This window comes from Limimaricola sp., from assembly GCF_016125575.1.
Taxonomy (GTDB): domain Bacteria; phylum Pseudomonadota; class Alphaproteobacteria; order Rhodobacterales; family Rhodobacteraceae; genus WGLM01.
The window spans coordinates 506945-616810 of sequence record NZ_WGLM01000005.1 but is presented as its reverse complement, the minus strand read 5'-3'; the positions used below and the strand labels follow the sequence as shown (position 1 = coordinate 616810).

Annotated in this window: 114 protein-coding genes, 1 tRNA gene and 2 pseudogenes (2 of these 117 only partly in view); 45 read left to right on the top strand and 72 right to left on the bottom strand. The window is 66.3% G+C overall.

Going from position 1 to position 109866, the window contains the following annotated elements:
• The 5 genes from GC146_RS14485 to bcp form a co-directional block, all read right to left on the bottom strand.
• Positions 1–140: the start of a 50S ribosomal protein L11 methyltransferase gene (locus GC146_RS14485; RefSeq protein WP_291840136.1), read on the bottom strand. 523 nt of this gene lie to the left of the window's left edge; only the first 140 of its 663 coding nucleotides appear in the window; it begins with the start codon at positions 138–140; its stop codon lies beyond the left edge, outside the window.
• A gap of 4 nt (positions 141–144) precedes the next feature.
• Complete coding sequence (locus GC146_RS14480) at positions 145–645, bottom strand: polymer-forming cytoskeletal protein (protein WP_291840133.1); 501 nt, start codon at positions 643–645, stop codon at positions 145–147.
• Entirely contained in the window at positions 635–1966 is a 1332-nt protein-coding gene (locus GC146_RS14475; RefSeq protein WP_291840130.1) for a M23 family metallopeptidase, read from the bottom strand. Before GC146_RS14475 ends, GC146_RS14480 begins: the two co-directional genes overlap by 11 nt.
• Positions 1967–2119: 153 nt before the next feature.
• Entirely contained in the window at positions 2120–2929 is an 810-nt protein-coding gene (locus tag GC146_RS14470) for a ferritin-like domain-containing protein (RefSeq protein ID WP_291840751.1), read from the bottom strand.
• 17 nt (positions 2930–2946) lie between these two features.
• Positions 2947–3420, bottom strand: coding sequence for a thioredoxin-dependent thiol peroxidase (bcp, locus tag GC146_RS14465; RefSeq protein WP_291840127.1), 474 nt, complete (start codon positions 3418–3420; stop codon positions 2947–2949).
• 108 nt (positions 3421–3528) lie between these two features.
• On the opposite strand from bcp, the gene GC146_RS14460 reads away from it, so the two are divergent.
• From GC146_RS14460 to lpdA, 5 genes are all read left to right on the top strand, one after another.
• Positions 3529–6852, top strand: coding sequence for a DUF3971 domain-containing protein (locus tag GC146_RS14460; protein WP_291840122.1), 3324 nt, complete (start codon positions 3529–3531; stop codon positions 6850–6852).
• 7 nt (positions 6853–6859) lie between these two features.
• Positions 6860–7909, top strand: a complete 1050-nt coding sequence (gene queA, locus GC146_RS14455; protein ID WP_291840121.1) for a tRNA preQ1(34) S-adenosylmethionine ribosyltransferase-isomerase QueA — start codon at positions 6860–6862, stop codon at positions 7907–7909.
• Between the two features lie 102 nt (positions 7910–8011).
• Entirely contained in the window at positions 8012–9277 is a 1266-nt protein-coding gene (locus tag GC146_RS14450) for an MFS transporter (protein WP_291840118.1), read from the top strand.
• Positions 9278–9380: 103 nt separating this feature from the next.
• Entirely contained in the window at positions 9381–9959 is a 579-nt protein-coding gene (locus GC146_RS14445; protein ID WP_291840116.1) for a DUF924 family protein, read from the top strand.
• Between the two features lie 312 nt (positions 9960–10271).
• Positions 10272–11666, top strand: coding sequence for a dihydrolipoyl dehydrogenase (gene lpdA, locus GC146_RS14440; protein WP_291840114.1), 1395 nt, complete (start codon positions 10272–10274; stop codon positions 11664–11666).
• 15 nt (positions 11667–11681) lie between these two features.
• Here lpdA and GC146_RS14435 read toward each other — a convergent pair whose 3' ends face one another.
• Together GC146_RS14435 and GC146_RS14430 are read right to left on the bottom strand one after the other, a co-directional pair.
• The gene (locus tag GC146_RS14435) at positions 11682–13856 is read right to left on the bottom strand and encodes a VWA domain-containing protein (protein WP_291840111.1); all 2175 of its coding nucleotides are present in this window, start codon (positions 13854–13856) and stop codon (positions 11682–11684) included.
• 99 nt (positions 13857–13955) lie between these two features.
• Positions 13956–14285: a rhodanese-like domain-containing protein gene (locus tag GC146_RS14430; RefSeq protein WP_291840108.1), complete on the bottom strand. Its 330-nt coding sequence runs from the start codon at positions 14283–14285 to the stop codon at positions 13956–13958.
• 168 nt (positions 14286–14453) lie between these two features.
• On the opposite strand from GC146_RS14430, the gene uvrA reads away from it, so the two are divergent.
• Positions 14454–17312: an excinuclease ABC subunit UvrA gene (gene uvrA, locus GC146_RS14425; RefSeq protein ID WP_291840748.1), complete on the top strand. Its 2859-nt coding sequence runs from the start codon at positions 14454–14456 to the stop codon at positions 17310–17312.
• A 66-nt stretch (positions 17313–17378) separates the two neighbouring features.
• Here the strand turns inward: uvrA and GC146_RS14420 are convergent, their stop codons facing one another.
• The 5 genes from GC146_RS14420 to GC146_RS14400 form a co-directional block, all read right to left on the bottom strand.
• Positions 17379–17582, bottom strand: coding sequence for a DUF2892 domain-containing protein (locus GC146_RS14420; RefSeq protein WP_291840104.1), 204 nt, complete (start codon positions 17580–17582; stop codon positions 17379–17381).
• 69 nt (positions 17583–17651) lie between these two features.
• Complete coding sequence (gene mmsB, locus GC146_RS14415; protein WP_291840101.1) at positions 17652–18524, bottom strand: 3-hydroxyisobutyrate dehydrogenase; 873 nt, start codon at positions 18522–18524, stop codon at positions 17652–17654.
• Positions 18521–19540 carry an enoyl-CoA hydratase/isomerase family protein gene (locus tag GC146_RS14410; RefSeq protein WP_291840099.1) on the bottom strand — a complete coding sequence of 340 codons (1020 nt, stop codon included), beginning with the start codon at positions 19538–19540 and terminating at the stop codon, positions 18521–18523. The genes mmsB and GC146_RS14410 overlap by 4 nt, the downstream gene beginning before the upstream one ends.
• Entirely contained in the window at positions 19537–20676 is a 1140-nt protein-coding gene (locus GC146_RS14405) for an acyl-CoA dehydrogenase family protein (protein ID WP_291840096.1), read from the bottom strand. The genes GC146_RS14410 and GC146_RS14405 overlap by 4 nt, the downstream gene beginning before the upstream one ends.
• 68 nt (positions 20677–20744) lie before the next feature.
• The gene (locus tag GC146_RS14400) at positions 20745–21872 is read right to left on the bottom strand and encodes a carboxylate-amine ligase (RefSeq protein WP_291840094.1); all 1128 of its coding nucleotides are present in this window, start codon (positions 21870–21872) and stop codon (positions 20745–20747) included.
• A gap of 157 nt (positions 21873–22029) precedes the next feature.
• Here GC146_RS14400 and GC146_RS14395 point away from each other — a divergent pair, with 157 nt between their 5' ends.
• Complete coding sequence (locus GC146_RS14395; RefSeq protein ID WP_291840092.1) at positions 22030–22398, top strand: YkgJ family cysteine cluster protein; 369 nt, start codon at positions 22030–22032, stop codon at positions 22396–22398.
• Here GC146_RS14395 and GC146_RS14390 read toward each other — a convergent pair.
• Positions 22395–23894 (bottom strand): CoA-acylating methylmalonate-semialdehyde dehydrogenase, encoded by a 1500-nt coding sequence (locus GC146_RS14390; protein WP_291840089.1) that lies wholly within the window; start codon positions 23892–23894, stop codon positions 22395–22397. The genes GC146_RS14395 and GC146_RS14390 overlap by 4 nt on opposite strands.
• A gap of 96 nt (positions 23895–23990) precedes the next feature.
• Between GC146_RS14390 and GC146_RS14385 the strand changes: the two genes are divergently transcribed.
• The 3 genes from GC146_RS14385 (at position 23991) to coaD (ending at position 25934) form a co-directional block, all read left to right on the top strand.
• Positions 23991–24902 carry a LysR family transcriptional regulator gene (locus tag GC146_RS14385; protein ID WP_291840087.1) on the top strand — a complete coding sequence of 304 codons (912 nt, stop codon included), beginning with the start codon at positions 23991–23993 and terminating at the stop codon, positions 24900–24902.
• A gap of 26 nt (positions 24903–24928) precedes the next feature.
• The gene (locus GC146_RS14380; RefSeq protein ID WP_291840085.1) at positions 24929–25363 is read left to right on the top strand and encodes a CBS domain-containing protein; all 435 of its coding nucleotides are present in this window, start codon (positions 24929–24931) and stop codon (positions 25361–25363) included.
• Positions 25364–25427: 64 nt separating this feature from the next.
• Complete coding sequence (gene coaD / locus GC146_RS14375; RefSeq protein WP_291840081.1) at positions 25428–25934, top strand: pantetheine-phosphate adenylyltransferase; 507 nt, start codon at positions 25428–25430, stop codon at positions 25932–25934.
• Here coaD and GC146_RS14370 read toward each other — a convergent pair.
• The 3 genes from GC146_RS14370 to GC146_RS14360 form a co-directional block, all read right to left on the bottom strand.
• A complete protein-coding gene (locus GC146_RS14370) occupies positions 25925–26083 on the bottom strand; it encodes a hypothetical protein (protein WP_291840078.1) in 159 nt (52 codons plus the stop codon). The two genes, coaD and GC146_RS14370, sit on opposite strands and share 10 nt — an antisense overlap.
• Before the next feature lie 184 nt (positions 26084–26267).
• Complete coding sequence (gene gap / locus GC146_RS14365; protein WP_291840075.1) at positions 26268–27269, bottom strand: type I glyceraldehyde-3-phosphate dehydrogenase; 1002 nt, start codon at positions 27267–27269, stop codon at positions 26268–26270.
• 109 nt (positions 27270–27378) lie between these two features.
• Positions 27379–27522 (bottom strand): hypothetical protein, encoded by a 144-nt coding sequence (locus GC146_RS14360; RefSeq protein ID WP_291840072.1) that lies wholly within the window; start codon positions 27520–27522, stop codon positions 27379–27381.
• A gap of 96 nt (positions 27523–27618) precedes the next feature.
• Here GC146_RS14360 and GC146_RS14355 point away from each other — a divergent pair.
• Together GC146_RS14355 and GC146_RS14350 are read left to right on the top strand one after the other, a co-directional pair.
• Positions 27619–28554, top strand: a pseudogene (locus GC146_RS14355) (DUF808 domain-containing protein); the annotation flags it as partial.
• Positions 28555–28578: 24 nt separating this feature from the next.
• Entirely contained in the window at positions 28579–28962 is a 384-nt protein-coding gene (locus GC146_RS14350) for a DoxX family protein (protein WP_291840745.1), read from the top strand.
• A gap of 82 nt (positions 28963–29044) precedes the next feature.
• On the opposite strand, the gene tkt is transcribed toward GC146_RS14350, so the two are convergent.
• A complete protein-coding gene (gene tkt / locus GC146_RS14345; RefSeq protein ID WP_291840069.1) occupies positions 29045–31060 on the bottom strand; it encodes a transketolase in 2016 nt (671 codons plus the stop codon).
• A gap of 254 nt (positions 31061–31314) precedes the next feature.
• Between tkt and GC146_RS14340 the strand changes: the two genes are divergently transcribed.
• Both GC146_RS14340 and GC146_RS14335 read left to right on the top strand, forming a co-directional pair.
• Positions 31315–31812, top strand: a complete 498-nt coding sequence (locus GC146_RS14340) for a hypothetical protein (protein ID WP_291840067.1) — start codon at positions 31315–31317, stop codon at positions 31810–31812.
• Positions 31812–32204, top strand: a complete 393-nt coding sequence (locus GC146_RS14335) for a cell division protein ZapA (RefSeq protein ID WP_291840064.1) — start codon at positions 31812–31814, stop codon at positions 32202–32204. The genes GC146_RS14340 and GC146_RS14335 overlap by 1 nt, the downstream gene beginning before the upstream one ends.
• A 19-nt stretch (positions 32205–32223) precedes the next feature.
• Here the strand turns inward: GC146_RS14335 and grxD are convergent, their stop codons facing one another.
• The 6 genes from grxD to GC146_RS14305 form a co-directional block, all read right to left on the bottom strand.
• Positions 32224–32583 carry a Grx4 family monothiol glutaredoxin gene (gene grxD / locus GC146_RS14330; protein ID WP_291840062.1) on the bottom strand — a complete coding sequence of 120 codons (360 nt, stop codon included), beginning with the start codon at positions 32581–32583 and terminating at the stop codon, positions 32224–32226.
• Between the two features lie 20 nt (positions 32584–32603).
• On the bottom strand, positions 32604–32840 hold the full coding sequence (locus GC146_RS14325; protein ID WP_291840058.1) for a BolA/IbaG family iron-sulfur metabolism protein: 237 nt from the start codon (positions 32838–32840) through the stop codon (positions 32604–32606).
• A gap of 160 nt (positions 32841–33000) precedes the next feature.
• Complete coding sequence (locus GC146_RS14320) at positions 33001–34311, bottom strand: pyruvate dehydrogenase complex dihydrolipoamide acetyltransferase (protein ID WP_291840055.1); 1311 nt, start codon at positions 34309–34311, stop codon at positions 33001–33003.
• A gap of 10 nt (positions 34312–34321) precedes the next feature.
• Positions 34322–35686, bottom strand: a complete 1365-nt coding sequence (locus GC146_RS14315) for a pyruvate dehydrogenase complex E1 component subunit beta (RefSeq protein ID WP_291840051.1) — start codon at positions 35684–35686, stop codon at positions 34322–34324.
• A gap of 13 nt (positions 35687–35699) precedes the next feature.
• Positions 35700–36689 (bottom strand): pyruvate dehydrogenase (acetyl-transferring) E1 component subunit alpha, encoded by a 990-nt coding sequence (gene pdhA / locus GC146_RS14310; RefSeq protein ID WP_291840046.1) that lies wholly within the window; start codon positions 36687–36689, stop codon positions 35700–35702.
• A gap of 144 nt (positions 36690–36833) precedes the next feature.
• On the bottom strand, positions 36834–37133 hold the full coding sequence (locus GC146_RS14305; protein WP_291840043.1) for a septum formation initiator family protein: 300 nt from the start codon (positions 37131–37133) through the stop codon (positions 36834–36836).
• A 138-nt stretch (positions 37134–37271) separates the two neighbouring features.
• Here GC146_RS14305 and GC146_RS14300 point away from each other — a divergent pair, with 138 nt between their 5' ends.
• Positions 37272–38882, top strand: a complete 1611-nt coding sequence (locus GC146_RS14300; protein WP_291840040.1) for an acyl-CoA dehydrogenase family protein — start codon at positions 37272–37274, stop codon at positions 38880–38882.
• Here GC146_RS14300 and GC146_RS14295 read toward each other — a convergent pair.
• From GC146_RS14295 to GC146_RS14285, 3 genes are all read right to left on the bottom strand, one after another.
• Complete coding sequence (locus GC146_RS14295; RefSeq protein ID WP_291840037.1) at positions 38879–39529, bottom strand: hypothetical protein; 651 nt, start codon at positions 39527–39529, stop codon at positions 38879–38881. The genes GC146_RS14300 and GC146_RS14295 overlap by 4 nt on opposite strands.
• A 76-nt stretch (positions 39530–39605) precedes the next feature.
• Positions 39606–40535, bottom strand: a complete 930-nt coding sequence (locus tag GC146_RS14290) for a class I fructose-bisphosphate aldolase (protein ID WP_291840034.1) — start codon at positions 40533–40535, stop codon at positions 39606–39608.
• Positions 40536–40573: 38 nt separating this feature from the next.
• Entirely contained in the window at positions 40574–41752 is a 1179-nt protein-coding gene (locus GC146_RS14285; protein WP_291840031.1) for a phosphoglycerate kinase, read from the bottom strand.
• Between the two features lie 138 nt (positions 41753–41890).
• Between GC146_RS14285 and GC146_RS14280 the strand changes: the two genes are divergently transcribed.
• The 3 genes from GC146_RS14280 (at position 41891) to GC146_RS14270 (ending at position 43967) form a co-directional block, all read left to right on the top strand.
• Entirely contained in the window at positions 41891–42397 is a 507-nt protein-coding gene (locus tag GC146_RS14280) for a peptidylprolyl isomerase (protein ID WP_291840028.1), read from the top strand.
• The gene (locus GC146_RS14275) at positions 42390–42947 is read left to right on the top strand and encodes a peptidylprolyl isomerase (protein WP_291840024.1); all 558 of its coding nucleotides are present in this window, start codon (positions 42390–42392) and stop codon (positions 42945–42947) included. Before GC146_RS14280 ends, GC146_RS14275 begins: the two co-directional genes overlap by 8 nt.
• A 90-nt stretch (positions 42948–43037) precedes the next feature.
• Complete coding sequence (locus tag GC146_RS14270; protein WP_291840021.1) at positions 43038–43967, top strand: DMT family transporter; 930 nt, start codon at positions 43038–43040, stop codon at positions 43965–43967.
• On the opposite strand, the gene GC146_RS14265 is transcribed toward GC146_RS14270, so the two are convergent.
• From GC146_RS14265 to GC146_RS14220, 10 genes are all read right to left on the bottom strand, one after another.
• Entirely contained in the window at positions 43910–45304 is a 1395-nt protein-coding gene (locus GC146_RS14265; protein ID WP_291840018.1) for a protein adenylyltransferase SelO, read from the bottom strand. The two genes, GC146_RS14270 and GC146_RS14265, sit on opposite strands and share 58 nt — an antisense overlap.
• A gap of 47 nt (positions 45305–45351) precedes the next feature.
• Positions 45352–45861, bottom strand: coding sequence for a hypothetical protein (locus GC146_RS14260; protein ID WP_291840016.1), 510 nt, complete (start codon positions 45859–45861; stop codon positions 45352–45354).
• Between the two features lie 69 nt (positions 45862–45930).
• Positions 45931–46380 carry a GNAT family N-acetyltransferase gene (locus tag GC146_RS14255; protein WP_291840015.1) on the bottom strand — a complete coding sequence of 150 codons (450 nt, stop codon included), beginning with the start codon at positions 46378–46380 and terminating at the stop codon, positions 45931–45933.
• On the bottom strand, positions 46377–47318 hold the full coding sequence (locus tag GC146_RS14250) for a nucleoside hydrolase (RefSeq protein WP_291840012.1): 942 nt from the start codon (positions 47316–47318) through the stop codon (positions 46377–46379). The genes GC146_RS14255 and GC146_RS14250 overlap by 4 nt, the downstream gene beginning before the upstream one ends.
• Positions 47319–47421: 103 nt before the next feature.
• Positions 47422–47631, bottom strand: coding sequence for a hypothetical protein (locus GC146_RS14245; protein ID WP_291840009.1), 210 nt, complete (start codon positions 47629–47631; stop codon positions 47422–47424).
• Positions 47628–48764 (bottom strand): aromatic ring-hydroxylating dioxygenase subunit alpha, encoded by a 1137-nt coding sequence (locus tag GC146_RS14240; RefSeq protein ID WP_291840006.1) that lies wholly within the window; start codon positions 48762–48764, stop codon positions 47628–47630. The genes GC146_RS14245 and GC146_RS14240 overlap by 4 nt, the downstream gene beginning before the upstream one ends.
• Positions 48765–48866: 102 nt before the next feature.
• Positions 48867–49442, bottom strand: coding sequence for an acetolactate synthase small subunit (gene ilvN, locus GC146_RS14235; protein WP_291840004.1), 576 nt, complete (start codon positions 49440–49442; stop codon positions 48867–48869).
• 4 nt (positions 49443–49446) lie between these two features.
• The gene (locus GC146_RS14230; protein WP_291840002.1) at positions 49447–49812 is read right to left on the bottom strand and encodes a hypothetical protein; all 366 of its coding nucleotides are present in this window, start codon (positions 49810–49812) and stop codon (positions 49447–49449) included.
• 4 nt (positions 49813–49816) lie between these two features.
• Positions 49817–51010, bottom strand: a complete 1194-nt coding sequence (locus GC146_RS14225) for a low temperature requirement protein A (RefSeq protein WP_291840000.1) — start codon at positions 51008–51010, stop codon at positions 49817–49819.
• 46 nt (positions 51011–51056) lie between these two features.
• A complete protein-coding gene (locus tag GC146_RS14220) occupies positions 51057–52808 on the bottom strand; it encodes an acetolactate synthase 3 large subunit (RefSeq protein WP_291839998.1) in 1752 nt (583 codons plus the stop codon).
• Between the two features lie 438 nt (positions 52809–53246).
• On the opposite strand from GC146_RS14220, the gene GC146_RS14215 reads away from it, so the two are divergent.
• A complete protein-coding gene (locus GC146_RS14215; protein WP_291839995.1) occupies positions 53247–54353 on the top strand; it encodes a TRAP transporter substrate-binding protein in 1107 nt (368 codons plus the stop codon).
• A gap of 150 nt (positions 54354–54503) precedes the next feature.
• Here GC146_RS14215 and GC146_RS14210 read toward each other — a convergent pair whose 3' ends face one another.
• The 6 genes from GC146_RS14210 to GC146_RS14185 all read right to left on the bottom strand — a co-directional run bounded on the left by GC146_RS14210 (position 54504) and on the right by GC146_RS14185 (position 59546).
• Positions 54504–56174 (bottom strand): TRAP transporter large permease subunit, encoded by a 1671-nt coding sequence (locus GC146_RS14210; RefSeq protein WP_291839993.1) that lies wholly within the window; start codon positions 56172–56174, stop codon positions 54504–54506.
• Positions 56171–56755 (bottom strand): TRAP transporter small permease subunit, encoded by a 585-nt coding sequence (locus GC146_RS14205; protein WP_291839990.1) that lies wholly within the window; start codon positions 56753–56755, stop codon positions 56171–56173. The genes GC146_RS14210 and GC146_RS14205 overlap by 4 nt, the downstream gene beginning before the upstream one ends.
• Before the next feature lie 94 nt (positions 56756–56849).
• Positions 56850–57698, bottom strand: coding sequence for an arginyltransferase (locus GC146_RS14200; protein WP_291839989.1), 849 nt, complete (start codon positions 57696–57698; stop codon positions 56850–56852).
• A gap of 75 nt (positions 57699–57773) precedes the next feature.
• Positions 57774–58229, bottom strand: a complete 456-nt coding sequence (locus GC146_RS14195; protein WP_291839986.1) for an RDD family protein — start codon at positions 58227–58229, stop codon at positions 57774–57776.
• A gap of 92 nt (positions 58230–58321) precedes the next feature.
• Complete coding sequence (locus GC146_RS14190) at positions 58322–58861, bottom strand: DUF2852 domain-containing protein (RefSeq protein ID WP_291839983.1); 540 nt, start codon at positions 58859–58861, stop codon at positions 58322–58324.
• Between the two features lie 214 nt (positions 58862–59075).
• Entirely contained in the window at positions 59076–59546 is a 471-nt protein-coding gene (locus GC146_RS14185) for a YbaK/EbsC family protein (RefSeq protein ID WP_291839980.1), read from the bottom strand.
• Between the two features lie 88 nt (positions 59547–59634).
• Here GC146_RS14185 and GC146_RS14180 point away from each other — a divergent pair, with 88 nt between their 5' ends.
• Complete coding sequence (locus GC146_RS14180; protein WP_291839977.1) at positions 59635–62394, top strand: glutamine-synthetase adenylyltransferase; 2760 nt, start codon at positions 59635–59637, stop codon at positions 62392–62394.
• Between the two features lie 4 nt (positions 62395–62398).
• Positions 62399–62668 (top strand): hypothetical protein, encoded by a 270-nt coding sequence (locus GC146_RS14175; protein ID WP_291839974.1) that lies wholly within the window; start codon positions 62399–62401, stop codon positions 62666–62668.
• Positions 62669–62749: 81 nt separating this feature from the next.
• Here GC146_RS14175 and GC146_RS14170 read toward each other — a convergent pair whose 3' ends face one another.
• From GC146_RS14170 to edd, 3 genes are all read right to left on the bottom strand, one after another.
• Entirely contained in the window at positions 62750–63211 is a 462-nt protein-coding gene (locus GC146_RS14170) for a VOC family protein (protein WP_291839971.1), read from the bottom strand.
• A gap of 34 nt (positions 63212–63245) precedes the next feature.
• Positions 63246–63887 carry a bifunctional 4-hydroxy-2-oxoglutarate aldolase/2-dehydro-3-deoxy-phosphogluconate aldolase gene (eda, locus tag GC146_RS14165; protein WP_291839968.1) on the bottom strand — a complete coding sequence of 214 codons (642 nt, stop codon included), beginning with the start codon at positions 63885–63887 and terminating at the stop codon, positions 63246–63248.
• 99 nt (positions 63888–63986) lie between these two features.
• Positions 63987–65792: a phosphogluconate dehydratase gene (gene edd / locus GC146_RS14160; protein ID WP_291839965.1), complete on the bottom strand. Its 1806-nt coding sequence runs from the start codon at positions 65790–65792 to the stop codon at positions 63987–63989.
• A 250-nt stretch (positions 65793–66042) separates the two neighbouring features.
• On the opposite strand from edd, the gene GC146_RS14155 reads away from it, so the two are divergent.
• The 4 genes from GC146_RS14155 to GC146_RS14140 all read left to right on the top strand — a co-directional run bounded on the left by GC146_RS14155 (position 66043) and on the right by GC146_RS14140 (position 69759).
• Entirely contained in the window at positions 66043–66660 is a 618-nt protein-coding gene (locus GC146_RS14155) for a DUF6778 family protein (RefSeq protein WP_291839962.1), read from the top strand.
• A 41-nt stretch (positions 66661–66701) separates the two neighbouring features.
• Positions 66702–67910: an RSP_2647 family RNA methyltransferase gene (locus tag GC146_RS14150; RefSeq protein WP_291839960.1), complete on the top strand. Its 1209-nt coding sequence runs from the start codon at positions 66702–66704 to the stop codon at positions 67908–67910.
• Positions 67907–68455 carry an RSP_2648 family PIN domain-containing protein gene (locus GC146_RS14145; RefSeq protein ID WP_291839956.1) on the top strand — a complete coding sequence of 183 codons (549 nt, stop codon included), beginning with the start codon at positions 67907–67909 and terminating at the stop codon, positions 68453–68455. The genes GC146_RS14150 and GC146_RS14145 overlap by 4 nt, the downstream gene beginning before the upstream one ends.
• Before the next feature lie 116 nt (positions 68456–68571).
• Complete coding sequence (locus GC146_RS14140) at positions 68572–69759, top strand: acyl-CoA dehydrogenase family protein (protein ID WP_291839953.1); 1188 nt, start codon at positions 68572–68574, stop codon at positions 69757–69759.
• Positions 69760–69774: 15 nt separating this feature from the next.
• Here GC146_RS14140 and GC146_RS14135 read toward each other — a convergent pair whose 3' ends face one another.
• The 9 genes from GC146_RS14135 to GC146_RS14095 form a co-directional block, all read right to left on the bottom strand.
• Positions 69775–70455, bottom strand: coding sequence for a M48 family metallopeptidase (locus GC146_RS14135; RefSeq protein WP_291839950.1), 681 nt, complete (start codon positions 70453–70455; stop codon positions 69775–69777).
• A 3-nt stretch (positions 70456–70458) separates the two neighbouring features.
• The gene (locus GC146_RS14130; protein WP_291839948.1) at positions 70459–71082 is read right to left on the bottom strand and encodes a VTT domain-containing protein; all 624 of its coding nucleotides are present in this window, start codon (positions 71080–71082) and stop codon (positions 70459–70461) included.
• The gene (locus tag GC146_RS14125; RefSeq protein ID WP_291839945.1) at positions 71079–71435 is read right to left on the bottom strand and encodes a hypothetical protein; all 357 of its coding nucleotides are present in this window, start codon (positions 71433–71435) and stop codon (positions 71079–71081) included. Before GC146_RS14125 ends, GC146_RS14130 begins: the two co-directional genes overlap by 4 nt.
• Positions 71432–72058: an MOSC domain-containing protein gene (locus tag GC146_RS14120; RefSeq protein WP_291839942.1), complete on the bottom strand. Its 627-nt coding sequence runs from the start codon at positions 72056–72058 to the stop codon at positions 71432–71434. Before GC146_RS14120 ends, GC146_RS14125 begins: the two co-directional genes overlap by 4 nt.
• The gene (locus GC146_RS14115) at positions 72055–73242 is read right to left on the bottom strand and encodes a VWA domain-containing protein (protein WP_291839939.1); all 1188 of its coding nucleotides are present in this window, start codon (positions 73240–73242) and stop codon (positions 72055–72057) included. Before GC146_RS14115 ends, GC146_RS14120 begins: the two co-directional genes overlap by 4 nt.
• A gap of 4 nt (positions 73243–73246) precedes the next feature.
• Positions 73247–73417, bottom strand: a complete 171-nt coding sequence (locus GC146_RS14110; RefSeq protein ID WP_291839936.1) for a hypothetical protein — start codon at positions 73415–73417, stop codon at positions 73247–73249.
• 25 nt (positions 73418–73442) lie between these two features.
• Positions 73443–74801 (bottom strand): DUF2927 domain-containing protein, encoded by a 1359-nt coding sequence (locus GC146_RS14105; RefSeq protein WP_291839934.1) that lies wholly within the window; start codon positions 74799–74801, stop codon positions 73443–73445.
• On the bottom strand, positions 74798–75262 hold the full coding sequence (locus GC146_RS14100; RefSeq protein ID WP_291839931.1) for a GNAT family N-acetyltransferase: 465 nt from the start codon (positions 75260–75262) through the stop codon (positions 74798–74800). The genes GC146_RS14105 and GC146_RS14100 overlap by 4 nt, the downstream gene beginning before the upstream one ends.
• 81 nt (positions 75263–75343) lie before the next feature.
• Positions 75344–76183, bottom strand: coding sequence for a MoxR family ATPase (locus GC146_RS14095; protein ID WP_291839929.1), 840 nt, complete (start codon positions 76181–76183; stop codon positions 75344–75346).
• A 564-nt stretch (positions 76184–76747) separates the two neighbouring features.
• On the opposite strand from GC146_RS14095, the gene dksA reads away from it, so the two are divergent.
• Together dksA and GC146_RS14085 are read left to right on the top strand one after the other, a co-directional pair.
• The gene (gene dksA / locus GC146_RS14090) at positions 76748–77170 is read left to right on the top strand and encodes an RNA polymerase-binding protein DksA (protein ID WP_291840742.1); all 423 of its coding nucleotides are present in this window, start codon (positions 76748–76750) and stop codon (positions 77168–77170) included.
• A gap of 7 nt (positions 77171–77177) precedes the next feature.
• The gene (locus tag GC146_RS14085) at positions 77178–78350 is read left to right on the top strand and encodes an FAD-dependent monooxygenase (RefSeq protein ID WP_291839926.1); all 1173 of its coding nucleotides are present in this window, start codon (positions 77178–77180) and stop codon (positions 78348–78350) included.
• 63 nt (positions 78351–78413) lie between these two features.
• Here GC146_RS14085 and xth read toward each other — a convergent pair whose 3' ends face one another.
• The 3 genes from xth to GC146_RS14070 all read right to left on the bottom strand — a co-directional run bounded on the left by xth (position 78414) and on the right by GC146_RS14070 (position 81354).
• Positions 78414–79193: an exodeoxyribonuclease III gene (gene xth, locus GC146_RS14080; RefSeq protein ID WP_291839924.1), complete on the bottom strand. Its 780-nt coding sequence runs from the start codon at positions 79191–79193 to the stop codon at positions 78414–78416.
• Positions 79190–80941, bottom strand: a complete 1752-nt coding sequence (locus tag GC146_RS14075) for a class I SAM-dependent methyltransferase (RefSeq protein ID WP_291839921.1) — start codon at positions 80939–80941, stop codon at positions 79190–79192. The genes xth and GC146_RS14075 overlap by 4 nt, the downstream gene beginning before the upstream one ends.
• 86 nt (positions 80942–81027) lie before the next feature.
• Positions 81028–81354, bottom strand: coding sequence for an iron-sulfur cluster assembly accessory protein (locus tag GC146_RS14070; protein ID WP_291839918.1), 327 nt, complete (start codon positions 81352–81354; stop codon positions 81028–81030).
• Between the two features lie 103 nt (positions 81355–81457).
• Between GC146_RS14070 and GC146_RS14065 the strand changes: the two genes are divergently transcribed.
• The 8 genes and pseudogenes from GC146_RS14065 (at position 81458) to GC146_RS14030 (ending at position 89972) form a co-directional block, all read left to right on the top strand.
• Complete coding sequence (locus GC146_RS14065; protein WP_291839915.1) at positions 81458–82633, top strand: deoxyguanosinetriphosphate triphosphohydrolase; 1176 nt, start codon at positions 81458–81460, stop codon at positions 82631–82633.
• A pseudogene (locus tag GC146_RS14060) lies at positions 82623–84520 on the top strand (sodium:proton antiporter). The gene GC146_RS14065 and the pseudogene GC146_RS14060 overlap by 11 nt, the downstream one beginning before the upstream one ends.
• 16 nt (positions 84521–84536) lie before the next feature.
• Positions 84537–86279 carry an arginine--tRNA ligase gene (gene argS, locus GC146_RS14055; RefSeq protein ID WP_291839908.1) on the top strand — a complete coding sequence of 581 codons (1743 nt, stop codon included), beginning with the start codon at positions 84537–84539 and terminating at the stop codon, positions 86277–86279.
• 99 nt (positions 86280–86378) lie between these two features.
• Entirely contained in the window at positions 86379–87344 is a 966-nt protein-coding gene (locus GC146_RS14050; protein ID WP_291839905.1) for an SPOR domain-containing protein, read from the top strand.
• On the top strand, positions 87345–88346 hold the full coding sequence (gene nagZ, locus GC146_RS14045; RefSeq protein ID WP_291839902.1) for a beta-N-acetylhexosaminidase: 1002 nt from the start codon (positions 87345–87347) through the stop codon (positions 88344–88346).
• Positions 88343–89143, top strand: coding sequence for a ScpA family protein (locus GC146_RS14040; RefSeq protein ID WP_291839900.1), 801 nt, complete (start codon positions 88343–88345; stop codon positions 89141–89143). The genes nagZ and GC146_RS14040 overlap by 4 nt, the downstream gene beginning before the upstream one ends.
• Complete coding sequence (gene scpB, locus GC146_RS14035; RefSeq protein ID WP_291839897.1) at positions 89136–89771, top strand: SMC-Scp complex subunit ScpB; 636 nt, start codon at positions 89136–89138, stop codon at positions 89769–89771. The genes GC146_RS14040 and scpB overlap by 8 nt, the downstream gene beginning before the upstream one ends.
• 3 nt (positions 89772–89774) lie before the next feature.
• Positions 89775–89972: a hypothetical protein gene (locus GC146_RS14030; protein ID WP_291839894.1), complete on the top strand. Its 198-nt coding sequence runs from the start codon at positions 89775–89777 to the stop codon at positions 89970–89972.
• Here GC146_RS14030 and GC146_RS14025 read toward each other — a convergent pair.
• The 11 genes from GC146_RS14025 to GC146_RS13975 form a co-directional block, all read right to left on the bottom strand.
• The gene (locus tag GC146_RS14025) at positions 89969–90481 is read right to left on the bottom strand and encodes an arsenate reductase ArsC (protein ID WP_291839892.1); all 513 of its coding nucleotides are present in this window, start codon (positions 90479–90481) and stop codon (positions 89969–89971) included. The two genes, GC146_RS14030 and GC146_RS14025, sit on opposite strands and share 4 nt — an antisense overlap.
• 9 nt (positions 90482–90490) lie before the next feature.
• A complete protein-coding gene (locus tag GC146_RS14020) occupies positions 90491–90823 on the bottom strand; it encodes a metalloregulator ArsR/SmtB family transcription factor (protein ID WP_291839889.1) in 333 nt (110 codons plus the stop codon).
• A gap of 61 nt (positions 90824–90884) precedes the next feature.
• Entirely contained in the window at positions 90885–91991 is a 1107-nt protein-coding gene (locus tag GC146_RS14015) for a hypothetical protein (protein ID WP_291839886.1), read from the bottom strand.
• Positions 91992–92051: 60 nt separating this feature from the next.
• Entirely contained in the window at positions 92052–93128 is a 1077-nt protein-coding gene (locus GC146_RS14010) for a 2'-deoxycytidine 5'-triphosphate deaminase (RefSeq protein WP_291839883.1), read from the bottom strand.
• A 59-nt stretch (positions 93129–93187) separates the two neighbouring features.
• A tRNA-Pro gene (locus GC146_RS14005) sits at positions 93188–93264 on the bottom strand.
• 68 nt (positions 93265–93332) lie between these two features.
• Positions 93333–94019, bottom strand: a complete 687-nt coding sequence (locus tag GC146_RS14000; protein ID WP_291839880.1) for a MerR family transcriptional regulator — start codon at positions 94017–94019, stop codon at positions 93333–93335.
• 5 nt (positions 94020–94024) lie between these two features.
• A complete protein-coding gene (ihfA, locus tag GC146_RS13995) occupies positions 94025–94327 on the bottom strand; it encodes an integration host factor subunit alpha (RefSeq protein ID WP_291839877.1) in 303 nt (100 codons plus the stop codon).
• A 95-nt stretch (positions 94328–94422) separates the two neighbouring features.
• The gene (locus GC146_RS13990) at positions 94423–95394 is read right to left on the bottom strand and encodes a beta-ketoacyl-ACP synthase III (protein WP_291839874.1); all 972 of its coding nucleotides are present in this window, start codon (positions 95392–95394) and stop codon (positions 94423–94425) included.
• Positions 95391–96524 (bottom strand): phosphate acyltransferase PlsX, encoded by a 1134-nt coding sequence (gene plsX, locus GC146_RS13985; protein WP_291839871.1) that lies wholly within the window; start codon positions 96522–96524, stop codon positions 95391–95393. The genes GC146_RS13990 and plsX overlap by 4 nt, the downstream gene beginning before the upstream one ends.
• Before the next feature lie 21 nt (positions 96525–96545).
• Positions 96546–96752, bottom strand: coding sequence for a 50S ribosomal protein L32 (gene rpmF, locus GC146_RS13980; RefSeq protein ID WP_291839868.1), 207 nt, complete (start codon positions 96750–96752; stop codon positions 96546–96548).
• 198 nt (positions 96753–96950) lie between these two features.
• Positions 96951–97505, bottom strand: a complete 555-nt coding sequence (locus GC146_RS13975; protein WP_291839866.1) for a DUF177 domain-containing protein — start codon at positions 97503–97505, stop codon at positions 96951–96953.
• 82 nt (positions 97506–97587) lie between these two features.
• Here GC146_RS13975 and bamE point away from each other — a divergent pair, with 82 nt between their 5' ends.
• Positions 97588–98076 (top strand): outer membrane protein assembly factor BamE, encoded by a 489-nt coding sequence (gene bamE / locus GC146_RS13970; protein WP_291839863.1) that lies wholly within the window; start codon positions 97588–97590, stop codon positions 98074–98076.
• Between the two features lie 40 nt (positions 98077–98116).
• On the opposite strand, the gene msrB is transcribed toward bamE, so the two are convergent.
• Complete coding sequence (gene msrB / locus GC146_RS13965) at positions 98117–98509, bottom strand: peptide-methionine (R)-S-oxide reductase MsrB (RefSeq protein WP_291839860.1); 393 nt, start codon at positions 98507–98509, stop codon at positions 98117–98119.
• Positions 98510–98579: 70 nt separating this feature from the next.
• Here msrB and GC146_RS13960 point away from each other — a divergent pair, with 70 nt between their 5' ends.
• Both GC146_RS13960 and GC146_RS13955 read left to right on the top strand, forming a co-directional pair.
• The gene (locus GC146_RS13960; RefSeq protein ID WP_291839857.1) at positions 98580–99335 is read left to right on the top strand and encodes a GNAT family N-acetyltransferase; all 756 of its coding nucleotides are present in this window, start codon (positions 98580–98582) and stop codon (positions 99333–99335) included.
• A 55-nt stretch (positions 99336–99390) separates the two neighbouring features.
• Positions 99391–101205, top strand: coding sequence for an ATP-binding cassette domain-containing protein (locus GC146_RS13955; RefSeq protein ID WP_291839854.1), 1815 nt, complete (start codon positions 99391–99393; stop codon positions 101203–101205).
• Here the strand turns inward: GC146_RS13955 and GC146_RS13950 are convergent, their stop codons facing one another.
• Both GC146_RS13950 and mazG read right to left on the bottom strand, forming a co-directional pair.
• On the bottom strand, positions 101206–101934 hold the full coding sequence (locus tag GC146_RS13950; protein ID WP_291839852.1) for an SDR family oxidoreductase: 729 nt from the start codon (positions 101932–101934) through the stop codon (positions 101206–101208).
• Positions 101934–102773 (bottom strand): nucleoside triphosphate pyrophosphohydrolase, encoded by an 840-nt coding sequence (gene mazG / locus GC146_RS13945; protein ID WP_291839849.1) that lies wholly within the window; start codon positions 102771–102773, stop codon positions 101934–101936. The genes GC146_RS13950 and mazG overlap by 1 nt, the downstream gene beginning before the upstream one ends.
• Positions 102774–102832: 59 nt before the next feature.
• On the opposite strand from mazG, the gene GC146_RS13940 reads away from it, so the two are divergent.
• From GC146_RS13940 to GC146_RS13910, 7 genes are all read left to right on the top strand, one after another.
• Positions 102833–104026, top strand: coding sequence for a M20 aminoacylase family protein (locus tag GC146_RS13940; RefSeq protein ID WP_291839846.1), 1194 nt, complete (start codon positions 102833–102835; stop codon positions 104024–104026).
• A gap of 172 nt (positions 104027–104198) precedes the next feature.
• Entirely contained in the window at positions 104199–105179 is a 981-nt protein-coding gene (speB, locus tag GC146_RS13935) for an agmatinase (RefSeq protein WP_291839842.1), read from the top strand.
• A gap of 51 nt (positions 105180–105230) precedes the next feature.
• Positions 105231–105683 (top strand): DUF1499 domain-containing protein, encoded by a 453-nt coding sequence (locus GC146_RS13930; protein ID WP_291839839.1) that lies wholly within the window; start codon positions 105231–105233, stop codon positions 105681–105683.
• 33 nt (positions 105684–105716) lie between these two features.
• Positions 105717–106784 (top strand): peptide chain release factor 1, encoded by a 1068-nt coding sequence (gene prfA / locus GC146_RS13925; RefSeq protein WP_291839836.1) that lies wholly within the window; start codon positions 105717–105719, stop codon positions 106782–106784.
• The gene (prmC, locus tag GC146_RS13920) at positions 106781–107638 is read left to right on the top strand and encodes a peptide chain release factor N(5)-glutamine methyltransferase (protein ID WP_291839833.1); all 858 of its coding nucleotides are present in this window, start codon (positions 106781–106783) and stop codon (positions 107636–107638) included. Before prfA ends, prmC begins: the two co-directional genes overlap by 4 nt.
• Before the next feature lie 254 nt (positions 107639–107892).
• Positions 107893–108489 (top strand): DUF4167 domain-containing protein, encoded by a 597-nt coding sequence (locus tag GC146_RS13915; protein ID WP_291839831.1) that lies wholly within the window; start codon positions 107893–107895, stop codon positions 108487–108489.
• Between the two features lie 301 nt (positions 108490–108790).
• Positions 108791–109237 (top strand): hypothetical protein, encoded by a 447-nt coding sequence (locus tag GC146_RS13910; RefSeq protein WP_291839827.1) that lies wholly within the window; start codon positions 108791–108793, stop codon positions 109235–109237.
• Here the strand turns inward: GC146_RS13910 and rsmA are convergent.
• On the bottom strand, positions 109234–109866 hold the 3' portion of the coding sequence (rsmA, locus tag GC146_RS13905) for a 16S rRNA (adenine(1518)-N(6)/adenine(1519)-N(6))-dimethyltransferase RsmA (protein ID WP_291839824.1). Its footprint extends 207 nt past the window's final position; only the last 633 of its 840 coding nucleotides appear in the window; its start codon lies beyond the right edge, outside the window — the gene reads right to left on this strand; its stop codon occupies positions 109234–109236. The two genes, GC146_RS13910 and rsmA, sit on opposite strands and share 4 nt — an antisense overlap.

Sequence of the window (109866 nt, the reverse complement as noted above, 5' to 3'; positions counted from 1 at the left end):
CTGCTGCCCGGATGGGCAAGGTGAAGACAGATCTCTGGCAGGCCCGGCACCGGGCGCAGGTGCAGCCGCGCGGCAAGGGCCCTTTCAGCAAGAGGGGCGGCCCGATTGCTGCGGGCCGCCCTCTTTTCTGTCGTGGTCAAGTGATCAGCTCTTCGACGGCTCTTCGTCCATCACCGGCATTTTCGGCTTGGCCGCGCCGGTGGTCGAAAGAGGATCGTCCTGACGCTGGACCGAGCCTTCGAAATGGGCGCCGGATTCGATCGCGATCGTCTTGTGAATGATGTCGCCTTCGACCCTTGCGGTCGAGGTCAGCCGCACCTTCAGGCCGCGGACCCGGCCGATGATCCGGCCATTGACCACGACGTCATCGGCGACGACTTCGCCCTTGACGGTGGCGCCTTCACCTACGGTCAGCAGGTGGGCCCGGATGTCGCCTTCGACCTGACCTTCGATCTGGATATCGCCGGTGGTCTTGAGGTTGCCCTTGATCGTCAGATCCGAGGACAGGACCGAGGCCGGCGGTTTCGCCTTGGGCGCTGCCGACTTGTAATCGGTCGAGGTGCCGGCCGGTTTCGAGGTGTCCGCCACCGGCGCCGCATCGGGTGCCTTGGGTCCAGGTTCGTTGATCTTGCTCTTAGAAAACATTGCTTCCAGCTCTCATGAAGGTCACGGGGTTGACGGGGTGTCCATTGACACGGATTTCGTAATGCAGATGGGGCCCGGTGGAACGACCGGAATTGCCCATATCACCGATCCTGTCGCCTTGCGAGACCCTTTGGCCCACCGTGACACGAATCGCATTGAGATGACCGTAGCGCGTTTCGATACCGAAGTCGTGCCGGATGCGGATCAGCCGGCCATAGCCGCTTTCCCAGCCCGCATAGACGACGACACCATCGGCGGTGGCATAGACAGGCGTGCCGATCGGCGCGGCGAGATCCTGCCCTTCATGCATCCGGCCCCAACGCATCCCGAAGGGGCTGGAATAGACGACATGGGCGTGCACCGGCATGGCCAACGGCGCCTTGTCGGCGGCGATGCGGTAGTAGTTGATCCGTTGCAGCGTGCCGAGGATCTCGTTGGCGCGGGCGGTGTCGGGATCGGGCGGGCCACCCATGGTCGAGGTCTGCAGGGGCGTCAGCGGGCCGCCAGTGCCGGAATAGCCGGCGCGCACCTGCGCCAGCACCTTGTCGGGGTCCATGCCGACGTCGCGGAATACCTTGTCGAGCGGGGCAACGGAGACGGTCAGCGCATCCTCGATCTGGCGGAAGATCTGGTCGTTGCGGGCCTCCATGTCACGAATTTCGGTATCCATTTCGGCCGAATGGTCGATCGCTGCTTGGGCGTCCTGCGCGATCTTGTCGCGCGACGCAGCGGTATCGGACAGGGCCGAGGTCACCATTGTCAGGGTCGCGCTTAGCTGTTCGGGGCTGGGCCCGGCATCCGCCGGGGCCGTACCGCTGGCCGCGGCCGTCAGCGCGGCGACCTGCGCACGCGCAGCTTCGCGTTCCTGCATGGTGCGCCGCAGTGTGGCCTGGATCACCTCAAGGCCGGTCTCCATCTCGCGGCGGCGATCCTCGGATGCCAACAGTTGCGACTGCATCACCGAGACCTGCGCCAGAGCCGAACTGAATCGCGCCTGCGCTGCGGCGGCCTCGGCCGCGCGGGCATCGCGTTCATCCGACAGCGCGTTCAACCGATTTTCGTAAATGGCCTGGTCGCGCTGGGCCTGGGCGCGGAAATTCCCCGCGCCGATGCTGTCCATCAGCAAGATGGCGGTGGCGATGATCGTCCAGCCGATCACCAGCGCGCCGCCACCCCAGATCGTCAGCTGGGTGAGCGGCTTGAGACGGATGAATCGGGTTTCAGTGTCGGATCGCAGGAACAGGCGCTTTTCGGGAAACCGGCGCTCCAGCACCGTGTGAAGCCTTTGTAATGTCCCGATCCGCACCCGTCCGGTCTCCATTTCTTGTCTGGCCGCCAGCCTTTTGCGTAGAGCCGACGTCGTTGGAAGGGTGTTAAAGCCCGCCTCCGTCGCCTGCAACATTTTTGCGATCCGTGTGATCCACGCCACAGCGACAAGCTGCCTTCCGGCGGGATCTTGCCGAAATTCGGGGGGTTAGGACGGGACCTCGGGCAAATTGCCTTCGGCAAGAGGCCAGTAGAAATCGGGCGGCAGTCCGGCCTCGGCGCGCTTTTCCTCATTGAAGGGAGGTTTCAGCGCCCCGTGAAAGTAGCGCCGCACCAGCCCGTGGAAGGTCTCGGTCGGGTCAAGGTCGTGCCGTCCGCAGAGGAAATGGAACCATTTCGCTCCATAGGCCACATGGTGAACCTCTTCGGCATAGATGGTTTCCAGTGCGGCAACCGGCCCGTCCTCGCCCGCGTTGCGGAAGATGTCGATCATGCCCGGTGTCACGTCGAGGCCCCGCGCCTCGAGGACCATCGGCACCACGGCAAGTCGGCCCATCAGGTCGTCGACGGTGTCCTCGGCGGCGCGCCACATGCCGGCATGGGCGGGCAGGGCGCCGTAATGGCTGCCCGCCGCTTCAAGACAGTCGCAGAGCAGGTTGAAATGTTTCGATTCCTCATCGGCGGCCTTCACCCAGTCGTCGAAGAACCCGATCGGCAGGGGGACATGCGAGAACCGGGCGATGATGTCCCAATGCAGATCAACGGCGTTCAGCTCGATATGCGCGACCGCGTGCAAAAGTGCTGTGCGGCCCGCAGGGGTGCCGGGCCGCCGCCGCGGCATGTCGCGCGGCGCCAGCAGTTCGGGTGCTGCTGGCCGCGCGGGGCGGTCGGGCGGGGTGGCGGTGCCGACGGGCAGCGGTTTTCCGGCGGCCCGCGCGGCGCGCCAGCTGGCGGCATGGGCGCGGCTAAGTGCGGTCTTGGCGCGGCCGTCTGCGGTGCGCAGCACCTCCTCGGCCATCGCGGCAAGTGACAGGCTCACAGCGCGCGGACCGCCTCCAGCACCTCGTCGACATGGCCGGGCACCTTCACCTGCCGCCAGACGCGCGCCAGCTTGCCATCCTTGCCGATCAGGAAAGTCGCGCGTTCAATGCCCATGTAAGTCTTGCCGTACATGCTTTTTTCGACCCAGACGCCGTAGCGTTCGCACACGTCGCCTTCTTCGTCCGACAGCAGCGCGATCTTCAGGCCATGCTTGTCGCGGAACTTGTCGTGTTTCTTGACGCTGTCCTTGGACACGCCCAGCACCGTGGCGCCCGAGGCGGCAAAACCCGCGAGTTCGGCCGAGAATCCCAGGGCCTCGGTGGTGCAGCCGGGGGTGTCGTCCTTGGGGTAGAAGTAGAGGACCACGACCTGCCCCTTGAGATCCGACAAGCTGACGGTTTCGCCGCCATCGCGCGGCAGGGTGAAATCGGGGGCGGTTTGTCCGGCGGCAAGGGCGGTGTCAGACATTTTGGCGCTCCTTTGGCGTCTGGTTTGCAGTTGCATTTGGTTTTAGGACTTGGGGCGGAAAGATAAAGGGCCCCGGTCCGGTGTGAACGGGGCCGAGACAGGCACGCGATGACTGATCCACAGCCAGACCCGGCCAGCGCCGAGGCCGCACCCCGCGCCGAACGCGGGCGCAGGCGCTGGCATCGGCATGCCTTTCGGGCAGGCTGGCTTGTGCTGCTCGTGGCGCCGGTGGCTTTCGCGCTGGTCGCCGGCGTCTCGATGATCGGGCGTGAGATCACCGCGCCAAGCTGGGTCAAGCAACTGGTCGAAACGCGCGCCGCCGAGGTGCTGGACGGCGGATCCATCGCCTTCGGCGCCATCACGGTGACGGTCGGCGCCGATCTGCACCCGCAGGTGCGCCTGACGGGCGCGGTCTTGCGCGATGCGGCCGGCACGACGCTGGCGCGCATTCCGGTGATATCGGGCCAGATCTCGCCACGCGGGCTGATCTTCCGCCACACGCTGCTGATGCAGAAGCTGCGCCTGTCGGGCCCGCAGATCAAGCTTCGGCGCAATGCCGACGGCAGCGTCGCGGTGGCCTTCGACACCCAAGCCACTGCTGTCCGGCAGGCGCCAAACTTTGCCGCCCTTCTCGACCAGGTGGACCAGGTGCTGGAACGGCCTGAACTGGAGGCACTGTCGACGATCAGCGTGGACGGGCTGATCGTGAATTACGAGGATGCCCGCGCGGGGCGTAGCTGGACGGTGGATGGCGGTACGGTGGATCTGCGCCTTGGTGCGGCCAGAACGCATCTGGAGGCGCAGCTTTCGCTGCTGTCAGGGCGCGATTTCGCGACCACCGCGGGACTGACCTATGACAGCCCGCGCGGCAGCCGTGCTGCCGATTTCGCGCTGACCCTGACCCAGGCGACCGCGGCCGATCTTGCCACCCAATCGGCCGCGCTCAGCTGGCTGGGCGTCGTTGATGCGCCGATCTCGGCGGTGATGCGCGGCCAACTTGATGCCGGCGGTCAGCTTGGCCCGCTCAGCGCGGCGCTGCAGATGGGCGCGGGCGCGATCCAGCCGACGCCGGCCGCGCGCCCGATCCGTTTTCAGGGCGCACGCGCTTATCTTACCTTCGATCCCAAGGCGAACGTTGTGCAGTTCGACGAGGTCAGCCTGCAATCGAGCTGGGGCAGCCTTGCCGCGCAGGGCCGCGCTTCGCTGCGCGACATGGGCAGCGGCCTGCCGCAGACCCTGCTGGGCCAGTTCGAGTTCAGCGATATCGTGCTGAACCCCGACCAGCTCTATCCCGCGCCGCTGAAATTCGATGCGGCCTCTGTCGACGTGCGTCTGCGGCTCGATCCGCTGACACTGGAGGTGGGCCAGTTCACCGTGGATGATGCCGGCGGCCACCTTGCGGGCCGGGCGCGGATCAGCGCGGGCAGCGACGGCTGGCGCGCGGCAGTGGACCTGTCGGCTTCGGATCTGCAGACGACGCGGATCATGGCGTTCTGGCCCCCTGGACTGCGCCCGCCGACCCGGCGCTGGTTCGACGAGAATATCCTTGGTGGCACCATCACCCGGTTGACGGCGGGGCTGCGGTTGCGCCCGGGGGCCGCGCCTGTCTTTGCCGCAGGGTTCGATTTCACCGGGGCCGAGGTGCGTTACGTCAAGACGCTGCCGCCGATCACCGGCGGGGCAGGCTGGGCGGCCTTCCAGGGGCAAGGCTTCAGCCTGCGGCTGGATCAAGGCGAGGTCTTGGCGCCCCAGGGTGGCGCGCTGGACCTTGCCGGATCGACATTCGAGATCCCCGACATGTATCGGCACGACCCACCCGCGACGGTGCACCTGCGCACCAGCGGAACGATCACAGCGGCGCTTTCAGTGCTGGACATGCCGCCGTTTCATTTCCTGACCAAGGCGCATCAGTCTGTCACGCTTGCCGACGGGCGTGCAACCGTCGACGGTACGCTTGATTTTCCGCTCAAGGAACATGCGCAGCCTGACGAGATCGGCTTCGACATGGCCGCCACGTTGTCGGATGTGACCAGCAACGTTCTGGTTCCGGGCAAGGTCCTGCGCGCCAGCGCGCTGGATGTGCATGTCACGCGCGACGAATTGCGCATCAGCGGGGCGGCGCAACTGGGGCAGGTGCCGTTGCGGGGGGCCTTTGTTCAGCCACTTGGCCCCGACACCGGCGGCAAGAGCGTGTTGACTGCCGATGTCGAGATTTCGCCGCGCGCCTTGGATGAAATGGCCATCGGCCTGCCTGCGGGCATGGTCAGCGGCACCGGTACAGGGGCGCTGACGGTCGATTTCGCTGCGGAAAAGGCGCCGTCCTTCACCTTGTCGTCGACCTTGAGCGGCGTGCGGCTGGCGGTCGCGCCGCTGGGCTGGTCGAAACCGGCTGCGACGCCGGCCAAGTTCGAGGTGGCAGGCATTCTTGGCGCTCAGCCACGTATCGATCGTCTGAGCCTCGACGCGCCGGGGCTGCGGGCGCAGGGCGCGATCTCGCTTCTGCCGGGCGGGGGGCTGGACCGGGCGGTCTTTTCGCGTGTTCAGGCCGGCGGCTGGCTTGATGCGCCGATCACGTTGACGGGGCGCGGAGCGGCAAGTGCGCCACGTATTGACGTCTCGGGCGGGCAAATGAACCTGCAAAAAGCTGCAATCGGCGGCGCCGCTTCTTCGGGCGGGCCGCTGCACCTGCAGCTTGACCGGCTGCAGATCGCGCCCGGTCTGGATCTGACCGGTTTTGACGGCAACTTTACCCAGAATGGCGGCCTGTCGGGCACGTTCACCGCCGCGCTTAACGGTGGCACCGCGCTACGCGGCACGGTTCTGCCCGAGGGCGGACGGCTGGCCGTGCGGATTACCTCTCAGGATGCGGGCGGCGTGTTTCAGGATGCGGGCCTGCTCAAGAGCGCGCGCGGCGGCGCGTTCGAGATGACGCTGACCCCGGCCTCCGGCGGAACCGGTTTTGACGGCACCATGACGGCGGCGGACCTGAAAGTGCGTGATGCGCCGGCGCTGGCCTCGCTTCTTGATGCGGTCAGCGTGATTGGCCTGCTGCAGCAGATGGGCGGGCAGGGCCTTGTCTTCAACGACGTGCAGGCCACCTTTCGGCTGACCCAGGACGCGATCATTGTCGAGCGCGCCAGTGCCATCGGGCCGGGGCTGGGTATCTCGCTGGACGGGACCTACACGACGGGAGACGGGATGATGGACTTTCAGGGCGTTGTCTCGCCCTTCTACATCTTCAACGCCATTGGCGCGATCATCTCGCGCCGTGGCGAGGGGCTGATCGGCATCAACTACCGGATGCAGGGGCCGCCGGCGCAACCGAAGATCACCGTCAACCCGCTCTCGGTCCTGACGCCGGGCATCTTCCGCGACATCTTCCGTCAGGCGCCGCCGCCCGGTACACAAGCGCCGCAACCGGCGCCGCAATAGCAGACCCATGAAACTGACCGATTTCGATTTTGACCTCCCCGAGGACCGTATTGCGACGCGGCCCGCGCGCCCGCGTTCGTCGGCGCGCATGTTGGTGGCGCAGGGCGACAGCATCGCGGACCGCGGGGTGATGGATCTTGCCGATATTCTCGCCCCCGGCGACCGGTTGATCCTGAATGACACCAAGGTGATCCCGGCGCGTCTGAACGGGGTGCGCCACCGGCCCGGCAAGGACGGGACGGGCACCGCCAGGATCGAGGTGACGCTGCTGGAGCCGCGCGCCGACGGCACATGGAGCGCGCTGATCAAGCCGTTGCGCAAGCTGGCCGAGGGCGAGGTGGTGGAATTCTCGCCGCGCCTGTCGGCGGTGCTGGAGGGGCGCGACGAGGGGCAGGGCCTGTTGCGCTTCAACCTCAAGGGCGAGGATTTCGATGCCGCGCTTGCCGAGGCGGGGCAGATGCCACTGCCGCCCTACATCGCCGCGCGCCGCCCTGCCGACGAGGCCGACAAGCAGGACTATCAGACCCTCTGGGCGCGCCGTCCGGGCGCGGTCGCGGCCCCCACCGCCTCGCTTCACTTTGATGAACGGCTGATGGCGGCGCTGGAGGCGCGTGGCGTGCAGTTTACCCATGTGACGCTGCACGTGGGCGCGGGCACTTTCCTGCCGGTGAAGGTCGACGACATCGCCCAGCACAAGATGCACGCCGAATGGGGCGAGGTGACCGAACGTGCGGCGGCCGAAATCGCCGCGACCCGCGCCGCCGGCGGGCGGATCATCCCGGTGGGCACCACGGCGCTGCGGCTGATCGAAAGTGCCGCGACCGACGCAGGAATTGCACCTTGGGTGGGCGAGACGGATATCTTCATCCGCCCCGGTTTCCGGTTTCGCGTCGCCGACGGGCTGATGACCAATTTCCACCTGCCGAAATCGACACTGATGATGCTGGTCTCGGCGCTGATGGGCGTGGATCGCATCCGCGCGATCTATGCCCATGCCATTGCCGAGGGCTACCGCTTCTTCAGCTATGGGGATGCGTCGTTGCTGTTGCCGAAGTAACGGGCGGTAGGACGTTTTCCGCCGTTCCGCGGTCGTTCGGGCCGTGCGGTCCGGGCACTTTCGCCATAGGGTGGCACTGAACCCAGGCAGAGGACCCGGCGAATGTTTCAAGTGCTGAGCGGCTCTTGGGCCCTGTTTCTGGGCCTTTACATGCTGATGATCGGCAACGGTCTGCAGGGCACCCTTCTGGGTGTGCGGGGCGGGATGGAGCATTTCAGCACGCTGGAAATGTCCATCGTGATGTCGGGCTATTTTCTGGGCTTTCTCGGCGGTTCACGGCTGACCCCCGAAATGATCCGGCGCGTCGGCCACGTGCGGGTTTTTGCGGCGCTCGGCTCGACCATCTCGGCGGTGCTGATCATGTATCCCGCTCTGGTGACGCCCTGGGCATGGACGATCGGGCGGATTCTGATCGGGTTCTGCTTCTGCGGCGTCTACATCACCGCCGAAAGCTGGCTGAACTCGTCCACCACGAACGAGATTCGGGGCAAGGCGCTGTCGTTCTACCTGATCGTGCAGATGGCAGGGATCGTCACTGCGCAGTATATCCTGACGCTGGGCGATATCGGTGGATATGTCCTGTTCATCATCCCGTCGATCCTTGTCAGCATGGCCTTCGCGCCGATCCTGCTGTCGGTTAGGCCGACGCCCGCCTTTGCCAGCACCCGCCCGTTGCCGATCCGGCGGCTGATCGAGGCATCGCCGCTGGCCTGCATGGGCATGTTCCTGCTGGGCGGCGTGTTCTCGGCCCAGTTCGGGATGTCGGCGGTCTATGGCACCCGCGCGGGGCTGGATATTTCGCAGATCTCGATCTTCGTCTCGACGATCTATGTCACCGCGCTTGTTGCGCAGTATCCGATCGGCTGGCTCTCGGATCGGATGGACCGGCGCCTTTTGATCATCGGTCTGGGCGCGCTGGGCGGGTTGGGCGCGCTGATCTCGTTCTTCGGGCAGGGCAACTACGCGCTGATCCTTGTCAGCGCGGGGGTGATGGGCGGCACCTCGAACCCGCTTTACGCGCTGCTGATCGCCTATGCCAACGACTACCTCGAACGCGAGGACATGGCCGCCGCCTCGGGCGGGTTGCTGTTCATCAACGGGCTGGGCGCCATCGCCGGGCCGCTGGCGCTGGGCTACCTGATGGATCACGTGGGCAACGCGGGATACTGGGTGTTCATCGCGGCGTTGATGCTGGGGCAGGCGGGCTATGGTGCCTGGCGGATGACGCGGCGCAAATCGCGCGGCCACGGCCCCGACACGGTGCCTTTCGTGCCGATCGGCTCGGGCGCAACGCCGGTCGCTGCCGAGATGTTGCAGGAGGCAAAGGTGCAGTCCGAGCACGCCGATCAGCCGGCGACGGCGGCCTGACCACGCTGGCGGTTGCGTGATGGCTGACGATCTGCGAGGTCTTGGGATAACGAATCCGTGACGGGGGCACGGGCGACCTGCGCAAGTCAGGGGGAGGGGAAAAATGACGCCGGATACGGTCCTGCAATTCTGGCTCGACGAGGTCGGGCCTGCGGGGTGGTACGCAGCGGGCGAGGCGCTCGATAACGAGGTCCGCGCCCGGTTTGCAGCCAGTTGGGACGAGATGATGGAGGGTGCCTTCGGTCTGTGGCTGACCTATCCCGGCGGTGCACTGGCCTACCTCATCCTGACCGACCAGTTTCCCCGCAACATGTTCCGCGACACCGGCAAATCCTTTGCCTCCGACGCGGTGGCGCGTGCGGCGGCCAAGGCCGCGATCGATCATGATTGGGATCTTATGATTCACGAACCCGCGCGGCAGTTCTTCTACATGCCGCTGATGCATTCCGAGACGCTGACCGATCAGGACCGCGCGGTGCGCCTGTTTTGCGCCCGCATGCCGGAAACCGGCGAGAACAACCGCCTGCATGCCCGCGCCCATCGCGATGTCATCCGCCGTTTCGGCCGCTTCCCAACGCGCAACGCGGCGCTTGGTCGTGTCAATACGCCCGAAGAGGCGGCTTGGCTGCGCGACGGCGGTTATGGCGCGACGTTGCGTGCGCTGGAAACCGCGACGGCCTGATCCGTCTTGAACCTTCGTCGGGCTTTGGTGCCCGGGCTGTCGCTGGGGCATGCCGAATGAAGGGATGAGCCATCACAAACCGCGGCCTGATACCACGGCGCCGGTCGCCGGGGTGTAGTCCGGGGTCACCGTGGCGGCGGCCGCAAGGCGGGCAATTCCGGCGGGCCAAGCGGGATTTCGGTGCGTGAAAGCACTGCCTCTCACAGGTCCAGGTCCATGCAGCCCGGCGCGGGCAGCCATGCGCGCAGGTCACTGGCGGTCGTGGAGAAATTGGTTTAATACCAAACTAATTTTGCATTCGGAGGAACGCTGATGGCCGCCAGGAACTTTGACATGATCGTGATTGGCGCTGGCCCGGGCGGCTATGTCGCTGCGATCCGGGGCGCGCAACTGGGCTTGAACGTGGCCTGCGTCGAGCGCGAGCATCTGGGCGGCATCTGCCTGAACTGGGGCTGCATCCCGACCAAGGCGATGCTGCGCTCGGCCGAGGTGTTTCACCTGATGCACCGTGCCAAGGAGTTCGGGCTGAAGGCAGATGGCGTCAGCTATGATCTCGACGCGGTCGTCAAGCGCTCGCGCGGTGTGGCCAAGCAGCTGTCGGGCGGGATCGGCCACCTGTTCAAGAAGAACAAGGTCACCACGATCATGGGCACCGCGAAACTGGCGGGCAAAGGCAAGGTCACAGTCACAACTGACAAGGGCACCGAAGACCTGACCGCGCCGGCCATCGTGGTGGCGACCGGTGCGCGCGCCCGCGAACTGCCGGGGCTGGAAGCCGATCACGACCTCGTCTGGACCTACAAGGACGCGCTGGTGCCCAAGCGGATGCCGAAGGACCTGCTGGTCATCGGTTCGGGTGCAATCGGGATCGAGTTTGCCAGCTTCTTCAACACGCTGGGCGCCAAGACGACCGTGGTCGAGGTGATGGACCGGATCCTGCCGGTAGAAGATGCCGAGATCAGCGCCTTTGCCAAGAAGCAGTTCGTCAAGCAGGGCATGACCATTCTCGAAAAGGCCGGCGTCAAGAAACTCGACCGCCAGAAGGGCAAGGTCACCGCGCATATCGAACAGAACGGCAAGGTGACGACCCAGGATTTCGACACGGTGATTTCCGCCGTCGGCATCGTCGGCAACGTGGAAAACCTCGGGCTGGAAGAGGCGGGCGTGAAGATCGACCGCACCCATGTGGTGACGGACGAATTCTGCCGCACCGGTGTCGAGGGGCTTTATGCCATCGGCGACATCGCCGGCGCGCCGTGGCTGGCCCACAAGGCAAGCCATGAAGGCGTGATGGTGGCAGAACTGATCGCGGGCAAACATGCCCACCCGATCAAGCCCGGCTCGATCGCCGGCTGCACCTATTGCCAGCCGCAAGTCGCCAGCGTCGGCCTGACCGAGGCCAAGGCGAAAGAAGCCGGCTTTGACATCAAGGTCGGCCGCTTCCCCTTCATCGGCAACGGCAAGGCCATTGCGCTGGGCGAACCCGAGGGGATGATCAAGACCGTTTTCGACGCCAAGACGGGTGAGCTTCTGGGCGCGCACATGGTCGGCGCCGAGGTGACAGAATTGATCCAGGGCTACGTCGTCGGACGCCAGCTGGAAACGACCGAAGAAGACCTGATGGCCACCGTCTTCCCGCACCCGACGCTGAGCGAGATGATGCACGAATCGGTGTTGGACGCCTACGGCCGCGCCATCCACTTCTGACGCGGCATCAGGGCGTCAGGGTGTCACGGTCAGCGGAATGCTGGCGAGCACTTTGTCGCCCTGACCCATGATGTAGCGGATCTCGTAGTCGCCCGCGCTGTCGGGCGCACGCACCGTCAGCGGGTTGTCCGACCCGGTATAGGTGAAGTTGATGTATCCATCATCGCCCTTCGCCGAGATTGCGATGTAGTCGCCATCGTAGTTCGGACCGTCCCAACCGATGGTGACATCACTTCCCGCCTGTGCTGTCGGGGGTGCGATGACCTGTGCTGTCACCGGCGTAATTGTGATCGGCTGGCGATAGATGGTCTCGCGGTCGCGGAACCTGTAGCGCAGTTCGTAATCGCCCGGCGTTGCTGGCATTACCAGTTTCGCGGGGTTGCCCCGGTTGGTGTAAACGTAGTTGACGTAATCGGTGCTGCCCAATGGCCCCACCTGAATGTTGTCGGCGTCAGAGTCGGGGCCGGTCCAGCCGACCGTAATGGTCGACCCGGCGACGGCCGTTGCGGGTGCATCCAGCCCCACAGGCGCCTGGGTCACGGTGATCGGTCGCGTGGCGACCACCTCGCGGTCCTGGTAGACGTAGCGCAGCTCGTAGCTGCCCGGCACGGCGGGCAGCGGCAGCGAAACCGGGTTGCCCGAACTTGTGTAGGCATAAAAGAGATAGCCCGGATCGCCCGGCTTGCCGATCTGGATGTTGTCGGAGGGCGCGTCAGGCCCGGCCCAGCCGACCTGTATGGTAGAGCCCATCGGTGCGCTGTCGGGCGCGGTCAGGCCAATCTCGGTCGCTGTCACGGTAATCGGTCGGGTCGCCACGACCTGGCGGTCGCGGAAGCTGTAGCGCAGCTCGTAGTCGCCGGGCTCGACAGGAACCTGCAAGGTTACCGGGTTGCCATCACTGGTATAGGCATAATCGGCGTAATCGCCGCCCGGCTTGGCGATCTGGATGTTGTCGGAGGGCTGGTTTGGCCCGGTCCAGCCGACATCAACAGTCGCGCCCGCCTCCACGCTGTCGGGGGCGCTCAACGAGATCTCGGCATCCGTTACCGTGATCGATTTCGTGGCGATGATGTCGCGGTCGTGCAGGGCATAGCGGAACTCGTAGGTGCCCGGCGTGACCGGCATGATCAGGTCAACCGGGTTGCCCTTGCTGGTATAGGCATAATCAATGTAATTGCCGCCGGGCGTCGCGATCTGGATGTTGTCGGAATCTTCGTTCGGGCCGACCCAGCCGACCGACACGGTACTGCCGCGCGGGGCGGTTTCAGGCGCCACGATCCGCGCCTTGGGCAAAGCCACGGGGAAAACCACGGTGAAGGTCGTATCGCCGCCCTGCACCGCCACGACCTGTTTCGTCATCTCGGTTTCGGTCGAGACGCGGTAGGCGGTCAGCGTGTAGGCCCCCTCTGGCAGGTCGAGCGCGGTCGGGTTTTCCTGCTTGTCCGATAGAACGGGGCCGGCCTCGCCCGTAACCGTCCAGTTCACGGGGTCGGTAATCTCGGCGCCATTGGCGTCGCCCTCCACCGCCCGCAGTGTCACCGCGATTTCTGCAGGGGGCGGCGGCGGCTCGGGGGCCTTGGATACTTCGCTTAGTGCCCGGGTCAATTCGCCCGCGTTCGCGGCGGTCAGGAACTGGCCACCGGTATTCTCGGCGATACAGCTCATCTGGCGCACCGCTTCGGCATCCGAGCCCACATCGAAACCCACGACGTGAACGGTGATATCAACCCCTGTTTCTTCAAGGTGCTTGGCCGCCGCGCAGGGATCGGGATTGCACGTCTCGACGCCATCGGAGACGAGGATGACAGTCGCCTTTTCCTCGGTATAGCGCAGCGCCTCTGCAGCAGCGACGACAGCGTCGGTCATCGGCGTCTTGCCCAGCGGCTTGACCCGGGCGATGGCTGCCGCGATGGCATCGCGCGTCCCGGGCCCGGGCGGGATGACCGTCTGGATATCGCTGCAATCGCCACGGCGATTGGCGCCATAAACCGTCAGGCCCAGATTTTGGTCATCGGGGAGGGTGGCCAGCAGGTCCGTGATGACCTTTTGCGCGATGGTGATCTTGGCGACCCCATCAACCTGTCCCCACATTGAACCAGAAGCGTCAAGCACAAGGATGGTGTTTGGCCGGTCTTGTGCAAAACCTGCCAAGGGCAGAAGGGATATCAATAAAATAGCCAGCCAGCGCATGAAAAAACCTCGGGTCAGTCAATGACCCGAGGTAAACACAAGTTGCGCGATCTGCCTAGCCGCTTTGACCGGGCAGGTTGCAAGGCGGGCCGTTTGGCCTCAGCGAACGACCTGGCCGCCGGCGGCTTTCCAGTGGGCAAGGCCACCGATATTGTGCACGTCCTTGTAGCCCATCGAGCGCAGGATCTCGGTCGCGCGGCCCGAACGCGCGCCAGAGGCACAGTAGACGGCGATGGGTTTGTCGACTGACAGATCGGCCGGGTGGTCGGGGGCCTTCGGGTCGGCCTTGACCGGCACCAGCCCAAGCGGGATGTGGTGCGCGCCGGCGGCACGCCCCGACATCATCACTTCGCCGGTCTCGCGCACGTCGAGAAGGTTTATCTTGCCAGCTGCGGCGAGTTGCACGGCCTGGGATGCGGTGATGGACATGGAAAGGCTCCTCAATGGGTGATGAGGCGGTATATACATTGCAAAAGTAAAATGTAAAGGGCGGTCAGTAGAAATAACACGTGAATGTTCCGTTAATGTTCTATGATTCCGATTGGCGGGCGTCGTATGACGGCCTATCTCTGGTGGAACGTGGTCGGGGGATCGAAGATGGCCGAGCTGAAGCAGATCGAGGTGCGCGGCGCGCGCGAGCATAACCTCAAGAACATCGACGTGACGATTCCGCGCGACCAGCTGGTCGTGATCACCGGGCTGTCGGGCTCGGGCAAGTCCAGCCTTGCCTTCGACACGATCTATGCCGAGGGGCAGCGCCGCTATGTCGAAAGCCTGTCGGCCTATGCGCGGCAGTTCCTCGACATGATGGAAAAGCCCGACGTCGACCATATCAGCGGCCTCAGCCCCGCGATTTCCATCGAGCAGAAGACGACCAGCAAGAACCCCCGCTCGACCGTCGGCACGGTGACCGAGATCTACGATTACCTGCGCCTTCTCTTCGCGCGCGCCGGCACGCCATTCAGCCCGGCCACCGGCTTGCCGATCGAGGCGCAGCAGGTTCAGGACATGGTCGACCGGGTGATGACCCTGCCCGAGGGCACGCGCGGCTATCTGCTGGCCCCCATCGTGCGTGACCGCAAGGGTGAATACCGCAAGGAATTCCTCGAGTTGCGCAAGTCCGGCTTTCAGCGCGTCAAGGTCGACGGCGCGTTCTACGAGCTGGACGAGCCGCCCACGCTGGACAAGAAGCTGCGCCACGACATCGACGTGGTCGTCGACCGGATCGTGGTGCGCGAGGGGCTGGAGACACGGCTGGCCGACAGTTTCCGCACCGCGCTGAACCTGGCCGACGGCATCTGCGTGCTGGAAACCGCGCCGACCGAGGGTGAGCCCGAGCGGATCACCTTTTCCGAGAAATTCGCCTGTCCGGTCAGCGGCTTCACCATCCCCGAGATCGAACCGCGCCTGTTTTCCTTCAACGCCCCGTTCGGTGCCTGCCCGGTTTGCGACGGGCTGGGGGCCGAGCTGTTCTTCGACGAACGCCTTGTCGTGCCCGATGTCACGCTGAAGGTTTCGGACGGCGCCATCGCGCCGTGGCGCAAGGGCAAGTCGCCCTATTTCCTGCAGACGATCGAGGCCATCGCGAAGCACTACGGTTTCCCCAAGAACGCCCGCTGGAAGGACATCCCCGAAAAGGCGCAGCAGGTGTTCCTCTACGGCTCGGGCGAGGAAGAAATCCAGTTTCGCTACGACGAGGGCGGCCGCGTCTACCAGGTCAGCCGCGCCTTCGAGGGCGTCATCCCCAACATGGAGCGTCGCTACAAGGAAACTGATTCCGCCTGGGTGCGCGAGGAATTTGAGCAATACCAGAACAACCGCCCCTGCGGCGCCTGTGGCGGCTACCGGCTGCGGCCCGAGGCGCTGGCGGTGAAGATCGGCGGGCTGCATGCCGGGCAGGTCGTGCAGATGTCGATCCGCGAGGCCTACGACTGGTGCCTGACCGTTCCCGAGAAATTGTCGAAACAGAACAACGAGATCGCACGGCTGGTGCTGAAGGAAATCCGCGAGCGTCTGGGCTTTCTCAACAATGTCGGGCTCGACTATCTCACGCTGAGCCGCAATTCCGGCACGCTGTCGGGCGGCGAAAGCCAGCGCATCCGGCTGGCCAGCCAGATCGGCTCGGGTCTGACGGGAGTGCTTTACGTCCTCGACGAGCCCTCAATTGGTCTGCACCAGCGCGATAACGGCCGTTTGCTGACGACCCTGAAGAACCTGCGCGATCAGGGCAACACGGTGATCGTCGTCGAACATGACGAGGAAGCCATCCGCGAGGCTGATCATGTCCTCGATTTCGGCCCCGGCGCGGGCATCCATGGCGGCCGGGTCGTGGCGCAAGGTACGCCTGAAGAGATCATGGCCGACCCGGCCTCGCTGACCGGGCAATATCTGGCGGGCACGCGCGAAATCGCGGTGCCAAACGCGCGGCGCAAGGGCAACAACAAGGTGCTGACGGTGGTCAAGGCCACCGGCAACAACCTGCGCGAGGTCACTGTCGATTTCCCGCTGGGCAAGTTCGTTTGCGTGACCGGCGTGTCGGGTGGCGGAAAATCCACCCTGACCATCGAGACCCTGTACAAGAACGCGGCGATGAAGCTGAACAATGCCCGCGAGACGCCCGCGCCCTGCGAGACGATCAAGGGGTTCGAGCATCTCGACAAGGTCATCGACATCGACCAGCGGCCCATCGGGCGCACGCCCCGGTCAAACCCCGCGACCTATACCGGCGCCTTCACCCCGATCCGCGACTGGTTTGCCGGCCTGCCGGAAGCCAAGGCGCGCGGCTATAAATCCGGGCGCTTCAGCTTCAACGTGAAGGGCGGGCGCTGCGAGGCCTGCCAAGGCGACGGCGTGCTGAAGATCGAGATGAACTTTCTGCCCGACGTCTATGTCACCTGCGAGACTTGCAAGGGCAAGCGTTACAATCGCGAGACACTGGAGGTGAAGTTCAAGGGCAAGAGCATTGCCGATGTCCTTGATATGACAGTGGAAGATGCGCAGGATTTCTTCCGCGCCGTGCCCGCGATCCGCGAAAAGATGGATGCACTGGTCGAAGTCGGGCTGGGCTATGTCAAGGTCGGCCAACCTGCGACCACGCTGTCAGGCGGCGAGGCGCAGCGCGTGAAGCTGTCGAAGGAACTGGCGAAGCGGGCAACCGGGCGCACGCTTTACATCCTCGATGAACCGACGACGGGCCTGCATTTCGAAGACGTCAAGAAGCTGCTGGAGGTGCTGCACCGGCTGGTTGAACAGGGCAATTCGATGATCGTGATCGAGCACAACCTCGACGTGGTCAAGACGGCCGACTGGGTTATCGACATTGGCCCCGAGGGCGGCGATGGCGGCGGGCAGGTCGTGGCGACGGGCACGCCCGAGGACGTGGCCAAGGTGCCCGGCAGCCATACCGGCAACTATCTCAAGCAGATGCTGGCCGCGCGAAAGGTGGCGGCCGAGTAGGGCCGGGGGGCCAGCCCCCCGGACCCCCCGGGATATTTGCAAGGCAAAGGCGGGGAGGAGCGCGCCCTATTTCGTCGGGCAGGTCGACAGGCCGAAGATGCTGTAAAGCGGGCAGGTGCCGAATGCGCCGGTCAGAAACGGCACGAAGCCGATCAGCCACAGCGCGTGCCACGGCCCGTTTCCGTTGGTGAAGAAGTAGATCGACAGCATCACCAGCCCCGCAACGATGCGGATGATGCGGTCCGTTGTGCCGACATTGCTCTTGAACATGATGATATCCTCTGAGGGTTAATTTGCATCACGTTTATTGAATATGTCGGGCGGCGGCGTTGATCTGGATCAATCCCCCCGGTGGCGCGCGGCAAGGCGCGGCAGCATGGCGCTGAAATCCTTGCCGCGGCCATCCTCGTTCTCTACGAACTGGCGGTAGAGCGCGGCAGCCCTCGTGCCCAGCGGCGTATCGGCATCGGCGGCCTCGGCGGCCATCTCGGCGAGGCCGAGATCCTTCAGCATCAGCTCGGCGGCAAAGCCGGGCTTGTAGCCGTTGTCGGCGGGCGACGCGGGGCCGACGCCGGGCGCGGGGCAATAGGCGTTCATCGACCAGCTGGAGCCCGACGAGGTGCTGACCACGTCGAACAGCGCCTGCCGATCAAGGCCCAGCCGGTCGGCCAACGCGAAAGCCTCGCAGGTGGCGATCATCGTGACGCCCAGGATCATGTTGTTGCAGATCTTCGCCGCCTGTCCGTTGCCTGCGGGGCCGCAATGCACGATGCGCTTGCCCATCGCCTCCAGCAGAGGGTGCGCGGTATCGAGCGCCGCTGCGGGCCCGCCCACCATGAAGGTCAGCGTGCCCGCCTGCGCGCCGCCGATCCCGCCCGAAACCGGCGCGTCGAGCGCGGCAAGGCCGCGTTCGGTGGCCGCCGCGGCGACATCGCGGGCGGCGGCCACGTCGACGGTGGAACAGTCGAGATGGATGGCGCCCTTGCGCATCGCGGGGTGAATCTCGGCCGCGACCCGGCGCAGAATCGCGCCGTCGGGCAGCATGGTGATGACCACGTCGGCCCCCTCTGCCGCCGCCGCCGCGGTCGCGGCCAGCGTCAGCCCTTCGGGCTGCGCCGCAAGGTCAAAGCCCGTCACGTCATGTCCTGCCTTGACGATGTTGGCGGCCATGGGCGCGCCCATGTTGCCGAGGCCGATGAATCCGATCTTCATGATGGGGTCTCCGTAAGGTTGAGGCTGTCGGGGCCGAGGGGGGCCGTCATGGCGGCAATGTCATCGGCCGGCAGGTTCCAGCCGGCATGGCGCCAGCGCGGGTTGCGGTCCTTGTCGATGATGGCGGCGCGGATGCCTTCGATGAAATCGCTGTGCGCGACCGCCCGGAAGGTAAAGCGGAACTCGTGATCGAGCGCGGTCTCGATCCGGGGATCGGCGCGGGCGGCGCGGATGATGTCGAGGGCCGCGGCCATCGAAAGCGGCGAATTGCGGCGCATCAGCTTTTCGGCATGGGCCAGCGCCGGGCTGTCGTCGAAGCGGATGTCGGCCAGCGTAGGTGCGGCAAAGGCGCGGTCGATATCGGGTTGCCAGTCGGCCAGCCGGGCCGGGGGCGCGGCATGATCGGGCAGGGCGGGCTGCCCGCTGGCGGCCATCGCGGCGGCCAGCGCGGGCCAGTCGGCTTCGGGCACGAAATGATCTGCGAAGCCGGCGAGAATGGCATCGCCCGCCTCCATCCGGTCGCCCGTCAGGCCAAGGTATTCGCCCAGCCGCCCCGGCGCGCGCGCCAGAAGCAGCGACCCGCCCACGTCCGGCACCAGCCCGATGCCGCATTCGGGCATCGCGATGCGGCTGGTCTCGCCCACGATGCGGTGGCGGGCATGGCAGCCGATGCCCACGCCCCCGCCCATCGTGTAGCCCTGCAGGAAGCTGACCACCGGCTTGGGATAGTGGTGCAGGGCAGCGTTCAGCCGGTATTCGTCGCGCCAGAACGCCCGGCCGTAGTCGGCATCGCCCCTGCGCCCGGTGGCATACATCTCGGCAATGTCGCCGCCCGCGCAGAAGGCCCGGCCCTCGGCGTCGATCAGCACGATCTGAACCTGCGGATCGGTGCGCCAGGCGGTGATCGCGCCCTCAAAGGCGCGCAGCATGTCCCATGTCAGCGCGTTCAGCGCGGCGGGACGGTTGAGGGTGATGCGCCCCGCGCGCCCCTCGGTGCGGATGATGACGTCGCTCATCGTCCGACCATGCCCCGCGCGACGATCAGGCGCATGATCTCGTTGGTGCCCTCGAGGATCTGGTGCACGCGCAGGTCGCGGACGATCTTCTCGATCCCGTAATCGGCCAGGTAGCCGTAGCCGCCATGCAGTTGTAGGCACTGGTCGGCCACGCGGCTGCCCACCTCGGTCACGAACTTCTTGGCCATCGCACAGGCCGTCGTCGCGTCGGGCGCGCCGGTGTCGAGCTTCCACGCCGCCTGCCGCAGCAGCACGCGCGCCGCCTCCATCTCGATCGCCATGTCGGCAAGGCGGAATTGCAGCGCCTGGAACTGGTCGAGGCGCTGGCCGAAGGCGTGACGTTCGGCCATGTAGGCCAGCGTCGCGTCCAGCGCGGCTTGTGCGGCCCCCAGCGAACAGGCGGCGATGTTCAGCCGCCCGCCGTCGAGGCCGGCCATCGCGTAGGAAAACCCCTTGCCCTCTTCGCCCAGCAGGTTGCCCTGCGGGATCGTCGCGCCGTCGAGGTTGACCTGCCGGGTGGGCTGGCAGCGCCACCCCATCTTGTCCTCCAGCCCGCCGAAACTCAGCCCCGGCGTGCCTGCCTCGACGATGAACGCGCTGATGCCCTTCGGCCCCTCCTGCCCGCTGCGGGCCATCACGATATAGGCATCCGAATAGCCGCCGCCCGAGATGAACGCCTTGGTCCCGCTCAGCGACCAGCCGTCATCGGTGGCCACGGCGCGGGTCTTGAGCGCGGCGGCGTCCGAGCCCGATCCGGGTTCGGTCAGGCAATAGGACAGCACCGTCTGCATCGACAGCGCGCCGGGCAGAAGACGTGCCTTCAACGCGTCGCTGCCATAGCTGTCGATCATCCGCGCGCACATGTTGTGGATCGACAGGAACGCCGCGACGCTGGCGCAGGACATCGCCAGCGCCTCGAAGACCAGCGTGGCGTCGAGCCGGCTGAGGCCCGCGCCGCCCGCCTCCTCGGAGACGTAAAGCCCCCCAAAGCCAAGCGCGGCAAGCTCGGGCCAGAGGTCGCGCGGGATCGTGCCCTGCCTTTCCCAGTCGCGGGCATGGGGCGCGATGCGGTCGGCCCCGAAGGCGCGCGCCATGTCGAAGATCGCGACCTGTTCCTCGCTCAGCGCGAAATCCATTGCCTTCTCCCGTTATTGTGCTGGATCATTGAACTTTATCAGTAACCTGTGCGGCGTTCTTCACGGTCTCACAGGTCCACGTGAAACTCGTCGACAAGGCCGCGCACGACGGTGCGGAGCGCCTCTTCACGACTGTCGCCCGCCTGCATCGCGTCTTCCAGCGCTTGCCTTTGCCGCGCGGCGCTGGTGCCATCAGCCAACAGCGCGGGCAACGCGGCCACCTCGGCGGCACAGCCCAGTGCCGCGGCATCCTCGGCCACAAGGCCCAGCAGTTCTTCCAGCAATTCACCGAAGGGGACGATCTGGTGACGGCCAAAATCGATCAGCCCGGCGGTGGTGCCAAAGCGTTGCGCCCGCCAACGGTTCTCGCCCACGAGGAAGTTGTCGTAGATCCGCCAGCGCTGGTTGCGTTCCCGCAGCCGCCACAGCATCCGCGCGATCGACTGGATCAGCCCGGCCAGAGCCAGCGTCATTTCCAGCCGCGAGGGCAGATCGCAGATGCGGGTTTCCAGCGTGGGGAAGCGGGCCGAAGGGCGCAGATCCCACCAGATCTTGGTGCCATCCTCGATCAGTTGCAGATCGCTGAGGGCCTGCACGTTGCGCTGGTAGTCGGACCAGTCCAGCAGGCGCGGCGGCAGCCCCGTGCGCGGCAGGTTGTCAAACACCGTCAGCCGGTAGGAGGCCAGCCCCGTATCCTCGCCCTGCCAGAACGGTGACGAGGCCGACATCGCCAGCAGGTGCGGCAGGAAATAGGTCAGCTGGTTCATGATGTCGATGCGGGCCTCGCGGTCCTCGATGCCGACGTGAACATGCATGCCGCAGATCAGCATCCGCCGCGCCACTCCGCCCAGATCGCGCCGCAGGGAATTGTAGCGGTCCTTGTCGGTGTGGTGCTGGGTGTGCCAGTCGGCGAAGGGGTGGCATGAGACCGCGATGGGGGCCAGCCCGTGCTGCGCGGCATGGCGCGCCACGGTGGTCCGCAGGCGGCGCAGGTCATCGCGGGCGGTGGCGATGCTGTCGCACACGCCGGTGCCGATCTCGATCTGGCATTGCAGGAATTCGGGGCTGACCTGTCCGGCAAGGTCGGCGCGGCAGGCCTCCATCAGCCCCTCGGGTGCCGCGGCAAGGTCGAGGCTGTCGCGGTCGACCAAAAGGTATTCTTCCTCGATCCCGAGGGTAAAGGATGGATCGGTCATCGGCGCCCCCTGTTTTGACTGACAAGACCAGAGCACGCGGCGTCGGGCAAGCCGCGCAATCCCCCTTTTCCGCCCACAAGGCCTGCGATAGAAGGCACCTCGGCGCGTCGCCGTCGGTCCCGTAGCTGCCGGCCATCGCCCGCTTGCGAGTATAATCTTGCCCGTCTCACAACCTGATTGCATCACCTGTGGTGCCTGCTGCTTTGGCGGCCACGACCGCTATGTGCGGCTTTTCCCCGAAGATCACGCCCGCCCGATTCCGCCCGCCGCGCTGACCGAAAGCGACGGCACCCGCTTCATGCGGATGCAGGACGGACATTGCGCGCAGCTGTGCCGCGGACCGGGCGACACCGCGCTCTGCCGCATCTACGAAGACCGGCCGACCGCCTGCCGCGCATTCCGTGCCGGCAGTTTCGAGTGCAACGTGACCCGGCGCGACAAGATGCAGCTGGCGGAGGTGTTTCGGGCGGGCGGCCCGCCCGAAAGGCCCGAGCCGCCACACCCTGTCCTGCCGCGCGTGGCCTAGTCCATTGGCTTGAAGTTGAAGGCCGAACCTTCCTTGATGCCGCTTGGCCAGCGCGAGGTCACGGTCTTGGTCCGCGTGTAGAAGCGGAACGCGTCCGGCCCGTGCTGGTTAAGGTCGCCGAAGACCGATTTCTTCCAGCCGCCGAAGGTGTGGTAGGCCAGCGGCACCGGGATTGGCACGTTGATGCCGATCATGCCCACGTTCACGCGCGACGCGAAATCGCGTGCAGTATCGCCGTCGCGGGTGAAAATGGCGGTTCCGTTGCCGTATTCATGGTCCATCGCCAGCCCCAAGGCTTCCTCATAGGACTGCGCGCGCACCGTCGACAGGACCGGCCCGAAAATCTCCTTGCGGTAGATCTCCATGTCCTTGGTGACGTGGTCGAAAAGGTGCGGACCGACGAAGAACCCGTTCTCGTAGCCTTGCAGATTGAAGTCGCGCCCGTCGACGACCAGTTTCGCCCCCTCGGCGATGCCCGATTCCACCAGCCGCAGGATGTTGGCCTTGGCCGCTGCCGTGACGACGGGGCCGTAATCCACATCCTTGCCCGCGGTATAGGGGCCGACCTTCAGCTTCTCGATGCGGGGGATCAGCCGCTCGATCAGGGCGTCCGCCGTGGCATCGCCCACCGGCACCGCGACCGAGATCGCCATGCAACGCTCGCCGGCCGCGCCGTAGCCCGCGCCGATCAGCGCGTCGGCGGCCTGGTCCATGTCGGCGTCGGGCATGATGATCATGTGGTTCTTGGCGCCGCCAAAGCACTGCACGCGCTTGCCGTTAGAACAGCCGCGCCCATAGATGTATTCGGCGATCGGGGTCGAACCGACAAAGCCGATCGACTGGATGACCGGATGGTCGATGATGGCATCGACCGCTTCCTTGTCACCGTTGACGACCTGAAGGATGCCCTTGGGCAGGCCCGCCTCCTCGATCAGTTCTGCCAGCATCAGGGGCACCGAGGGGTCACGCTCGGAGGGTTTCAGAATAAAGGCGTTGCCGCTGACGATAGCGGGGGCGAACATCCACATCGGGATCATCGCGGGGAAGTTGAAGGGGGTGATGCCCGCGGTGACGCCCAGCGGCTGGCGCATTGAATACATATCGATGCCGGGGCCGGCGGCATCGGTATATTCGCCTTTCAGCAATTGCGGCGCGCCGATGCAGTATTCGACAACTTCCAAGCCGCGCTGCACGTCGCCGGCGGCGTCGGGCAGGGTCTTGCCATGCTCGCGGCTCAGCGCCTCGGCCAGCTTGTCCATGTCACGGTGGAGCAGGTCGACGAATTTCATCATCACCCGGGCGCGGCGCTGGGGATTGACGGCGGCCCATGCGGGTTGCGCCTTGGCTGCAACCTCGACCGCCTGCGCCAGTTCCGCCGCACTGGCCAGCGGCACCTTGGCCTGCACCTCGCCGGTGGCGGGGTTGAAGACGTCGGCAAAGCGGCCGGACGTGCCTTTTACATGTGCGCCGCCGATATAGTGGGTCAGTTCAGTCATCGCGTCCTCCTTCGGGTTGGGCGCACTCTAGCCTTGCGTTTTTCACTGGAAAAGGGCCAGATCGCCAAAACTGTTTTGCATTTTTGCAAGGGTGAGATGGCCAACTGGGACGACATGCGGGTATTTCTGGCGGTGGCCCGCAGCGAGAGCCTGTCAGGCGCTGCGCGCGGCCTGCAAATGGATCCGGCCACGGTGGGCCGCCGCATTGCCCGGCTGGAAGAGGGGCTGGGCGTCGCGCTGTTCGTGAAGTCGCCGCAGGGCTACGCGCTGACTGCGGCCGGCATCCGGATGCGCGACCGCGCGGCCGATGCCGAAGAGGCGCTGAGGCTGGCGCAGGACGAAGCACAAGGGCAGGCGGGCGGGCTGGCCGGACAAGTGCGCATCGGCGCGCCCGATGGCTGCGCCAATTTCCTGCTGCCGCAGGTCTGCGCAGCAATTCGCGACGCCAATCCCGACCTTGAAGTGCAGATTCTTGCCTTGCCGCGTGTCGTGAACCTGTCGAAACGCGAAGCCGACATGGCGATTACTGTCAGCCCGCCTGATGCCGGCCGTCTGACCGTGCAGAAGATGACCGACTACCATCTGCATCTTGCGATGCGCGCCGATCTGCCGACACCCGCCACGTTGGCCGACCTCGCCGGGCTGTCATTGGTGGGCTACATCCCCGACATGATCTTCGACAAGGAACTCGACTATCTGGGCACGTTAGGGGCCGATGGCGTTCAGATGGCTTCGAACTCGGTCGCGGTGCAGTTGCAGATGCTGCGTCAGGGCGGCGTGGGCATCGTGCATGATTTCGCGCTGCCCTTCGCGCCCGAGCTGGTCCGTGTGCTGGAAGGCGAGGTGTCGCTGCGGCGCTCTTTCTACCTCGTGCGCCACGCGGCCGACCGCCGGTCAGACCGCCTGGGGCGCTTCGCAACCGCGCTGGTCGCAGGGTTGCGGGCCGAGGTCGGGCGGCTTGAATCGTTGGCAGGCTTGACAGGGCGGCCCTTCGCGGGGGACGCTTGATCACGTCAGTGTGAGGGGAGGCCGCCATGCTCGTCCATCAGATCCTGAGTTCCAAGCCCGCAGTGGGTGTCCTGACGATCAGTCCCGAGGCAAGCGTCGGTGACGCCGTCGCGCTGTTGTCATCGAAAAAGATCGGTGCCGTCGTGGTTTCGCGCGATGGCGTGACGGCTGAGGGCATCGTCTCGGAGCGTGACATCGTGCGCGAACTGGGCAACCGCGGCACAGGCTGCCTGACAGAGGCCGTGGCCGCCATCATGACCCGCAAGTTGGTGACCTGCGGCAAGGAGGACAGCGCCGACCGCGTGATGCAGGTGATGACCGAGGGACGTTTCCGTCACCTGCCGGTGCTGGAGGGTGGCCGGATGGTGGGCCTCGTGTCGATCGGCGACGTGGTCAAAGCGCGACTTGCCGAACTGGCAATGGAGAAACATGCCCTCGAAGGCATGATCATGGGCCACTAGGCCCCTTGCATCGTCGCGCCCCATGATGTTGCTTGCGCCGCAAGACTGAAAGACGAGGTGCGCCATGCGCGTAGGGCTTTATCCCGGCACGTTCGATCCGGTGACGCATGGCCATATCGATATCATCAGGCGGGCCTGTTCGCTGGTGGATCGTCTGGTGATCGGGGTGGCGATCAATCGCGACAAGGGTCCGTTGTTCAGCCTGGATGAAAGGGTTGCGATGATCCGCGAGGAATGTGTGCCACTGGGCAAGCCCACCGGCACCGAGATTGTCGTTCATCCGTTCGAGAACCTGCTGATCGACTGCGCTGCAGACGTGGGCGCAACCGTCATCATCCGGGGCCTGCGGGCCGTGGCTGATTTCGAATACGAATTTCAGATGGTCGGCATGAACCGCAGTCTCAACAACGCGATCGAGACGGTGTTCCTGATGGCCGATGCAAAAAACCAGGCGATCGCCTCGAAACTTGTCAAGGAGATCGCCCGGCTGGGCGGCGACGTGACGAAATTCGTGCCGCCCTCTGTCAAGGCCGCGCTGACTGCGCGGCTGCACGCGCCAGATCAGCCGTAGACGGCGGTCCGGGCGATCCGGGCAGCGTCGCCACGGTAGATGTTAAGGTCGAGCGCCACGTCGAGCGGCATTGTCTCGATCTCGTGCTTGGTCCGCAGGTAAAGTGCGCGTTTGCGGGCGGCGGCGCGCAGGTTGGAAATCATGGTCATGACGGGCCTCCTTGGGTTCAATGTTCCGTTCACGTTCGGAATCTAGTTATGCTGCGCCGCAGCACAACCGCCTGTTTGCGCTAACTGCCATGCGTCCGCTGCATGGCCCGGCCCATCCCAGAATGCGAAAAACCGCCCCGACTTGGGGCGGTTTTCCTGTATTTCCAGACGGTTGTCGCTGATCTCAGATCAGCTTGCCCATCGCGACCGCGGTGTCGGCCATGCGGTTGGAGAAACCCCACTCGTTGTCGTACCAGGTCAGGATGCGCACCATCGTGCCATCCATGACCTTGGTCTGGTCCATGTGGAAGACCGAGGAATGCGGGTTGTGGTTGAAATCGGACGACACCAGCTTTTCGTCGGTATAGCCAAGAATTCCCTTGAGCGGGCCATCGGCAGCGGTGCGGATGGCCGCGTTCACTTCTTCCACCGTGGTCGGGCGGCTGGCCTCGAACACCAGATCAACGACCGAGACGTTGGGCGTGGGCACGCGAATGGCGACACCGTCCAGTTTGCCCTTCAGTTCCGGCAGCACCAGCCCCACGGCCTTGGCCGCGCCGGTCGAGGTCGGGATCATGCTGAGCGCCGCGGCGCGCGCGCGGTAAAGGTCCTTGTGCATCGTGTCCAGCGTCGGCTGGTCGCCGGTATAGCTGTGGATCGTCGTCATGAAGCCCTTGGAGATGCCGATGGCGTTGTTGAGCACATAGGCCACCGGCGACAAGCAATTGGTGGTGCAGGACGCGTTCGAGACGACAAGGTCATCCTTCGTCAGCGTGTCGTGGTTGACGCCGAAAACGATGGTCTTGTCCGCGCCGTTCGACGGCGCCGAGACCAGCACACGGCTCGCGCCGTTTTCGAGGTGGATCTTGGCCTTCTCCTTGTCGGTGAAGATGCCGGTGCACTCCAGCACGATATCAATGTGCTTCCATGGCAGTTCGGCGGGATTGCGGATGGCCGACACCTCGATCGGGCCGCGGCCCACGTCGATGGTCGTTTCGGTCGTGGTCACCTCGGCGGGGAAGCGGCCATGGACCGAGTCGTAGCGCAGCAGGTGCGCGTTGGTCTCGACCGGGCCGAGATCGTTGATCGCCACGACCTCGATATCGGTGCGGCCCGATTCGATGATCGCGCGCAGCACGTTGCGGCCGATGCGGCCGAAGCCGTTGATGGCAACCTTGACAGTCATGTTGTCGTCCTCCGGGTGGTGCGGGGCGGGAGGCGCCCCGTTCATTGGCAAAGGGATGGCGCCACCATTGCGATTTGCGCCGAAAGGTCAACTCTCGACCAGCAGCCCCTTAGCGCCAGAATGCCACCCATTCGATCAGGTCCGCCATCTTGCGCAGCAGAAAGATGCTGCCCACGTCATGGTTGTAAAGGTGGTCGGCCCCGACGAGGCCGAGGATGATCAGGACGATGGCAATGGACAGCCTGTTGGTCATGCCAGCGGTGTAGCCTTGGGCCCGGCGAAAGGCAAAGGCTTGTGCAGGCAGATTGGGCGGCTAAGTGTTGACCAGCACGACCAGAGCGGAGGATGCATGAGCGGCCTGATCGCCTTACTCGACGACGTGGCAGCGATTGCCAAACTTGCCGCCGCCTCTGTCGATGACGTGGTGGGGCAGGCGACGCAGGCCGGCGCCAAGGCTGCCGGCGCGGTCATCGACGATGCCGCGGTCACCCCGAAATACATTCATGGCCTCGCGCCCGCACGCGAATTGCCCATCGTCGGCAAGATCGCGCTGGGCTCGGTCCGCAACAAGCTGGTCTTCCTGCTGCCCGCGGCGCTGCTTCTGTCGGCCTTCGCGCCCTGGGCGATCGCGCCGCTCCTGATGCTGGGCGGGGCTTATCTCTGCTACGAGGGGGCCGAGAAGGTGCTGCACTGGCTGCGCCCGCCACATGCCGCGCCCGCCGCCGGGGCGGCGCCCCCGGTCGATCCCGCCCAGCTGGAGGAAACGAAGGTCGAGGGCGCGATCAAGACCGATTTCATCCTGTCGGCCGAGATCATGACAATCTCGCTCGCCGCCCTCTCCACCGGGTCGATCTGGCTGCAGGCGGGCGCGCTGGCGTTGGCGGGACTGTTCATCACGGCGCTGGTCTATGGCGGGGTGGCAATCATCGTGAAGGCCGACGATGTCGGTCTCTGGATGGCGCGAAACGGGCATTTCGGGGCCACCCGCGCCGCGGGCCGCGCGGTGGTGCGCGCCATGCCGGCCGTCCTGCGGGTTCTCACCGCGGTTGGCACGGTGGCGATGCTCTGGGTTGGCGGGTCGATCATCCTGCATGGGCTGGAGGTGCTTGGCTTGCCCCAGCCTGCAGAGGAGATTCATCAGCTTTCCCTGGCCGCTGGGCAGGGGGTGGGCGCTGTCGAATGGGGTGTCACCGCGCTCTGCGACGCGCTGGCCGGTCTGGTCATCGGTGCCATCCTCGTCCCGCTTGCGGGTGTGATCACGCCGCTCTGGGCCTGGGTCAGCCGCCCCTTGCCGTCGTCGCGCATCGAGGTGCCCGACTGGCATGCGCCGATATTGCTGGTCGCGCGGCTGCTGATCGCGGCGCTCTTTCTCGGCGGTGCGCTGCAAAAGGGGTTCAGCCCGTCGCAGGTGATGGGTCTGCTGGCAGGCAAGGGCCTGCCGGAATGGCTGGTCTGGCCTGCGCTGGTCTTCGATGCGGTCGCGGCGCTGGCGCTGGTCCTGGGGGTGGGGGTGCGGCCGCTGGCCTTCGCGCTGGCCGCCTATTGCGGCTTTACCAGCATCTTTCACTGGATCCCCAGCGACCCGTGGCAGATCACGATCTTCGTCAAGAACTGGGCCATCGCGGGCGGCTGCCTCGCGCTTGCGGTAACCGGATCTGGCGGCCTCGCGCTGCGGCCCGACAGGACAACGTGAAAAGGGGCGGACCGGGCCCGCCCCTTCATCTTGCCCCAAATACTCCCGCCGGAGGCGTCCACGCCGCCGCGGGCGGCGTGGATCAGAGCAGCGATTTGACCTTCTCGGCCACGGCCTCGGCAGTGATGCCGAACTTCTCGTAAAGCACTTCGGCCGGGGCCGAGGCGCCAAAGCCCGACATGCCCACGAAGCCCGCCTTGGCCTCGCGTCCGCGCTCGCCCAGAAGCCACTGGTCCCAGCCCTGGCGCACGCCCGCCTCGATGGCCACGCGCACCGGGCCCGCCGGCAGGATACGCTTGCGATAGGCGTCGGGTTGGGCCGCGAACAGCTCCATCGACGGCATCGAGACGACGCGCGTGCCGATCCCCTCGGCCTCGAGCAGCGCCTTGGCTGCCAGCGCGATCTCGACCTCCGAACCGGTGGCCATCAGGATGGCCCGACGTTTGCCCGTCGCCTCGGCCAGCACGTAGGCGCCCTGCGCAGTCAGGTTGGCGGTCTTGTGCTGGGTCCGCACGGTCGGCAGGTTCTGCCGCGACAGCGCCAGCACGGTGGGCGTGCCGTTGGCCGTCAGCGCCAGTTCCCATGCCTCGGCCGTCTCGACCGTGTCGGCCGGGCGGATCACCCGCAGGTTGGGGGTGGCGCGCAGCATCGCCAGATGCTCGACCGGCTGGTGCGTCGGCCCGTCTTCGCCAAGGCCGATGCTGTCATGGGTCATGACGTAGACGGCGGGCACGCCCATCAGCGCGCTCAGGCGGATCGCGCCGCGGGCGTAGTCGGTAAAGCACATGAAGGTGCCGCCATAGGGCCGCACGCCGCCATGCAGCGCCATGCCGTTCATCGCGGCGGCCATGCCATGCTCGCGCACGCCGTAATAGACGTAGCGCCCGGCGCGGTTCTCGGGCGAGAAGATGCCCAGATCGCCGGTCTTGGTGTTGTTCGAACCGGTCAGGTCGGCCGAGCCGCCCAGCGTCTCGGGCATGATCGGGTTGACCACTTCCAGCACCAGTTCCGAAGACTTGCGGGTGGCATGGCTGGCTTTCAGCTCGCTCGCCTGCTTTTTCAGCGCGCGGATGACCGCGCCAAGGCGCTTGGGTGCCTCGCCGGCCATGATGCGTGCGAACTCGGCCTGCTTGCCTTGCGACAGGCCGGCCAGCCGCGCCTCCCATTCAGTGCGGACGGCGGCACCACGCGCACCGATCGCCTCCCACTCCGCCTTTACCTTCGCGGGGATCTCGAACGGCCCGCCGGTCCAGCCATAGGCGGCCTTGGTGGCCTCCAACTGGGCCTTGTCGGTCAGGGCGCCATGGCCCTTGGAAGTGTCCTGCGCCGCGTGTCCCAGCGCGATATGCGTCTTGCAGGCGATCATCGAGGGCCGCGGATCGGCCTTGGCGGCGGTGATCGCGGCGTCGATCGCCACCGGGTCATGCCCGTCGATGGCCTGCACATGCCAGCCCGCGGCGGCGAAGCGCGCCATCTGGTCGGTCTTGTCGGCAATGCCGACATGGCCGTCGATGGTGATGTCGTTGTTGTCCCAGAAAACGGTGAGATGACCAAGCTGCTGCATCCCGGCCAGCCCGATCGCCTCATGGCTGATGCCTTCCATCAGGCAACCGTCGCCCGCAATGACGTAGGTCCGGTGATCGACGATCTTGGCGCCGAAGCGGGCGCGCTGTACCTCTTCGGCGATCGCGAAACCGACCGAGTTGGCAATACCCTGTCCCAGCGGGCCGGTGGTGGTCTCGATGCCGGCGGCATGGCCATATTCGGGATGGCCCGCAGTGCGCGCGCCCCACTGGCGGAAGTTCTTGATCTGGTCGAGCGTGATGTCGGCATAGCCCGTCAGGTAGAGAAGCGCATAAAGCAGCATCGAGCCGTGGCCCGCCGACAGGATGAAGCGGTCCCGGTCAGGCCAGTGCGGCGCGGTGGGATCGAATTTGAGGTGCTTTTCGAACAGCACTGTCGCCACGTCGGCCATGCCCAGAGGCATCCCCGTATGGCCCGATTTCGCAGCGGCCACGGCATCGAGCGTGAGGGTTCGGATGGCGGCGGCCTTCATCCAGTGATCGGGGTGCGCTTGGCGCAGGGCGGCGATGTTCAAGGGGAAATTCCTTTGCTGGCGGGCAACACGTGCCCATGCCTCATACCAAGGCCGTGCCCGAGATCAAGGGTGGCGGCTAAGGCGTTGATCCCCGTGGAAGAACGCCATTTGCCCGGGACGCAGCGATGGCTTAGGCTGAGATAAGGGCAGTACGATTCGGGCTGCGCGGGCGGGTGTGGCCAATGCCGGGGCAGCGGCAAAGTCGGCGCAGCAGGACGTTGCGGGAACACGGACAGGGACAGGAAAAGCGGCAGATGAGCGACATCGTCGAGCTTGAAAGCCGGATCAGCGCGGCGCTGGGACGGATCCGGGCAGGCCTTGCACAGGTGCCCGTTGGGACCGGCAGCATGGCTGCCCCGGCACCCGCCGCGGGCACGGCCGAACTTGCCGCCCTGCGTGCCCGGCTCGAAGAAGAGCGTATCGCCAACGCCCAGCTTGAGGCGCGGGTCAAGGCGCTCAAGGACCGTCAGGACGAACGCATCGCCGCGCTGGAAGACGCGGCGACGCAGTCGAAAACCCAACTTGCGCTTTTCGACCGCGATCTGCAGCGCTTGCGCGAAGCCAACGCTGACCTTCGGGACATAAACGGACAATTGCGCGACGCGCTGGCCGAGGGCGTGGCCGATCCGGGGCTGATCAACAAGGCAATGAGGGCCGAACTGGACGCTCTGGCAGCACTTCGCGCGGCAGATGCCGCCGAGGTTGACGCGGTGCTCGAGGCGCTCAGGCCGATCCTTGCGGAGGCGACGTGATGGCAGAGGTCGAGATCACCATCGGTGGCCGCAGCTTTGAAGTGGCCTGTCAGGATGGCGAGGAGCCGTTTCTGCAAAGCGCCGCCGCGATGCTGGATAACGAGGCATCGGCGCTTTCGGGCCAGATTGGCCGGATGCCGGAATCGCGGATGCTGCTGATGGCGGGGCTGATGCTGGCGGACAAGACCGCCGGACTCGAAGAGCGCCTGCGCACGTTGGAGGCGCGCCTGTCGGAGGTGGAAGGGCGGCCCGAACCGACACCGACCCGGGTCGAGGTTCCGGTCGTGCCCGGCCACGTGACCGAGGCGCTGGCAGAGATCGCCGCGCAGGCCGAGGCCCTTGCCGACGAGGTCGAGGCCAGGGGCTCGGCCGGATCGCAGCCCGCGGAGTGATCCGCGGGCCGTTCTTGCCTCAAGCGTTGGCTTCGCGGATCTTGTCGGCAGCGGCCTTGTCAAAGGCGATGCCCTTGGACGACAGCAACTCGTCCAGTTCGCCCGAAAGCGTCATCTCGGTCACGATGTCGCAGCCACCCACGAACTCGCCCTTGACGTAAAGCTGCGGGATAGTGGGCCAGTCCGAGAAATCCTTGATGCCCTGACGGATTTCGGCGTCTTCGAGCACGTTCACGTCGGTGAATTCGACACCCATGAAGTTCAGAACACCCGCCACGCGGCTGGAAAAGCCACATTGCGGCATCATTTTCGTGCCCTTCATGAACAGCACAACGTCATGGCTGGTCACGGTGTCCTTGATCTGGTCGGTCGCGCTCATCGGGATGTCCTTTCAGAGGGTTAATCGGGCGCCTTGGTGGTCAGCGCCAGCGCGTGCACCGCACCGGAGGGGCCATCCATGCTGCCCTTGAGCGCGGCATAGACCGCGCGTTGCTGTTGCACGCGGTTAAGCCCGCGAAAACTTTCGTCGATCACCTCGGCCGCGAAATGCTGCCCGTCATCGCCTTGCACGGTGATCTTCGCCTTGGGGAAGGTCTCGCGCAGCAGCGCCTCGATATCATGGGCGGTCATCGGCATGGGGGTGTCCTTGGCTGATTGCCTTCAGATGTAGAATGCACCCGCAGCGCCCGCAAGGGGTGGACATGCGACTGGCCGGGCGGGGGCGGGGCAGGGGGCGCTGCCCCCTCTTGGCCTGACGGCCAATTCACCCCCGGAGTATTTGCGGCAAGATGAAGCCTCAGGCGAGCATCGCGATGGGATTCTCGAGGTTGTCCTTGATCGCCTGCAGCAGGTTGGCGCCCAGCGCACCGTCGATGACCCGGTGATCGACGCTGAGCGTGACCGACATCAATGTGCCCACCGTGACCTGTCCGTCCTCGCCCACGATCGGTTTGGCCACGCCCGCGCCGACCGCGAGGATCGCGGCGTGGGGCGGGTTGATGATGGCGTCGAAATTGTCGATGCCGAACATTCCGAGGTTGGAGATGGCAAAGCTGCCGCCCTGGTATTCGCCCGGTGCCAGCTTGCGCTCGCGCGCGCGCTTGGCGAGGTCCTTCATCTCGGCCGAGAGGGCCGAGAGCGTCTTGGTCTCGGCATCGCGCAGCACGGGGGTAAAGAGCCCACCTTCGATGGCGACGGCGACGGCGACGTCGGATTTATCGAATTGCAGCGTGCGGTCGCCGGCCCAGACGGCATTGGCGGCGGGCACCTGTTGCAGGGCCAGCGCGCAGGCCTTGATGATGAAATCGTTGACCGACAGCTTCACGCCGCGCGATTCTAGGTCCTTGTTCAACTGGCTGCGGAATTTCAGCAGCGCATCGAGGCGGATGTCACGGCGCAGGTAGAAATGCGGGACCGATTGCTTGGCCTCGGTCAGCCGCGCGGCGATGGTCTTGCGCATGCCGTCAAGCTTGACCTCGGTGAAGGGGCGGTCGGCATACATCTTCAGCACGGTATCGGTGGCAGGGCCGGTCGCCATCGCGGCGGCAGGGGCCGCTGCGGGGGCTGCGGTCGCGCTTGCAGCGGCCGGTTTGGGTGCGGCGCTGGCGGCCTCGACGTCGGCCTTGACGATCCGGCCATGCGGGCCAGAGCCCGTGAGCGTGCCAAGATCAAGGCCCTTGTCAGCGGCAATCCGGCGCGCCAGCGGCGAGGCAAAGATGCGAGCCCCGTCGGACGACGTGCCGGCGGAAGGCGCAGGCGCGGCTGTGGTGGCGGGCGTGGCCGGCGCAGGCGCGGCATCAGGCTTTGGCGCCTCGGCTTTTGGCGCGGCAGGTTTGGGCGCCTCGCTGATGTCGTCGGCGCTTTCGCCTTCGGCCAGCAGCACGGCGATGGGCGTGTTGACCTTTACCCCCTCGCTGCCTTCAGAGATCAGGATCTTGCCGATCACGCCCTCGTCGACGGCCTCGAACTCCATCGTCGCCTTGTCGGTTTCGATCTCGGCCATGATGTCGCCGGACTTGACCGTGTCGCCCTCTTTCACCAGCCACTTGGCCAACGTGCCCTCTTCCATCGTCGGAGACAGGGCGGGCATCAGGATTTCGGTGGGCATCGCGGGCTCCTCAGCGGTAGGTCACGGATTTGACGGCCTCGATCACCTCGTCGGTGGTCACCAGCGCCAGTTTTTCCAGATTGGCGGCATAGGGCATCGGCACGTCCTTGCCTGTCAGGTTGATCACCGGCGCATCGAGCCAGTCGAACGCCTGCTGCATGATCACCGACGAAATGTAATTGCCGACGCTGCCCTGCGGCCAGCCTTCCTCGACGGTGACGCAGCGATTGGTCTTGCGCACGGAGGCAAGGATCGTCTCGGTATCCATCGGGCGCAGGGTGCGCAGGTTGATCACCTCGGCGCTGATGCCGTCGGCGGCCAGTTTCTCGGCCGCTTCCATCGCGTAATTCATGCCGATGCCGAAGCTGACGATGGTGACGTCGGTGCCCTCGCGCTCGATCTTGGCCTTGCCGAAGGGGATGGTGAAATCCTCGAGGTCGGGCACCTCGAAGGACTTGCCGTACATGATCTCGTTTTCAAGGAAGATCACCGGGTTATTGTCGCGGATGGCGGTCTTCATCAGGCCCTTCGCATCGGCCGCCGACCACGGCATTGCCACCTTCAGACCGGGGATCTGCATGTACCAGGCGGCGTAATCCTGACTGTGCTGGGCGCCGACGCGGGCAGCCGCCCCGTTGGGGCCGCGGAACACCATCGGCGCGCCCATCTGGCCGCCCGACATGTAAAGCGTCTTGGCGGCCGAGTTGATGAGGTGGTCCATGGCCTGCATCGCGAAGTTGAAAGTCATGAACTCGACGATCGGCCGCAGGCCACCAAAGGCCGCGCCGACAGCAATACCGGCAAAGCCATGTTCGGTGATCGGCGTGTCGACGACGCGCTTGGGCCCGAACTCGTCCAGCAGGCCTTGGCTGATCTTGTAGGCGCCTTGATATTCGCCCACCTCTTCGCCCATCAGATAGACGGTCTCGTCGCGGCGCATTTCTTCGGTCATCGCCTCGCGAAGGGCCTCGCGCACGGTCATCGACTTCATCGAGGTGCCCTTAGGCCAATCGGGCGACTGCGGCACCGCGGCGGGCGCGGCCTTGGCGGGGGCTGATGCGGGTGCGGCGGGGGCAGGGGCCTCGGCCGGTTTCGATGGCGCGGCGGGCGCGGGCGTGGCGCCCGCCTCTTCGCCCTCGGCCAGCAGCACGGCAATGGGGGTGTTCACCTTCACGCCCTCGCTGCCCTCGGCGACAAGGATCTGCCCCATCACGCCTTCATCGACGGCCTCAAACTCCATCGTCGCCTTGTCGGTTTCGATCTCGGCCATGATGTCGCCCGCTTTCACGGTATCGCCTTCCTTGACCAGCCATTTGGCCAGCGTGCCTTCCTCCATCGTGGGCGAGAGGGCGGGCATGAGAATTTCGGTTGCCATGTCAGTCACTCCCTCAGGCGTAGATGTCGGTCCAGAGTTCCTCGAGCGCGGGCTCGGGGCTCTCCTTGGCGTATTCGGCGGCGTCGTTCACGATCTCCTTGATCTCCTTGTCGATCGCCTTGAGATCGTCCTCGGTCGCGTGGCTGCCGGTGAGGAGCATGTTGCGCACCTGTTCGATCGGGTCGCGCTCGTCGCGCATCTTCTGCACCTCTTCGCGGGTGCGGTATTTCGCCGGGTCCGACATCGAGTGGCCACGGTAGCGGTAGGTCTTGATCTCGAGGATGTAGGGGCCCTTGCCCGAGCGGCACCACGCCACCGCGCGCTCGCCCGCGGCCTTGACCGCCATCACGTCCATGCCGTCCACTTCTTCGCCTTCGATCGCATAGGCCGCGCCGCGCGCGAACAGCGACTTGGACTTGGTCGAACGGGCCACCGAAGTGCCCATCGCGTACTGGTTGTTCTCGATGACAAAGACCACCGGCAGGTCCCACAACTCGGCCATGTTATAGGCCTCGTAGACCTGGCCCTGGTTGGCAGCGCCATCGCCGAAATAGGTGAAGGTGACGCGGTCATTGCCAAGATACTTGTCGGCAAAGGCCAACCCCGCACCCAGCGGCACCTGTGCGGCGACGATGCCGTGGCCGCCGTAGAAATGCTTTTCCTTGGAGAACATGTGCATCGAGCCGCCCTTGCCGCCCGAATAGCCGCCCTCACGCCCGGTCAGTTCGGCCATCACGCCCTTGGGATCCATCCCGCAGGCCAGCATGTGGCCGTGGTCACGGTAGGAGGTAATCCGCTTGTCGCCCTCTTCCGCCGCTGCCTCGAGCCCAACGACGACGGCTTCCTGGCCGATGTAGAGGTGACAGAAGCCGCCGATCAGCCCCATCCCGTATAGCTGGCCTGCCTTTTCCTCGAACCGTCGGATAAGCAGCATGTTGCGATAATGGGACTTGAGTTCTTCGGCCGACACGTTCGGGCGTTCGGCGGGTTTCTTGGCGGCCATGGATCCTCCATCCGTCAGGCGAAGTAGTTTAGCATTAAACCATTCATAACGCGCAGCGCCCGGAAATGCGAGGGCCAATCTGCCCCGGGGTCAGGCGTCAGGCACATGGAAGGGCTGCAGGGGGCGCAGGGCTGGGCTGTCCGCCTAGCGGATCACGATCTCGTCGGCCCGCACAAGGCCGAGGACGGCGCGCGCGCGTTCGTCAAGCAGATCAAGGTCAAGGTAGCTGTCCGACAGGCGCTTGGTCAGGTTTTCCATCCGCGCCACGTCGGCATCCGCGCTGGCCAGTTCCTGGGTCAGTTGGTGTTTCTCGGCCTCGATCGCCGTGCGCTTGAGAACGCCGTAGTCACCCTGCACCGCTGAAAAGAGGAAATAGAGCCCCGCCATCACGCAGCCGACAAGGTAGGCCAGGGAGCCTAGGGAAGGGCCGTTCGCTCGGATCATCGCTCTGCCTCGTGCGCGGACCTCTGCCGGGCCCGTCTGCCGCACAAAGTGGCATAAACGCAGTGCTTTGGGAATCCCCAAACCGTCATTTTCCCGCTAAGGTAGTATTCGACGGAGCACCCCGGCGAGGAGCGCCACATGTTGCAACCAGAAAGCGAACTGCCCACCCACCGGGTCGAGAACCAGCCCGTCCCCGCTGCCCCGCGTGACCCTTGGGCCGACGACCCCACGTTGCGGGCCCATCTGGACGCAGCCGGCGGCATGGCGCCGCCACTGGCGGCCCTCGGCGCGACCATCGCCGAAACGGATTCCTGGGCGTTGGGCCGGCTGGCGCGCGAAGTGCCACCCCGGCTGGCCCCGTTCGACCGGAGCGGCAGGCGGCTTGACGAGGTGCAGTTCCATCCGGCCTATCACGAGCTGATGCGCATGGGGCTCGAGGCGGGATATGCCGGCGGGCCATGGACGGGCCGCGGTGGCGGGCGACATGCCACCCATGCCGCCATGGTCTACCTGATGACACAGGTTGAGCCCGGTGTGTGCTGTCCGATGACGATGACCTATGCCGCCGTCCCTGCGATCAATGCCGAGCCGACGTTGGCGGCCGCTTGGCGGACCCGCCTGACCGCGGCCGCCTATGACCCGGCGATCCTGCCGGTGGGGGCCAAGCGCGCGGCGACGATGGGCATGGCCATGACCGAAAAACAGGGCGGTTCGGACGTTCGGGCCAATACGACACGGGCCGAGCCCGAGGGCGACAGCTGGCGTTTGACCGGGCACAAGTGGTTCTGCTCGGCGCCGATGTCCGACGGCTTTCTGACCTTGGCGCAGGCGCCGGGCGGGCTGACCTGCTTTGTCGTGCCGCGCTGGCTGGAGGGGGGCCGCAACGGTATTCGGCTGATGCGGCTGAAGGACAAGATGGGCAATCACGCCAATGCATCGGCCGAGATCGAATATGACGGCGCGCTGGCCCATCGCCTTGGGCCCGAGGGCGAGGGCGTGCGCACGATCATCGAGATGGTGCATCACACCCGGCTGGATACCGCGATGGCGCCTGCCGGGCTGATGCGGGCGGCGTTGACCGAGGCGCTGTGGTGGGTCGAAGGGCGGCGTACGTTCCAGCGGCGGCTGATCGATCAGCCGCTGATGCGCGCGGTGCTTGCCGATCTGGTGCTGGACTGGGAAGGCGCGCTGGCGCTTGGTCTGCGGGTGGCCGCAGCCTTTGACGACCATGCGCAGCGGCCCTTCGCGCGAATCGGCGTTGCGCTGGCCAAGTTCCTGTCGAACAAGCGTTGCCCGGTCGTGGTGGGCGAGGCGATGGAATGCCTTGGCGGCACTGGCTACATCGAGGAATCGGGGATGCCGATGCTTTACCGCGAGGCGCCGCTGAACGGCATCTGGGAGGGCGCGGGCAACGTCATCTGCCTCGACATCCTGCGCACGCTGGCGCGCGATCCCGCGGCGGCCGCTGCGCTTCAGGCCGAACTTGACTCGGCAAGCGGCGCCTCGCGTGGCTACGATCATGCGCTCCATACATTGCGCACCCGCTGGCCGGGCGAGGTACCCGAGGCAGAGGCGCGGGCCTTTGCCGAGGCGACCGCACACCTGCTGACGGCGTCCGTACTGTTGCGGCGTGCGCCCGATCCGGTGGGCGAGGCCTATGTCGCGGCCCGGCTGGGCCATCGCGGCCTGATACCGGGCGCGGTGACGGGACTGCCCGTGGTGGCGTTGCTGGCGCGTCTCTCGGGTTAGTTCACTTGCACCGAGGTTGCGAAGGATCCGCTGATCGTCTGGCAGCCGCTTCCGCCACCACCTGAACAGAGCCGGGCGCTGAAGCTGCCCGTCAACGTGCCAAAGCCGTTGCCGCCGGACGGCGCCGCGGCCCGATCAATCGACACATGCGCCGTGCCCGACGCGGCTGCCAGCGCCGGCGTGCTGCCGTCGGCCGCTGCACTGACGCTGATCTGCACACCTGTGACCGGCACGCCGGCAGCGAGCGGTCCCGACAAGTGCCCCGAAATCCGGATTTGCCCGCCCGAGATGCCCTGCTGATCCGCAGGAGTGCCCTCGATGGTCAGGTCCGCGCCGGATACACGCGCCGCCGGTGTTCCGCTGCCATCGGCGCTACCATAGATCGCCCAGTTCCTCGCCGACTCGCCCATCACTGACGAGATCGAGCCCAGCTTCACCGGCATCCCGGCATCCATGCCGCCCATCGGCAACGGTGCGCCGGGATCTGTCGGGCCGTTGCCGTTCTGTCCGGCAACGGCTGCGCCCAGGTCAAAACCGCCCATCCCGGGGCCGGGGCCCAACCCGGGGCCGCTGACGGGCAGGGGCCCGGCATCCATGCACCCGGCCAACAACAACGTCATTCCGCAAATCGCCCAGGCCCGCATCATCTCTCTCTCCTGCTGCCTTTGCCTTGCAAATATCCTCGGGGGGTCGCGGGGGGCAGACAGCCCCCCGCGCGCGCCCTCAAGCGCGGCCCTTGTAGATGTCGATCAGCTTGGCCAGCATCGCCAGCGCCTCGTCGCGCGGCCGCTGGAAGCTGTTGCGCCCGATGATCGAGCCGTTGCCGCCGCCGTCGCGGATCGCGCGGGCATCGTCATAGACGGCATTGACCCCTTTGGCCGCCCCGCCCGAGAAGACGATGATCCGCCGCCCGTCAAAGCTCGACTGCACGCAATGGCGCACGCGGGCGGCCATCGTGGCGATGTCGATCTTCTCGGCCTCGTAAACCTTCTTGGCCTCCGGCAGCATCAGGTGATCGGTCGACAGCTTGATCTTGATGATATGCGCGCCCAAAAGCGCCGCGATATGCGCGGCATAGGCCGCGACATCAATCGCCGTCTCGCCGTCCTTGGTCACCGCCTCGCCGCGCGGGTAGGACCAGATGACGGTCGCGATGCCCTTGGACGCCGCCTCGCGCCGCATCTCGCGGATCTCTTCGTACATGTCGAGCTGCGCGTCCGAGCCGGGGTAGATCGTGAACCCGATCGCCGCGCAGCCCAGCCGCACCGCGTCGTCCACGCTGGCCGTCACGGCCTGGTTCTTGCCGGCGGAGCCCGACATCAGCGAGTTGGCGCTGTTGACCTTCAGGATCGTCGGGATCTGCCCGGCATAGGTGTCGGCCCCGGCCTCGAGCGGGCCAAGGGGGGCGGCATAGGCGTTCAGCCCCGCGTCGATGGCCAGCTGGTAGTGGTAAAGCGGATCATAGCCCGCCGGGTTGGCCGCGAAGCTGCGCGCCGGGCCGTGTTCGAACCCCTGGTCAACCGGCAGGATGATCATCTTGCCGGTGCCGCCCAGCTTGCCCTCCATCAGCATCCGGGCCAGCTGGCCCTTCACCGCCGGCGTCTCGCCCTGGTAATTGGCGAGGATGTTCTGAACGATACGCGTGGTCTTCATTCCGTGTCCTTCCCTGTTATCTGTGCCCGGCCCGGATTTCAGGCGTCCAGCGCCGCGACGCCCGGCAGAACCTTGCCTTCCATCCATTCGAGGAAGGCACCGCCCGCGGTGGAGACATAGGTCATGTCCCCCGCCACGCCCGCCTGGTGCAGCGCCGAGACGGTATCGCCCCCGCCCGCCACGGCGATCAGGCTACCGGCTTTCACCAGCGCGGCGGCCTTGCGCGCGACCGCCATCGTCGCGGCGTCGAAGGGCTCCATCTCAAAGGCGCCAAGGGGGCCGTTCCAGACCAGCGTGCGCGCCTTGGCCAGCACATCGGCCACGTAGGCCACTGTATCGGGCCCGGCATCGAGGATCATCGCGTCGTCGGGGCAGGCATCCGGATTCAGCGTCTGGCATTCCGCCCCCGCCTTGAATTCCCAGGCCACCACGATGTCGCGCGGCAGGATCACCTCGCAGCCCGCGGCCTCGGCCTTGGCGAGGATCTCGCGCGCGGTCGGGGCTAGGTCATGCTCGCAAAGCGACTTGCCCACCTTGATGCCCTGCGCGGCAAGAAAGGTATTGGCCATGCCGCCGCCGATCACCAGGTGATCGACCTTGGTCACGAGGTTGCCCAGCAGGTCCAGCTTGGTCGACACCTTCGCGCCGCCGACGATCGCCACGACGGGGCGCGCGGGGTTGCCCAGCGCCTTGTCGAGTGCTGCCAGTTCCTCGGCCATCAACCGCCCGGCGCAGCTGGGCAGCAGGTGCGCCACGCCCTCGGTCGAGGCATGGGCCCGGTGCGCGGCCGAGAAGGCATCGTTGCAATAGACATCGCCCAGCGAGGCGAGGAACTGCGCCATCTTCGGATCGTTGGCTTCTTCCATCGGGGTGAAGCGGGTGTTTTCCACCAGCACGACGGTGTCGAACGGCAGCACGTCGATCTCGCCGCGCGAGGGCTGTTCGATGAAGACCACATTGCGTCCCAGCGCCGTCTCCAGCGCGGGCTGGACAAGGCGCAGGCTCATCTCCGGGTTGGGCTTGCCCTTGGGGCGGCCGAAATGCGCCAGCAGGATCGGGGTGCCGCCCTTGGCGAGGATGTCGCGCACGGTTGGCACGATCCGGTCGATGCGGCTGGTATCGGTGACCCGGCCATTTTCCATCGGAACGTTGAGGTCGACCCGGGTCAGCACGCGCTTGCCCGTAAGGTCCATGTCGTCGAGTGTCTTCCAGCCCATCGCCGCCTCCTTCAGGATGCTTCCCTTCGTTACGCCCTGCGCCGCCGAGGTCAAGCGCGATCCCTTGGCATTCGGGCAACGCTGGCATATGTCGGCCACCGGAAAAGCCCAGACCAACGCACAAAACGGAGATGCGCCATGGCCGAGATCACCGACCCCGAGAATACCATCATCATCACCCTCAAGGACGGGCCGGTCACCATCGCCCTTCTGCCCGACGTGGCGCCCAAGCATGTCGCCCGGATGAAGGAACTGGCCCGCGCCGGCGCCTATGACAACGTCTGCTTTCACCGCGTGATCGAGGGCTTCATGGCCCAGACCGGCGACGTGGAACATGGCGACATGGAAGACGGCTTCAACATTCGTCGCGCCGGCACGGGCGGCTCGGACCTGCCGGACCTGCCGGCCGAGTTTTCCAAGCTGCCGCATGATCGTGGCACAATCGGCGCCGCGCGTTCGGCCAACCCCAATTCGGCCAACAGCCAGTTCTTCATCAATTTCAAGGACAACTCCTTTCTCAACGGCCAGTACACCGTCTATGGCCGGGTGATTTCGGGGATGGAGCATGTCGACAAGATCGCCCGTGGCGAGCCGCCGGCCAGCCCCGACCGGATGATTTCAGTCCGGGTGGCCGCCGATGTTTGAGCGCACGCTGACAGCCGCGGGCCTGATGGCCCTGCTTGCCTCGCCCGCGTTGGCGACCGACCTGCAGATCCAGGTTTCGGGTCAGGCCAACGGCACCATCACCATCCATCTTCTCGACAATCTCGCGCCGCAGGCCGTGGCGCGGATGGTCGAACTGGCCAAGGAAGGCGCTTATGACGGCGTGGTCTTTCACCGCGTGATTGACGGCTTCATGGCGCAGACCGGCGACGTGGAATTTGGCAAGGTCGGCGGTGACCTGTCGAAGGCGGGCATGGGTGGCTCGACGTTGCCGGACCTGCCGGCAGAGTTTTCGGACCACCGCTTTACCCGTGGCACCGTGGGCATGGCCCGTGCGCAGGACCCCAACAGCGCCAACAGCCAGTTTTTCATCATGTTCGCCGATGGCGATTTCCTTGACGGGAAATACACCGTGGTGGGCGAAGTGACCTCTGGCATGGACGTTGTCGACCAGATCAAGCGCGGTCAGGGCCAAAGCGGTGCCGTGGCCACGCCACAGGATGTGATGACAAAGGTGACGGTGGTCGAGTAGGCCGCCCCCCGTTCCGCCCGGTTCATTGGCCGGGCGGAACGGCAGCCATGCCGATTGACTTCACCCCGCCCCGGCGGTCAAGTCGCCGCCATGGAACGTAAATCCCGCATTGATGCCTTCGGCGCCGTCTCGCTCAGCGGTTTCGCGCTGCTTCTCGCTTTCAACCAAGTCGTGATCAAGGTGACCAACGGCGGGTTGCAGCCGGTGTTCTTTGCCGGGCTGCGCTCGGCCGGGGCGGTGCTTTGCATTCTCGCCTGGCTGAAGTGGCGTGGCATTCCGTTGCGGTTTCAGGCCGGCACGCTGCTGGCCGGGCTGATCACCGGCGCGGTTTTCGCGCTGGAATTCCTGTGCCTGTTCGTGGCGCTGGACCTGACGACGGTGGGCCGCACGGCGGTGATCTTCTATTCCATGCCGGTCTGGCTGGCGCTGATCGCGCATGTCGTTCTGCCCGACGACCGGATCACACCGGTCAAGGCGGCAGGGCTGGCGGCGGCGGTGGCGGGGGTGGCCTGGGCCATGCTGGGGCGCGACCCGTCGGGCCATGGCAGCGTGATGGGCGATCTGGCGGCGCTGGGCGCGGCGGTGGGCTGGGCGGTGACGGCGATGATGGCCAAGGCCTCGCCCCTGCGGCGCGAACGCCCCGAGATCCAGCTGATCTGGCAAGTGGCGGTTTCCGCACCAATCCTGCTGATCGCCGCGCCCTTCTTCGGCCCGCTGGTGCGTGACCTGCAGTGGATTCACATCGCCGGGCTGGCGTTCCAGATCGTCGTGGTAGTCAGCGCGGGCTTCATCTTCTGGCTGTGGCTGTTGTCGATCTACCCGGCCTCGGGCGTGGCCTCGTTCAGTTTCCTGTCGCCGGTTCTCAGCGTGCTGCTGGGCTGGGCGTTGCTGGGCGAAAAGGTGGGGCCGGGCATCGTCGGGCCGCTGGTGCTGGTGGCGGTGGGGATCGTGCTGATCAACCGTCAGGTGCCGCAGAAGGTGCGCAGCACGCGCTCGTCCTCTGCCGGCGGGCGCATGTAGGCCGCGTTTTCGACAAAGGGCTGCGTGACGGCGGCCAGCATGGCATGGAACGGACCCAGATCGCCCGTAACACCGGCGGTGATCGCCGCCTCGATCAGGTGGGTGCGGGGAATGACCTGCGGGTTGGTGCGCGCCATCAGGGCGGTATCCGGCCCGCGCGCCTGCCACCGCGTTTCCCATGCTTCGAAACCCGCGCGGTCGAGGAACTCGTCGCGGGCCGCCGGCGTGCCAAGGCGCGCGAACACGTTCGTGAAATCCGCCCCGTCCTGCGCCATCAGCGCCAGCAGGTCGTCGATCAGGGCCGCGTCGTCCTCGGTGGCCGCAAGGCCCAGCTTCTGCCCGAAAACCTCCAGCCAGGCCGCGCGGTAAAGCGCGGGAAAGCGGTTGATGATCGCGGTGAAATCCTCCACCGCCGCGTCTTGGTCGGGCATCAGCGGTACCAGCGCGCTGGCGAATTGCGCGATGTTCCAATGCGCGATTAGCGGCTGGTTGGACCAAGCGTAACGGCCGGTGCGGTCGATCGAGGAAAACACCGTGTCGGGGTGATAGACATCCATGAAGGCGCAGGGGCCATAATCGATGGTCTCGCCCGAAATCGCCATGTTGTCGGTGTTCATCACGCCGTGAATGAAGCCCAGCCCCATCCATTGCGCGATCAGGCGCGCCTGCCGGGCCATCATCTGCTCCAGCAGGTCGGCGGGGCCGGTGGCCTGCGGGTAATGCCGGGCGATGACGTGATCGGCCAGCGCCGCCAACGCCTCGCCATCGCCGCGCGCGGCGAAATACTGGAAGGTGCCCACGCGGACATGGCTTTGTGCGACGCGGGTCAGGATTGCGCCGGGCAGGCGGTCTTCGCGATACACGTCCTCGCCCGTTGTCACGGCGGCCAGCGCGCGGGTGGTGGGCACGCCCATCGCCGCCATCGCCTCGGACACCAGGTATTCGCGCAGCACCGGGCCAAGCCAGGCCCGCCCGTCGCCCATGCGCGAAAACGGCGTGGGCCCCGCGCCCTTCAGCACGATGTCACGGCGGATGCCGTCAGTGCCCACGACCTCGCCCAGCAGGATCGCACGGCCATCGCCGAGGCCAGGGTTCCATGCACCGAACTGGTGGCCTGCATAGGCCTGCGCGATGGGGGCGGCGCCCTCGGGCAGGGCGTTGCCGGCCAACTCGGCCTCGGCGCGGGCGAGTGCCGAAGGGTCGATGCCCATCAGCCGGGCAAGCCCGTCATTGACGGCGATGATCCGTGGCGCGCGCACCGGCGTGGGCGGCAATGCGGCGAACATCCGCCCCGGCAGGCGGGCATAGCTATTGTCGAACGGGATATGGAGCGTCATTACGGCACCTCTGCCCCTGACATAAGCCGCTCGCCCCGCGCTGCCAACTAGTCGACCGGGTAGCGCCCGTCATAGCTGCCGCTGATCTCGATCACCCGTCCGCCTTCGACTGGCGCGAAATCGCCGTCCTTGATGGCAAATTCCACCAGCGTGCCATGAAACGAGAATTTCATGGTTCCATCGTCCTCGATCTGCGGCGGACCATCGAGGGTCATCGAACCACCCGCGATATCGGCGCCAAACATGCCGCCATCCAGATACTGGATGTCCGAGACATGGTCGGGCCACAACTGCACCGATAACAGCGTATCGGTATCGCCGTCGGACGCGGGCACGCTGCCGTTAACGTTGTAGAATACCTTGCCCATCACCTTGTGCCGTTCGACAGAACTACGGTTGCGCTCGGTATCCAAGGTCGTCCATGCGGTCATCGGGGTTCCGTCGACGATCAGATCGTACTGGCCGTTGATCGTGTAGCGGCTGGAAAACTCCTCGGCCGCGGCAGGCAGGGCAAAGGTGGCAAGCGCCAGAGCGGGCGCGACAAGCATGCGATACATCAAAGAATCCCTTGGCTGAAATGCCAGTTACGCTTGCACGGGCCGGGCCATCAGGCAACCCTGACGCGATCAAAGCGTGTCGGTCATCACCAGCATCTCGGGCCGGGCGGCAAAGCCCACCCGCGCGCAGAAGCGCTGCGCGGCCTCGTCGGCGTGGTCCACGCGGACATGCAGCGCGGTCAGCCCGGCCTGGCTGAGTGCCACGGCCACCGCGTGCAGCACCTCCGTGCCGATGCCACGGCGGCGCACCGAGGGACGAATGTAGACCTCGTTCACCCAGCCCTCCATGCCGGCGCGCGTCACCGACCAGCCAAAGCCCACGAGAACGTAGCCCAGCGGCGCGCGCCCCGGCCCGATCAGCCAGACCGCACCCAGCGGCGAGCCTTCCAGCAGCGGGTCCGCCGCGCGGGCGCGGTGCACGTCGTCATGGGCCAGCCCGCGTTCGGCGTGGAACTGCGCCATCAGGCCCAGCACGCGGTCGCGGTCGGCGGTGCCGGCAAGGGTGATTGCGGTGCTCACAGGCGGGCCAGGCGGCTGGTCAGCAGCGCGTAGAAGCCGTCGGCGTGAAGGTCGCCGATGAAGGTGGCGTTGGGTGCGCGGTCGGTCACGCCCCACCAGTCGGCCACGGTCATGCCCAGCGTCAGATCCGAGACCGTCTCGATCTCCACGTTGATGTGGCGGCCCTTGAAGAGGTGCGGGTCGATCAGCCATGCGATCACGCACGGGTCATGAAGCGGGGCGCCTTCGCTGCCGTATTTCTCCATGTCGAAGCGTTCGAAGAAATCGGTCCAGGCGGCGACCATGTCGCCCACCTTTGTGCCCAGCGCGCGGAAGGCGTCGATGCGGGCCTTCGTCGTCAGGGCCTTGTGCGTGACATCGAGCGGCATGACCACCAGCGGCACGCCCGCCTTGAACACGATCTCGGCCGCCTCCGGGTCGACGTAAATGTTGAACTCGGCCGCGGGGGTGATGTTGCCCACCTCGAAATAGGCGCCGCCCATCAGCACGATGCGTTCGATCCGCGCGATGATGTCGGGAGCGCGCAGCATCGCGGTGGCGATGTTGGTCAGCGGCCCGATCGGGCAGAGGGTGACGGTGCCGGGCGGCTCGGCGCGCAGCGTGTCGATGATGAAATCGACGGCGTGGCGGTCCTGCAGCGGCATCGTCGGCTCGGCCAGTTGCGGGCCGTCAAGGCCGGTCTTGCCATGGACATGTTCGGCGGTGACGAGCTTGCGCTTCAACGGCGCATCGCAGCCGGCAAAGACCGGCACGTCCGTGCGCCCGGCCAGTTCGCAGATGATGCGGGCATTGCGCGCGGTCAGCGGCAGCGGCACATTGCCCGCGACGGCGGTGATGCCGAGCAGCTCGACATCCTCGGGGCTGGCCAGCGCCAGCAGGATTGCCACGGCGTCGTCCTGGCCGGGGTCGGTGTCGATGATGATCTTCTTGGGAGACATGGGCGGGCCTTGGATCGGGGTTTGGCGGCACAATGTCGTGACCCCGCGGGCGAGGCAAGCCGGCAGATGTCCCGCGGGCGGCTTCTTCCCGCCAGTCGCAGGGCTAGACCCTGCCTTCGGCCTTCAGGCGGGCATGCAGCTCCGGCACTGCCGCATGGCCGAGTTCAAGCGCATAGACATAGGCTTGGGTAAGATAGAAACACGCCGCATCGACCGTCGCGGCTTGATCCCCGGCTTCCGTGTAAAGCGCGACCAGCGCCGCGCGGTCCCCTGCCGCGTGGGCCGCCAGCAGCCGCGCGTCCAGATCGTTCATCGCGCGCGGTGGGCCTCGATCCGGCCCGCCACCCAGTCGTGAAAATTATGCGTGGGCCCGTCCATCGCCGGGCTGAAGCGGCCGCCGTCAAACAGCGGCCCGTGGCGGCCCTTCTGCATTCCCTCGACGACGCCGATATCTTCGCGAAACACCACCTTCCATTGCGCCGTGTTCTTCGCACGCAGGGCATCGGAGGTGTCGGGCGTCGAGTAGTAAAGGTGGATATGCTCGGTCGTGGATTCCAGCGTGTTGGGCTGCAGCACGATGACAAAGCAGTGGTCGCGCTGGGCCCCCAGCAGAACATTGGGATAAACCGCCACATATTCCGCGCCCTCGTTCCACTGCGCCGAGAGGCCGGGAAAATCGGGGAACACCGTGCCATCGTCGAGCCGGATCTGCCGGTAGAGGCTTGAGCCCTGCCCGGAATAGCGCCCTTTCTCGGCGATGTTGTAATGGTCCTCCAGCCGGGAATAGCTGTTCAGGCCGGGATGGACCCAAGGCAGGTGGTAGCTTTCGCAGTAATTCTCGACCGCGAGTTTCCAGTTGGTCTTCACCTCAAGTGCGAATGTGCTGTCGGCGCCGCCATGGATCAGCGGCCGGTCCCATTCCGCCCAGCGCTTCAAGAGGTCGGCGTGTACGTCTTCGAAGGGCGGGGCCTTGCCGTCGATGTTGATGAAGACGGTATCGAACCAGATATGGCTGCGGATCTCGATCAGGCCGAGGTCATCCTTGACGATGGCATCATGCGTGTTGTGGCCCGGCCCGCCGACATGCGGGGTCGAGACCAGCCGCCCGTCGGTGCCGTAGCACCAGGAATGATAGGGACAGCGGATCGCGCCCTCGATCTTCTTGGGTTCGCTCACAAGGATCATGCCGCGATGGCGGCAGGTGTTCTGGAAGACCCGCACCACGCCTTCACGGTCGCGCAACAGCAAGAGCGGCACGCCGAGAAAGTCGATCGGCTTGGCGTCGCCCGGCTCGGGCACGTCCGAGGCCACGGCAAGGCCCGACCAACTTGCAAACAGGACGGCGTGCTTTTCCTCTTCCCACATCGCGGGGTCGATGTAGTGGGCGTTGGGCAGGCCCTGCGCGGTTTCGACAGGGTTGCGGACGGCGGAAAGGTCGTTGGGCATGGCGGGCTCCGGCGGCTGACTGACGTCAGACTACGCCCGCGCGGGCGCGCCGTCCCTCGCCGCGCGCGACTTGCCGCGCGCGGACAGCGACATGTGCCAGGGCTACTTCTTCAGCGGCAAGGCCCCGCGGGCCAGCGCGGCGACGCCGGTGCGGGCGATCTCCTGCAGGCCAAGCGGGCGCATCAGGTCGGCGAAGGCGTCGATCTTTTCCGGGGTGCCGGTGATCTCGAAGACAAAACTCGTCAGCGTGCTGTCGACCACGCTGGCGCGAAAGATGTCGGCCAGCCGCAGCGCCTCGACCCGGGCATCGCCCTTGCCGGTGACCTTCAACAGCGCCAGTTCACGGCCCACATGCGGCCCCTCGACGGTCAGGTCGTGAACTTCGTGCACTGGCACGATCCGGCCCAGCTGCGCCTTGATCTGTTCGATCACATGCGGCGTGCCCGAGGTCACGATCGTGATCCGCGAGCGGTGGCCCTGATGATCGACCTCGGCCACGGTCAGGCTTTCAATGTTGTAGCCGCGCCCCGAAAACAAGCCGATCACGCGCGCCAGCACGCCGGGTTCGTTGGCGACAAGCACGGCCAAGGTGTGCCGCTCGATGGGCTCGGCATTGGGATCGCGCAGGTTATAGGCGGAATGGCTGGAGGCCCCTTCCTTGAGGCGCAATGCGGACATGGGATCAACTCCGTGGTTGGGATGACGTCGGGCAGGTCAGCGTCACGTCGTAGGTGTTGACGCCGTCGCGCTGGGTAATGGTGTGAATGGCGCAGTTCGTGGCGCGGATCGCGGCCATCTGCGCGTTGAAAAGCAGGCGCTGCTGGTTGTCGGTGCCCGTGGCGAAGTTCTTGACCACCGCAGTGTTGCCATTCTGGGTGACGAAGAACGTATCTCCCAGAACCTCGATCTTCTGACTGCCGGCCGGTGTCGCCAGTGGCAGCATGCCGCCGGAACAGGCCGACAGCGTCAGCGCGGCCAGCGCCGCGACAAGGCCGGTGGTCTGGCGGCGTGCGCCTTGCGGTTTGCAGGTCAGGGGTGCGTTTGTCATCGTCTCAGGCCTCCTTCATCGTATCGTCGCCTTCGGCCTCTGCCGTGTCGCCAGCCAGCGCCGCCGGGCTGAGCCGCAGGAACAGCGTTGCCACCGCGATGGTCGCGGTAACCCAGTAGGGCGCGGCCAGCACGCCGGCCAAGGCGCAGGCCAGCACGCCGGCGGGCAGTGCCGCGCGCGCGAGGCCGGTCTTGTACTTGTCCCTGACAATCCAGAGGCCTGCAAGGTAGATCGCCAGCGCGCCGTTCGTGACAAGCGCAAGCTCTTCGCCCGTTGCATGAGAATGCCCGGTCAGCCAGTCCAGTTGCGCGGCCGCCGCCGCGCCCACCATCGCGCCGCCGACATAGATAATGGCATGCAGGTAGCCCCAGCGGACGAAGCGCCGGCCGGTGGTGACGGCGCGCATGTGGTCTTCTTCAAGGAAGTAGAGCGCGAACATCGCGAACACGATCACCAGCGTGGCGATACCACCCACGAGGATGCCCGGATCTGTCTGCCCGTCATGCAGCGCGCCGGAATAGAGCGTGGCCGAGAACACGATCTCGCCAAGGATGATGATGTTCAGCAGCCCGTGACGCTCGACCATGTGGTGGCGGTGCATCGGCGGATGGTTGCGCCGCCCGGCCAGCAGGGGCGTGCCCACCTCGATGGCATAGATCGGGAGCGCTGCAACAAAGAACAGGCCCGCCTCATCGGCGTGCCCGCCCAGCAGAAGGTAGTGGGTGACCCAGAGGATCTGCGCCGCCGTCAGGCCGACGATATAGATCGTGGCTGCACGACGATAGGCGGGATTGGCGATGGCCGCGCGCAGCCAAAGCAGCACCAGTGCAATGCGCATCACGACCCAGCCGATGATGCCCAGGCGGGTATCAAGCGTCTCGAAGATATGCGCGGTGCCGCCGGCGAACAGCGCGTAACCGCCGATGATCACGAAGACCAGCAGCCGGTAAAGGCTGTCGTCATTGTCAAAGCTGGTCGAGAACCATGTGAAGTTGGCCCATGACCACCAGACACCGAGGATCACGAAGAGAAAGACGATGAAGCTTTGCGCGGCGTGTCCATCACTGACCGCGTGGTGATAGGCCTGCGTCGCCGCCGCGATGGCGACAACGCAGACCAGATCAAAAAACAGCTCCAGCGAAGTCGCCACGCGGTGCGGCTCGTCAGAGGTGCGGGCGATGAAGTGGCGGATCAGCATGGCGGTCTTTCCCTGTTGCCAGCCCGGCGCGGGGGTGGAGGGGCCGTCAGACCAGCACCGCCCCACCCGCCTCGATTGCGCCATCGGTCGCGGCATCGCCCAACAGCATCTCGTTATGGGGTTTGCCGCTGGGGATCATCGGGAAGCAGTTCTCATGCTTTTCGACAAGGCAGTCGAAGATCACCGGGCCGGGATGCTCGATCATTTCCATGATCGCGTCGTCCAGGTCCTTGGGGTCCTTGCAGATGATGCCCTTGGCGCCAAAGGCCTCGGCCAGCTTGACGAAATCGGGCAACGCCTCGGACCACGACTGGCTGTAGCGTTCGCCATGCAGCAGCTGCTGCCACTGGCGCACCATGCCAAGGCGTTCGTTGTTGAGGATGAACTGCTTGACCGGCAGGCGATACTGCATCGCCGTGCCCATCTCCTGCATGTTCATCAGCCAGCTCGCCTCGCCCGCGACGTTGATCACCAGCGCCTCGGGATGCGCCATCTGCACGCCGATCGACGCCGGAAAGCCATAGCCCATGGTGCCAAGGCCGCCTGACGTCATCCAGCGATTGGGATCCTCGAAGGTCAGGTATTGCGCGGCCCACATCTGGTGCTGACCGACCTCGGTGCAGATGTAGCGGTCACGCCCCTTGGTCAGTTCTTCCAGCCGTTGCAGCGCATATTGCGGCTTGATCGTGGAGGTCGAGTTGCGGAACTTCAGACAGTCGATCGCCTGCCAGTCGTTGATCTGTTTCCACCACTTGGCCACGGCCTCTTTCTCGGTGATGCGGCCACGTGCCTTCCAGACCTTGAGCAGATCCTCCAGCACATGCGCCACGTCGCCGACAATCGGGATATCAACGCGGATCACCTTGTTGATCGAGGAGGGGTCGATATCGATATGCGCCTTGGTCGAGCCGGGGCTGAAGGCATCAAGCCGGCCGGTGACCCTGTCATCGAAGCGGGCGCCGATGTTGATCATCAGGTCGCAGTCGTGCATCGCCATGTTGGCCTCGTAAAGGCCATGCATCCCCAGCATCCCGATCCAGTGCTTGCCCGAGGCAGGGTAGGAGCCCAAGCCCATCAGCGTGCTGGTGATCGGAAAACCGGTTGCATCCACCAGTTCGCGCAACAGCTGGCTTGCCGCGGGGCCCGAGTTGATGACACCGCCGCCGGTGTAGAAGATCGGGCGCTTGGCCTTCTCCATGGCCTTGGCAAGCGCGGTGATCGCGTCGATATCGCCCTTCACCTGCGGGGCATAATAGCTTTTGTGCGTGCGCTTTTCGGAATAGTTCCCCGTGGCGAACTGCACGTCCTTGGGAATGTCGACCAGAACCGGGCCCGGCCGGCCCGAGGTGGCGACGTGAAACGCCTCGTGCAGGGTGCCGGCCAGCGCGTCGGTCTCTTTCACCAGCCAGTTGTGCTTGGTGCAGGGTCGGGTGATGCCGACGGTATCGGCCTCCTGAAAGCCGTCGGTGCCGATCATGAAGGTGGGGACCTGCCCGGTCAGCACGATGATTGGGATCGAATCCATCAACGCATCGGTCAGGCCGGTAACAGCATTGGTGGCACCCGGGCCCGATGTCACCAGCGCAACACCGGGATTGCCGGTCGAGCGGGCATAGCCTTCGGCGGCATGGACGGCGCCTTGTTCATGCCGCACCAGGACATGGTGGATGTCGTTCTGCTGGAAGATCTCGTCATAGATCGGCAGCACCGCGCCGCCCGGATAGCCGAACACCGTGGTCACGCCCTGATCCTTGAGGGCCTGGACCACCATTTTCGCTCCGGTCATCTGGCGTGTCATCGTCTGTTGTCCTTCATCCTGTCAACGTCGCGCATAAAAAAGCCCCCGGTCCGGCGGGGGCGCATGGTCGGCCAGAGCCTGCGGGGGGCTAGCCGGTCATGCGCCAGACCATGAGGCATACGACAATTTTCGACATCGCTTGCGGGCCCTTCCTTGCGCGTGGGCGGACTTATGCATGTGCAGCAGGGGGCGTCAACCGCAAATTCCGGAATAAAGTATCACGAATGGCTGTTCCGCCTTTGCATTTGTTGCGATTGATGGCGGTTCGCGGCAAGAAATCACAAGGTCATACCGCTTTTGTAGGGGTGCGGCCGCACGAAACTAAGTTGCGCGCTTTCGCTGGACAGACAGGGCCCTGTGTGTAGATTGCCTCACATGGACTGGAAACGGGGCCAGAAGTCCCGGCCAGTCAATGATCCAATCTTAGGGAGGAACCTCATGGATCGTCGTTCATTTCTGACCAAGGCCACCGTCGGCGGCGTCGCAGCGGCGGGGGCGTCGGTCCTTGCCGCGCCTGCGATCGCGCAAGCATCGCCGAAGGTGACGTGGCGCCTGACCTCGTCGTTCCCGAAGTCGCTCGACACCATCTACGGCGCGGCCGAGACGATGTCGAAATTCGTGTCCGAAGCGACTGACGGCAACTTCCAGATCCAGGTTTTCGCCGGTGGCGAACTGGTTCCCGGCCTGCAGGCAATGGATGCGGCGGCCGCCGGCACCGTCGAAGCGGCCCACACCGCTACCTACTACTACTGGGGCAAGGACCCGGCCTGGGCCTTCGGCACCGTCGTGCCCTTCGGCCTGAACACCCGCGCGATGAACGGCTGGTACTACTACCGTGGCGGCCGTGACCTGCTCAACAAGTTCTACGGCAGCAACGGCCTCGTCGGCTTCCAGTGCGGCAACACCGGCACCCAGATGGGCGGCTGGTACCGCAAGGAGATCAACACGCTCGACGACATCAAGGGCCTGAAGATGCGCATCGGCGGCTTCGGCGGCAAGGTGCTTGAGGCGCTGGGTGGCGTGCCGACCTCGGTGGCCGGTGGCGACATCTACCCGTCGCTGGAAAAAGGCGCGATCGACGCGGCCGAGTGGGTTGGCCCCTACGACGACGAGAAGCTGGGCTTCTACAAGGTCGCGCCCTACTACTACTATCCCGGCTGGTGGGAAGGGAACGCCGTGCTGACCACGCTGGTCAACAAGGCTGCCTATGAAGCCCTGCCGAAGGCCTACCAGTCGGTGCTGGCCACCGCCAACCAGGCCTCCGACCTTGACATGATGGCGCATTACGATGCCGTGAACCCGCAGGCGCTGAAGCGTCTGGTGGCCAACGGCACCATGCTGCGCGCCTTCAGCCCCGAGATCATGCAGGCCGCCTTCGACGCGTCCCGCCAGATCTACGCCGACATCTCGGCCACCAATGCGACGTTCAAGGAGCTTTGGGAAAGCCAGAAGGTGGCGATGGAGGAAGGCTTCCTCTGGGAGCAGATCGCCGAGTACAACTACGACACCTTCATGATGCGGATGCAGCAGGCCGGCAAGCTCTGAGCAGCCGTCCCGACGCAACCATCAGGCCCCGGCGCATCCCGCGCCGGGGCCTTTTTCATGCCCGCCCGACAGGGTGCGGGACAAGCAAGGGCCGCGTCGGTTTCCCGTCGCGGCCCTTTTTCGTGTCCGGTGGTGACCGTTGCCGGCCGCTCAGTTCCCGAAGCTTGGCGGCGGCAATGCCCCCATGTCCGGCCCGCCTCCGCCCAATGGCGCCAAAGCCGGGATCTCGATCTTGACGTTCGTCAGGTCGACGGGTGGCCCCTTGTAGCGCATCACCATCTGCGGGAAGCCGATCACGATGGCAATCATCACGATCTGGATTACCACGAAGGGCACGGCACCCCAGTAGATCTGGCTGGTCTTGATCCCGTCCATCGTCTGGCCGGTCACCTTGTCGACGTAAGAGCCGCGCGGCGCGACCGAACGCAGGTAGAACAGCGCAAACCCGAAGGGTGGGTGCATGAAGCTGGTCTGCATGTTGACGCCCAAGATCACGCCGAACCAGATCAGGTCGATCCCCAGCTTTTCGGCGGCGGGCGCCAGCAGCGGGATGATGATGAAGGCCAGTTCGAAGAAATCGAGGAAGAAGGCGAGGAAGAAGACGATCAGCGACACCACCAGCAGGAAGCCCAACTGCCCGCCGGGCAGCGAGGTCAGCAGGTGTTCCACCCACAGGTGCCCGTTGACGCCGTAGAAGGTCAGCGAGAACACCCGCGCGCCCAGCAGGATGAACATCACGAAGGCCGAAAGCCGCGTCGTCGAGGCAAGGGCCGAGCGGATCACGTCCAGCGTCAGGCGCCGTTTGAGGGCTGCCAGCGCGATAGCGCCGACCGCGCCCATTGCGCCGCCTTCGGTTGGCGTCGCCACACCGAGAAAGATCGTGCCCAGCACGAGGAAGATCAGCGCCAGCGGCGGGATCAGCACGATGACAACCTGCTGCGCCAGCCGGCTCATCAGGTTGATCTTCAGCCCCTTGTCGATCACGGCAATCAGGTAGGCCGCGATGATGCCGATGGCAGCGCCAAGGACATCGGCATTCGCGCCCTGGGTTGGTTCAAGGTAGTGATACGCGCCATAGCTGACGCCCACACCGATCGCCAGCACGACAACAAGCGACATCACGCCGTGTCCCAGCGTGCGTGCCTCTTTCGGCAAGGCGGGCACCCACTTGGGCTTGAAGATGGTCAGCGAGAAGACATAGCCGAGGTAGATCGCCGTCAGCACCATGCCGGGCACCAGCGCGCCCTTGTACATATCGCCCACCGAGCGGCCCAGCTGGTCGGCAAGGATGATCAGCACGAGGCTGGGCGGAATGATCTGCGCCAGCGTGCCGGATGCTGCGATCACGCCCGAGGCGACGCGCCTGTCATAGCCATAGCGCAGCATGATCGGCAGCGAGATCAGCCCCATCGCGATGACGCTGGCCGCGACAACGCCGGTAGTGGCCGCCAGCAGCGCGCCGACGATGATCACCGCATAGGCAAGCCCGCCGCGCACCGGGCCGAAAAGCTGGCCGATGGTGTCGAGGAGGTCCTCGGCCATGCCGGATCGTTCCAGCACGATGCCCATGAAGGTAAAGAATGGAATGGCCAGCAATGTCTCGTTCGACATCACGCCGTAGAATCGCTCCGGCAAGGCGTAAAGCAATGGCCAGCTAAGGTTGATCGACCCGCCCGACAGCGGCGCCAGTTCCACGCCGACAAAGAAGAACAACAGGCCGTTGGCGGCCAGAGAAAAGGCGACCGGGTAGCCAATGATCAGGAAGAAGACCAGGCTGATGAACATGATCGGCGCCATGTTCTGCGCGATGAGTTCCATCATTTCGGCGCATCCTCGAGATAGGCAGCCCCTTCCATCTCGGCGGCGTCATGGGACGACACGAAGGGCGTGGGGTCTTCGATGATCCCGCGCATGACGGCGATCTTCTTGATGATTTCGGAAATGCCCTGAATCGTCAGCAACAGGAAACCGAGCAGCAGCATCAGCTTGGACGGCCAGATGATCAGCCCGCCTGCGTTGGTCGACATCTCGCCCGACGAGAAGGACAGCCAGACCCAGGGAACGAAGTAGAAATCCATCAGCACAAGGATCGGCATCAGGAAGAAGATGTGGCCCAGCAGGTCGATCCAGTGCTGCACCCGCCGGCCCAGCGCGCCGTAAAGGATGTCGATCCGGATGTGTTCGTTCTGCTTGAGCGTATAGGCCGAGGCCAGCAGGAAGGCCGCGCCGTAGAGATACCACTGCAGTTCCAGCCAGGAATTGGACGACATGTTCATCGTCTTGCGGATCACGGCGTTCACCGCGCTGACGACGATCGCCAGCAGGATCAACCAGCCCACGGCCTTGCCGACCATTTCGTTGAGCCGGTCAATCGCCCGGCTCAATGACAAAAGACCATTCATCGGTCCCTGCTCCCCCCTGCCAAAGTTGACCCCGGCGGTATCCTCCGCGCCGGGGCCTTTGCGCGCAAAGCTATGTCCCAGTGCGCCGGTTGCGTCAACCGCCGCCCGACGCGCTGCCGGTTCCGCCATCAGGCAGGCGGATGCGGGCCACCTGTTCAGCGATCGGATCGACCGAGAGGGGGTGTGTCGCGGAATGGTAGGACGCGGTATCGCCGATCGGCGCCCAGCGCCCGCGGTGATACACCTCGACACCCGCGAACTTGGACTTGTAGTCCATCTTCTGGCTGCCCGGCACCCAGTAGCCGAGGTAGACGTAGGGCAGCTCCAACTCGCGCGCGATCGCGATATGGTCAAGGATGATATAGGTCCCCAGCGAGGCCCTCTCGAGGTCGGGATCGAAGAAGGAATAGACCATGCTGAGCCCGTCATCGAGGATGTCGGTCAGGCAGACGGCGTAAAGCCCACGCTCGGCACCGCGATCGGCGCGCGGATCGGAGTATTCGATCAGCCGGGTCCGTACCGGCGTTTCCTCGACCATGGCGGCGAATTCGAACAGGTCCATGTCGGCCATGCCACCGCTGGCGTGGCGGCTGTCGAGGTAGCCGCGGAACAGCCGGTATTGCTCTTCGGTGGCCCAAGGCGAGGTTGCGCGCCGGTCCAGCCAAGCATTGCGCTTCATCACGCGGGCCTGGCTGCGGCTGGGGGCGAAACGGTTCACGTCGATGCGTGCCGAAAGGCAGGCCGAACATTCCGCGCAGGCCGGCCGGTAGAGCACGTTTTGCGACCGACGAAAGCCTTGTTTAGAGAGCGTGTCGTTCAGCCGGTCGGCATCGTCGCCTTGCAGCGCAGTAAACAGCTTCCTCTCCATCCGCCCGTCAAGATAGGGGCATGGTTGCGGAGCCGTCACGTAGAACTGCGGCGCGATGGGAACCGAATGACGCATGGAACTCCGGTGGGCCTGTTGGCGCGCAAGCTATCAAGCCTTGGCCCGCGCGCCAAGCCCCGCGTTGCCAGAGACTTAGAGCATCCGGCGCATTGCCACGGTCCCCAGGGCCATGTCGCTCAGACCCTGACCGTAGCGGGTCGTCATCATCAATCCGGCAGAGACGAGTTGCAGCGGAAAGATCGCGAAGGAAAGCGAATAGCCCAGCGTGTGCAGGAAGGCCGTGCGTGGGGTCAGCTGACCGCCATCGCCCTCACGCAGCGCGATGCCGGTAAGAACCATGCCCGGCGTGGCCGAAAAGGCCGCAAGCGTGGTCCACCGCATGAAGAAACCGGCCACCATCAGCAGCAACGGGAAATAGAAGATGCCGGTAAAGAAGGTGAACGGCAGCAGAAGCGCGGCGAAAATGCCGCTCAGCGTGATGTCGGCGAGCCAAGCCAGCGCGCGGCGTTGCGGGACACCGGCATAGAATTCGGGTCGGCGTGCCGGGTCCGGCAGGGGGGTAAGGGTGGCAAAGGCGGTAGCGCGCATCGTGGGGCCTCTTCGCAGGCTTCGGAAAATCAAGTGTCAAAGATGGGCGCGCGGCCCCGCCCGAAAAAGGGGGGCCGCGGCCATGGGCCGGATCAACCGGCCGTGGGGCCTTCTGGGCGCGGCGAGGAGTCGCCGCCCGATTGCGGGCCAGCTTGCGGGCCAGATTGTGGGCCGGACTGGTCGGAGCCGCTCTCGCGGGCCTTGCTGGCGCGGTCATCCATGAACTGGTCGAACTCGGCCTTGTCCTTGGCCTCGCGCAGCCGTTCGAGGAAGGCCTCGAAGCTTTGCTGCTCTTCTTCCAGTTTGCGCAGCGTTTCTTCGCGGTAAGCGTCGAAGGCGCGGTTGCCGGAGGATTGGCGTGACATCGGGCCGCGATAGCTGCGGCCATAGCCGCCGTGATGGTGGGCGCGCCGATGGGCGCAAGACGAATTGAACATGCGTTTGCTCCAGATCATGTAGGCCAGCAGCGCAAGGCCCACGGGCCAGAAGAAGATGAATCCCAGCACCATTGCCGCGATCCAGGCGCCCTTGCCGCGCGCGTCGAGCCAGTCTTCGGCACGTCCGGCCCAGCCTGGGCCGCCGGCGCCGATCGGTCCGCCGCGGGAAGGGGGGTGAAGTGTTGTGTCGGACATCGGTCTCTCCTGATCTCCCAAAGTGATGTGAATGCTTTTCACATTGCCTAGATCGGAACGGCGGCCGCCGGGTTCAAGAGGTGATGTTACGGTTTTTTACATTTTCACTGAAACGGGCCGGAGGCGGCCCTGATACGGGGCAGGGGGGCGCTGCCCCCCTCGGCCTGCGGCCTTCACCCCCCGGGATATTTGCAAGGCAAAGGCGGGCGCGACGTCAGGCGGTAAAGGCGGCACGGGTGGCGCCAGTGATGCGTTGCAGATCGGCCGGCGCGATGGGGAAGATGTGGCGCGGTGTCCCCGCGGCGGCCCAAATCTCGGCAAAGTCGAACAGACGAGGGTCAAGAAAGCTGGGAAGCGGGGTCAGGTGCCCGACGGGCGAGACGCCGCCGATGGCGAATCCTGTCTGCGCCCGCACCATGTCGGCATCGGCGCGGCCCAGCGCCTCTCCGGCAAGCGCGGAGGCACGTGCGGGGTCTACCCGGTTGCCGCCCGCGGTCAGAAACAGCACAAGGCGGCCGGTTTCCTGCCCGGCGAAGATGATCGACTTGGTGATCTGGTCCAGCGCGCAGCCCGCCGCAGCTGCTGCCTGCTCGGCCGTGCGGGTATCGGCCGCCATCTCCAGCGGGCGAACGGCAAGCCCTGCGGCAGCGAGGGCGGCGGTGACGCGGGCGAGGCTCTTGCTCATGGGACGGCTCCGGGGCTGATGTGGCGGCGAGACTGCCCCGAAAGCGGGGCGATTGACCAGCCCCCGGGGCATCGCCAGAGTGACGGGCATGAGCCTTGCCGCGCGTCTGACCCGCCATCCCGATCCCCATGACCCCGACCGCGGCGCGGCGGCCTGGGCCGCCCTCGCCGGTGCCGATGCGGCGTTGCGACCGCTGATCGAAGGTGCCGCGGGCTGCAGCCCTTACCTTGCCGGACTGATCGCGCGTGAGGGAACGTGGCTTGTGCCGGCCATGGCCGATCCAGAGGCGGCGCTGGACGCCGCGATCGCTGACATCGTCGCGGCCGAGGGCGATGTCGGGCCGGTTCTGCGACAGGCCAAACGCCGGGTAGCGTTGTTGGCCGCGCTCGCCGATCTGGGCGGTGTCTGGGCATTGGAGGCAGTCACTAGTGCGCTGACGCGACTGGCCGACGCGGCTGTCGGCGCCGGCCTGCGGAGTCTCTATGCCGCCGAGGCCATGCGCGGGCGCCTTCCGGGGATGGACCCGGATGACCCAACGACAGGCGGCATCGCAGTGCTGGCGATGGGCAAGATGGGCGCGTTCGAGCTGAACTATTCCTCTGACATCGACCTGATCCTGCTTTGCGACGAGAGCCGTGTGCCGCGCGACGATTTCGCCGAGGTGCGCGCGGGTTTCGTCCGCGTCGTGCGGCGGCTGGCGGCGCTCTTGTCCGACCAGACCGCCGACGGCTACGTCTTTCGTACCGATCTGCGGTTGCGCCCCGACCCCGCCGTGACCCCGGTCATTGTGGCGATGGAGGCGGCCGAGCGCTATTACGAAAGCGTCGGCCGGACGTGGGAGCGTGCCGCCTACATCAAGGCGCGGCCCTGTGCCGGTGACACGGAGGCGGGCGCCCGTTTTCTTGACACGCTGCGGCCCTTCGTCTGGCGCCGGCACCTGGATTTCGCGGCGATACAGGACGCGCATGACATCCGGTTGAAGATCCGCGACGCCAAGGGGCTGCATGGCCTGTCGCTGCCGGGACACGACATCAAGCTGGGCTATGGCGGTATTCGCGAGATCGAGTTTTTCACCCAGACCCGCCAGTTGATCGCGGGGGGGCGCGACCCGGCCTTGCGGGTGCGCGGAACGGTCGAGGGGCTGGCACGTCTGGCCGCGGCCGGCTGGGTGCCGCCCGCGGATGCCGAGGCGCTTAGCGGGCATTACCGCTTTCACCGGGAGGTCGAACATCGGCTGCAGATGATCGCGGACGCGCAAACACAAAGCCTTCCCACCACGGCGGAAGGGTTCGACCGGCTGGCCGCCTTCATGGGGCGGAGCGCGGATGGATTGCGGGCCGAGTTGCTGGAGCGCATGGAGGCGGTCCACGCATTGACAGAGGGCTTTTTTGCACCCGGTCCTGCCCGGGCAGCACCTCCGGATGATTTCGGCGCCGAGATCACCGCCCGCTGGCGGCGCTACCCGGCGTTGCGGTCGGCCCGCGCGGTCGAGATCTTCAAACGACTGCGCCCCGAAATCATGGCGCGGCTGCGCGAAGCGGCCCGGCCCGAAGAAGCCCTGCGCCAGTTTGATGGCTTCCTTGCCGGGCTGCCTGCCGGTGTCCAGCTATTCTCGCTTTTCGAGGCCAACCCGGCGCTGACCCGTCTGGTCGTCGACATCTGCGCGACAGCACCCGCGCTGGCGCAGTACCTGTCGCGCAACGCTGGCGTTTTTGACGCGGTCATCGGCGGCGATTTCTTTGCGCCTTGGCCCGAGCCTGAGACCCTGCTGGCCGGTTTGCAGGCGGGGCTGGACGAGGCCGCGCCAGACTACGAAGCGCAGCTGAACGCGGCGCGGGTCTGGCTGAAGGAATGGCATTTCCGGGTGGGGGTCCATCACCTGCGCGGGCTGATCGACGCAGCGACCGCGGGAGCGCAATATGCCGCGCTTGCCGACACCGTGCTTGCAGGCCTCTGGGGCGTGGTGGGCGCCGAGTTTGCGCGCAAGTACGGGGCCCCGCCGGGGCGGGGAGCGGCGCTTGTGGCGATGGGCTCGCTCGGGGCGGCGCGGCTGACGGCCGCCTCGGACCTTGACCTGATCCTGATCTATGATGCGGACGGGGTCGAAGGGTCCGACGGGCCGCGCCCGCTGCAGACGCGGCCCTATTACGCGCGTCTGACGCAGGCGCTGGTGACCGCACTGACGGCGCCGATGTCCGAGGGTCGGCTTTACGAAGTGGACATGCGGCTGCGACCCTCGGGAAAGCAGGGGCCGGTGGCGACCTCGCTGCAATCGTTTCGCGACTATCAGCGCAACGAGGCATGGACGTGGGAGCATCTGGCACTTTCGCGCGCCCGGCCCGTCGCGGGGGCGGAAAGCCTAATGTCCGAGATCGAGGCGTTTCGCTGCAAGATTCTGGCCGAAAAGGCACAGGGCGCAGGTGTGCTGACAGACGTGGCAGAGATGCGCGCGCGACTGGCGGAGGCTCGGCCCGGCGGCGCGTGGGACATCAAGGACGGCCCCGGACGGCTGATGGATGTCGACCTGCTGGCGCAGACGGCGGCGCTGCGCGCAGGCAGCCCGGCGCGCGACAGTGCGAGCCAGATCGCTGCGGGTGTCGCTACAGGGTGGCTGAGTGACGCGGATGCAGCGGCGCTGAACGCCGCGATCGGGCTTTTCTGGCCGCTGCAGGCGGCGGTGCGGTTGCTGACCGGCGGGGCGCTTGATCCGGACGATCTGGGCGAGGGCGGGCGACACCTGGTTCTGCGCGAAACGGGCCAGCCCGACCTCGCTGCGTTGGAACGGGAAATGGCGGCGGTGGCGGCACGGGCGGCGGCGGTGATCGACGCAGCCCTGAAGCGGGAGTGAGGATATGACGAAAGATGAACTGGACCCGCGCGACCTGATCCGCGAGGCCTATGCGATCGAGGGGATCGGGGCCCCGGAGTGCCGGTCGATCTTTCTGGACTGGGCGTTGGGTGTGCCGGAGGGGCAAGACCCGCGCGCCCTCGTCCGGCGGCTGCTGGAACGGCATGGGGGAGAGGCGGCGACCCATCCGATGACCAAAGTGTTGCAGGCGGCACTGGAAGACGCCGAACCGGTGGGGCGCCGTGGCGGGAGGGCGGGCCGCCTGCGCGGCTAAGACCGTGGCAGAAGTGCGGCCTGCGCCTCGTTGGGCCCCAACGGCTCCCTTAGGCAAGGGTGGCCCCGCGCTGCGGGCTGGTTAACCCGCCGCGGCGGCCTCAAGGGCCGCGATGTCGAGCTTGATCATGCCCATCATGGCCTGCATCACGCGGCCGGAGTTATCTGACTTGAGCAAACGCGGCAGGGCCCGCGGAATGATTTGCCAGCTGAGGCCGAAGCGGTCGGTCAACCAGCCGCAACGGCTTTCGCTGCCGCCGCCGTCCAGCAGCGCCGACCAAAGCCGGTCGACCTCGTCCTGGGTATCGACATGGACCGTGATCGAGGCGGCCGGCGAAAGCTTGTAATGCGGGCCGCCGTTCATCGCCTGATAATGCTGGCCCATCAGCGTGAATGAAACGCTGAAGGCGGGTGCGTCGGCCTTGCCGCCCTGACGAAAGATCGCGGTGATCTCGGCGTCGGGAAAGAGGCTGCAGTAAAGCTTTGCCGCCGCCTCCGCGTTGCTTTCGTACCAAAGGCAGGTCGCGACGGACGGGGCTGTCATGATCGGCGTTCCTTGTTGGGCCGTTTCGGGCCGGTCATTTGCGCAGCGCTGCGGCCTCGGCGGCCAGACGGGTAATGCCGGCCCAGTCTGCGGCCTTGACCATCGCGGCAGGCGCGACCCAGCTGCCACCAACGCAAAGCGTATTGGGCAGTGCAAGATAGGCCGGTGCATTGGCCAGTGTCACGCCGCCCGTCGGGCAGAACTTGATCTGGGGCAGGGGCGAGGCAAAGGATTTCAGCGCCGGCGCACCCCCGTTCGATTCGGCGGGAAAGAACTTCTGCACCGAATACCCGCGTTCCAGCAGCGCCATCGCCTCGGATGGTGTCGCGGCACCGGCCAGAAGTGGCAGGTCGTTGGCCTCGCAGGCCTCCATCAGCAGTTTCGTCGCTCCGGGCGAAACGCCAAAAGTAGCGCCTGCCTTCTTGGCGGCCTCCACGTCGCGCGGGGTGAGCAAGGTGCCCGCGCCCACCACGCCGCCCTCGACCTCGGCCATCGCGGCAATGGCTTCGAGCGCGGCCGGCGTGCGCAGTGTCACTTCCAGCGCGGGCAGGCCGCCCGCGACGAGGGCACGCGCCAGATCGCCCGCGCTGTTGGCATCCTCGACGACAAGCACCGGGATCACCGGTGCCAGTGCGCAAACCTTGGCAGCAAGTTGGGAGGCATGTTCGGGGGTCATCGTAGGGTCCTGTCGTCAGCGCCCGTTGTGGGCCGTGGATGGCTGCGGCGTGCCCTTGGTTTCAAGGCGCGCCGCCGGGAAGGAATTCGGGCCGCTCTGTCAGACGACCACGCCAGCGCCGGTGGCGGCAAGGCCCACGTTACTGCGGAAAACCTCGAAAAGCTCGCGCCCGACGCCATTGCCGTTGCCCGAAAGGTCGGCGGTGGCATGGTCGCGCTTGGCAAGGTCAACACCCTTGACCTCAAGCGTGCCTGTCGTGGCGTCGAGCCGGATGATGTCGCCATCCTGAATGCGCCCGATCATCCCGCCATCGGCGGCCTCGGGGCAGAGGTGGATGGCGGCGGGCACCTTGCCGCTGGCCCCGGACATGCGCCCGTCGGTCACCAGCGCCACCCGCAACCCCCGATCCTGCAACACGGCCAGCGTGGGCGTCAGGGCGTGCAGCTCCGGCATGCCGTTGGCGCGCGGGCCCTGGAAGCGGACGACGACCACCGTGTCCTCGGTGAAGGCGCCGGCCTTGAACGCCTCCTTCACCGCCTCCTGGCTGTGAAAGACCCGCGCGGGAGCCTCGATGATATGACGCTCGGCCTTGACCGCCGAGGTCTTGATGACGGCGGTGCCGAGATTGCCGTTGAGCTGCGTCAGCCCGCCATGCGGATCGAACGGGTCGGAGGCGGGGCGCAGAATCTTGTCGTTCAGGGTCTTGCCCGCGCCGGGCACGTAGGCAACCCGGCCCTCTTTCAGTTGCGGCTCTTGTGCATAGCGGGTCAGGCCATCGCCGGCGACGGTCTTGACGTCGTCATGCAGAAGCCCGGCGTCCAGCAATTCGCCAATCATGTAGCCCAAGCCGCCCGCGGCGTGGAAATGGTTCACGTCGGCCAGCCCGTTGGGATAGACCTTGGCCATCAGCGGCACAGCCTCGGAAATGTCCGAGAAGTCCTGCAGATCCAACACGACCCCCGCCGCACGTGCCATCGCGGGCAGGTGAATGACAAGGTTGGTCGACCCGCCTGTCGCCATCAGGCCAACCATGCCGTTGACGAAGGCCTTTTCGTCGAGGATGTCCGATACGGGCCGGTAATCGTTGCCCAGCGCGGTGATTTCCAGCGCGCGTTCGGTGCCCGCAACGGTCAGCGCATCGCGCAGCGGCGTGCCGGGGTTGACGAAGCTGGCGCCGGGCAGGTGCAGGCCCATGAACTCCATCAGCATCTGGTTGGAATTCGCGGTGCCGTAGAAGGTGCAGGTGCCGGGGCCGTGGTAGCTGGCCATTTCGGCCGCCATCAGCGCGTCGCGCCCGACCTCGCCGGTGGCGAACTGTTGGCGCACCTTTGCCTTCTCGTCATTGGGCAGGCCGCTGGTCATCGGCCCCGCGGGAAGGAAGACACCGGGGATATAACCGAAGGTGGCCGCGGCGATGACGAGGCCCGGCACGATCTTGTCGCAGACGCCAAGATAGACGGCCGCATCGAACACGTTGTGCGACAGGGCCACGCCGGCGGCAAGCGCGATGACATCGCGCGAAAACAGCGACAGTTCCATGCCGGTCTGGCCTTGGGTCACCCCGTCGCACATCGCGGGCACGCCACCTGCGACCTGCGCGGTCGCGCCCGTGGCGCGTGCGGCGGCGCGGATGATGTCCGGGTATTTTTCGAAGGGTTGGTGCGCCGACAACATGTCATTATAGGCCGTGACGATGCCGAGGTTGGGCACCCGGCCGGAGGCCAGTGCCTCTTTGTCGGTGCCCGAGGCGGCATAGGCGTGGGCCTGGTTGCCGCAGGTCAGGTGGCTGCGGCGCGGACCCTCGGCGGCGGCGCGCGCCATCCGGTCGAGATAGGTAGCGCGGCTTTTTTCGCTGCGGGCGCGGATACGGTCGGTGACGGCGGCAATCTTGGGGTGAACGGCCATCTCTTGGTCCTCCGGTGGCAGGCTGCGGGCAGGGTTCACGGTCTCCTAACATGTCACGTTAGCGCTAACAATGCCAATCCCGCTAAGTTTCGCCTTCCATTGTAGCAGATTCGGAAACGGGTCGGCGACGGTACCGCCAATTTGAACCAAATTGTCCACATTCCCGCCCCAGTTACCGGGCATCACATGGCAAGCGCCGAATGGCCGCGTCTTGCGGCCGGACCCCTGCGCGGAGGATTTGACAATGTCCATGTCCCGGATCGTTCTTTGCCTTGGCCTCGTACTTGGTGCGGCCGGCTGCGCCAATATCGACACGGTGACGCGCGGCGTCACGCTCGACATGCCCGGCCTCGTTGGTCGTGCACCGGCGGTCGCCCCGGTGGCGCAGATGCGGAATTATGCCGTGCAGGACGTCGTGGTTAACGTGCCGCAGGGCCTCAGCGTGTCGGAGGCCAACCATTTTTATCCGCTGGCCGACATCGTCTGGCGCGGCGACCCGATCGGCGACCGTCATACGCAGATCGCGGACATTTTCCGCGCCGCCGCGGCGCGCGGTGCCGAGACGCTGGACGGTGCGCGCCCGGTCATCGTGCAGATCGACGTCAAACGCTTTCACGGCGTGACTGAGCGCACCCGCTTTTCCTTCGGCGGTGTCTACGACATGGTCTATGACATGACGGTGTTTGACGCCACGACGGGCGCGGTCATCGAACCGGCGCACGAACTTCGCGTCGACCTGCCCGCGCCTGGCGGCCAGGCCGCGATCGAGCTGGACCGGACCGGCCAGACCGAAAAGGTGCGGGTGACCGATTACCTGACGCTGATGCTCAAGCAGCAGTTGGAAGGTCCTGTGACCCCGTCGGCCTGAGGCCTCTTTCCGAGGGCCTCGGCAACAGATAGACGGGCGGCATGACAGATGCTGCCCTTCCCGCGATCCGCCTGATGCCCAAGGCCGATGCCCGTGCCATACGGCACGGCTTTCCCTGGGCCTTCGCCAATGAAATCGTGACCGATCGGCGCACGCGTGCGCTGACCGCCGGCAGCCTCGCCGTGCTTGAGGATGCCGAGCGGCGGCCGCTTGGCGTGGTGGGCGTCAACCCGGCCTCGCGCATCTTCGCCCGGATGCTGGACCGCGACGCGGAGGCGGTGATCGACCAGGCCTGGTTCGCCGCAAAGCTGGAACGCGCGCTGGCCCATCGCGCGCGGCTTTATTCCGCCCCCTTCTACCGGCTGATCCATGCCGAGGCTGATGGTTTGCCCGGTGTCGTGATCGACCGCTTCGGCGCGGTTGCCGTGATCCAGCCCAATGCGGCCTGGGCCGACGCCCTGATCGCACCGTTGTCGGCCGCCCTGCAGCAGGTGACGGGCGTCACGACCGTGATCATGAACGGCACAGGGCGCGCCCGCGGGCTAGAAGGGCTGGCCGAGGAAACCCGCGTTCTGGCAGGCAGCGCACCGGTTGGTCCCATCCCCGTGCCGATGAATGGCGCCACGTATATGGCCGACGTTGTGGAAGGGCAGAAGACCGGCCTTTTCTATGACCAGCGACCGAACCATGCCTTTGCGGCCAGCCTCGCCCAAGACGCCCGCGTGCTGGACGTCTTCAGCCATGTCGGCGGATTCGGTCTCGCGGCACTGGCCAACGGCGCGGCCACGGTGCTGGCGGTCGATGGCTCGGCCCCCGCGCTGGAGCTTGCGCGGGGCGGGGCCGAGGCAATGGGCGTGGCCGACCGGTTCGACACGCGGCAGGGCGATGCCTTCGAGGTGATGACGGCGCTGGGGGCGGACGGGGCGCAGTTCGACCTTGTCATCTGCGACCCGCCCGCCTTCGCCCCGGCAAGACCCGCGCTGGAGGCCGGGCTACGCGCCTATGAACGGGTGGCCAAGCTGGCCGCGCCGCTGGTGGCGCCGGGCGGCTACCTCGTGCTTTGCTCCTGCTCGCACGCCGCCGACCTGACCGCGTTCCGCAACGCCAGCGCGCGCGGCATCGGGCGCGGGCTGAACGAAACCGGGCGGCGCGCGCAGATCATCGCCACCGGCTTTGCCGGGCCCGATCACCCGGTGCTGCCGCAACTGGCCGAAAGCGGCTACCTCAAGGCGCTGTTCTTCCGGCTATGACGGGCCCGCGTGTCGTCATCGACGCCTGCGTGCTTTACCCCACGGTGATGCGCGAGATGGTGCTGGGCGCGGCCGGGGCGGGCCTGTTTCGCGCGCGCTGGTCGGCCCGGCTGCTGGAGGAATGGGCGCGCGCCGCCGCCCGGCACGGACCCGCGCAAGAGGCGCAGGCGCGGGGCGAGATCGCGCTGGTCCGGTCCCGCTTTCCCGATGCCGAGATCCCGGTGCCCGAAGGGCTCGCCCGCCGCCTGTGGCTGCCGGACCCGGCCGACATCCACGTTCTGGCCGCGGCCATCGCAGGATCGGCCGACCTGATCCTGACCCTGAACGCCAAGGATTTTCCCCGCCAGGTGCTGGCCGAGGAGGGCGTCGCGCGCGACGACCCCGACCATTTCCTGCTGGAGCTGTGCGAGGCTAACCCGGACGAGATGCAGGCCGTGGCCGAGGCCGTGCTGGCCGAGGCGCAGCGGCTGTCCGACCCGAACTGGACCTTGCGCGCGCTGCTGAAAAAGGCGCGCCTGCCGCGGCTGGCCAAGCGGCTGGGATAGCGTCCGCCGTGCCGCAATGTCGCGCCCGGGCCTTTGCACGTCGCCCGAGGCTGGACAGGGCCGTGCGATCATGGTCCGGTCGCGGCCAGACCCGTCAGTTGCAAGGACTCAACCCCGTGACCGAAACCGCCCCCGCCAAGATCGACACCATCCTCGCCGCTGCCCGCGCCCATGCGGCCGAGGTGATCGCGCCCAACGTCGACGACTGGAACCGCGCCGCCAGATGGCCGCGCGCCGCCTCCGATGCCGCGGGCGCGGCCGGGCTGACCGGGCTTTACGCGCCCGAGGACTGGGGCGGACAGGGCCTGCCGCTGTCCGAAGGCATACGGGTTTACGAGGAACTGGGCCGGGCCGACGGCGCCTATGCCTTTGCCCTGTCGATGCACAACATCTGCACCTTTGCCGGCTGCGGTTTCGGCACCGATGCCTTCAAGGCGAAATGGGCGCGCGACCTCACCTCGGGCCGGAAACTGGCGAACTTCGCGCTGACCGAGCCGCAATCGGGGTCGGACCCGGTGACGATGTATTCGCGCGCCACGATCAACGACGACGGCACCTGGACGATCAGCGGCGCCAAGGCCTGGGTCAGCCTCGCGACCGAGGCCGACATCTACTTCACCGTGGTGAAAACCTCCGACGTGCCGGGCCACAAGGACATGGCGATGATCGCCATTCCCGCCGATGCGCCCGGCCTGTCCTTCGGCCCGCTTTACGACACGCCCTCCTACCGCTTCCTGCCGATGGCCGAGATGTACATGAAGGACGTGGTGGTCAGCGCCGAGAACATCATCCTGCCGGTGGGGCAGGGGTTGCAGGGCTCGCTGATGGCGATCGACATCGCGCGGGTGTCCATCGCCTCGGGCTGCTGCGGGCTGATGCAGGCGGCGCTGGACACGGCGCTGGCCTATTCGGCCAACCGCAAGATGTTCGGCGGCAAGAACCTGGACCTTGAAGGCATTCAGTGGATGCTGGGCGATGTCGCGACCGAACTGGAGGCGTCGCGGCTGCTCTACCGCGCTGCCGCCGCTGCCCTTGGCACGCCCGAAGGGCCGCTGATGGCCGCGCATGCCAAGCGTTTCGTGCCCGATGCCGCCCTGAAGGCCGCCAATACCTGCACGCAGGTGCTGGGCGGGATGGGGCTGCTGGCGCCCTATGGCCTCGACCGGCTATCGCGGCTGGCGCAGATGCTGAAAGTGGTGGACGGCACGACCGAGATCAGCCGCGTGGTGATCGGGCGCAGCCTGCAAAAGCGCGCGGCGACGTTGGACCCGCTGCCGATCCCGAAGGGATTCGGCGAGGCCTGAGACCGCCGCCCGCCGTCACCCCTGCCAGCGCGCGGCATTCGCCTCGATCGCGGCGATGCGGTCGCGCGTGGCGGGGTGGCTCAGCAGCCATGCGGGCATGCCGCGCCCGCTGCCCGACAGGTGCTCGAGCTTGCCAAAAAGGCTGACCTGCGGCGCGGTGCCGATCCCGGCCTTCATCAGCAGCGCGCTGGCATAGGCATCGGCCTCGTATTCGTCCTTGCGGCTGAGGCGTGCGGCCAGCAGCGCGGTCAGCCCGTTGGCAATGATCATACCCAGCCCCGGCAGGATCCGGTTGAGGACCATGCCCGCCGCGGTGCGCAGCGCGTTCTGCCCGGAAAAGTCGATCATCCGCCGCCGCGAATGGCCCAGCGCCACATGCCCCAATTCGTGCGCGATGACGCTGGCCATTTCCTCGGCCGTCACCTCGCCCGACCGGAACCTGTCGTAGAAGCCGCGGGTGATGAAGATGCGCCCGTCGGGCGCGGCCAGCCCGTTGACCTGCCCGATCTCGTAGATGTGCACCTTGATGCGCGGCAGGTCGAGCGCGCGCGCCAGCCGTCCCGTCACCGCCAGCAGATGCGGATCGGCCAGCTCGGTCGAGCGCGCGTCAAGCTCGCGCGCGGTGCGCCACGCGGAAAAGCGATACATCGCGATCCCGTAGAGAATGGCCAGCAGAAGGGGCGTCAGGCGCAGCATCGCCTAGATATGGGGACGCGGGGCGGTCTTGTCATGGGGGCGCGGTGCGGCCCGCCGCCACAGCCACAGGCCAAGGCCCAGCGTCACCACCGCGCCGGCCAGCGCGCCGCTGGCATTGCCCAGCACCGTGGCGATCTGCGCAACGTGATCGGCAAAGCCGTAGCCCAGCCCGACATAAAGCGAGACCCAGACAATCTCGCCCGCCGCGGCCCAGAGCGCGAAACGCGGCCAGGCCATGCCGCCGAGGCCGCTGGCGAAATTGACGTAGGGCCCCAGCGGGCTGACCAGCCAGCGGCTGAGAAACACGCCGAAGCCGCCCCAGCGCGTCATGAAGGCCACCGCCTGCGCGCGCAGCCGGGCGCGGGCCGGCGCACGTTCCAGCCAGCGGTTCAGCCGCGGCCCCCCGGCGCGGCCGATCAGGTGGCCAATGTTGTCGCCCGCCATCGCGCCGCCCAGTGCCGCGGCCATCGTCCAGGGCAGCGACAGGTCGCCCGAGGCGGCAAAGCCGCCGCTGGCCAGCATCAGAAGCGAGGTCGGGATTGGCACGGCAAGGCAGCTGAGAAGGGTCGCCACCCCGATCAGCGCGACGCCATAGGCCGCAACAAGGCTGAAGATGTCGATGGTCACGGATGTGCCGCCCGCCAGGCCGCGACGGCGGCGGAGACTTCTGCGATCAGCGCATCCAGGCTCTCGCCCCGCTGGGCCGCGATCTGGTCGAGCGTCATGCGCCGCGGGTCGTCGGGGCCGGGGGGCGGCAGGCCCAGCGCCTCGGGCGGTACGGCGTAGGAATGGGCGACGTAGCGTGGCGTCATCCAGCCCGCCAGCGGCTGGTCACGATGCGCAGGGTCCAGCCAGTAAACGGCAAAGACCGTGGCGCGCACCGCCAGCACCAGCGTGACGACAAGCGCCAGCACGAACACCACCAGCGCCGCGCGGTGATGCGCCCACAGATGCCGCAGCCGTGCCATTGCCCCGCTCACCGTGCCGTCCTTTCCTGCGCCATCGCGCGCAGCTTTGCATGGGCCTCGGTTGCGCTTATCCGCCGCAAAAGCTCTGCGTCGGGCCAGTTTTGGCGCAAGCCGTCCATCACCTCGGTCAGCGTGACCCGTGTGCCGGCGGCCGGACTGAGCGAGACCGCATCGCCCGCCTGCACGATACCCGGCACGCGGACGCGCGCATAGGCCCCCGGCCGCCCCGCAGCGAGGAAACGACGGGCAAAGCCCGGATCGCCCATCCGCGCCGACAGCGTGACGCAAGGAATGCGCGGCGCGGTGATCTGCAGCGTCGCCGCACCAACCTGCACGATGTCGCCAAGGCCAAGCGGCCCGGTCTGGAGCCCGCCGATCACCATGTTCTCGCCAAATGTGCCGGGGGGCAGGGGGCGGGCCAGTTCCTGCGCCCACCAGTCAAGGTCGGGCTGGCCGATCAGGTAAACCGCTTGTTCAAGGCCGCCGTGGTTGTCCCGGTCGACGATGGTGTCGCCCGCAAGGCCCTCTGCCCCGATCGTCACCGGGCCGTCGCAGGGCGTCTTGAAGATGCCCGACAGGCCCGACTTGGCCGCGATCGGCCGGGCCTGCCCGGCAAGGAGATGGGTCAACCTCACCTTGCAATCGCCTTCATGCCGCGCGACAGGCCGTCCAGCGTCATCGGCACCATCCGGTCGGCCCCGAAGATCGCCTGCACCATGCGGACCGACTCGGTATGGCCCCAGTGCCGCTCGGGCAGCGGGTTGATCCACAGATGCCCCGGCCACTGGTCGCGCGCGCGGGCCAGCCAGACCTGTCCGGCCTCGTCGTTCCAATGCTCATTTGCCCCGCCGGGCAGCGCGATTTCATAGGGCGACATACTGGCATCACCCACGAAGATGCATTTGTAATCAGGGCCATAGCTGCGCAAGATGTCCCATGTTGGCGTCTGCGCATTCCAGCGGCGGCGGTTGTCGCGCCAGACGCCCTCGTAAAGGCAGTTGTGGAAATAGAAGTGCTCGAAATGCCGGAACTCGGCCTTGGCTGCGCTGAACAGTTCTTCCACCACGCGGACATGCGGGTCCATGCTGCCGCCCACGTCGAGAAAGAGCAGCACCTTGACCGCGTTGCGCCGTTCTGGCCGCGTCTGCACGTCAAGCCAGCCATGCTCGGCGGTGGCGCGGATCGTGCCGTCGAGGTCCAGTTCTTCCGCAGCACCGTCGCGCGCCCAGCGGCGCAGGCGGCGCAGCGCCACCTTGATGTTGCGGGTGCCCAGTTCGACGGTGTCGTCGAGGTTGCGGAACTCGCGCCGGTCCCAGACTTTCGTGGCGCGCTGATGGCGGCTTTCGTCCTGCCCGATGCGTACGCCTTCAGGGTTGTAGCCGTAGGCGCCGAAGGGCGAGGTGCCGGCGGTGCCGATCCATTTCGACCCGCCCTGGTGGCGGCCCTTTTGTTCGGCCAGCCGTTTCCTCAATGTTTCCATCAGCTTGTCGAAGCCGCCTAATGCGGCAACTTTCGCCTTTTCCTCGTCTGACAGGTTGTTCTCGGCCAGTTTTTGCAGCCAGTCGGCCGGCAGGTTCAGTGCTTCCAGCACCTCGTCCACGCTCATCGCTTCCAGCCCTGCAAAGGCCTGCGCAAAGGCGCGGTCGAACCGGTCGATGTGGCGTTCGTCCTTCACCATCGTCGTGCGGGCGAGAAAGTAGAACGCCTCGACATCGTAGGTGGCAAGCCCGGCATGTGTCGCTTCGAGAAAGGCAAGATATTCCCGCAGCGAGACCGGAACACCGGTATCCCGCAGGGCCTGAAAGAAGGGCAGGAACATGGACCTAGCGGTAGCTGCGGTCGATCCCGATCAGGATCGCCAGACCGATAAGTGCGCCGATGATGGCAAAGACCGCACCCCATTGCAGCATGTCGAGCGTCTTGCCGCCTTGTGCGCGGGCCCGCAGCGCGCCCACAAGTGCGCCAAGAACAATGCCGGCGAGCGGGAAGATCATGGCGGGCAGCTTTCCTCGGTTGACCTCAGTCGGCGGCGATGGCCGCAATTTCACGCAGGCGGGCGCGAACATTGGCTTGCGCGCCGAAGCCGTAGCGCGCCCAGCCCAGACTGTCCATACGCACCGCCGCGGCCTCTTGTCCGCGCCCGGCACGCTCCAGCGCGGCGGCCCTGATCATCATCAGGCTGGCGAGGACGGCCGCGTTCTGCGCGGCGGTGGCCAGCGGCATCGCTTCGTCCGTGATGCGCAGCACGCCCGTCTCGTCGTGGCGCGACAGCGCGAGCGCGGCCAATTGCACCGCGACGACGGCAACATGCTGGCGCGTCTGGGGCGAGCTGCGATAGGCGCGGTCGGCGGCGGCAAAGGCCGCGGCGGCGGCGCCCTCGTCGGCCTGCAGCATCAGGCGGCCATAGACATAGGCGGAAAAGCCAAGCGGCGCGGCGCCATAGCCTCCGTCTCGCGCCATCGCCCATGCGCGCGCGGCGGCGCTGCGGCGTGTCGCGGCGCTATTGGCGGGCAGCAAGGCGTCTTGCACCGCCGAAATCCACGCGCGGCTGGGGTCTGGGCCCTCGGGCGGGCCCGCGACTTCGCCCGCCGGGTTCAGCCGCGCCAGCAGCCCCGGCACGATCGCCGCGGCCTGCGCACGGGTCATGCCATTGGCCAGTTCCGGCGAGGTATAAAGCCGCAGCATCAGCATGTCGAAGCCGGTCAGTGGCCCGTTGACGTTGTCGTCGTTGAAGATCGAGTCTGGCAGGCGGTAAAGATCGTCGATCGGCCCCATCGCCTGGGCCAGTTCCTCGTTCAGGCAGTCGCGAATTTCCTGCGGCGCCACCTCGGCCGGAATGAAGATGGCCGCGCGCTGGCGTCGTTGCAGCGCGGCCCAGTCCACCGCCGCCGAGCCTCGCGCCGCGCGATAACCGGGCCATGATGATACGCCGGGTACAACGAAACAGGCCGCCCCCGGCACAGCGCTGCGCAATTCTGCCCGTGGCACCGCCTGTACCGTGATCTCGGCATCGGGCGCGTCAGTGCGGCTGACGTCAATGCCGGCCTCGGCGCGCAGTCGGGCGATCAGCGCATCAAGGTCGGGGCCAAGCGTGGGCGGGACGGGGCCTGCGACGCGCACCCGCACCGGCCCGTCAAAGCGGGTCATGACGGGCAGGGCGCGCCCGCTTTCCATGCGGAAGGCGAGGTCGAGAAAATCCTGTGCCATCTGGGCATTGGGCCGGGTCGGGCGGCCCATGTGGCCGGCCACGAAGCTGCGCATTGGCGGCAGCGCGGTTTCCGGGCTGACGGCGCGACTGGCGACCGGCAAGTCAGGCGCGGGCGTTTCGGCGCCGCAGGCGGCGAGTGTCAGCGCAAGTAGGGCGACAAGGCGCCTCATGCCGGGGGCCGGTTGTATTTCATGAACGGGCTGGGCACCCCGATACGGTCGTAAAGCTGCCGCGCGGTGGTGTTGAACGTCTGGGTCAGCCAGTAGACGCCCGGAGCCCCCGCGGCATCCGCGGCGGCATAGACCCCTTCGATCAGCCGCCGCCCCACGCCGGTGCCGCGCACCGACGGGTCGGCATAAAGGTCCTGCAGGTAGCAGACATTCTCGATCTTCCAGCCGTGGCGGTGGAAGAGGTAATGCGCCAGCCCGACCAGCCGACCGTCCTGTTCGGCCACCAACCCGTTGTAATCCTGCGGATCGTCGCCGATCAGGCGCGCGAAAGTGCTGTCATAGACTTCGGGCGGCAGCGTGGTTTCGTAAAAGGTCAGATAGCCGGTCCATAACCGTGTCCAGTCCGGGCGGTCTGCGGTGCGCAGGGGGCGGATGCCGGGTGGCAGGGCGGGGGCGGTCATCGGGCGGTCCTTTCGCGGTCGTGGGCCGTTCTGGCGGCGAAATCTGACATTTCTGCGGAGCAGACGGGGCAACGACCGCCCCTATCGCTGCCCCCGCGCCATGAAGGCCAGCCGCTCGAACAGGTGAACGTCCTGCTCGTTCTTCAAGAGCGCCCCGTGCAGGCGCGGCAACAGGCTGGTGCCGTCGCGCTTGAGGTCCTCGGGGGCCAGGTCCTCGGCCAGCAGCAGCTTGAGCCAGTCCAGCACCTCGCTGGTCGAGGGTTTCTTCTTCAATCCGCCTTGGTCGCGGATCTCGTAGAATTGGGTCAGGGCGGTCGTCAGCAGCGCGTCCTTGATGCCGGGGTGATGCACCGCGACGATGCGCTTCATCGTCTCCATGTCCGGGAACCGGATGTAGTGGAAGAAGCAGCGCCGCAGGAAGGCGTCGGGCAGGTCTTTTTCGTTGTTTGACGTGATGATGACCACGGGCCGCTGATGCGCGCGGATCGTCTCGCCGGTCTCGTAGACGTGGAACTCCATCCGGTCCAACTCCTGCAACAGGTCGTTGGGAAACTCGATATCGGCCTTGTCGATCTCGTCGATCAGCAGCACCACGCGAGAGGGCGCGGTGAACGCCTGCCACAGCTTACCTTGCCGGATGTAGTTCTTGACGTCGTTCACACGCGCATCGCCCAGCTGGCTATCGCGCAGGCGGCTGACGGCATCATATTCGTAAAGGCCCTGTTGCGCCTTTGTGGTGGACTTGATGTGCCATTCGATCAGCGGCAGGTCCAGCCGGCGCGCCACCTGCCGGGCCAGTTCGGTCTTGCCCGTGCCCGGTTCGCCCTTGACCAGCAACGGTCGTTCCAATGTCACGGCTGCATTGACGGCCACGGCAAGGTCGGCGGGCACGATATAGGTTTCGGTGCTGTCAAAACGCATGGCATCCCCACGAAGGTCGGATTTTGGTAGGGCGGTCGGGGCGGCTTGTCCAGTCCGGGGGCCGCCGCCCGATCGGCGGAAACGGTGAGCGCGTCGGCAGGCGGCAAAGTGCAGGTGTTGTCGGAGGACTTGTCGTTTCAAACGCGCCGGCGTCAAGCCTGCCAGATCCGCCTGCATCTGCGCCGTCCTGATATGGGCGCGACGCCGGCGGTCTTGCCCCACCGTCTTCAACGTCACCGGCCGAAAGCAGTGACAGCGAGCAGCCATCAGGCACCAGCGCACCCGCCACCGGACGCTCCTTTCCTCGGCATCGGCGACGCGCCTTCGGCCGATCAACGCCCAAAGGACGTGAGGAACGAAATGCGCATCTAAAAGGGGTCTTCATGCGGAGGATCGGGCACCAGGCGATCCCCTGCGTTTTCACCTTCAACTCTGAACCGATTGATAATTTCGGGGGGTGACACTGCCCGGCCTTCGGAGTAAAGCCCAGCCAGAAATAAGAAGGAGCGCCGCATGTCGGGAAGCCCAGCAAAGATCGACGGTGGCCATTCGGAGGGAGACCAGATGAAGGCCGACATCTTCCTTGCCGATGATTATCGACCCTCCGAGGACGAGCCCTTCATGAACGAGCGTCAGCTCGAATACTTCCGCCGCAAGCTCTTGGCCTGGAAGGCGGAAATCGTCGAGGACAGTCGCGACACCGTCCAGGGGATGAAGGATCAGACCCGCAACATTCCCGACATCGTCGACCGTGCCAGCGAAGAGACGGACCGCGCGCTGGAACTGCGCACCCGCGACCGCGCGCGCAAGCTGGTGGCCAAGATCGATGCCGCCCTGCGCCGCATCGAGAACGGCGAATACGGCTATTGCGAGATCACCGGCGAGCCGATCAGCCTCAAGCGTCTGGACGCCCGGCCGATCGCCACGATGAGCCTTGAGGCGCAGGAGCGCCACGAACGCCGCGAGAAGGTCCATCGCGACGATTGACGCCTCCATGACCGGTGCCAACCGGAGCCGCCGCGTTACCGTGGTGGGCGGGGGCATCGGCGGCATGGCTGCGGCGCTGGCATTTGCCCGGCGCGGCGCCGAGGTGACCGTTCACGAGAAATCCGATGCCCTGCGAGAGGTTGGCGCCGGACTGCAGATCACGCCGAACGGCGCGGCTGTTCTTGCGGCCCTTGGTCTGGACGAGGCCGCAACGGGCCATGCAATCCGGGCAGTAGCCGTGGCGCCGATGGATGCCCTCACCGGCCGCCCGATTGCGCGATTCGATCTGTCCCAGTTGCCCGGTCGGCCCTACCGCTTCTTCCACCGCGCCACGCTGCTGGGCTTGCTGGCCGAGGCCGCGCGTGCGGCGGGCGTCACCATTCGCACCAGTTCGTCCGCCACACAGGCCACCGCGGCGGGTGCGGTCAGTTTTGCCGACGGCCCGGCCTCGCCCGCCGCACTCAGCATCGGCGCCGACGGCCTGCATTCGGTTCTGCGTCCGGTCCTCAACGGGGCCGACGCGCCTTTCTTCACCGGGCAGGTCGCGTGGCGGGCCATCGTGCCGGCGGCCGATCTGGCCGATCCGGTCGCACGGATCTGGATGGCACCGGGACGCCATGTCGTGACCTATCCGTTGCCGGGTGGACAGCTGAACGTCGTTGCGGTGCAGCAGCGGGCCGACTGGGCGGCAGAGGGCTGGGATTTCCATGACGAGCCCGGCGTGGTGCAGGCCGCCTTTGCCGATTGCGCGGCAGAGTTGCGGGCGGTCCTTGGCCGGATTGAACAGGTCCGCCTCTGGGGCCTTTTCCGGCACCCGGTCGCGCAATCCTGGCATGGGGGCGGGGCTGATGGCGCACTGGCACTTCTGGGTGACGCGGCCCATCCCACGTTGCCGTTCCTGGCCCAGGGCGCCAACCTTGCGCTTGAGGATGCATGGGTGCTGGCGGCCCGGACCGATGCCATGCCCGACCTGCCTGCAGCCCTCTCACGTTACCAAGACCTGCGCCGCCCGCGCGTCAGGCGCGCGATTGCCGAAGCCAATGCCAATGCCGTCAATTATCATCGCGCAGGGCTGCCGCGCAGCTTGTCGCACCTTGCCCTCAAGGGCCTCGCCCGGGCGGCACCCAATGCGTTCATCGGAAGGCTGAACTGGCTTTACGCCCACGACGTGACGGTCTGAGCGGTCGGTATCTGTTGGCAGGCAATCCTGTCGCGGGGCCATGCACCGCGCCGATCGGTTCCGTCAGGCGTCGATTTCCACCCAGACCGGGACATGGTCCGACGGTTTTTCTCGTCCCCGAAGCGCGCTTTCTATCCAGCAGCCTCGCATGAGGTCGGCACATTGCGGCGTCAGCAGAAAGTGGTCGATGCGGATGCCGTCATTGCGATCCCAGGCGCCCCGTTGGTAATCCCAGAACGAATAGTGGCCCGGCCCCGGCTCGACGGCGCGGAACGCCTCGGTGAAGCCGAGGTTGACGATCCGGCGAAAGGCCGCACGGGTTTCGGGCAGAAACAGCGCGTCCTTTTCCCAGGCTTCGGGGCGGGCGGCATCCTCGGGCTGGGGGATGACATTGTAATCCCCTGCCATCAGCGCCACATCCTCGGCCGCGATCAACTCGGCCGCGCGGGCGCGCAACCGGTCCATCCACGCCAGCTTGTAGTCGTATTTCGGGCCCGGCGCGGGATTGCCGTTGGGCAGGTAAAGGCAACATAGCCGCACCGCACGCGTGCCCACCACCGTGGCTTCGATCCAGCGGGCTTGAGGATCGTCATCGTCGCCCGGCAATCCGCACGAGATGTCTTCAAGCGGTAGTTTCGACAGGATCGCCACCCCGTTGAAGCCCTTCTGCCCATGGGTGGCGACGCTATAGCCAAGATCCTCGATCTCGGCGCGCGGAAAACTATCGTCGGTCGACTTGATCTCTTGCAGAAGCACGACATCGGGGCTGGCCTCGGCCAGCCAGCCCGTCAACGTCTCGAACCGCGCCTTGACGCCATTGATGTTGAAAGTGGCGATTTTCATGAGGCCGCTCGTCGGGATGGATCGGCCAGCAGCGCCGGTTGGGTCTCGTCGTCCTCGGCCGGTTTGGAAGTGTCGGGCGCGTCGAGCAGGGCGCCCAGCAATCGTCCTGCCTTTTCGGCATAGCGGCTGTTGGTTCCCGCGATTTCACCCAAGATTGTCAAGGGTTCGTGCAGAAGCCCGGCCGCCACCAGCATCTCTGACAATGCGATTTTCGCCGCATCGCGCCGTTGCGGGGCCGACAATTCGACGGCGCGGCGCGCCTGTGCTACCGCAAGGTCGATGTCGCCCGCCCTGACGGCGATACGCGCGCGTTGAATCATCAGGTTGGTGTCGCGCGGCGCGCGCTCAAGCGCGGCATCGACAACCGCCGCCGCCTCGTCGAGATGGCCAAGCTGCAACAGCACCCCCCCACGATTGACCGAAAACAGCGGATCGCAAGGAAAACGCTCGAGCGCGACGCCAAGGAGGGCCGCTGCATCCGCCAACCGCTTTTCGCGTTGCGCCAGACCACTGGCAAGCTGGAAATAAACACGGCTGGTCGCGCCGATCCGTCCCAACCTTTCCAGCCAAGGCGCCGCGGCCTCTCGCCCGCGTGTGTTGGTCAGCATGCTGGCAAACTGCACCAGACCGTTCTCCTCGTCGCAATCCTTGAGCACCTCCTCGATCTGGGCGATGGCTTCGGCGGCTTGAGGATGGTCTGCATCGAAGGCGAAATTGGACGGGTAATCGTTGGGCGCCTTGACGATCACCACGCCGTCTGCGTGCCGTTCAACCGACCGGATCTCTTGGGCGAGTGGGCCAACTTCGGCCCGGGGAAAGCCGACGGCGATCTCGCGATGATCAACTTCGACGAAGCGCGCCACAAGCCAGTCGGTCAAGGCGGCGTCCGGCCGGCCGGAGATTATCGCGAAGCCCGGCATCGCCAGCCCGGCCACGGCCGCCTCGACACTTGCGGGTGTCGCCGTGGCGGCGTCCACCAGCGCGATGTCTGGGGCTGCGCTGCCGCTAGTGCTGCTTAACCTCTTCGCGCCAAGGTTGCCCTTCGGCATCGGCAGGCCATTGGTCGCAATGCTCACCGCGAGTCCGGCCAGCGGCTCAAAGGCGTTGGAACTCTCCCAGCCAGGGCGTGGAACGGAAGGGTTGATCTTGTGCAGCGCCACCATGTTATGGAACCGTTCGATCGCGCCCACATCATCGATCAGCGGATCGTCAGTTGCGCTGTCCATCCGGGCGAGAATGTTGGCGAAATGGCCAACAGAATTGGGCTGATCCAGGCTCAACGACCCCCCAAATCGCGGCATGAAGGCTGTCTGAACATCCTCGACAACGTAGATGCCGCCGGGCACCAGAGTTGGCCACAGCAGCCGATAACTTTCCACGACATGTTCATTGCGGTGGCTGCCATCGTCGATGATCAGGTCGAACGGCCCACGTTCTGCCACCAACCGGGCAAGAAATGCCGCATCAATCTGACTGCCTTGCAGGATTTGCACCCGCGGCCCGAGATCGAGCGATTTCTTCTGAATGTCGATACCCGTAATCTCGGCTTGTGGGAAATAGTCGCGCCATGTGGCCAGCGATTGGCCGCCTCGATCTTCATCCTGGTATCCACCGACCCCGATCTCCAGCACCTTGACGGGCCGATCGCGGAACCGCTCGAAAAGCTTGTGATAATTCGGGGTATAATCGTGGTAGCCGAACTTGTCCGTGCCATGACGGATCGCCAGCCGCGAAAGCGGGTCAATCATTTGCTCTGCCTCAATTTGTTTCTTTTTCAGAAACTATAGGGGCCAGAGTCAATTTCGCGCAAGCTAAACGGTCTGCGCAGGCGAAATCAGATCGAGAATGATGTACCGCAGCCGCAACTGGAGGTCGCGTTGGGATTGTCGATGGCAAAGCGCGCGCCGATCAGTTCCTCGGTGAAGTCGATCGTCGCGCCCGCGAGAAATGGCAGCGAAACGCTGTCGATCACCACCGTCTCGCCCTCGCCCTGCAGCACGAGGTCATCGTCCTTGGGATCATCCAGCGCGATGTCGTACTGAAATCCCGAACATCCACCGCCCTCGACCGCGATCCGCAGTGCCTTTCCCTGCGACGCGGCGCCGATCTCGGACAGGCGGGCGAAGGCGCGGGGGGTGACCTTGGGCGGCAGCGTCAGCATGGTTTGACCTATCGGTTCCGGGCTTGTTGTCTTAGAACCGCAATATAGGCCGGGCAGGCAGGGACAACAAGTTCGGCGCAAGACGACGAAAGGGCAGGGCAGCATGACGGCCCCATATGCCTCGGATCCGGCGGCGGCGCGTGGGCGCCTCTATCCGGAGGAGGAAAGCACGTTTCGCAGCCCGTTCCAGCGCGACCGGGACCGCATCATCCATGCCAGCGCGTTCCGCCGCCTCAAGCACAAGACGCAAGTGTTCATCGAGCATGAGGGCGACTATTTCCGCACCCGTCTGACCCATTCGATCGAGGTGGCGCAGGTGGCGCGCACGATCGCCGGCGCGCTGGGCCTGAATGTCGAACTGACCGAGGCTGTGGCGCTGGCTCATGACCTGGGCCATCCGCCTTTCGGCCATACTGGCGAGGATGCGCTGAACGCGCTGATGGCGCCGCATGGCGGGTTCGACCACAATGCGCAGGCGATCCGCATCGTCACCTCGCTGGAACGGCACTACGCCGAATGGGACGGGCTGAACCTGACATGGGAAACACTGGAGGGCATCGCCAAACATAACGGCCCGGTTCTGCCGCCGTTGCCTTATGCGCTGGCCGCCTATGACGCGGTGCAGGACCTCGAACTGGGCACGCATGCCAGCACCGAGGCGCAGGTTGCCGCGCTGTCCGATGATATCGCCTACAGCCACCACGACCTGCATGACGGGTTGCGCGCCGAGCTGTTCAGCACCGACGAACTGGCCGACCTGCCGGTCCTGCACGACTGTTTCGCCGAGGTCGACCGCAAGTATCCCGGCCTCAACTACTATCGCCGCCGGCACGAGGCGCTGCGCCGGTTCTTCGGCGTGCTGGTCGAGGATGTCATCACCGTCAGCCGCCGCAACCTTGCCGCGCTCGACCCCGCCACGGTGGCCGACGTGCGCCACGCGGGCCGCATGATGGTGCAGTTCAGCCCGGCGCTCTGGTCCGATCTGAAGGTTATCCGCGCCTTTCTTTTCCACCGGATGTATCGCGCGCCCGTGGTGGTAGAGATGCGCGCGGCGGTGACCGAGGTGATCAACGACCTCTTTCCCCTGTTCATGGCCGCGCCCGAGAACCTGCCCAAGCAGTGGCGCAAGGATGTGCTTGAGGCCGAAAGCGAAACCGCGCTGGCCCGGATCGTGGCCGATTACATCTCGGGCATGACCGACCGTTTCGCGATACAGGAACATGCCCGGCTGACCGGCTCGGACATCGTGGCGCGGGCGCGCGTGATCAATGGCGGCTGAGGCGGCGGCCCAGATCACCCCCGTCGCCGCGTTTGCCCTGATCGGCGTAATGGGCGTGGGCGCGCAGTGGCTGGCGTGGCGGCTGAGAATGCCCGCGATCGTGTTGATGCTGGCGGCCGGGCTGCTGGTTGGTCCGGCAACGGGCCTTCTCTTGCCGGCGCGCGACATCGGACCGCTGCTGGAACCCCTGGTTTCGGTCGCGGTGGCGATCATCCTTTTCGAAGGCGGCCTATCGCTTGATCTGGCAGATCTGCGCGACGCGGCCGCGGGGGTGCAACGGCTGGTTTTCATCGGCGCGCCGCTGGGCTGGATCGGCTCGGCGCTGGTATTGCACTACGCTGCGGGGCTGGGCTGGGAGAGTGCCGCGGTGATTGGCGGCATCATGATCGTGACGGGCCCCACCGTCATTACGCCTTTGTTGCGCAATGCCCGGCTGGCCCGCCGCCCTGCACAACTTCTGCATTGGGAAGCGATTCTGAATGACCCCATCGGCGCGCTGGCGGCGGTGCTGGCCTTCGAAGTGGTCGCGGTCCTTCATACGCCTGTCGAGCCGGGCCCGGCCCTGGTCCGGATGCTGGGCGGCGTCGGCCTTGCGGCGCTGGCGGGTGCAGCATCGGGGCTGGGACTTGCCGCGGCATTCCGGCGCGGACGGGTTCCGGAATACATGAAGGTGCCGGTCCTGGTCGCGGTTCTCCTGCTGACCTTTGCGCTGCCCGATGCCGTCTTGCATGAAAGCGGCTTGTTGGCCGTCACCATCATGGGTGTCGTCGTCGCCAATGCCGGGCTGCCCTCCTACGACGAGTTGCGCCGGTTCAAGGAGCAGGCATCAATCCTGCTGGTCTCTGGCGTGTTCATCCTGCTGGCTGCCGAGCTTGATTTCGGGGCACTGGCCCGGCTGGACTGGCGCGCGGTCCTCTTCGTGCTTGCCGTGATGGTGCTGGCCCGCCCTGCGGCAGTGTTCATCGCGCTGCTTGGCACGGCGATTCCGTGGCGCGAGCGGGTGCTGGTCGCCTTCACCGGACCGCGCGGCGTGGTGCTGGTCGCCGTGGCGGGGCTGTTCGGCGAAAGGTTGGCTGCGATGGGGCTGCCCGATGGCACGCTGATCGGGCCGCTGGCCTTTGTTCTGGTCGCCGTCACGGTGGTGGTTCATGGCTTTACTCTTGGCCCGCTGGCGCGCGCATTGGGCCTTGCCGCCGCTGACCGTCCCGGTGTGCTGCTGGTGGGTGGCAGCGCATGGACGATGGCGCTGGCCGAGGCCTTGTCAAAGGCCGAGATCCCGGTGCTCGTCACCGATCCCAACCGCGGCCACTTGCGTGCAGCGCGCGCGGCCGGGATCGCAACCTTTGCGGGCGAGATCCTGTCGAAGGCGGCAGAACAACGTCTGGAACTGATGCACTACGCCACGCTGATCGCCGCCACGGACAACGACGCCTACAACACCCTCGTGGCAACCGACCTTGCCCCAGAATTCGGGCGCGATAACGTCTATCAGGTCACCCGCGAAAAGGCCGATAGCGCGCGGCACGCCCTGCCACCCACGTTGGGCGGGCGGTCTTTCGGGCCCGAGGGCGCCACCCATGCCGAGATGGCCCGACTGGTGGCCGGGGGCTGGACCTTCCGTGTGACGCGGCTGACCGACGAATTCGGGCTGCAGGACTGGCGCAAGACATGGCCCGAAGCGCGGCTGCTGGGCCAGATCGCGCCGGGCGGTCAGCTGCGCCTTTTGCGCGCGGGTGCAGCACTGACCGACCAATCGGATCTGCGCCTGCTGTTTCTTGCCCCACCTGATCCTGCCGGGAAGGTCCGGCCGCCCGTCGAGGCGGTCTGAAGGCCGCCTTTGGTCCGGCTTCGTTGACGCGGGCGGCGCAGGTGATAAAGCGGGCGTGACCAAGAGGAACCGCCGATGAACATCTTTGCCGAGATCCGCACGCTGGTGCTGCGCTGCCTTGCCGCGCTGGAGGCCGAGGGCACGCTGCCCGCGGGCCTTGCCACCGACGCCGTCACGGTCGAGCCGCCGCGCGATGCCGGCCATGGCGACATGGCCACCAATGCCGCGATGGTGCTGGCAAAGCCTGCTGGGCAGAACCCGCGGGCGATTGCCGAGGCGTTGGCCGCGAAACTCGCCGCCGATCCGCGCGTGGCGCTGGCCGAGGTGGCGGGGCCGGGCTTTCTCAACCTGCGGCTTGAGCCTGCGGTCTGGCACGACGTGATCCGAGCAGCATTGGCCAATCCCGGCTACGGCCGTTCGCGGCTGGGCGAGGGCGTGAAGGTCAACGTCGAGTATGTCAGCGCCAACCCCACCGGGCCGATGCACGTGGGCCACGTGCGTAACGCCGTCTTCGGCGATGCGCTGGCCAGCTTGCTGGATTTCGCGGGCTACGCCGTGACGCGCGAATACTACGTCAACGACGGCGGCGCGCAGGTCGATGTTCTGGCCCGCTCGGCCTACGAGCGTTACCGCGAGGCCTGCGGCCTGTCGCCCGAGATCGCCGAGGGGCTTTACCCCGGCGACTACCTCGTGCCCGTCGGGCAGGCGATGAAGGAGAAGTGGGGCGAAACCCTGCTCGACCGGCCCGAGGCCGAGTGGCTGGCCGAGGTGCGCAGCTTCGCCACCGAGCGGATGATGGCCCTGATCCGCGAGGACCTTGCCGCGCTTGGCGTGGTGATGGACGTGTTCTCGTCGGAAAAGGCGCTTTACGGCACCGGCCAGATCGAGGCTGCGCTGGCCGAGTTGCAGGCCCGCGGCATGATCTACAAGGGCGTGCTGGAGCCGCCCAAGGGCAAGGTGCCCGAGGATTGGGAACCGCGCGAACAGACGCTTTTCCGCTCGACCGACCATGGCGACGACGTGGACCGCCCGATCCAGAAATCGGACGGCAGCTGGACCTATTTCGCCCCCGACATCGCTTATCACTACGACAAGGTGCGGCGCGGCTTCGACCAGTTGATCGACGTGTTCGGTGCCGATCACGGCGGCTACGTCAAGCGTATGAAGGCTGCCGTCGCAGCACTGTCGGGTGGCAAGGTGCCGCTTGACGTCAAGCTGATCCAGCTGGTCAAGCTCTACAAGAACGGCGAGCCCTTCAAAATGTCCAAGCGTGCGGGCACCTTCGTGACCCTGCGCGACGTGGTCGAGATGGTGGGCCCCGATGTCACGCGGTTCCACATGCTGACGCGCAAGAACGATGCGCCGCTCGATTTCGACTTCGACAAAGTGCAGGAGCAGTCGAAAGACAACCCGGTTTTCTACGTGCAATATGCCAGTGCGCGGATCCATTCGGTGCTGCGCCGGGCGGGCGAGGCGGGGATCGACGTCGAGCTTGCTACGCTTGCCACCGCCGATCTGACCCGTCTGGGCCACGAGGCCGAGCTGAAGCTGGCCGCGCGCGTCGCCGAATGGCCGCGCCTTGTCGAGATCGCTGCACGCACGCACGAGCCGCACCGGATTGCCTTCTTCCTTTATGATCTTGCGTCGGATTTCCACGGCTTGTGGAACCGGGGCAACGACGATCCGGCGCTGCGGTTCCTGCAGGAAGACGATGTTGCCACGTCACAGGCGAAAATCGCCCTGATTCGTGCCGTCTCCGTTGTCATTTCGGCCGGTCTTGGTATCTTGGGCGTCGTTCCGTCCCGGGAGATGCGCTGAAGCGCACGGATTTGCAGGGGGCGGGCATGAGGCAACGCAAGAAACCGGAGGCCCGCCGCCCGTAGAAGGGCGCATCCCGTGGCCCCGTCGAGGAGAGCCATGGCCGACTTCACCCATGATGCCGCTGCCGAGCGCGAGCCATTGCGCCTTGGCCAGATGGTGCAATATGCCGGCGCAGCCGTTTCGCTGGCGCTGGTCGTGGGCATCGGGATCTGGGGATATCGCATGGTGATGCGCGATGTCTCGGGCATTCCGGTGGTCAAGGCGATGGAGGGGCCGATGCGCGTGGCGCCGACCGATCCGGGCGGCGAAGTGGCCCCGCATCTGGGCCTTTCTGTCAATGCCATTGCAGCCGAAGGTGGCACCGCCCCGCCCGAAGATCGCCTTGTGCTGGCCCCGCCGCAGACGGGCCTGACGCCCGAAGACCTTGCCGCGCAGCCGCTTGACGGCAATGACGCCGTCGCGCGGGCCGAGGCCGAGGCCGGGCCAACGCCGTCGTCGCCTGCGCCACCGGTCGTGCCCGCAACCCAGCCAGAGCGCCAGACCCTGACCGAAGAACAGATCAAGGCGCTCGCCGACGAGATCGCCGCCGCCGCGGCCACGGCCCCGGGCGATGCCGCGGCCCCGGCCGCCACGCAAACCGGGCCCGTGATCATCCCCGCCTCCGTGCCGGGTGTCGCCCGCTCATTGCGCCCGCTTGAGCGGCCCCAGGGCCTTGCTCCGGGTGCCGTGGCGGTCGAGGCCGCAGCATCCGGCCTGAGCGCGGCCGCGGCGCGCCAGACGCCGCCGGGCCTGACGACAACGCCGATCCCGGCGGGCACTGTCCTTGTCCAGCTGGGCGCATTTCCCAGCGTTGAAGTGGCGGGCCATGAATGGCTGCGCATCGCCGCGGGGGCGCCCGATTACATGACCGGCAAGGATCCCGTGATCCTCGAAGCCGGGACCGGCGCGCGAACCTTCTACCGCCTGCGCGCCAAGGGCTTTGCCGACATGGGCGATGCGCGCCGGTTCTGCGCCGCGATGAACCTTGACCCCACCCAGTGCATCCCGGTGATGGTGCACTGAATGGCGCCGGGCGCAGCCGTCCTTGCCCCGCTAGGTCCGGTCCTGTCGCCTGACGAGCGAAGGTTCTTCGCCAATGCGGACCCTTGGGGGTTCATCCTGTTCGCGCGCAACGTCGAGACGCCCGCGCAACTGCGCCGCCTGACGTCCGACCTGCGCGAGGCCGTGGGACGCGACGCGCCTGTGATGATCGACCAGGAGGGGGGGCGCGTCCAGCGGATGCGCGCGCCGCACTGGCGCGAATACCTGCCTGCCCTCGACCAGATGAGCCGGGCGCACGACCCGCTGCGCGCGCAGTGGCTGCGCAACCGGCTGATCGCGGCGGAACTGCGCGATGTCGGCATCGACGTGAACTGCGCACCATTGGCCGACATCGCCGAGGCCGCGACGCATCCGGTGCTGCTGAACCGTCTTTACGGGCACGATCCCGAAACCGTCGTTGCCGCCGCGCGGGCCTGTGCCGAGGGGCTGCTGGCCGGGGGCGTGCTGCCGGTGCTGAAACATATCCCCGGCTATGGCCGCGCCAGTGTCGACAGCCACAAGGCGCTGCCGCGCGTCGATGTGCCCCGGGCCGAGCTTGACCGGCACGACTTTGCCCCGTTCCGCGCGCTGGCCGACCTGCCCATGGGCATGACCGCGCATATCGTGTTCTCGGCCATCGACCCCGACCATCCTGCCACCGCCTCGGCCCCGATGATGCGGGTGATCCGCGAGGAGATCGGGTTTGGCGGGCTGATCATCACCGACGATCTGTCGATGGAGGCGCTTTCGGGCCCGCTGGCCACGCGTGCAGCGGCGGCGCTGGCGGCGGGTTGTGATGTTGCGCTTCACTGTAACGGCGACGCGTCCGAGATGGCGGCGGTCGCCGAGGCGGCCGGGCGTCTGACGCCAGCGGCCGAGGCCCGGGCCGGTGCCGCGCTGGCCCTGCGCAAGACGCCCGAGCCGGTTGACATCGGCGCGCTGGCGCAAGAGCTTGAGAGCCTTCTGAGCAAGGCCCCCGCATGACCCCCGCCGAAGACCCTTTCGAGGCCGATCCGCAAAGCGTTTCCGAACGGCTGGCCGCCGAGGCGCTGATCGTCGACGTAGGCGCGTTCGAAGGGCCGCTTGACCTGTTACTGACGCTCAGCCGGACGCAGAAGGTGGACTTGCGGCAGGTCTCGATCCTCGCGCTGGCAGAACAATACCTGGCCTTCGTCGAACGGGCCAAGGCGCTTCGGCTGGAACTAGCCGCCGATTATCTGGTGATGGCAGCGTGGCTGGCCTTTCTCAAGTCGCGCCTGCTACTGCCGCCCGACCCCGCCGACGAGGGGCCCTCGGGCGAGGAACTGGCCGCGCATCTGGCGTTTCAACTTGAACGGCTGGAAGCGATGCGCGCGGCGGCAGCACGGCTGATGGCGCGCGACCAGAAGGGGCGCGATTTCTTCGCCCGAGGGCTGGGCGAGGACGTGGCAAGGGTGCGCCGCATCACCTTTACCGCGACCCTGCTGGACCTGATGCAGGCTTATGCCCGCGTCCGCACCCGCGATGATTTCCGCCCCTTTGTGATGGATAGGGATGCGATCTTCACCCTGGAGGAGGCGCTGGAACGGATGCGTCCGCTGATCGGGTTCGCTGGCGACTGGACGGATTTGACCAGTTATCTTCCCGACGGCTGGCAGATGGACCCGGCGCGCCGCCGTTCGGCCACTGCCGCCACCTTTGCGGCCAGTCTGGAACTGGCCAAGGAGGGCCGGATCGAAATTCGGCAGGCCGACATCTTTGCCCCCATCGAGTTGCGCAAGCGAGGGCCGCGCGATGCCTGATCCCGAGAACGAAAGCCTTTTCGAGGCCCCGCCGATGGCCGAGCAGGAGCGCATGGTCGAGGCCATCCTCTTTGCCACGGCCGAACCGGTGACGCTGGCCGAGCTGGGCAGCCGGATGCCGATGGGCAGCGACCCGGCCGAGGCGCTGGCGCTGCTGCGCAAGCGCTATGCCGGGCGGGGCGTCAACGTGGTGAAGGTGGGCGAGGCATGGGCCGTGCGCACCGCGCCAGACCTCGGCTTCCTGATGCGCCACGAGGTGGTCGAGACCCGCAAGCTGAGCCGTGCGGCGATCGAGACGCTAGCGATCGTCGCCTATCACCAGCCCGTCACGCGGGCGGAAATCGAAGAGATCCGCGGCGTCAGCGTCAGCCGCGGCACCATTGATCTCTTGATCGAGATGGACTGGATCCGCCTTGGCCGGCGCAAGATGACACCGGGCCGCCCGGTGACCTTCGTGGTCACGCAGGCATTTCTTGACCATTTCGGCCTTGAATCGGCACGCGACCTGCCGGGGCTGAAGGAACTGCGCGCCGCTGGTCTTCTGGACAACCGCCCGCCGCCGGGCGCGGACCTGCCCGACCCTGATGCCGAGGATGACGGCGATCAGACCGATATGTTCGAGGAGTGATCGATGGAACAGATCCTGCGCACGATCCTGCGGATGGTCCTGAACAGGGGCATCAATAGTGGCATACGCACGATGTCGAACCGCGGCCGCGATCCGCGCGAGATGACGCCGGAGGAACGCGCGAAGGCACGCGGCCAACGTCAGAACATGCAGCAGGCCCGCCGCGCGGTGAACCTGCTGCGCCGTTTCGGCCGGTTCTAGGCCGTCTCCTCGGGGGCTGTCCGCCCGATCGTGTCAAGGTTTCGTTGCAGTGCCAGCCTGTCGATCGAGGCCAGCGGGAGGCTGGTGAAGATCCCGATCCGGCGGCTGAGCATCCGATAGGTCTCGGCGAAGGCCACGCGGATGACCGCCTCGGGTCCCGTCGCGCGGGCGGGGTCGGGCATGCCCCAATGTGCCGTCATCGGCTGGCCGGGCCAATACGGGCATTCCTCGGCCGCGGCGTCGTCGCAGACGGTGAAGACGAAATCCATCTGCGGCGCGTCGGGCAGGGCGAACTCGTCCCAGCTTTTGGACCGCAGGCCGCTGACGTCATGGTTCATGCCGCGCAGCAGATCGAGCGCGTAGGGGTGAACCGCGCCCTTCGGATGCGACCCGGCCGAGAAGCCGCGGAACCGCCCGAGGCCCTCGCGGTTTATGATTGCCTCGGCAATGATCGAACGGGCGGAATTGCCGGTGCAGAGAAACAGCACGTTGTAGATCTTCTGGTCCATCTCAGACCCTCAACACGCACAGGTCAGGTCGTCGAGAACCGGCGCGCAAAGCGCCGGATTGCCGCCGCAGCAATCTTCCAGAAGGAAGGCCAGCATGTCGCGCAGCCCCTCCATGTCGGCGAAATAGCGGATGCTGCGCCCCTCGCGGGTGCGCCGCAACAGGCCCGCGCCGACCAGCACGGCCAGATTTGCCGACAGGGTGTTCTGGCGCACGTCAAGACGGGCCGCGATGTCGCCCGCCGCCATCCCCGGCGCCCCGGCCCGCACCAGAAGGCGCAGCACCTCAAGGCGCGTGGGCTGGGCAAGGGCCGCGAAGGCAGAAACAGCGTGATTCGTATCCATACTTCATGAATTATGGAAATATTGACCAGCGTCAAGGATGCTGCACCCTTGACCCCCCGGCTCAGCCCGCCTTGGCGGCGATCAGCCAGCAATGGACGTAGTCCATGCCGTGGCCTTCAGGGTTTGCGGCCACCTCGTCTTCGTAGCTGGCATAGAAGCGGTCGACGATGGCGGCGATCTCGGTCGCGCTCCGGGTCTTGGCCAGACCCGAAACGAACGTCGGTTCCGACCAGCTGCGCAGCGTGGGGATGTATTCGCGGGCAAAGCGCGCGGCGTCGTGGTGGTCGTCCTCGAAGGCCGCGGCGAAGGGACAGCGCGTCACCTTGGTGCCGATCTGTTCCAGCCGCAGGCCCGCCCGGCTGACCGCGCTGCCGTCATCGCGGAAGGGGGCCGCGAATTCCTCGACCGTGCGGTAGACCTGCGGAAAGTTGGTGGCGGCAAACTCGGCCTCGGTAATCGTGCCATCCTCGACCAGCGCGTGCCAGAGCCGCGCGAAGGTGTCGAACATCGACGGCCCGCCGGTATGGCCGAGGTATCGGCCCTCTTCGTCGATGCCGAAATTGTAGAGAACCAGCCGCCCGCCCGGCGCCAGTTCCGCCGCGCGGTTGGTCAGGAAGCTGTCCCAGTCCTTGGCCCCTTGCGCGCGGTAGGCGTCGCGCACCGCGCCGCGCGCGCCCACCATGTGCACGTGGTCGGGAATGTCGCAGGGGGTTTCGCTGATGTAGTGGCTGGCCGTCGCCGAGAAGCCCAGGTGCAGCGTGCCGGGCGGCACGATCCGGCGATGAAACGAGGTGGCCGAGGCCATCGGGTAAAGATCGGGGATCGCGCCCAGCCTGCTTTCGATCTCGGTCTGGCCATGCACGATGCGAAAGAGCTGGCTGAAATCGTTGCGCGGCAGATCCGTGTAGATCAGCTGAATCGGCCGGCCGGGCAGGGCGGCGCGCAGATCGCCCAGCACCTTGCCCCACATTTGGATCGAGGTGCCGCCATCGGCGCAGCCCATGTCGGTGACGGTGATCGGCCCGCCCTCGGGCGCGAGGTTCTGGGCAGCCAGCGCCTGCGCCACCTGCGGTGCCGCGGCATTGATCACGTCGCGGGCGCCAACCGTGGCGCGCGAATAATAGCCCGCCCCCTTCATCGCCATGAATGTCGTGGTGTCGTCGCGCATCGGTCTGCCCTCCTGCAAGTCGCAGCGGCAGGATAGCCGATTGCTGTCCCTTGGGAAGCGTCAGGAATGGCGAAAATGCTTGGACAGTTTCAGGCCCTGGCCTTGGTAGTTCGAGGCGATGCCCTGCCCGTAAAGCTGGTCGGGCACCTCGGCCATCTTCTCGTAAACCAGTCTCCCAACGACCTGCCCGTGCTCCAGCGCAAAGGGTGCCTCGTGGCAGCGCACCTCGAGCACCCCGCGCGAGCCTGCGCCGCCGGCCCGCCGGTCGCCGAATCCGGGATCGAAGAAGCCCGCGTAATGCACCCGGAACTCGCCCACCATCGCCAGATAGGGGGCCATTTCGGCGGCGTGGTCGGGCGGGATCGTCACCGCCTCGCGGCTGACAAGGATGTAGAACGCGCCGGGATCAAGGATGATGCGGCGGTCGGGCGTGGTGATCGCTTCCCAAAAATCGGCGGGGGCGTAGTGCCCCAGCCGGTCAAGGTCGATCACGCCGGTATGCGGTTTGGCGCGGTAGCCTGCCAACTGGCCATCGCCCGGCGCCAGATCAACCGAAAAGCCAAGCCCGTCGGAAATGACCGCTTCGCCGTCGACCAGCGGCGTCTGGGCATGCAGCGCGCGCAGCGCCGCGTCCGACAGCACGGCATGCCCCTCGCGAAAGCGCACTTGGTTCAGCCGCATTCCCGGCCGCACCAGCACCGAGAACGAGCGCGGGCAGATCTCGGCGTAAAGCGGGCCGGTATAGCCCGGCGCGATCCGGTCGAACTCGACCCCGCCATCGGTGATCGTGCGGGTCAACAGGTCCAGCCGGCCGGTGGAACTCTTGGCATTGGCCACGGCCTGCAGGCCGGCGGGCAGGGCCAGCCGTTCCATCAACGGCACGAGGTAGACGCAGCCCTTTTCCAGCACCGCGCCCCCGGCAAGGTCGATCCGGTGCATCTCGAACTCGGCCAGACGGTCGGCCACACGGGCGTCGGCGCCGGCCAGAAACGAGGCCCGCACGCGGTAGGCCACGTGGCCCAGCCGCAGGTCGAGGCTGGCAGGCTGTACCTGTTCGGGGGTGATGGGCGAGTCGGCGGCAAGGCTGCCATCGGCGATCAGCGCGCGAATGCGTTGGCTGGGCAGCACTCCGGTCATTCGCGGGCCTCCGCTCATGAAAACGCCCGCCGGGACGAAACCCCGAGGCGGGCGGTGGTTGGTCGGGCTAGCAGGACTTGAACCTGCGACCTTCTGTCCCCCAGACAGACGCGCTACCAGGCTGCGCTATAGCCCGACTGGCGGTCTTCATACCGGTTTTGGCTGCGGGGGCAAGAAGCAATCGCGCCTTTTCGAAGGGCGGCTTCATCCGCGCGCAGGCATCCGGGCACGCACCGCGCGCAAACGTTCGGCCAGCGGCGCAATCCGGTCAGCGCGGTGGCGCATCCAAACCGGGTCGGCCCGGAACAGCAGCTGGTTACGGCCGTGCTGGGCATATTCATCCTCGGCCTTGTCGGCGGGAATCGCGGCCAGCGCGGCACGCATCGCGCCGGCATGGGTGCGGCCCGGTTGACCCTCGGCTTCGAGACGGCGCGGTGCCGCAACGATCCGTGCAGACCGCGGAAACGGGATCGGAGAGGCGCTTTCCGGTTCGGGCTCGGGCAGGGCGACACTGGTATAGGCCTGCGGCTCTGCCACGTCGGGTTCGGCTGCCAGCGGCGTGGCCTCTATCGTGGCGTCGTTCTGTGCTTGTGCAGCGGCATCGGCCAACGGATCAGGGCCACGGGCGGCGACACTGCGCACGCCCTGTTCGCGCAACAGTTTCTGGACGCCTTTGATGGTCATGCCCTCGTCATGCAGCAGGGTCTTGATCCCGCCCAGCAGGGCCATGTCCTCGGGGCGGTAGTACCGCCGTCCGCCGGCCCGCTTGACCGGTTTGATCTGGCTGAACTTGCTTTCCCAGAAACGCAGCACATGCGCCGGCGTGTCCAACCAGTCGGCGACTTCGCTGATCGTGCGAAAGGCGTCGGGCGATTTTGGCGGGCTTGCCATGGGGCCTAGCCCCGATTGCCCGCCGCGACGCGATCCTTCATCAGGTGCGACGGGCGGAAGGTCAGCACCCGGCGCGGATGGATCGGCACCTCTTGCCCGGTCTTGGGATTGCGGCCCACGCGCGCGGCCTTCGCGCGCACCGAGAAGGTCCCGAAGCTGGAGATCTTCACCGTCTCGCCACGCACCAGCGCGTCCGAGATATGCCGCAGCACCGATTCCACGAGTTCCGCAATGTCGTTGCGTGACAGTCCCACCTCGGTATGGATCGCCTCCGCAAGGTCCATCCGGGTCAACGTCTTGTCCGACATCCTCAGCCCCCCTGTTTCATGGAAATCTACGCTGGTCCGAATTTCAGAGTCAATGACAGCGACTTGCACCGCGTCCTTGATGCGGCTTTTCCCACCTACCAGCGCAGGACGACCGATCCCCAGGCAAGGCCCCCTCCGATCGCCTCGGTCACGATCAGGTCGCCGCGCTTGATCTGGCCATTCTGCACACCCACCGAGAGGGCCAGCGGAATCGAGGCGGCCGAAGTATTGCCGTGATCCTGCACCGTCACCACCACGTGGCTCATCGGCACACCCAGTTTCTTCGCGGTGGACTGGATGATGCGGATATTGGCCTGATGCGGCACGACCCAATCGACGTCCTGTGCCGTCAGCCCGACCTTGTCGAGCGCGGCATGGGCGGTTTCGGCCAGCTTTTCGACGGCATGGCGGAACACTTCGCGCCCTTCCATCCGAAGCCGTCCGGTGGTCTGCGTCGATACCCCGCCATCAACGTAAAGCAGGTCGCGATAGCGTCCATCGGAATGCAGGTCAGTAGACAGGATACCCCGATCATCGGAACTGCCGTCGCCCTCCTGCGCCTCAAGCACCACGGCGCCTGCGCCGTCGCCGAACAGAACGCAGGTTGACCGGTCGGTCCAGTCCATGATCCGGCTAAAGGTTTCGGCGCCGATCACCAGCACACGCCGGGCCTGACCCGAGACGATCAGCGCATTTGCATTGGCCAGCGCATAGACGAAGCCCGCACAAACCGCCTGCACGTCAAAGGCAAAGCCTGTTTTCATGCCCAGATTGTTCTGAACCATCGTCGCGGCAGAGGGAAAGGTGAAGTCGGCCGTCGAGGTGGCAAGGATGATCGCATCCAGATCGGCGCCGGTCATGCCGGCGCTTTCCAGAGCCGCGCGGGCGGCACGGGTGGCAAGATCCGACGTGGTCTGCCCCTCGGCCGCGAAATGCCGCCGCTCGATCCCCGAGCGCGAGACGATCCACTCATTCGTTGTGTCGAGTGTCTTTTCGAACTCGACGTTCGGCACGACACGTTCGGGCAGGTAGTGCCCGACCCCCATGATGACGGCGCGTGTCGTCATGTTGCCGTCTTGCCGGTCAGCGGTGAAGGATCTTGCGGCGCGTCGTCGTGATGCGCCTCCTGCGCGAGGGCCACAGCCGAGGCGACGCGGGCCGCCAGCTTGTCGGAAAAGCCCGATTGCGCCAACCGGTAGGCCAGTTGCACCGCTGCGGCCATGCCGGTGGCATCGGCCGAACCGTGGCTTTTGACCACGATCCGGTTCAGGCCCAGAAACACACCGCCATTCACCCGGCGCGGGTCGATGCGTTTGCGCAGGCGGCGCATCGAGCTGTAGGAGAGAAGTGCGGCAAAGCGCGACAGGATCGTCTTCATGAAGGCGGCGCGCAGCAGTTCCGAAATCAACGTGGCAGTGCCTTCGCCGGTTTTCAGGGCCACATTGCCGGTAAAGCCGTCGGTCACGATCACGTCGACCCGCGAACTGGGCAGATCGCCACCTTCGACGAAGCCGACATAGTCATAATCGCCACGCGGGGCGGCGCGCGCGATCAGGTCATGGGCGACCTTCAGCTCGGCCCGGCCTTTATGCTCTTCCACGCCGACATTAAGCAGACCGACGCGCGGATGCTTGATGCCCAGCCCGTTGCGGGCATAGGAGGCGCCCATAAGCGCGTAGGTCAGCAGGTCGTCCTGATCGGCGCGAATGTCGGCCCCGCAATCGAGCATCACGTTGAACCCGGACGGGTTGCGCGACGGCCAGAGGCAGGCGATGGCGGGGCGGTTCACGCCCTCGGCCTTGCGCAAGAGCAGCATCGACATCGCCATCAGTGCGCCGGTATTGCCGCAGCTGATGCAAACTGCCGCGTCGCCTTCGCGCACGGCCGAAATGGCCGACCACATCGACGTGGTCTTGCCATGGCGCAGCGCGACGCTGGGCTTGTCCTTCATCTGCACCACGTCGGGGCAGTCGCGGATGGTGACCTGTCCGGCAATGCCACGCTTGGTCACCAGCGGAGTCAGTTCGGATTCGCGCCCATGCAGGATCGCCCGCGCGGCGGGTTCGTCGCGCAGAAAACGCGCAAGGCCCGCGACAACCGCCGCAGGCCCCTTGTCACCACCCATCGCGTCAACGGAAAGAACGATGCCCTTGTCCGCGCTCACGGCCGGTGCCGAATCGGGAAAGGTCCTGGGCATGCCTTGGCCGCCTTGACCGGCTTACGCCGCGTCTTCGTCCAGATCGACCTCAGCCGCCATCGCCACGATCTCGCGGCCGTCATACTGGCCGCAGGACGGGCAGACGTGATGCGGGCGCTTCAACTCGCCGCAGGACGGGCATTCGTTGGGATTCGCAGCCACAAGCGCGTCATGCGCGCGGCGCATGTTGCGGCGGGACTTGGAGACTTTGTTCTGTTGGACGGCCATGTCGCAACCTTTTGCATTTCGGGGGCATGTCGCCCGGATTTCATGATCCTGATCGGGGTTCGGCGCGGTCATACATGACCGGCCGGGCCCTGTCGAGCCGCGATCCGGAGAGGCGGCGAACATACTGCGATTGCGGCGCGGCGCAACCCCTTTCCTGCCTGCACGATCAGGCGCACCCGCGCAACCGCAGACCGGGGCCTAATCGCCCTCTTTGTCAAGCTTGTTGCGTAGTGCAGCAAGGCCCGCGAAGGGCTTTTCCGCCGCGTCGTCAAGGGGGGCAGCGCCCGGCGGCGTGGCGCTGAGCGTGCCCAGTTCGGCGTCCGGCGCGCGGGGGAAGGGGGGCAGCGCCAGCGCCAGCGCCTCGATCATCACCGCGCCAAGGTCCAGCGTGCCGGGCAAGGGCTCGACCGTATCATCGTCGGGCATCTCGATTTCGGCGCCGGCCTCCAGCGTCACGGATTCGGCCCCCGCCAAGTAGCGGCGGAGGATGTTTTCATCGATGCGGGTGGTGACCGGGGCCAGCGTCACGCCGCATTCCTGCACCACGGTCGCGCCAAGGTCGGCCACCAGCCGCCAGTCGCGTCGGCCCTCGGGAAGTAATTCGCCCTCAAAGCGCAACTTTCGCAAAGCAATGATACCCAAAGCATTAGCCACCGCGGCACGGCCTGCGGCATCTGGGACCAACGTGAAGGGGCGCGCTGTGCGGCCCTGAAGGTCGGACAGGCGGACGATTTCTTGCGGCAACTCAGGCATGGACGCTTCCTTTCTTGAACAAGGGGGCGTGCTTGATGTAAGCCGGATACGAGGCAGGGCCGGTTCTGGCAAGGGGGCAGCGATGAGCGGGACGAACGGCACTGTAAGGGCCGCAATGCGTCGTCTGGCGCTTCTGGCGGGCTTGACCCTGATGGTGGCCTGCACGCCCATCACCCGCAACCACGGCTATGTTCCCAGCGACGAGGCGCTTGCCGGCATTCGCGTGGGCGTAGATACCCGCGACAGCGTGACGACCGCACTGGGCTCGCCCACGACGGATGGCGTCGATGCCAACAGCTCTTTCTATTACATCGCCTCGCATTTCGCCACGATCGGGCCCTTTCCGCCGCGCGAAACCAGCCGCGAGGTGGTGGCGATCGACTTTGGTAACAACGGCAAGGTCAGTAACATCGCCCGCTACAGCCTTGCCGATGGCAAGGTCATCACCCTGTCGCAGCGCGTGACCGAGGACAATGTCCGCGATACCACCTTCCTGCGCCAGCTTCTGGGCAATATCGGCCGTTTCAATGCGGGCGACCTGATCGGCACCAGCGCGCCGCCGGGCGGCTGAGGGCGCGGGACCGGCGCGCGCGCTCCGGTCCCGGCTTCGCTCACTCCTTGGCGGCAAAGTCCAGCGCCACCCCGTTGATGCAATAACGCAGCCCGGTGGGCGCGGGGCCGTCCGGAAAAACGTGGCCCAGATGCCCGTCGCAGCGGGCGCAGTGCACCTCGGTCCTGCGCATGAAGAGGCTGCGGTCCTCTTTCTCTCCTACGGCGGCGGGATCGGCGGGCCGCGTGAAGCTGGGCCAGCCGGTGCCACTTTCAAACTTGTCATCCTGCGAAAAAAGCGGTGCCCCGCAGCAGACGCAGGTGAACATGCCCGGCGCCTTGGGAAAATTGTCATGCGTGCCCGCGCGTTCGGTCGCATGCTTGCGGGTAACGCGATAGGCAAGGTCGGAGAGTTGCGCGCGCCATTCGGCGTCGGATTTGGTGACTTTTTCCATCGCTCATGTATCCTCTGTCACATTCGCCTCTTACCTAGGCCGCGGAGCCGGTTTCGCCAAGGTGCCTGACATGACCTCGCCGCTCGCCAAGGGGCGCTACGTCGCCCGCTTCGCCGCCAGTCCCGCCGATGTGGCGGCCGCGCAGCGTCTGCGTCACCTGTGTTTCTTTGAACAGGCGGGACGTCCGGCCCGGCCCGGCCGGCTGGACGCGGATGCCTTCGATGCCCGCTGCCATCACGTGCTGGTCGAGGATCGGCGCACGGCGCAGCTGGTCTGCTGTTTCCGCCTTCTGCCTCTGACCGACGGGGCCGAGATTGGCCATTCCTACTCGGCGCAGTATTACGAGCTGAGTGCGCTGGCCGATTTCGCGGGGCCGATGGTCGAGATGGGGCGCTTCTGCATTCATCCCGATGCCCGGGATGCCGACGTGCTGCGCGTGGCATGGGGGGCGATGACGCGCTACGTGGATGACCACAAGGTCGAGCTTCTCTTCGGCTGCTCCAGCTTTCGCGGGACCGAAGCGGCGGCTTATCTCGATGCGTTCGACATGCTCGCCGCGCGCCACATCGCGCCCCGCCGCTGGTTACCCCGGATCAAGGCGCCGCAGGTGATCCGCTTTGCCGAGCGGTTGCGCACCGATCCCGACCGGCGCGCCGCGCTGCTGCGAATGCCGCCGCTGTTGAAGACCTACCTGACGATGGGCGGATGGGTGAGCGATCACGCCGTGGTCGATACCGACCTTGATACCTTGCATGTCTTTACCGGGCTGGAGATCGGGGCGATCCCGCCAGCACGGGCACGGGCGCTGCGCATGGTGGCGGGCTGAGGCCGGCTGATTACCGGGGCTTGATCCTTTGCCCGCGCCGCAATAGCTGGCGGGCATGGCACGCGCACCCCTTCTGCAACTTTCCGGCATCGGCCTCGGTTTCGGGGGCGATGCGCTTTTCGAAGGGCTCGACCTTGTCGTGCAGCCGGGCGACCGGGTGGCGTTGGTCGGGCGCAACGGCAGCGGAAAATCCACGCTGATGAAGGTGATGGCCGGGCTTGTTGCGCCTGACACAGGCAGCCGCACCCTCGCCCCCGGCACGCGCGTGGGCTACATGGAGCAGGACCCGACGATGACGGGTTTCGCCACGTTGGGCGATTATGCGGCCAGCGGTCTTGCGCCCGGCGAAGATTACCGCGTGGCGCAAGTCGCAGAGGGCCTGCGGTTTGACCCGTCAGCATCCCCCGCCACCGCGTCGGGCGGCGAACGGCGCCGCGCGGCGCTGGCCAAGCTGATGGCCGAAGCGCCGGAACTGATGCTGCTTGACGAGCCGACAAACCACCTCGACATCAACGCGATCTCATGGCTGGAGGCCGAGTTGAAGGCGACGCGCGCGGGGTTCGTGCTGATCTCGCACGACCGTGCGTTTCTGCGTGAGCTGACGCGTGCAACCCTATGGATCGATAGGGGAATCGTGCGGCGGCAGGAAACCGGTTTCGAAGGGTTCGAGGCTTGGCGCGACAAGGTTTGGGAAGAAGAAGACGCCGCGCGCCACAAGCTGGACCGCAAGATCAAGGCCGAGGCGCGTTGGGCGGTCGAGGGCATTTCGGCCCGGCGCAAGCGCAACATGGGCCGGGTGCGCGCGTTGCAGGCCTTGCGGGCGGACCGCGCCGCGCAGATCCGTCGGCAAGGCGCTGCGGCGCTGGCGTTGGAGGCCGGGCCAAGCTCTGGCAAGCGGGTGATCGAGGCGACGGGCCTGAGCAAGACGCTTGGCGGGCGTGACCTGATCCGGAATTTCTCGCTGACGGTGCAGCGCGGCGAACGCGTTGCTTTCGTTGGGCCGAACGGCGTTGGAAAAACAACACTTATCAAGATGTTGCTTGGCGAAGTTCAACCCGACGCCGGGCATGTGAAACTGGGCACCAACCTGTCGGTCGCGGTGTTCGATCAGGCCCGCGCGCAGCTGGACCCGGAAATGAGCCTGTGGGAAAGCCTGACTGGCGACCCCGGCATGCGCGTCAGCGGCAAGGCCGATCAGGTGATGGTGCACGGCCAGCCGCGCCACGTGATCGGCTATCTCAAGGACTTTCTTTTCGACGAAACGCAGGCCCGTGCGCCAGTCAAGGCGCTGTCCGGGGGGGAGAAGGCGCGGCTGCTGCTGGCCCGCCTGATGGCGCGCGAAAGCAACCTGCTGGTTCTCGACGAGCCCACCAACGACTTCGACATCGAAACGCTCGACCTGTTGCAGGACATCCTTGGCGACTATGACGGCACCGTGCTGCTGGTCAGCCACGACCGTGACTTCATCGACAGGGTGGCGACCACGACCGTGGCGTTGGAGGGCGACGGCACCGCGGTGATCTACGCCGGGGGGTGGAGTGACTATCTTGCGCAACGCGGCGAGCGGGCGGCCACAAGTACATCAACGACGCCTGACAAGGCATCGCAGAAGCAGGATAAAACGGCCATTGCGGCTGCCCCGCGCAAGGGCCTGAGTTTTACTGAAAAGCACCGACTGGAAGCCCTGCCGGATGTGATTACCCGGCTGGAGGCGGAGATTGCCAAGCTGACCGAAGTGCTGGCCGATCCGTCGCTTTTCAATGCGCAGCCCGCGAAGTTCAAGAAGGCGACCGAGGCGCTGGTTGAACGGCAGGCGGCGCTGGAAGCGGCCGAAGAGGAATGGCTGACGCTGGAGGAAAAGGCCGGCTGATCACGGCATCCGCAGCGCGCCGTCCAGCCGGATCGTCGTGCCGTTGAGGTAATCGCATTCCACGATGAACCGGGCGAGTGCGGCAAATTCGGCCGGCTCGCCCAGCCGGGCGGGAAAGACCACGTCGCGCGCGAGCCCCTCCATCACCTCCTGTCCCAGCCCCTCCAGCATCGGCGTGCGGAAGATGCCGGGGGCAATCGCCATCACGCGAATGCCCTGCCGGGCAAGGTCGCGCGCCATCGGCAGCACCAGCCCGGTGATGCCCGCCTTGGACGCGGCATAGGCGGCCTGGCCCTTTTGACCGTCGAAGGCCGCGACCGAGGCCGTCAGCACGATCGCGCCGCCATCCTCCATCCGTTGCGCGGCCAGCCGCGCCACGTTGAAACTGCCCGTCAGGTTCACGTCCAGCGTGCGCCGAAAGCTCGACAGCCGGTGCGGCCCGTCGCGGCCCAGCGTCTTTTCCGCGGTGGCGATGCCCGCGCAGCAGACCGCCACGTTCAGCCCCGCCATTCGGTCGGCGGCATAGTCCAGCGCGTCCGAGACCTGTTCCTCGTCGGTGACATCGGCCGCCACGAACTCGGCCCCAATGCCTTCGGCAAAGACCGCGCCACCGGGGTCACGGTCCAGCACGGTGACATCGGCGCCCGCCTCGGCAAAGGCGCGCGCGGTGGCGGCCCCAAGGCCCGAGGCGCCGCCGGTCACCACCGCCTTGACATCGCGCAGGTCCATCAGGCGCCTTTCTCGGCGGCCTTGGCCGCGTTCCAGAGGGCATCCATCTCGGCCAGGTCGCTGTCGGACGGCGCCTTGCCACGGGCGGCCAGCTGATCTTCGATATAGGCGAAGCGGCGGGTGAACTTGGCATTGGCCGCGCGCAGGGCCGCTTCCGGGTCCACCTTCAGGTGCCGGGCGAGGTTGGCCATGACGAAAAGCAGGTCGCCGAACTCTTCCTCGATCTCGGCCGGGCCAAGGCTTTCGCGTGCCTCGACCAGCTCGCGCGCCTCTTCGGCCACCTTGGCCACGACCTCGTCGGTCGAGGGCCAGTCGAAACCGACGCGGGCCGCGCGGTTCTGCAGCTTGACCGCGCGGGTCAGCGCGGGCAGGGCCAGCGCCACGCCATCAAGCGTGCGGCGCTGCGCCTGGCCCGCGCGTTCGGCGGCCTTGATCCGTTCCCAGTCCTGCGTCTGCTGCTCGGCCGATTTCTCGCGGCTTTCATCGCCGAAGACATGCGGATGCCGGGCCACCATCTTGTTGGCAATCGTGCGCGCCACGTCGGCGAAATCGAACAAGCCCGCCTCCTCGGCCATGCGGGCGTGATAGACTGCCTGGAACAGCAGGTCGCCCAGCTCGCCCGGCAGCTCGTCCCAGGCTTTGCGGGCAATCGCGTCGGCGACCTCGTGCGCCTCTTCCAGCGTGTAGGGCGCGATGGTGTCGAAATCCTGCTCCAGGTCCCAGGGACAGCCGGTTTCGGGATGGCGCAGGCGGGCCATGATCTCGATCAGCCGGGCGATCTGCCGTTCGGCCCCGCCGCCCGTCTCGCCGATCAGCGCCTCCGAGGTGATCTGGTCCATCGCCTTGTCCCCTGCTACGAACGGGCGCAGGGTAACCCCGCCCGCCCGAGAGTCCAGACATGCCCGTGATCAACTCCATCGCCGCCGACGCCGCCCTGATGCGGGGCTGGCGCCGCCACCTGCACCAGAACCCCGAGCTTGGCATGGCCTGCCACCAGACCGCGGCCTTCGTCGCCGCGCGCCTGCGCGAGTTCGGCATCGACGAGATTCACGAGGGGATCGCCGAAAGCGGCATCGTGGCGATCATCGAGGGCCGCGCGCCGGGCCGCACCATCGGGCTGCGGGCCGACATGGACGCGCTGCCGATGGACGAGGAAACCGGGCTGCCCCATGCCAGCACGGTGCCGGGCCGGATGCATGCCTGCGGCCATGACGGGCATACGACGATGCTGCTGGGTGCGGCGAAATACCTGGCCGAAACCCGCGCCTTCGCGGGCCGCGTCGCGCTGATCTTCCAGCCGGCCGAAGAGGCGGGCGGCGGTGCCGAGGTGATGGTGCGCGAAGGCGTGCTCGACCGGTTCGACGTGGCCGAGGTCTATGCCCTGCACAACGCGCCCGGCGCTCCGGTGGGGCAATTCTACACCACGCCGGGGCCGATCATGGCCGCGGTCGACACGTTCCACATCGACATCACCGGGCAGGGCGGCCACGGCGCCATGCCGCACGAGACCTGCGACCCGATCGTCGCGGCGGTTTCGATGGTGCAGGCGATCCAGACCATCGTGAGCCGCAACCATTACGCGCTGCAGGACCTTGTCGTCTCGGTCACGCAGATCCATGCCGGCTCGGCCGACAACGTCATCCCCGAGACGGCCTATATCAACGGTACCGTGCGCACCTTCGATCCGGCCGTGCAGGCGATGGTGATGCGACGGCTGGACGAGATCGTGGAGGGGCAGGCGGCCAGTTTCGCCCTGAAGGCCGCGCTGCGCTACGAGGTGGGCTATCCCGCGACCTCGAACGATCCCGCCCGCACCGCCTTTGCCGCCGACGTGGCGCGCGAGGTGGCCGGGCCCAAGGGCGTGCGCGACGACGCCGCGCGCGAGATGGGGGCCGAGGATTTTTCCTACATGCTGCAGGAACGGCCCGGCGCCTATCTGTTCATCGGCAACGGCGACAGCGCCGGCCTGCACAGCACCAGCTACGACTTCGCTGACGAGACGGCGGCGGCGGGGGCCAGCTTCTTCGCCCGGCTGGTCGAGCGTGCGTTGCCGCTGCAGCACTCCGCTGAAATGCCCGATACCGTAGCGTAGCTTTTTCGCCACCCCCGCAACCGAGGTTGCGATGCCGGACGCTTGCGCACTTTGTCTTGAAGGCCTGCAGCCTTGGCCGGCTGTATCGGCGCAGGCGGGGGCCGGGCTTGACCCGGGGGGCGGCGCGCGGTTGAGTAGCATGAATATGATCAAATAGGAGCCGAGTCGGATCATGGCGCTGGAAGACGCGAAACAGCAGGTCGATCTGGCCTTCACGCGGGACGACCGGCGCGGGCTGGCCTATGAGAACGCCTTTGGCGGGGCCACCTCGTTCTTGCGGCGGCGCTATACCAAGGACCTGACCGGCGTGGATATGGCCATTACCGGCGTGCCTTTCGACCAGGCCGTAACCCATCGCACCGGCACCCGGTTCGGCCCCCGCGCGATTCGCGAGGCGAGCAGCCTGCAACCCTATGACCCGCCCTATGGCTGGGACGGTTTCGACCCGCTGGGGGACTTCGCGGTGGTCGATTACGGCGATCTGGCGTTCGACTATGCCCATACGCCAAGCTTTCCGGGGCTGCTGCAGGCGCATATCGCGGGCATCCTCGCTGCCGGCGCCGGGACGGTCACGCTGGGGGGCGATCATTTCATCACCCTGCCGATCCTGCGCGCCTATGCCGAGAAATTCGGGGCCATGTCGGTGATCCACATCGATGCGCATTCCGACCTCTGGCAGGACGACGACATGAGCCGGATCGACCACGGCACCTTCATGTACAAGGCGGTGAAGCTGGGGATCGTGGACCCGAAACGCTCGGTCCAGATCGGCATCCGCACCCATTGCGACGACTACCTTGGCATGGAATTCATCGATGCGCGCAGCGTGCATGAGGGTGGTGTCGCTGCTGCCGTGGCCCGCGCCAAGGCGCTAGTGGGCGACAACCCCACCTACCTGACCTTCGACATCGACGCGCTTGACCCGGCCTTCGCTCCGGGCACGGGCACGCCAGTCTGGGGCGGGCTGTCGAGCGCGCAGGCCGCGGCGTTGCTGCGTGACCTTGCGGGTATCAACCTTGTCGGTGGCGACGTCGTCGAGGTGTCGCCGCCCTATGACCCCACGGGGGCGACGGCGATTGCCGGGGCGCACGTGGCGACTGAACTGATGACGCTTTACTGCTGGAACCTGCGGGCCCGGCGCGGCGGCGCTTGAACGGGCGTTGTCCGGGGCTAGGTGAAAACAGGTCAGACCGAAGGGGTTCCAATGCGCTACGTCATCATCATCCTGATCGCGCTGGTGGCGCTGGACGCCTATATTCGGCTGGCGCCCTCGGACCCGGCCAAATGGCACGTCGATCCGCTGACGGCCGCCACGCCGCAGGGCAACGGCTGGCTCGTTCGGCCGGACGGGGGCAATGCCGCGCCCAAAGTCCGGGCGGCAACGCCGGAGGCGCTGCTGGCGGCGCTGGACAAGATCATCCGGGCCACACCGCGCACCAGCGTTCTGGCAGGCTCGGTCGGCGAGGGCCGGATTACCTACGTCACGCGCAGCGCGCTGTGGGGCTTTCCCGATTACACGACGATTTCTGCGGTCGCCCAAGGCGACGGCGCGGTGCCGGTCATCTACGCGCGCCAGCGGTTCGGCAGCAACGACTGGGGCGTGAACAAGGCCCGCGTCGAGGGCTGGCTGACGCAGCTTGACGCAACGCTCCCTTGACCGCGGCATGGCCATCGGGCAAGGCCAAACGCCATGGTACCTGCCGAGAAACTTGACCAGATCATTTCGCGTTTCCAGTTTCTGGAAGCCAAGCTTGGCGGCGCGCTGGCCCCTGCGGAGATTGCAAACGTAAGCCGAGAATATGCCGAGCTGAAACCGGTCGTGGCCGCGATCGAGACCTATCGCGCGGCGCTTGGCGCTGTCACCGATTGCGAGGCGATGTTGGCCGATGCCGAGATGCGCGCGCTGGCCGAAGAAGAACTGCCGCAAGTGCGCGACACGCTGGAGGCGGCCGAACATGATGTGCGCCTTGCCCTGTTGCCGCGTGACGCGGCCGATGCGCGGCCCGCGCTGCTGGAGATCCGGCCGGGCACCGGGGGCGAGGAGGCGGCGCTATTTGCCGCCGACCTGCTGCGCATGTACCAGCGCTATGCCGAGCGGCAGGGCTGGAAGTTCGAGATCCTCGAGGAAACACCGACCGAACTCGGCGGCATCAAGGACGTGGTCGCACGGGTGGCGGGCGATGGGGTCTTTGCCAAACTGAAATACGAATCCGGCGTGCACCGCGTACAGCGCGTGCCCGAAACCGAAGCCTCGGGGCGCATCCACACATCGGCGGCGACCGTGGCGGTCCTGCCCGAGGCGGAAGAGGTGGACCTCAAGATTGACCCGGCCGACCTTCGGATCGACACGATGCGGTCGTCGGGTGCGGGCGGCCAGCACGTCAACACCACCGACAGCGCGGTGCGGATCCTGCATGTGCCCACGGGCATCATGGTAACGAGCTCGGAAAAATCGCAGCACCGCAACCGCGAGATCGCCATGCAGGTGCTGCGTACCCGGCTTTACGACCTTGAACGGCAGCGGGTGGACAGCGCCCGCTCGGCCGATCGCAAGGCGCAGGTGGGCAGCGGCGACCGGTCCGAACGCATCCGCACCTATAACTTTCCGCAAGGGCGGATGACCGATCACCGGATCAACCTGACGCTCTACAGCCTCGACCGGATCATGCAGGGCGACCTTGACGAGGTCATTGCCGCGCTGACCGCCGATGCGCAGGCCAGCCTTCTGGCCGAGACGCTGGACGGAACCGGCGCATGAGCCGCCCGACCGTCGCGTCACTGCTACGTGCCGCGACGACGAGCCTTGCCTCTGCCGGCATTCCAGACGCCGCGCGCGATGCCCGGGCGCTGCTGGCCCATGCGATGGGGGTCGAGGCCGCGCGGCTGACGCTGATCCTGCCCGATGCCGTGGACCCGGCCGCCGCTGCCCGCTTTGGCACGCTGGTGCAACGTCGCGTGGCTCGCGTGCCGGTGGCGCAGCTGATCGGGCGGCGCTGTTTCTGGGGGCGCGACTTCATCGTGACGGCCGACGTGCTGGACCCGCGGCCGGAAACCGAAGTTCTGGTGGCCGCTGCGTTGGAGGCACCGTTCCTGCGCGTGCTGGATCTGGGCACCGGCACTGGCTGCATCCTGCTGACGCTGCTGGCCGAGCGGCCCGCGGCCAACGGGCTGGGCGTGGACCTGTCACCGGCGGCCTGCGACGTGGCGCGGCGCAACGCGCAGGCGCTGGCCCTGAACGACCGCGCCGAGATCCGGCAGGGCGACTGGGCCGCGGGAGTGTCGGGGCCGTTTGACCTGATCGTCGCCAACCCGCCCTACATCGCCGCCGACGAGATGCCGGGACTTGCCCCGGAAGTACGCCTGCGTGAACCGCATCTTGCGCTGACGGATGGCGGCGACGGGCTGGGCGCCTACCGTGCAATCATGGCGCAGGCGCCGGGCCTGCTGGCACCGGGGGGGCGCCTGTTGGTTGAAATCGGGCCAGCGCAGGGGGCGTCGGTGGCGGGGCTGATGGCGGCCGCAGGACTGGACGGGGTTGCGATTTTGCCTGACCTCGACGGCCGCGACAGGGTGGTTGCGGGACGGGCCATGGCGGCAAATCCCTGCCGATAGGGCCGCAACCGTGCTGAAACCCGCGCAGGTCGCCCCGAATCGCGCGATTTGGACGGATTTATATCCAGTTTCCGCTTGCCCTGCGGCGGCGGTCATGTTTAGTCAAATCCATCGCAGGGATGCGGGCCCGGCCTTCGGGGTCCCCCCGCGCGAGACGCCGCCCGAACATCATTCGACCGTCAAACCGGTCAGGCAGGGTGCGCCACAAGGCGCGCAGATAACGCAAAAGCCACAGGCTTCACGAAAGCAACTTCATGAGATCTTCCAAGTCACGCTCGCGGGGCAACAAGAACCGCAATGTCCGTCCTTCGGGCGGCAATGTCATCAACCGGGTCTTCGACAGCTCCGGTCCCGATGGCAAGGTGCGCGGCACCCCTCAGCAGATCATCGAGAAATACAACCAGCTTCACCGCGACGCGCAGCTTTCGGGCGACCGCGTGAATGCCGAGAACTTTGCCCAACACGCCGAGCATTACACCCGCATGCTGGCCGAGGCGATGCGCGAGGTCGAGAAGGCCCGCGAAGAGCAGGAACAACAGAACCGCGAGCGCCAGGCCGAGCGCGACCGCGAGCGCAACGACCGTCTGCGCCAGCAGGAGGCGATGGCGAATACCGAGCCGGGTAACGACCTGCCGGCCTTCATCTCGGGCGGTAGCGGTGACGATGCATCCTCCGACAGCGATCTTGTCGAGACGCCCGAAGCCGGCGGTGCACGCAAGGATGCCGGCAAGTCCGAGGTCCGGCAGGGTGACGACGCGGCGCCCAAGCCACGCCGTAGCCGTGGCCGCCGTCCGCGTGGTAGCGATGCCGAGGCCAGCGCAGGCAATGGCCCGACGGAAGCGGCCGAGTAGGCGCGGGCCGGCACAGTCGCCGGGGGGCACTTCCGCCAGTCTCTTATGAGTTGACGCCCGGTGTGCCGACTTCAGGATATTAGCAGGCCGTCAAAGGCTTTTTTCGGGTTCCGACATCGGAGTGCGTCGTCTAGCTTTGTCGAATTACGACATTTCATGACGGAGACATTCCATGCGCCTTTTCATTTTCGCGGCTCTTTGTATGGGCACCCTGCTTGCCGGCTGTCTTCCAAGCCCCGGGCCCGACAGCCCCCCCGTAGACCCGCGGATCGCCACTTGCAGTGGCGCGTCAGGCGTCACATTGAGCGCTCAGGCACAGGTTGACCTCAGCCGCATTCTCGATGGCGAGGGCGGGCTTGACGCAAGCGCCTCTCGCCAGATCACCGGAATCCTGCAAAGCGAAGCGGGCGGGCGCCTGTCGGGGGCAGAATTGCTGACCTACCAGCAAAACTACCTGGCCTGCATCGCCGCCGAGGGCGACCGCGCACAGGCCTCGCGCGCTGCGCCTTGGGAAAACCCGACGCCCGCGCAATGCAGGCTGGCCCAGGATTGCGAGGGCCGCATCATGGCGGGGGTCAATACCTGCCTGTTAGTCGTGGCCGACGAGGCCGCAGCGCGCGGGCTGGACCCGACGCCGCTGCAGGCTGATTGCTTTGGTCGGACCAGTCAGGTCGCAGCCTGCTATCGCGCTGACAGCCAGACTCTGCCACTGGCTCGCAGCCATTGCGACGCGGTGAGCGGGGGTTAGGCGTCGAGCGCGCGGGCGAGGGCGCAGAATGCTTCCAGTCCGACCTGTTCGGCCCGTTCGGTTGGCGCGATGCCCACGGCGCGCAGGCGATCCTCGATATCCGGCGCGAGGCCCTTGAGTGCCGCGCGCAACATCTTTCGTCTTTGGCCGAAAGCCGCAGCCGTCAGGCGCGACAGCGTTGCGGGATTGGCCGCGAAACGCGGGCCGGCAAGCGCTGTCAATTGCACCACAGCGGATGAGACCTTGGGAGGCGGGGTGAAGGCCTGCGGCGGCAGGTCCAGCACGATGCGCGCGTCGCAGCGCCATTGCGCCAGCAGCGCCAGCCGACCATAGGCCTTGGAGCCGGGGCGCGCGACGATGCGTTCGGCTACTTCGCGTTGAAACATCAGTGTCAGCGAGGTCCAGAAGGGCGGCCAGTCGGGCGGGGTCAGCCAGCGGACCAGCAACTCGGTGCCAATATTGTAAGGCAGGTTGGCGGCGATACGGATCGGCGGTGTCAGGTGGCGTGCCGGATCAAGCGCCAGCGCGTCGCCTTGCAGCACCGTCAGGCGGCCCGGATAGGCGGCGGCAATTTCTTCCAGCGCGGGAATGCAGCGCGCGTCCTTCTCGATGGCCACGACATGGCGTGC

What these genes read in the sequence shown, in the direction of transcription:
- dksA (WP_291840742.1), top strand. Translation starts at nt 76,748, where the DNA reads ATGAAGGCCGACATCTTCCTTGCCGATGATTATCGACCCTCCGAGGAC.
- GC146_RS14390 (WP_291840089.1), bottom strand. Translation starts at nt 23,894, where the DNA reads ATGACTGAACTGACCCACTATATCGGCGGCGCACATGTAAAAGGCACG.
- argS (WP_291839908.1), top strand. Translation starts at nt 84,537, where the DNA reads ATGAACATCTTTGCCGAGATCCGCACGCTGGTGCTGCGCTGCCTTGCC.
- GC146_RS14460 (WP_291840122.1), top strand. Translation starts at nt 3,529, where the DNA reads ATGACTGATCCACAGCCAGACCCGGCCAGCGCCGAGGCCGCACCCCGC.
- prfA (WP_291839836.1), top strand. Translation starts at nt 105,717, where the DNA reads ATGGTACCTGCCGAGAAACTTGACCAGATCATTTCGCGTTTCCAGTTT.
- GC146_RS14275 (WP_291840024.1), top strand. Translation starts at nt 42,390, where the DNA reads ATGTTTGAGCGCACGCTGACAGCCGCGGGCCTGATGGCCCTGCTTGCC.
- GC146_RS14155 (WP_291839962.1), top strand. Translation starts at nt 66,043, where the DNA reads ATGTCCCGGATCGTTCTTTGCCTTGGCCTCGTACTTGGTGCGGCCGGC.
- rpmF (WP_291839868.1), bottom strand. Translation starts at nt 96,752, where the DNA reads ATGGCCGTCCAACAGAACAAAGTCTCCAAGTCCCGCCGCAACATGCGC.
- GC146_RS14145 (WP_291839956.1), top strand. Translation starts at nt 67,907, where the DNA reads ATGACGGGCCCGCGTGTCGTCATCGACGCCTGCGTGCTTTACCCCACG.
- GC146_RS14480 (WP_291840133.1), bottom strand. Translation starts at nt 645, where the DNA reads ATGTTTTCTAAGAGCAAGATCAACGAACCTGGACCCAAGGCACCCGAT.
- GC146_RS14170 (WP_291839971.1), bottom strand. Translation starts at nt 63,211, where the DNA reads ATGACAGCCCCGTCCGTCGCGACCTGCCTTTGGTACGAAAGCAACGCG.
- GC146_RS14325 (WP_291840058.1), bottom strand. Translation starts at nt 32,840, where the DNA reads ATGCCGATGACCGCCCATGATATCGAGGCGCTGCTGCGCGAGACCTTC.
- GC146_RS14380 (WP_291840085.1), top strand. Translation starts at nt 24,929, where the DNA reads ATGCTCGTCCATCAGATCCTGAGTTCCAAGCCCGCAGTGGGTGTCCTG.
- scpB (WP_291839897.1), top strand. Translation starts at nt 89,136, where the DNA reads ATGCCTGATCCCGAGAACGAAAGCCTTTTCGAGGCCCCGCCGATGGCC.
- GC146_RS14305 (WP_291840043.1), bottom strand. Translation starts at nt 37,133, where the DNA reads ATGATCCGAGCGAACGGCCCTTCCCTAGGCTCCCTGGCCTACCTTGTC.
- GC146_RS14220 (WP_291839998.1), bottom strand. Translation starts at nt 52,808, where the DNA reads ATGACACGCCAGATGACCGGAGCGAAAATGGTGGTCCAGGCCCTCAAG.
- GC146_RS14105 (WP_291839934.1), bottom strand. Translation starts at nt 74,801, where the DNA reads ATGAGGCGCCTTGTCGCCCTACTTGCGCTGACACTCGCCGCCTGCGGC.
- GC146_RS14180 (WP_291839977.1), top strand. Translation starts at nt 59,635, where the DNA reads ATGAGCCTTGCCGCGCGTCTGACCCGCCATCCCGATCCCCATGACCCC.
- GC146_RS14250 (WP_291840012.1), bottom strand. Translation starts at nt 47,318, where the DNA reads ATGTCTCCCAAGAAGATCATCATCGACACCGACCCCGGCCAGGACGAC.
- GC146_RS13975 (WP_291839866.1), bottom strand. Translation starts at nt 97,505, where the DNA reads ATGCCTGAGTTGCCGCAAGAAATCGTCCGCCTGTCCGACCTTCAGGGC.
- GC146_RS13930 (WP_291839839.1), top strand. Translation starts at nt 105,231, where the DNA reads ATGCGCTACGTCATCATCATCCTGATCGCGCTGGTGGCGCTGGACGCC.
- GC146_RS14240 (WP_291840006.1), bottom strand. Translation starts at nt 48,764, where the DNA reads ATGCCCAACGACCTTTCCGCCGTCCGCAACCCTGTCGAAACCGCGCAG.
- GC146_RS14020 (WP_291839889.1), bottom strand. Translation starts at nt 90,823, where the DNA reads ATGGATACGAATCACGCTGTTTCTGCCTTCGCGGCCCTTGCCCAGCCC.
- GC146_RS13940 (WP_291839846.1), top strand. Translation starts at nt 102,833, where the DNA reads ATGCCCGTGATCAACTCCATCGCCGCCGACGCCGCCCTGATGCGGGGC.
- GC146_RS14135 (WP_291839950.1), bottom strand. Translation starts at nt 70,455, where the DNA reads ATGCTGCGCCTGACGCCCCTTCTGCTGGCCATTCTCTACGGGATCGCG.
- GC146_RS14290 (WP_291840034.1), bottom strand. Translation starts at nt 40,535, where the DNA reads ATGAAGACCACGCGTATCGTTCAGAACATCCTCGCCAATTACCAGGGC.
- nagZ (WP_291839902.1), top strand. Translation starts at nt 87,345, where the DNA reads ATGGCGCCGGGCGCAGCCGTCCTTGCCCCGCTAGGTCCGGTCCTGTCG.
- GC146_RS14065 (WP_291839915.1), top strand. Translation starts at nt 81,458, where the DNA reads ATGACGGCCCCATATGCCTCGGATCCGGCGGCGGCGCGTGGGCGCCTC.
- GC146_RS14115 (WP_291839939.1), bottom strand. Translation starts at nt 73,242, where the DNA reads ATGTTCCTGCCCTTCTTTCAGGCCCTGCGGGATACCGGTGTTCCGGTC.
- GC146_RS14475 (WP_291840130.1), bottom strand. Translation starts at nt 1,966, where the DNA reads ATGGAGACCGGACGGGTGCGGATCGGGACATTACAAAGGCTTCACACG.
- GC146_RS14015 (WP_291839886.1), bottom strand. Translation starts at nt 91,991, where the DNA reads ATGCGCGACGACACCACGACATTCATGGCGATGAAGGGGGCGGGCTAT.
- GC146_RS14260 (WP_291840016.1), bottom strand. Translation starts at nt 45,861, where the DNA reads ATGTATCGCATGCTTGTCGCGCCCGCTCTGGCGCTTGCCACCTTTGCC.
- ihfA (WP_291839877.1), bottom strand. Translation starts at nt 94,327, where the DNA reads ATGTCGGACAAGACGTTGACCCGGATGGACCTTGCGGAGGCGATCCAT.
- GC146_RS14370 (WP_291840078.1), bottom strand. Translation starts at nt 26,083, where the DNA reads ATGACCATGATTTCCAACCTGCGCGCCGCCGCCCGCAAACGCGCACTT.
- coaD (WP_291840081.1), top strand. Translation starts at nt 25,428, where the DNA reads ATGCGCGTAGGGCTTTATCCCGGCACGTTCGATCCGGTGACGCATGGC.
- GC146_RS14265 (WP_291840018.1), bottom strand. Translation starts at nt 45,304, where the DNA reads ATGACGCTCCATATCCCGTTCGACAATAGCTATGCCCGCCTGCCGGGG.
- GC146_RS14000 (WP_291839880.1), bottom strand. Translation starts at nt 94,019, where the DNA reads ATGGCAAGCCCGCCAAAATCGCCCGACGCCTTTCGCACGATCAGCGAA.
- GC146_RS14430 (WP_291840108.1), bottom strand. Translation starts at nt 14,285, where the DNA reads ATGTCCATCACCGCATCCCAGGCCGTGCAACTCGCCGCAGCTGGCAAG.
- GC146_RS14420 (WP_291840104.1), bottom strand. Translation starts at nt 17,582, where the DNA reads ATGTTCAAGAGCAATGTCGGCACAACGGACCGCATCATCCGCATCGTT.
- gap (WP_291840075.1), bottom strand. Translation starts at nt 27,269, where the DNA reads ATGACTGTCAAGGTTGCCATCAACGGCTTCGGCCGCATCGGCCGCAAC.
- GC146_RS13950 (WP_291839852.1), bottom strand. Translation starts at nt 101,934, where the DNA reads ATGGACCTGCGCGATGTCAAGGCGGTGGTGACCGGCGGCGCCTCGGGC.
- grxD (WP_291840062.1), bottom strand. Translation starts at nt 32,583, where the DNA reads ATGAGCGCGACCGACCAGATCAAGGACACCGTGACCAGCCATGACGTT.
- GC146_RS14085 (WP_291839926.1), top strand. Translation starts at nt 77,178, where the DNA reads ATGACCGGTGCCAACCGGAGCCGCCGCGTTACCGTGGTGGGCGGGGGC.
- GC146_RS14190 (WP_291839983.1), bottom strand. Translation starts at nt 58,861, where the DNA reads ATGTCCGACACAACACTTCACCCCCCTTCCCGCGGCGGACCGATCGGC.
- GC146_RS14225 (WP_291840000.1), bottom strand. Translation starts at nt 51,010, where the DNA reads ATGCTGATCCGCCACTTCATCGCCCGCACCTCTGACGAGCCGCACCGC.
- GC146_RS14215 (WP_291839995.1), top strand. Translation starts at nt 53,247, where the DNA reads ATGGATCGTCGTTCATTTCTGACCAAGGCCACCGTCGGCGGCGTCGCA.
- GC146_RS14230 (WP_291840002.1), bottom strand. Translation starts at nt 49,812, where the DNA reads ATGACAAACGCACCCCTGACCTGCAAACCGCAAGGCGCACGCCGCCAG.
- GC146_RS13955 (WP_291839854.1), top strand. Translation starts at nt 99,391, where the DNA reads ATGGCACGCGCACCCCTTCTGCAACTTTCCGGCATCGGCCTCGGTTTC.
- GC146_RS14095 (WP_291839929.1), bottom strand. Translation starts at nt 76,183, where the DNA reads ATGCGTTTTGACAGCACCGAAACCTATATCGTGCCCGCCGACCTTGCC.
- edd (WP_291839965.1), bottom strand. Translation starts at nt 65,792, where the DNA reads ATGGCCGTTCACCCCAAGATTGCCGCCGTCACCGACCGTATCCGCGCC.
- prmC (WP_291839833.1), top strand. Translation starts at nt 106,781, where the DNA reads ATGAGCCGCCCGACCGTCGCGTCACTGCTACGTGCCGCGACGACGAGC.
- ilvN (WP_291840004.1), bottom strand. Translation starts at nt 49,442, where the DNA reads ATGTCCGCATTGCGCCTCAAGGAAGGGGCCTCCAGCCATTCCGCCTAT.
- GC146_RS13915 (WP_291839831.1), top strand. Translation starts at nt 107,893, where the DNA reads ATGAGATCTTCCAAGTCACGCTCGCGGGGCAACAAGAACCGCAATGTC.
- GC146_RS14185 (WP_291839980.1), bottom strand. Translation starts at nt 59,546, where the DNA reads ATGAGCAAGAGCCTCGCCCGCGTCACCGCCGCCCTCGCTGCCGCAGGG.
- mmsB (WP_291840101.1), bottom strand. Translation starts at nt 18,524, where the DNA reads ATGAAGATCGGATTCATCGGCCTCGGCAACATGGGCGCGCCCATGGCC.
- GC146_RS14470 (WP_291840751.1), bottom strand. Translation starts at nt 2,929, where the DNA reads ATGGCCGAGGAGGTGCTGCGCACCGCAGACGGCCGCGCCAAGACCGCA.
- uvrA (WP_291840748.1), top strand. Translation starts at nt 14,454, where the DNA reads ATGGCCGAGCTGAAGCAGATCGAGGTGCGCGGCGCGCGCGAGCATAAC.
- mazG (WP_291839849.1), bottom strand. Translation starts at nt 102,773, where the DNA reads ATGGACCAGATCACCTCGGAGGCGCTGATCGGCGAGACGGGCGGCGGG.
- GC146_RS14360 (WP_291840072.1), bottom strand. Translation starts at nt 27,522, where the DNA reads ATGACCAACAGGCTGTCCATTGCCATCGTCCTGATCATCCTCGGCCTC.
- GC146_RS14075 (WP_291839921.1), bottom strand. Translation starts at nt 80,941, where the DNA reads ATGATTGACCCGCTTTCGCGGCTGGCGATCCGTCATGGCACGGACAAG.
- GC146_RS14445 (WP_291840116.1), top strand. Translation starts at nt 9,381, where the DNA reads ATGACGCCGGATACGGTCCTGCAATTCTGGCTCGACGAGGTCGGGCCT.
- GC146_RS14450 (WP_291840118.1), top strand. Translation starts at nt 8,012, where the DNA reads ATGTTTCAAGTGCTGAGCGGCTCTTGGGCCCTGTTTCTGGGCCTTTAC.
- GC146_RS14280 (WP_291840028.1), top strand. Translation starts at nt 41,891, where the DNA reads ATGGCCGAGATCACCGACCCCGAGAATACCATCATCATCACCCTCAAG.
- GC146_RS14030 (WP_291839894.1), top strand. Translation starts at nt 89,775, where the DNA reads ATGGAACAGATCCTGCGCACGATCCTGCGGATGGTCCTGAACAGGGGC.
- eda (WP_291839968.1), bottom strand. Translation starts at nt 63,887, where the DNA reads ATGACCCCCGAACATGCCTCCCAACTTGCTGCCAAGGTTTGCGCACTG.
- GC146_RS14100 (WP_291839931.1), bottom strand. Translation starts at nt 75,262, where the DNA reads ATGACCGCCCCCGCCCTGCCACCCGGCATCCGCCCCCTGCGCACCGCA.
- plsX (WP_291839871.1), bottom strand. Translation starts at nt 96,524, where the DNA reads ATGCCCAGGACCTTTCCCGATTCGGCACCGGCCGTGAGCGCGGACAAG.
- GC146_RS13960 (WP_291839857.1), top strand. Translation starts at nt 98,580, where the DNA reads ATGACCTCGCCGCTCGCCAAGGGGCGCTACGTCGCCCGCTTCGCCGCC.
- GC146_RS14195 (WP_291839986.1), bottom strand. Translation starts at nt 58,229, where the DNA reads ATGCGCGCTACCGCCTTTGCCACCCTTACCCCCCTGCCGGACCCGGCA.
- GC146_RS14335 (WP_291840064.1), top strand. Translation starts at nt 31,812, where the DNA reads ATGGCAGAGGTCGAGATCACCATCGGTGGCCGCAGCTTTGAAGTGGCC.
- GC146_RS14175 (WP_291839974.1), top strand. Translation starts at nt 62,399, where the DNA reads ATGACGAAAGATGAACTGGACCCGCGCGACCTGATCCGCGAGGCCTAT.
- GC146_RS14340 (WP_291840067.1), top strand. Translation starts at nt 31,315, where the DNA reads ATGAGCGACATCGTCGAGCTTGAAAGCCGGATCAGCGCGGCGCTGGGA.
- GC146_RS14205 (WP_291839990.1), bottom strand. Translation starts at nt 56,755, where the DNA reads ATGAATGGTCTTTTGTCATTGAGCCGGGCGATTGACCGGCTCAACGAA.
- GC146_RS13990 (WP_291839874.1), bottom strand. Translation starts at nt 95,394, where the DNA reads ATGACGACACGCGCCGTCATCATGGGGGTCGGGCACTACCTGCCCGAA.
- GC146_RS14315 (WP_291840051.1), bottom strand. Translation starts at nt 35,686, where the DNA reads ATGGCAACCGAAATTCTCATGCCCGCCCTCTCGCCCACGATGGAGGAA.
- GC146_RS14300 (WP_291840040.1), top strand. Translation starts at nt 37,272, where the DNA reads ATGTTGCAACCAGAAAGCGAACTGCCCACCCACCGGGTCGAGAACCAG.
- pdhA (WP_291840046.1), bottom strand. Translation starts at nt 36,689, where the DNA reads ATGGCCGCCAAGAAACCCGCCGAACGCCCGAACGTGTCGGCCGAAGAA.
- GC146_RS14270 (WP_291840021.1), top strand. Translation starts at nt 43,038, where the DNA reads ATGGAACGTAAATCCCGCATTGATGCCTTCGGCGCCGTCTCGCTCAGC.
- GC146_RS14050 (WP_291839905.1), top strand. Translation starts at nt 86,379, where the DNA reads ATGGCCGACTTCACCCATGATGCCGCTGCCGAGCGCGAGCCATTGCGC.
- queA (WP_291840121.1), top strand. Translation starts at nt 6,860, where the DNA reads ATGAAACTGACCGATTTCGATTTTGACCTCCCCGAGGACCGTATTGCG.
- GC146_RS14010 (WP_291839883.1), bottom strand. Translation starts at nt 93,128, where the DNA reads ATGACCGGAGTGCTGCCCAGCCAACGCATTCGCGCGCTGATCGCCGAT.
- GC146_RS14295 (WP_291840037.1), bottom strand. Translation starts at nt 39,529, where the DNA reads ATGATGCGGGCCTGGGCGATTTGCGGAATGACGTTGTTGTTGGCCGGG.
- GC146_RS14285 (WP_291840031.1), bottom strand. Translation starts at nt 41,752, where the DNA reads ATGGGCTGGAAGACACTCGACGACATGGACCTTACGGGCAAGCGCGTG.
- bcp (WP_291840127.1), bottom strand. Translation starts at nt 3,420, where the DNA reads ATGTCTGACACCGCCCTTGCCGCCGGACAAACCGCCCCCGATTTCACC.
- speB (WP_291839842.1), top strand. Translation starts at nt 104,199, where the DNA reads ATGGCGCTGGAAGACGCGAAACAGCAGGTCGATCTGGCCTTCACGCGG.
- GC146_RS14210 (WP_291839993.1), bottom strand. Translation starts at nt 56,174, where the DNA reads ATGATGGAACTCATCGCGCAGAACATGGCGCCGATCATGTTCATCAGC.
- GC146_RS14320 (WP_291840055.1), bottom strand. Translation starts at nt 34,311, where the DNA reads ATGCCCACCGAAATCCTGATGCCCGCCCTGTCTCCGACGATGGAAGAG.
- GC146_RS14200 (WP_291839989.1), bottom strand. Translation starts at nt 57,698, where the DNA reads ATGCGTCATTCGGTTCCCATCGCGCCGCAGTTCTACGTGACGGCTCCG.
- GC146_RS14245 (WP_291840009.1), bottom strand. Translation starts at nt 47,631, where the DNA reads ATGAACGATCTGGACGCGCGGCTGCTGGCGGCCCACGCGGCAGGGGAC.
- xth (WP_291839924.1), bottom strand. Translation starts at nt 79,193, where the DNA reads ATGAAAATCGCCACTTTCAACATCAATGGCGTCAAGGCGCGGTTCGAG.
- GC146_RS14385 (WP_291840087.1), top strand. Translation starts at nt 23,991, where the DNA reads ATGGCCAACTGGGACGACATGCGGGTATTTCTGGCGGTGGCCCGCAGC.
- GC146_RS14110 (WP_291839936.1), bottom strand. Translation starts at nt 73,417, where the DNA reads ATGATCTTCCCGCTCGCCGGCATTGTTCTTGGCGCACTTGTGGGCGCG.
- lpdA (WP_291840114.1), top strand. Translation starts at nt 10,272, where the DNA reads ATGGCCGCCAGGAACTTTGACATGATCGTGATTGGCGCTGGCCCGGGC.
- GC146_RS14025 (WP_291839892.1), bottom strand. Translation starts at nt 90,481, where the DNA reads ATGGACCAGAAGATCTACAACGTGCTGTTTCTCTGCACCGGCAATTCC.
- GC146_RS14405 (WP_291840096.1), bottom strand. Translation starts at nt 20,676, where the DNA reads ATGGATTTCGCGCTGAGCGAGGAACAGGTCGCGATCTTCGACATGGCG.
- GC146_RS14150 (WP_291839960.1), top strand. Translation starts at nt 66,702, where the DNA reads ATGACAGATGCTGCCCTTCCCGCGATCCGCCTGATGCCCAAGGCCGAT.
- msrB (WP_291839860.1), bottom strand. Translation starts at nt 98,509, where the DNA reads ATGGAAAAAGTCACCAAATCCGACGCCGAATGGCGCGCGCAACTCTCC.
- GC146_RS14400 (WP_291840094.1), bottom strand. Translation starts at nt 21,872, where the DNA reads ATGACCGATCCATCCTTTACCCTCGGGATCGAGGAAGAATACCTTTTG.
- bamE (WP_291839863.1), top strand. Translation starts at nt 97,588, where the DNA reads ATGAGCGGGACGAACGGCACTGTAAGGGCCGCAATGCGTCGTCTGGCG.
- GC146_RS14435 (WP_291840111.1), bottom strand. Translation starts at nt 13,856, where the DNA reads ATGCGCTGGCTGGCTATTTTATTGATATCCCTTCTGCCCTTGGCAGGT.
- GC146_RS14070 (WP_291839918.1), bottom strand. Translation starts at nt 81,354, where the DNA reads ATGCTGACGCTGCCGCCCAAGGTCACCCCCCGCGCCTTCGCCCGCCTG.
- GC146_RS14410 (WP_291840099.1), bottom strand. Translation starts at nt 19,540, where the DNA reads ATGAGCGACGTCATCATCCGCACCGAGGGGCGCGCGGGGCGCATCACC.
- GC146_RS14040 (WP_291839900.1), top strand. Translation starts at nt 88,343, where the DNA reads ATGACCCCCGCCGAAGACCCTTTCGAGGCCGATCCGCAAAGCGTTTCC.